At 73.4% G+C, this 115343-nt stretch carries 34 protein-coding genes and 2 pseudogenes (2 of these 36 only partly in view); 13 read left to right on the top strand and 23 right to left on the bottom strand.

Features of this window, described 5'->3' with window-relative positions; genetic code table 11:
• From FGW37_RS32805 to FGW37_RS34035, 3 genes are all read right to left on the bottom strand, one after another.
• Window positions 1–1131, bottom strand: partial view of a helix-turn-helix domain-containing protein gene (locus FGW37_RS32805; RefSeq protein ID WP_179084400.1) — the 5' portion only. Its footprint begins 450 nt before the window's first position; 1131 of the gene's 1581 nt are visible here — the first part of the coding sequence; its start codon is at window positions 1129–1131; the stop codon falls past the left edge of the window.
• A complete protein-coding gene (locus FGW37_RS32800; RefSeq protein WP_179084399.1) occupies window positions 1128–1412 on the bottom strand; it encodes a helix-turn-helix domain-containing protein in 285 nt (94 codons plus the stop codon). Before FGW37_RS32800 ends, FGW37_RS32805 begins: the two co-directional genes overlap by 4 nt.
• A gap of 130 nt (window positions 1413–1542) precedes the next feature.
• On the bottom strand, window positions 1543–2112 hold the full coding sequence (locus FGW37_RS34035; RefSeq protein ID WP_343067220.1) for a DEAD/DEAH box helicase family protein: 570 nt from the start codon (window positions 2110–2112) through the stop codon (window positions 1543–1545).
• Window positions 2113–3695: 1583 nt separating this feature from the next.
• Here FGW37_RS34035 and FGW37_RS32790 point away from each other — a divergent pair.
• From FGW37_RS32790 to FGW37_RS32780, 3 genes and pseudogenes are all read left to right on the top strand, one after another.
• A pseudogene (locus FGW37_RS32790) lies at window positions 3696–4364 on the top strand (TnsA-like heteromeric transposase endonuclease subunit); the annotation flags it as partial.
• Between the two features lie 73 nt (window positions 4365–4437).
• Window positions 4438–5199, top strand: a complete 762-nt coding sequence (locus FGW37_RS32785) for a hypothetical protein (RefSeq protein WP_343067219.1) — start codon at window positions 4438–4440, stop codon at window positions 5197–5199.
• A gap of 95 nt (window positions 5200–5294) precedes the next feature.
• Window positions 5295–6053, top strand: coding sequence for a hypothetical protein (locus FGW37_RS32780; RefSeq protein ID WP_179084398.1), 759 nt, complete (start codon window positions 5295–5297; stop codon window positions 6051–6053).
• Between the two features lie 177 nt (window positions 6054–6230).
• Here FGW37_RS32780 and FGW37_RS33760 read toward each other — a convergent pair.
• From FGW37_RS33760 to FGW37_RS32770, 3 genes and pseudogenes are all read right to left on the bottom strand, one after another.
• A pseudogene (locus FGW37_RS33760) lies at window positions 6231–6526 on the bottom strand (IS630 family transposase); the annotation flags it as partial.
• 72 nt (window positions 6527–6598) lie between these two features.
• Window positions 6599–7990 carry an eCIS core domain-containing protein gene (locus tag FGW37_RS32775; protein ID WP_179084397.1) on the bottom strand — a complete coding sequence of 464 codons (1392 nt, stop codon included), beginning with the start codon at window positions 7988–7990 and terminating at the stop codon, window positions 6599–6601.
• A gap of 445 nt (window positions 7991–8435) precedes the next feature.
• The gene (locus FGW37_RS32770; RefSeq protein ID WP_246430699.1) at window positions 8436–9992 is read right to left on the bottom strand and encodes a hypothetical protein; all 1557 of its coding nucleotides are present in this window, start codon (window positions 9990–9992) and stop codon (window positions 8436–8438) included.
• 400 nt (window positions 9993–10392) lie between these two features.
• Between FGW37_RS32770 and FGW37_RS32765 the strand changes: the two genes are divergently transcribed.
• The gene (locus FGW37_RS32765) at window positions 10393–11556 is read left to right on the top strand and encodes a glycosyltransferase 87 family protein (RefSeq protein ID WP_179084396.1); all 1164 of its coding nucleotides are present in this window, start codon (window positions 10393–10395) and stop codon (window positions 11554–11556) included.
• 183 nt (window positions 11557–11739) lie between these two features.
• On the opposite strand, the gene FGW37_RS32760 is transcribed toward FGW37_RS32765, so the two are convergent.
• The gene (locus tag FGW37_RS32760) at window positions 11740–12312 is read right to left on the bottom strand and encodes an ArsR/SmtB family transcription factor (protein WP_179084395.1); all 573 of its coding nucleotides are present in this window, start codon (window positions 12310–12312) and stop codon (window positions 11740–11742) included.
• Window positions 12313–12389: 77 nt separating this feature from the next.
• Between FGW37_RS32760 and FGW37_RS32755 the strand changes: the two genes are divergently transcribed.
• Window positions 12390–13148, top strand: coding sequence for a hypothetical protein (locus FGW37_RS32755; RefSeq protein WP_179084394.1), 759 nt, complete (start codon window positions 12390–12392; stop codon window positions 13146–13148).
• A 281-nt stretch (window positions 13149–13429) separates the two neighbouring features.
• A complete protein-coding gene (locus tag FGW37_RS32750) occupies window positions 13430–13876 on the top strand; it encodes a spore-associated protein A (RefSeq protein WP_246430698.1) in 447 nt (148 codons plus the stop codon).
• Between the two features lie 44 nt (window positions 13877–13920).
• Here FGW37_RS32750 and FGW37_RS32745 read toward each other — a convergent pair whose 3' ends face one another.
• Complete coding sequence (locus FGW37_RS32745; RefSeq protein ID WP_179084392.1) at window positions 13921–14304, bottom strand: VOC family protein; 384 nt, start codon at window positions 14302–14304, stop codon at window positions 13921–13923.
• A gap of 309 nt (window positions 14305–14613) precedes the next feature.
• Here FGW37_RS32745 and FGW37_RS32740 point away from each other — a divergent pair, with 309 nt between their 5' ends.
• Complete coding sequence (locus tag FGW37_RS32740; protein WP_179084391.1) at window positions 14614–15129, top strand: GNAT family N-acetyltransferase; 516 nt, start codon at window positions 14614–14616, stop codon at window positions 15127–15129.
• Between the two features lie 19 nt (window positions 15130–15148).
• On the opposite strand, the gene FGW37_RS32735 is transcribed toward FGW37_RS32740, so the two are convergent.
• From FGW37_RS32735 to FGW37_RS32665, 15 genes are all read right to left on the bottom strand, one after another.
• Entirely contained in the window at window positions 15149–15886 is a 738-nt protein-coding gene (locus tag FGW37_RS32735; RefSeq protein WP_179084390.1) for a thioesterase II family protein, read from the bottom strand.
• A 185-nt stretch (window positions 15887–16071) separates the two neighbouring features.
• Entirely contained in the window at window positions 16072–17682 is a 1611-nt protein-coding gene (locus FGW37_RS32730; RefSeq protein ID WP_179085043.1) for a GMC oxidoreductase, read from the bottom strand.
• Window positions 17683–18083: 401 nt separating this feature from the next.
• Window positions 18084–20825, bottom strand: coding sequence for an ATP-binding protein (locus tag FGW37_RS32725; protein ID WP_179084389.1), 2742 nt, complete (start codon window positions 20823–20825; stop codon window positions 18084–18086).
• Window positions 20822–23551 (bottom strand): AAA family ATPase, encoded by a 2730-nt coding sequence (locus tag FGW37_RS32720; protein ID WP_179084388.1) that lies wholly within the window; start codon window positions 23549–23551, stop codon window positions 20822–20824. Before FGW37_RS32720 ends, FGW37_RS32725 begins: the two co-directional genes overlap by 4 nt.
• 14 nt (window positions 23552–23565) lie before the next feature.
• A complete protein-coding gene (locus FGW37_RS32715; protein ID WP_179084387.1) occupies window positions 23566–26373 on the bottom strand; it encodes a helix-turn-helix transcriptional regulator in 2808 nt (935 codons plus the stop codon).
• 207 nt (window positions 26374–26580) lie between these two features.
• Window positions 26581–27237: a LuxR C-terminal-related transcriptional regulator gene (locus tag FGW37_RS32710; RefSeq protein ID WP_425506626.1), complete on the bottom strand. Its 657-nt coding sequence runs from the start codon at window positions 27235–27237 to the stop codon at window positions 26581–26583.
• Between the two features lie 383 nt (window positions 27238–27620).
• Entirely contained in the window at window positions 27621–27815 is a 195-nt protein-coding gene (locus FGW37_RS32705; protein WP_179084386.1) for a ferredoxin, read from the bottom strand.
• A gap of 11 nt (window positions 27816–27826) precedes the next feature.
• A complete protein-coding gene (locus FGW37_RS32700) occupies window positions 27827–29041 on the bottom strand; it encodes a cytochrome P450 (RefSeq protein ID WP_179084385.1) in 1215 nt (404 codons plus the stop codon).
• 152 nt (window positions 29042–29193) lie between these two features.
• A complete protein-coding gene (locus FGW37_RS32695; protein ID WP_179084384.1) occupies window positions 29194–30390 on the bottom strand; it encodes a cytochrome P450 in 1197 nt (398 codons plus the stop codon).
• Window positions 30391–30449: 59 nt separating this feature from the next.
• Complete coding sequence (gene ccrA / locus FGW37_RS32690) at window positions 30450–31706, bottom strand: crotonyl-CoA carboxylase/reductase (protein ID WP_179084383.1); 1257 nt, start codon at window positions 31704–31706, stop codon at window positions 30450–30452.
• Window positions 31707–31764: 58 nt separating this feature from the next.
• Window positions 31765–41835, bottom strand: coding sequence for a type I polyketide synthase (locus FGW37_RS32685; RefSeq protein ID WP_179084382.1), 10071 nt, complete (start codon window positions 41833–41835; stop codon window positions 31765–31767).
• Between the two features lie 46 nt (window positions 41836–41881).
• Window positions 41882–60382, bottom strand: a complete 18501-nt coding sequence (locus tag FGW37_RS32680; RefSeq protein ID WP_179084381.1) for a type I polyketide synthase — start codon at window positions 60380–60382, stop codon at window positions 41882–41884.
• A gap of 34 nt (window positions 60383–60416) precedes the next feature.
• A complete protein-coding gene (locus FGW37_RS32675) occupies window positions 60417–66080 on the bottom strand; it encodes an SDR family NAD(P)-dependent oxidoreductase (protein WP_425506675.1) in 5664 nt (1887 codons plus the stop codon).
• Between the two features lie 29 nt (window positions 66081–66109).
• Window positions 66110–77029: a type I polyketide synthase gene (locus tag FGW37_RS32670; protein ID WP_179084380.1), complete on the bottom strand. Its 10920-nt coding sequence runs from the start codon at window positions 77027–77029 to the stop codon at window positions 66110–66112.
• A gap of 72 nt (window positions 77030–77101) precedes the next feature.
• Complete coding sequence (locus FGW37_RS32665; protein ID WP_179084379.1) at window positions 77102–100786, bottom strand: type I polyketide synthase; 23685 nt, start codon at window positions 100784–100786, stop codon at window positions 77102–77104.
• A 383-nt stretch (window positions 100787–101169) separates the two neighbouring features.
• Here FGW37_RS32665 and FGW37_RS32660 point away from each other — a divergent pair, with 383 nt between their 5' ends.
• From FGW37_RS32660 to FGW37_RS32635, 6 genes are all read left to right on the top strand, one after another.
• Window positions 101170–102270: a cytochrome P450 gene (locus FGW37_RS32660; RefSeq protein ID WP_246430697.1), complete on the top strand. Its 1101-nt coding sequence runs from the start codon at window positions 101170–101172 to the stop codon at window positions 102268–102270.
• A gap of 13 nt (window positions 102271–102283) precedes the next feature.
• Window positions 102284–102517: a ferredoxin gene (locus FGW37_RS32655; protein WP_179084377.1), complete on the top strand. Its 234-nt coding sequence runs from the start codon at window positions 102284–102286 to the stop codon at window positions 102515–102517.
• 355 nt (window positions 102518–102872) lie between these two features.
• Window positions 102873–104198, top strand: a complete 1326-nt coding sequence (locus FGW37_RS32650; RefSeq protein ID WP_179084376.1) for an MFS transporter — start codon at window positions 102873–102875, stop codon at window positions 104196–104198.
• Window positions 104170–105396: an ATP-grasp domain-containing protein gene (locus FGW37_RS32645; protein WP_179084375.1), complete on the top strand. Its 1227-nt coding sequence runs from the start codon at window positions 104170–104172 to the stop codon at window positions 105394–105396. Before FGW37_RS32650 ends, FGW37_RS32645 begins: the two co-directional genes overlap by 29 nt.
• Window positions 105397–105622: 226 nt before the next feature.
• A complete protein-coding gene (locus tag FGW37_RS32640) occupies window positions 105623–112483 on the top strand; it encodes a type I polyketide synthase (protein ID WP_246430696.1) in 6861 nt (2286 codons plus the stop codon).
• Between the two features lie 2 nt (window positions 112484–112485).
• Window positions 112486–115343 carry the 5' portion of a type I polyketide synthase gene (locus tag FGW37_RS32635; RefSeq protein WP_281394916.1) on the top strand. It continues 1750 nt past the right edge of the window, so 2858 of the gene's 4608 nt are visible here — the first part of the coding sequence; it begins with the start codon at window positions 112486–112488; its stop codon lies off the right edge, out of view.

Raw genomic sequence — 115343 nt, 5'->3', positions numbered from 1 at the left:
GTATCTCGGGCTCGACAGGCGCAGCAGGAGGCGCAGGGTCGGCTCGGTCACCCACAACGGTCCCGGCTCGTCCCGCTGGCCGATCGGGTTCGGCAGCACCGCATCGTGCTCCCACGCCGGTGGAGTGATCAGGTGGACGCCAGCGCGGCGGCGGTCATGAGGGAGGCCGGTGGAGTGCTCCAGCTGGCCGAGCGGGAGGTGGGTCTTGAGGGCGGAGAGGTAGGCACCGTTGATGTCGAGCGCCGTCACCTCGTGCCGGCCGGGGGGGAGCTCGTGGCGGGTCCACTTGGGACGGGCCTCCCAGATCTGGTCCGCGCCGCGGGAGGTCTGCTTCTTGAGGATGCCGGGGATCCAGGGGTGGGCGATCACGTCGTAACGGGCACCCTTACGGGTCTCGTCCAGCAGCCGCATCGCATCCGGGATCGCCCGCTTCAGCAGAGCGGCCGTGGCCGCCTCCACGTCGCCATGGTGTTCCGCGAGCGCGCCCTGGACCGCCTGGCCGATCAGATCGACCGGACCGGACGGCTCCTGGAACGCACGACGGGCCGGACCCTTAGAACGCCCGGACGGGCGCGGCGTGCGCGGTGTCCGCGCTGTGGTCGGCTTCGTGGCCGGAGCGGTCTCAGGCTGGTCGGGCGACGCAGTGGGCTTGTCGGGCGCGGCAGCGGTGGCCTGGCAGTCGGCGGGGTCCAGGTGCTGGGCGAAACCCGCCACCCGGGTCCCGGCCGGATGCCCGCACAGCACACACGGCTCGGGCACGGCGAGGACCTCCACCTCGTCACCATCATCGCCTTCTTCGGGCGCCGGGGCAGCCGGAGGAGTCTCGGCCACGGCAGGGGTCTTTGCCACGGCCGGCTCGGCGGCAGGCGGCGTGACCTGGGCGGTGTCGGTGGCGAATTTGGCTGCCAGCCCGTCCAGCAGGTACGCGTACTTTGTGCGGGTCTCGCCGGCCGGGTCCCGGCCGCTCTCCCACCCGGTGACCGTGCTCGGGCTCACCCCGAGTGCGCGGGCCACCTGCGCCTTGGACAACCGGGCCCGCTCCCGCAGTTCCTGGCGGACCTGGGGGGCGGGGAGGTCGGCTTTCGGGCCGACGGCGGCGAGCAGCGAGTCGATCGCATCGAAGTCACTCACCGGGCCGCTCCCTGCCCCGTGTTGGCGGTACGGCGCCGGGCGGCGGGCAGGGCCTCACACGCCCGGGTCGGACCCGCCAGCAGGTCCAGGGCAGTGAAGCCGTAGTGCTCGGCCAGGACATCGACGTCGCGTAGGGTCCACGAAGTGGCCCCTGACTGCCGACGCGAAATCTGTGTCTGCGTCAGACCCAGCACCGCAGCGATAACCCGCTGCGAGTCGCCCGTCGCCTGCATCAACGCAGCCACCGTCAGCCGCAACGACTCCTCCAGGCTCAAACCCATGACCCCACCATACCCGAAGAGTATGCAAATTCTGCATCAGAGTTCGGCATTAGAGCCCTGAAATGCGCCTAGCGCCTGACTTCTGGATCCGGGGGGATACAAGGCCCCCTATCCCGCCCAGGCCCGGCGATCAGTGGTCCAGGGGCCGCCCGCGTACAGGCCGGCAGGCTGCCCAACGCGCATCCCGCCCCGCCCGGGACCGGCACCCGAGCCCCGCCCCGCCCCCAGTCCCACAGCAGCCGGGAGAACCCGGGAAAACGCAGCAGGATGTCACCGCCCCACCCAGACCATGACCGGGTTCACGGTCTCCTCCCGGCCAGTCCCGCACCGGAAGTGCCGGGACGAGGTGACACGGATGTGCTGGTTGTCGATGCTTCTCGGCCTGGAGGGAGGAGACAGCCATCGGCGGTTCGGTGCGGCCATCCGCACGGGCGACCTGGGCCCACTGGCCGATCAGATCCCGAGACAGTACGGCGATGAGGAGGTGGTCGGCGTTCAAGGCCTCGGCGGTGCGCAGCGCGATCAGCGTCTTGCCCATCCCGCACGCGGAGACCGTGTGCCCGCGGCTCCCGGGCTTCCTGAGGTGCCGGGCCCCGCTGTCCACCGCCGCCTGCTGATCCACACGCAGCACCCGGCGAGAAACCGCAGTCCGGGAAGCCGGAGCAGGAGTCGTGGCTACGGGCTCAGCGGTGGGTGACATGGAGCAGGTTCCTCGGCAGGCGACGGAAACGGACAGGCTTATCCTCCCGCGCTGAAAGAGGCCAAGGGGGACAAAAGTCTTGATCCGGCATCGAGCGCACGGCTGGTGAGGGGGGCTCCGCGGTTCCACTGACGCCCTCACGGGCGGAAGTCCCGAGAAAGGAAGGATCCGTCCCTCCGGGCGCTGTGGTTTCCGGAAGGCTGGGGGGATGGTTCCCGGGGTGTTCCGTCTGTCTCCTGTGAGTGGGGAGACGACGTGGTCGTTTCTGTGCCGGATCGCTGACCGGTATGGGCTGGAGGAGCAAGCGCTGCTGTCTGGTTGGCAGGGGCGCGGTCACCGGCCTCGGCCCGACGGTGGCGGGCTGCGGGCGGACGCGGAAGTGCTGCTGGACGCGGCGGGCCGACGCGCGCTGGCGGGACTGTCCGGAGTCGGCGAGGAGGCGCTGGCGCGAGCGTTGCGGTCCTGGGGCGGGAGGCTCCAGAGTTCGACGGACCACAGGACGGTCGGGGCGATTGCTGTGGCGGGTCGGGGGTGCGGTGGCGGGGCCCCTGGCGTTCGGGTGCCGCCTGTGCATGGCACGGCGTACCGGGGCCTCGGTGCGTGTCGTGCGGTACGCGCAGCGGTGGGAGCGGGTGTGTGTCCGGCACAGCCGGTGGGCTCTGGACGCGGACGCCGATCAGATGCTGGAGCACGTGGACCTGCGCGGCATCCCAGAGGTGGCGGCGGCGCAGCGCCGGTGGTGGGGGTGGCCCGGCGCGCGGGGCGGGCGGGGGCGGGGCCGGGTGAGGTGTTCGTACTGGCTCATGCCGTGGTGGCCCGGTGGTGGCAAGAGGCCCTTGGCTGGGAGCGAGAGCAGATCTGGCCGCGTCGCCTGCACCAGGTCGCGGGCGGCAACGCGGGCGGAGATCTGGAGTGGTGGCGGGTTGTGGGGCGGGACGCGGTCATCTTCCCGGAAGTGGTGGCCGTCGCGAATACGATGCTGGACCCCGCCATGGCGCAGCGGGTGTGGGCGGACAGCGGCGGGGCGCGGCAGCGGCCGCGGCCGCTGCCTGCGGACGGGGAGTTCTGCCGCCGGCTCGGCGAGCGGGTGGGAAGGCCGTGGCTGGGGCCGCTGGTCGCGGTCGGCTATGGGGGTCCTCTGCTCCCGTGGATAGGGACCGTTGTCCGCCTGCTCCGCCACCCCGGGGGCCGGCCGGGACCGTATGCGGGGCTCGAGGAGAACTTGTGGTGGGTGCGGCAGGAACACCAGCCGTCGACGATGGCCGCCTGTCTGCGGGGCTTGTCCAGGGAGAAGAAGATGCCCGGTTCGCGGACGAACTGGCGGGTCGTGGTGCCCGCCGAGCAGCGCTTCGCGATCACCAATCTGCTGGGTGAGGTCGAGGAGCAGCTGCAGCAGTTGCGCGGGGCGCAGGTCGGCACTACCGCCGAGGTGGCCCGGTTCATGCTGGAGGGCTTGAGCCGTGGCACGGGTCTGCTCGACCAGGTGCTGCTGCGGGGCGCGGTGGCGGCGGTGAACGCCGGGGTGGAGATGGGCGAGGTGGCCCGGTGGGCACGGCTGTCGGAGGAGGAGGCGGTAGAAGTCCTCGGCGTTCCCCGTCGTGCCGGGGCGCAGGTGGGGTCCGGGCCTGTGGTGGTCGGCGACCACTGGGAGGCATGTGGCCTCGGGGGTCGAACGCGATGCGCGTCCAGCTGATGGTCCTTGACCGTGATCCGCAGGTGGTCGGCATGGCAGGACGGCCGGTGCGGCTGCTGTGGCGGGAGGGGCGGGTGCGGTCCTGGGTGCCACAGCTCTTCGCACGGTACGCGGATGGCACCGGCATGCCGGCCGACTGCCCCAGTCACGCCGGGGCCGGTGGCGAACGGGCCATGACGGCCGCGGCGGCGCTGGCGGAGGCGTGTGCGCGGGTGGGATTCGTCTACCGGCGCCTGGAGCGGCCGGATGAGATGGTCGAGGCCAACGTGAAGTGGCTGGCGGGCTACCGGCATCCCCGTAACCGGGCCGCGTGGGCCTGGCAGCAGCCGTGCGGGAGGCGTTCGCGCATCCGCGGCCGTTGGTGGAGGGCGCTGAGGTGGTCGGTGATCCGATCGAGGTCCTGCCCGTCGTGTTCCATGCCTTGTAGCACGGATCGCTGACGACGTCGCTGGATGTGCCCCTGCACGGGGGCGTCCTGGTCCACGTGGTCGGGTCCGAGGCGGAGGGCTGTGCTGTGCGGGGAGCGGGAGCCGGAGCCGGCGTGGGGCTTGGTAGGGGCACCGCGCGTGGTGGGGCCGCTGCGGGCCGGGTGGGGAGACGGAGTGAGCGGGGCTCGCAGGGGTGGGCGGCCGGTGGTCGCGGTGGAGGCGTATGTCCGTTTTCGCGAGGTGCGGTGGCAGGTCGTTGCCCTGGCCGGGCAGCGTTTCCACCTGGTCGGCGAGGACGGGCCGGATGAGGTAGTGCTGGCCGGGCACCTGTTCGCCGATGCTGACTTCGCGGTGCTGGGCATGGAGGCGGAGCAGCCTCAGGCGGTGCCGCGGTGGGGGCTGTTCGAGACCGCTCCGGCCGCGGCGAGGGAGAAGGCGCTGGCCTGGCAGTGCCACATCCGCGAAGTGGAGTCCGGCCTGCCTGGTGGGGCGGGCAGCGGCGGTGAAGTGCGGGCGGAGTACGACCCGCATCGGTGGACCCTGGCCGAGCGGGAGCAGGCCAAAGCCCGGGAGCTGACGACGCTGGGCTTTGGGCGGGTATCGAGGTCGACGGTGCAGCGCATGCGCCTGGCCTACCGCAGGCAGGGGCTGTGGGGCCTGGTCGACCACCGCACCACCCGCGGCCCGAGCGGGAGTGGCGGACGGCAGGACGAGCAGGTCGTCGCCGCGGTCAGGGACGTGCTGCGCGGGCAGCGGGGGCGTTCCAAAGGCACCGTCAAAGCACTGATGCCGCTGGCGGCCGCTCATCCATCCGTAACGGGTGTGCGGGTTCACCACGTGCTCCTGCTCGCCGTCGCCGTTCTGCGAGGGACGAGTCGGGCAGAGCCTGACCTAGCCATCCTCGGGGTCGGAGGTAGCCGGATCCCCTCATGTCTAATTCATGAGGGGATTGCCGTATGGGTGTAGCAATATCGGGCCTTGAAACCTCATACACAGATGGGTGCCACCTCCGGTGCCGGCTCTGTATGAGGACCGAGAACGACAAAGGGGCGGGTGTTCCGGTGACGAGAACGTTCGGCGTGGTCATGGCCGTGTGCGTGGTGGGGACGATGGGGCTCACGGCCTGCGGTGGCGGCAGGTCGGACCGGGCTCTGGCCGACCGGCCTGCCGCCCAGGTCCTCGACGCGGCCGTGAAGGAATTCGAGGCCGCACACTCGGTGCACTACGACTTCGAGGGCGTTGCCAAGGCCGGCGCAGGTACTTCACGCAACACCATGACCATAGACAACGAACGCAACTGCCGTGCCACGTTCACCACGAGCAGCGGCACCAGCGAGATCCTCAAGTTCGGCGAGCAGGTGTGGTTCAAGGCCGACCGGAAGAAGTGGACGAAGGTGCTGGGCGATTCCCAGGCCGTCGACAAGCTCGCCGGCCGCTACCTCCACGGGACGACCAGCAGCCCCCAGTTCGCAGAGGACATGTCCGGCCGCTGCGACTTCGAGACGCTCCAGGACAACGTCCGCTCGGTCGGCGCCGGCGGCAGGCTCACCAAGGGGGCACCTACCGTGATCGACGGGAAGAAGACCATCCCGGTCGTGAACCGGGAAGGCCGTGCCACCGTCTACGTGGCCACCGAGGGGAAGCCCTACCCGGTCCGGATCGTCCGCGAGGGCGAGAGCGCCGGCACGATGACCCTGACCGACTGGGACCGGCCGGTGTCAACCACCACCCCGCCGGCGAGCGAGACCCTTGAGGCCGACAAGCTGGCCGGCCTGGCGGGCCGGCCCTCGCACCACAACGATCCGTCCCTGCTCTTCTGACCCGGCACGCCGGGTGGCCGCGACCGAAGAGCCCCTGCCGCTGAGCTGCCTTCTTCACCCGTCCGGCCGTGACGCGACGCGCCTGCTCTCCTGGAGAGCAGGTGCGCTTCAGGTGCTGGTACAGCAGCTGGATCAGCTGTTCCAGCTGCCGGTCGAGGTGCTGACGCCCCCACAGGGTGCCGGCAGGCGGTTGGGCTTGTCTTGCTTCGCCCAGCAGGAGCCTGCTGTGGGCCGGATCCCGAGGGGTGCGCACTCGTCCAGGCGGAAGCCCGGTCCGGGTAGCGATCCAGCACCTGCTCGATGCGGTCGAATTTAGCGTCGCGTTCAGGGTCGGACGATTCCTTCCATGTCTTGGTGCGCTGGAAGGCGATGCCGCGACGCAGGAGCAGACACCGTAAGACTTCACAGACAATGCGGATGACGCGTCCGTGCACGCGGTGCAGGTAGGCGGCGAGTTTGCGGATCGGCCAGCGCGCTGGCCGAGATCGGTCCGGCTCGTTCTAGCCAGTCTTGGTGGTCGCGCGGTGGAGGGGCGGTCCCCGTGGTCAGTTGGGGAAGAACTGCTGCATCAGAGGGTCCTGCATGTACTTCCAGACCTGGCCGCCGTAGTCGGCGGGCTCTGCAAGCGCCTCCGCCGACGTGGACGGGCCGAGGTTGTACTCCGTGGCGATAATCTTGACCGCCCGTTCGTTGCTGCCGAAGGCTGCACGAGTCATTTTGGGGTAGCGGTTTGGGCGGTTCTTCAGGCGGGCGAGATAGCGGGCGGCCACGCTGATGTTACTGCGTGGCCACGAGAGCAGGGTGAGGATTTCCCGCTGCCGGGCGGGGGGCAGTGCCATGTAGTCCGCCTGGACCTTTCCGCGAGCTGGGGCCCGGTTTTCCCGGTTCTGCTCCGTCCAGGGGATGGCTCCAGTGACCATGGCCGCCGTGCTCGACTTCACCTGTCCGACGCCTACGGATCGGTCGAGGTCCTTGGTCTCCACAGGCTTGCCGCTCTCCCGTCGACGGAGGGTGGCATCGGTCTTGGCCAGTTCGGATTCTCGCGCGGCGCGAGGAGATCCAATGGGCAGCAGCGACGTATTGCCGATCTCGTGTCGCAATACCGAGGCGAGCATCAGCGCGGTGATTCCCTCCGCGCCTGTGGCTGTCGCGGCTTCGATCACGTAGCCGCGGAAATCGGTCATCAGCTCGGCCGCGGCTTGTGCGTCCGGGTCCAGAGTGGTCCAGGGCCTGGGAATCTTGGGGTCACGCGCGATGGTGTCGTGATCCAGCGCGACGGTACCGAGTGTTCCGGCGGTCGAGGTGATCCGACACGTCACCCGGTACCGGCGGCCGGCGCCACTCAACCGGAACCACATGTCGGGCTTGGAACGGGTCACTGCGAAGATCACAGCGCCTGTGGCCCGGTCGATGAGTGTGAACTCGAAGCGCGGATTCTCACCGGCGTCGCCTTGGTACTCGGCCTGATAGGTGACCTGTGCGTCCTCGGTCACGGGCGAGGACAGATCGGATGTGAGACTGACAACGCCCTGCTCCGCGTGCTGACCGTGCTCCGAGGTGAGCCGTTGCAGCGTACGCGCGTGTTGCGGCGCAACGGTGGGAGCGCCTGGTCTGCCGGACCGCACCTGGTCGGCGACAGCGTCCGCCTCACGCTCAGCGCCATCGGCCGGATGGCTGATCCCCAGCAGAGCGGTGATGGGCCGGCCGAGAGGGCGTTGCTGGAGGACATGGGTGAGTTCATGGGCAAGTACCCGCAGCCCGGCCGCCGTTCCAGGCCTGTATTGACCGGGGCCGAACACAATGTGTTCCCCGAGAGTGTAGGCCGCGGCCCCCAGTCCGGCCGCTGTTCGGGCCGCAGCGGCGTCCGTATGAACTCGGACGCGGGAGAAGTCCGCCGCGAACCGGGCCTCCACGGTGCGCCGGACAGGGTTCGCCAAGGGCTTTCCCGGTGTGCCCAGTACGCGCCCTACGCTCGGCCATGCGAACACCAACCCTTTAGGGATTGGCTGAATGGCTCTGGCACGGTCATACATGCAACCACGTAACCATGATCGTGCTCATGTCGCTATGCGACGGGCGGGCCCAGTCGCTTAGCTCATGCACCGCTACGGCGGACGGAAATCACACAGCGGGCCGGCCGGAGGCTCGTCCGTTCATCCCACCACTGCGGCGCCGCGAGGTCGCCGGCGTGGACCGCAGACCCTCGTACTGCTCGTCTTTCACCCCCACCGACCGCACCGCGACATCCGCAATCGACGGGAACACCGCCCCCGGCGGGCGGCTGCAGGCGGACTGGAACGTCAACGGTCCGCCACCACCCGCGCAGCCGTGCGGCTTATGGTGCGTCCGCAAGCCTTAGAGGTCCGGTGTGGGTAAGAGCGGTCAGGGGAGGGAGGCGTAGCGGGAGTGGATGGTGTTCATCCCCGGCCGGGTGGTGGTGAGGCGTGTGAAGTCGCCATCGGGGCCCAGGCGCGCGCCGTTGTCCGTCCGTAGCCAGGGAGAGTACGGCAGGCGGAGGGTGTAGGTGGCCGGGGCGTCGGTGGCCAGGGTGATGGTGGCGCCGTCGACGTGCAGCACGCGGGCCGGGGCGGAGACCAGGGGGGCTGGGTCGCGCACGGCGTACACGGTCCAGTGGGCATCGGACCATACTTTGCGGAGCCATGGAGGGCGGGAGCGGATGAGGGCGGCTTCCGCCTCGGCGGGTCCGTCGGGCCGGCCGGAGTGGAGGACGACGTGGCCGACGGCCCAGTGATCGATCCAATGCCGGTACGTCGCGGCGGTGAGGGTGCCGTCGTAGAACAGCCGACCACGGGTGACATCGAGCTGGCGGTTCCAGCCGCGGGCCAGGTGGAAGTCCTGCCCGAGAATCCATGCTTCCCGGTGATCCCGGGCAGGCACCACCTCGACGCGTGAGCGGTCGGCTTGCATCCGGTGCAGCGCGGCCGTGAGGGGGGCGGTGTGGGAAGCCCATGCGGGAACGGGGGTGTACAGCCTCAGGTCGTAGGCGGTCTTGCCGAGTGTCCACGTGCTCAGCAGCACCGTGGCCGCGGTCAGCACGGCGGGTCTGTGCCAGGGGCGGGCTGCGGTGGACAGGCGGGCGGCGAGCATGAAGGGCGCGCCCGCGACCAGGGCGAAGCGTTCGATGTTGGAGCCGACAGGGCCGGCAAGCAGACATACCGCAAGGGTGCCGGCACCGTAGACGGCCGCCGTCATCCGGGCGGTCTTCCACGAGTGGGGGGCGGCTGCGAACGCCACGACGCAGGCGGCCAGTGGTACCAGTGCGGCGGGGGCAGGCAGGGGTTGTTCGCCCCAGAACGGGAACGCGGCGGTGACCGCGGCCTGCACACCGGCGGCCGGCAGCAGCAGCGCCCAGCCGGCACGGGAAGAGCGGCGCAGCAGCAGGGCGACGCCGACCGTGCACAGAAACAGGCCGGCCAGCGGGCTGGCCGCCGTGGCCGTGCCCGCGGCCAGAGCGCAGCGGGCCACGGACGCGGAGGTGGCCCACAGCACGGCCAGTGCCGCCGCGGCCAGCCCCACGGCGAAGGTGACCCTGCCGGAGGCGATGTTGCACCACACCGCGACGCCGCCCAGCAGGGCCGGCCAGAACGCGGCCCGCACTTCCCGGATGCGGCACACCAAGGCTGCCACCGCCCACGTCGCGGCCAGTCCGGCGCACACGCCGACGGCTCTGAGCCCGGCCCAGCTCATCAGGTGAGGGACGAGAAGGCTGTAATTCGCCACATGCATCCCGCCGTACCACGACAGGTTGTACGCGGAGTCGGGGTATGCGCGGGCGAACTGTGCCCATGCGACCTGTGCCGCGAGGTCCCCGCCGCTGGTGGCGAGCCACAGCGCCCACACGCCGTACAGCGGCAGCACCGCCAGAACGACCCCCACCGGAACCGGCACGGACGCCGGAGGGCGCTGGCGCCTCGCCACGGACCCATCGGACGAAATTGAGGCAACAACCATAAAGGGAGACATTAGTGCTGCCGCCTGTCCACTCGTCGTAGCCGTAGGTTCCCGAGGACCACAGAAGCACCGATGACGGTGCCCTCCCGCCGGCCTGCGCGTGAGGTACTCGGGTGTCTCCGATCCCGAGAACACGGCCACGTGGCGGCCGGTGAGCAGCCGCACGGTGCGCGCGTGTCGTGCCTGGGTGCGCGACACACACCGCTGCCGACGCGGTAGGAGCGCCTGCGCGCCCGCCCGGCGTGGCACGCTGAGCGCGGTGACGACAATGACCCCCGCGGCGACCCGATGGCTGTTGCGGCATGCCGCGGTCATTCTGACGTGCTCAGTAGCAGTTGAGCTGATCGTCACCGCCCGGTGGGCGGCCATGCGTGACCTGCGTGTGTACTACCTGGCCTCGCCCGAGGTACTGAGCGGACACCTGTACCACTTCCGCCTCTTCTCCCCCGAACCTGGCGCGCAGCAACTGGCGTTCACCTACCCGCCCTTCGCAGCGTTGGTGTTTCTGCCGCTGTCGGCCCTGCCCTGGCGGCTTGCCCTGGTCGTGTGGCACGTGCTGTCCCTCGGTGCCGCCGCACTTCTGGTACGGACGTCCTTCCGGCTCCTCCCACGGGAGCCCCGCCTCCCTGACGGCTCGCCCAGGCGCGCCCACGTCGCCCTGTGGACCGCGGCGGTCCTGTGGCTCGAGCCGGTGCAGCACGGACTGGGGCTCGGACAGGCCAGCCTGCTCGTCGCGACCCTCGCGCTGGTGAGCACCACCCGGCGGCACTCTGTCCTTGCAGGGGCCGGAGTAGGAGTGGCCGCCGGCATCAAACTCACCCCGGCCGCATTCGGGATCTACCTCCTCGCGAGGAGGAAACGGGCGGCGGCCTGCTCGGCCGCTCTGGTGTTCCTGGGAACGGTGGTCCTCGCGGGCCTGACACTGCCCAAGCAGTCCCTGCAATTCTGGCTGCACCACGTCATGGACACCGGGCGCGTCGGACCGACGGGCTCAGTGGAGAACCAGTCCCTGCGCGGGTGCCTGACCAGGCTTTTCGGCCATGATCCCGGCCTTGTGGAGCCGTGGTGGTGGGTGACCCTGCTGCTGTTCGCCGCACTCACCGGCACGGCGCTGCGCACGGCCAGCCGGCACGGCGACGCGCTGGCGCTGCTGACCGCTGTCCAGCTCCTCGCCTTGCTCGCCTGCCCCATCTCCTGGAGCCACCACTGGATCTGGTCCGTGGCGGCCATGGTGTGGCTTGCCCACGGCCCGGCGCGCACCACCCGCCTGTCGAGGGTCTCCCTCGCCTGCTGGGCGCTGGCCGCCGGTGGCTGGCTGGTGCAGGTGCTGGGGCAAGTGGAGGACACTGCCACCGCCACCGCCACGGCGCCGGGTGCCCCCTTGCCCATCGCCCTGACGGCCTGCGCGTACCCCGCGTGCGCGGCTCTCACCCTTGCGGCGATCGCCCGCACACCTTCCCGGCCAAGAGTCACCCGCCCCGAGCAGCTGCGAGCCGGCACGTCCGGCCCGAGACAAGCCCCTCTCGAGTGATCGCCGCGAGACGACCGGATGGACTGAAGCGGGTTGCAGACGGCTGTGATCTGGCAGGCCAGGGCCGGTTCCGACGTTTCTGATCATGTTGCCAGGGTGCGAGGGTGTGCATGTGGGCGACGGCTCGGACCGTGTGGTGGAGGCCATCGCAATCGCAGAGCATCTTCGGCGGCTGACTGCCGGTCAGTCAGCGGGCAGGCCGAACCAGCGGAGGAGTACGGGTCGTGCGTCGTCAGGGGTGTCCTCGGGGCCGCGGGCATAGCGCGCAAGCAAGGCCAGATAGTCGTTATGGAACGCGTCCAGCTCGCCCTTCGTGAGGTGGGCGAGGCTGCGTGAACCCCGCATCCAGCCTTCGGACTCCGCCTGGCCGGCGGTGAACTGCCGGATGAGCTCGACGTCCTCCTCCATCCTCATCCGGTCCAGCTCGGCCGACATGACGCGCTCGGCCTCGGTCAGCTCACCCTGCGGCGGTCTGCGGATGTCGAGGCCGCGCACCCCGCGCCACCAGCGCTCACGCCCGGTGGAGCGCTCGGGGATGTCCTCGATGAGGCCGCTGCGCTCCAGCATGCGCAGGTGGTAGCTGAGCGTCCCGGTGTTCTCGCCGAGAGCGGCGGCCAGCGTGGTTGAGGTGGCCGGGCCCGCGGCGCCGAGGTGGCGCAGGATGCGCAGGCGCAGGGGGTGTGCGAGGGCTTTGAGTACCTCGGGGCTGTCGACCGTGCGCCGCCCTGCGGCTTCCGCTCTCCGCTCTTTCGTCATGGCTGCAGTCTATCCACTTCGCAGCGGTTTCTCTGCAGACCTTCCTCTGCAGAGAAATCTCTGCAATGCTGTGAGGCATGACGCCGAACCGAGCGACCTTGAATCGCGCCGTCCGCCGCTTCACACGTGCTGCTGCGGGGGCACTACTTGCCGGACTCGCCCTGGGCGCGGCACCCGCGCATGGAGCTGAACGGACCGCGGATCTGCCCGAGTTCGACTTCTCCGCCTGCCCGACCGTCGATGAACTGCCCGCGGGTGCAGACCCCGGGACTTGGCGCTGCGAGGTCATGCACGCCACCGGGCATCTGCGCATGGGCGCCGTCGACGAGCCGCTCACCGAACCCATGAAGATCAGCTTTGCGGAAGGCCGCGTGAAGGGTGAATTCCGCCAGGTCTTCGGGAAGATGACCGCTGCGCCGATCCGGGTGGGTGGCACCCCGTTGACCGTGACTCCGCGGTACGGCGGCCACTCGGACTTCCTGTCCGACGACACCCGGCGCGGCGAGCTCGACATCAAGTTCGCCATAGGCTCGGCGCGCGGGCTGCCGGCCCTGCCGTCGGGCTGCTCGGTGGGCAGCGATAGGGACGCGGTCCACCTGGTGCTCAAGGACACCGACCCAACCCGGGTGATATCCAAGGACCCCCTGGTCCTTGCCTTCGGTGCCCAGGACGCGGAGTTCGCCGCCCCGGGCACTGGTGGCTGCGGCCCCCTGAGCCGCGCGCTCGACCGGGCCTTGGGCCTGCCGTCCGCAGCGGGGGCGAATGCCTTCGACATGGATGTCACGGTGGCCATCCGGCCCTATACAGAGGGACGCATAGGGTCGTACCTGTCGTAGCCTTCGCCTCCGTCGCCACCCTTGCAGTCGGCGGCCGCGAGGTGCTCAGAGTGAGGGACTCCTCCTGCGGCGTTGATTCCCACGGTCGGCGTCACCCGGCTGAAAATCGCGGGGCAGTGGGGCACGCGGCGCCGTGTGGTGGGTGGCCGGTTCTGAATTGTGGGGTGAGAGGGAGTGCAACCTCTTTGGGGTGTGGAATGTCTGTGTGGGCACGGAGACGGCCGTCCCGCGTACGTTCATCACCCGGCACCATGCGACTTGCGATTTCTACGGAGGACACAGTGAAGCGTGCTGTACGTACCCGCGTCGCGGGAGCTGCGCTGCTCGCCGCCGCCACGACCGTCACCACGCTGGTGGCGGGCGCCGGGACGGCCGTGGCCGCTCCGGCCCGCGCCGCCGCGTACAACAAGGAGTGCGGCGCCGGATACAGGCAGGTCAACCAGATCCCGATCCCTGGCCGCGGGACGGTCTTCCTGGCCTACAACGCCGCCACCGGCAAGAACTGCGTGGTCACCAAGCGGAACAGCGCGACCGGCTCGCCGCTGTGGGTGGGCTCCTGGATCCAGCGCAACAATGAACTGAAGTCGAAGCAGGAGCAGTACGGCTTCTTCACCTCGTACTCGGGGCCGGTCTACCTGGACGCCAAGGGCACGTGCGTCGACTGGGGCGGCGAGATCGACGGCTACGTCGTGGGCCGCTACAAGACAAACTGCGGCACCCTGGCGTGACAGCGTCCACGGGTCGTCCCTAGCAAATCCCCGGACGCACGTGGTCAGAGGGGCTGGAGTCGGGCGTGCAGGAGGCAGAATTCGTTGCCTTCCGGGTCGGCCAGGACGTGCCAGCTCTCGGTGCCGGTCTGGCCGACGTCCACGGGCCTGGCGCCGAGAGCGAGCAGCCGCTCCAGCTCGGCGTCCTGGTCTCGGTCGGTGGCATTGACGTCGATGTGCAGTCGGAGCTTCCCGGGCCGCGGGGCGCTGCTGGGGCTGAGGACGAGGGTGGGCTGCGGGCCGCCGAAGCCGGTGCCGGGCGGCCCGATCTCGATGCTTCCGTCGTCCTCCCGGCCGAGTTCGACGTAGCCGAGGACCTTGCTCCAGAATGCGGCGAGCCGGCCGGGGTCGGCGGCGTCGATGACCAGCTCACTGATGCGGCATGCCATGCCCGTCAGTGTACGTAGGTCTCCTGCCCGGGGACGATCAACCGGCTCCGGCGGAACAAGCCCGCGTCGCCGATGCCATCGCACGGCTCCAGACCCCCACCGCCCGGCGTCGCAGTGGCTGTCGCTTCGGAATCCCTTTTTGCCCCGTCACGTACCGCTTGCTACCGTCGCGCCGGCGCGGGAAGCGCTTCGGATGCCGAAACAGGGAGGTTGATGAATATGGCCGCCGACGGCCGTCTTCAGCATGCCCTCTTCCGGCCCGCGCTGACGTAGCGCGGTCCGGGTCGATCCGATGACCAGGAGTCATACGTGCGTTCCTCCATTTCCTCCCCCATCGCCGAGCTGGCCACCGGCCGTCTCGTCCTGCGGCCCTGGACCATGACCGAGGCCACCGCCGTCCTCGGCGACACCAGGGCGGCCCACTGGGCGGACGACTTCCCCGCCGAGGGTGACCGCGTCATCGCGGGCCTCTTCGACGAGAACCCCGCCTGGCTCGGCGAACACGGCCACCGTCTGATCGTCGAGCGCGACAGCGGACTGGTGGTGGGCTCGATCGGCCTGTTCTGGCCGCCCAGCGCAGGCACCCTCGAGATCGGCTACGGCATCGTGCCCTCCCGTCGCGGCCAGGGTTACGCCCCCGAGGCCACCCGGGCACTCGCCGCCCTCGCCCTCGCCGCGCCCGGCGTCCACACCGTGGTCGCCACTGTGGAGTTGTCGAACCCGGCCTCCGTCCGCGTCCTGGAGAAGGCCGGCTTCGCCCGAGGGGCCGCGGAAGAGGACACGGTCCGCTTCCGGATCACCCGGCCGGACGGTCACCGCTCCTGACCGCTCGGGACGTCCGGGCTTATGCCCGTACCGGTGTCCCCAGTTGCTCGGCCATGAGCCGTGCGATCTCCCTGGAGTGCTGGACCAGGAAGAAGTGCCCGCCGGGGAAGGCCTTCAGCGCGAAGGCGCCGTCGGTGTGCCCGGACCAGGTGGCGGCCTCCTCCAGGGTCACCTGCGGGTCGTCGTCGCCGATCAGGCAGGTCACGGGGGTGCGCAGGGGCGGTCCGGGTTCCCAGGCGTACGTTTCGGCGGCGCGGTAGTCGGCGGCCCGGACGGCCGGGAGGATCATGCGCAGCACGTCCTCGTCGCCCGGCCGCCGGGTGCCGGTGTCGTCGTCACGCAGGTGGACGGGCTCGCTGCGGTGCGCGGACGGGGCGCGGCGCCCGGAGACGAAGAGGGCGGCGGGCACGGTGTCCCGCTGCTGTTCCAGGCGCCGGGCGATCTCGAAGGCGAGGGAGGCGCCCATGCCGTGGCCGAACAGGGCGAGTGGCAGGCCGGTCCAGGGGAGCAAGGCGGCGAAGACCTTGTCGGCGAGCACCGGTACGGAGTCGACGAGCGGTTCGGTGCGGCGGTCCTGGCGACCGGGGTACTGCACGCACAGCACTTCGACGGTGTCGGGCATGGCCCGGGACAGGGGCAGGTAGAAGCCGGCGGAGCCGCCTGCGTGGGGCAGGCACACCAGCCGGACGCGGCTGTCGGGGCGCGGGTGGAACCTGCGGATCCACAGGCCGTCGTCCTCGGCGGGCGGGGAGTTCACGGAGTCGTTCCTTTCCGGTGTGGGGGAACCGGTACGGGGAACCGGTGCGGGGACGGAAGCAGTGGAGTTCGCGCACCCGCACGCGACCTCCTGCCGGCGAGCCGTCCTGCGCTGAGCAAGCCGGAAGCCCCCTGCGAGGAGGACCGGCAGGGCCGGCCCTCCTCCGGGTTTCTCCGGCTCGCGGTTCAGGACGCGGTGATGTCCTGCTGGATGATGCGCTCGACGTTCCGTTCCGCCAGTGCCGTGATGGTCACGAAGGGGTTGACGCCGATGCTGCCGGGGACGAGCGAGCCGTCCGTCACGTAGAGGTTCTTGTATCCGGCGACGCGGCCGTAGTCGTCGGTGGCCTTGCCCAGGACGCAGCCGCCGAGCGGGTGGTAGCAGAAGTCGTCGGCGAAGGCCTTGAGTTGCTTGCCGAAGAGGTCGTACCGGTACATCGTGGTGTTGGCCTTGTTGATGCGGTCGAACAGCGACTTCGCGGCGGCGACCGCGGGCGCGTTCTGGTCCCGGGTCCAGCGCAGGTCCGCCCGGTCCTTGACCGCGTCGTAGACGAAGGTGCCGCGCTGCGGGTTCTTGGTGATGGCCAGGTAGAGGCTGACCCAGGTCTCCACGCCCGCGGGCATGGGCGCGATCTCGGCGAAGACGGGGGCGTCGGGGTTGTCCCAGTCGTCGATGCCGAGGGCGGGTATCGACGACTGCTTGGTGCCCGTGGGGTTCCACATGTGGTTGGCGCGGGCGGTCATGATGTTGCCGTTGGGGCCCCAGCCCGCGCCGACCTCGGAGCTGAGGTTCGGCAGGGTGCCGGTCTCCCGGGCCCGCAGGAGCAGCTCGGTCGAGCCGAGGCTGCCGGCACCGAGGAAGAGGTGGCGGCAGGAGATCTCCTTGGTCGCGAGCAGCTTGCCTTCGGCGTCCTTCTGCTCGACGGTCAGCAGGTACGTGCCGTCCTTCTGCTGATGGATCGTCCTGACCTGGTGCAGGGTCTCGATGGTGACCTTGCCGGTGCCCAGGGCGGCCGCCAGGTAGCTCTTGTCCAGCGAGACCTTGCCGTGGTTGTTGCCGTAGATGACCTCGGCGGCCAGCGCGGACTTGGTCGCCGTGCCGTCGGCCTCGCGGCGCATGTAGTCCCAGTCGTAGACGTTGGGCACGAAGGTGGTGCCCAGGCCCGCCTTCGAGGCCTGCTCTCGCGAGACCCGGGCGAACTTGTACCACTCGGTCTGCTCGAACCAGCCCTTGTCGATGTTGCCCACGCGGAGGGTTGCGTTGGCACGCGGGAAGTACTTGGCGTACATCTCGGCGGCGTCGACCCGGGGCAGCACCTCCTCGAAGTACGAGCGCCGGGGCGTGACCGCCATGCCGCCGTTGACGAGCGAGCCGCCGCCGACGCCGCGTCCCACGTACACGGACATCTGATCGAAGTTGACCCGGTCCAGGACGCCCGCGTAGGGGTCGATGTCGCGGTTGGCGAGGTCCAGCCACAGGAAGGAGCCCAGCGGGGCCTCCGTGCGGGTCTTGAACCAGCTGGAGCGCTTGTCGGGCTTGAGCATCCCGCTGAAGACGTTGCCGTCCGGGCCGGGCTGGTTCCACAGCTGACCCATCTCCAGCATCAGCGTGGGGATCCCCGCCTCGCCGAGGCGCAGCGCGGAGACGGCTGCGCCGTAGCCGGTGCCGACCACGACGGCGGGGACGAACGTCCCGCTCCCGCCGCCGGTCCGGGCGGCGGCGGCCGCGCGGGGGGCGGCGGTGATCGTGGTCTGGCCGGCGAGTGCGGCGGCGCCCAAGGCCGCCAGGCCGAGCATGCGGCGGCGCGACAGGGGCTGGTGTGCTACCACGCTGTTTTCTCCTGAGCTTTCGGGGAGAGGAAAGGCGAATTCGAGGGCGGGCGGAAGGGCGCGGCCGTGGGGATGTCCCGCTGCGGTCCGGTGCCGGCGACCGTTCGCGCTTCTCGTGCGGGTAACCGGGGGCGCGCTTCACCCGGCAGGCGGGGCCGGGTGGTGAGTCTCCCGGAGCACCACGGACTGGACGCTATGGAGGCCGCTCGGCGAGTGTCAACGAAATCCTGACGGGCCCGCGCTAACCCTGTGGGTGCCGGGCCCGGAGGTTCGGTTACCCGGGGTAGGAAAGCTTCGGTTCGGTACGGGCTGCGCCCGGGCGCGCGGGCGCCGCTCGGCCATGGGCTCACCGGTGCCCGGGCGCCCGGTCAGTCGTCCGCCGGGCCGGGTAGCAGGAGGGAGAACGCAGCCAGTTCGGACCGTCCGGCGATGCCGAGCTTGCGGTAGGCGCTGGTCAGGTGTTTCTCCACGGCGCGTGAGCTCACCTCGAGCCGTTCGGCGATGTCCTTGTTGGGCACTCCGTGGGCGGCGAGCCCGGCGACCCTGCGTTCGGAGCGGGTGAGCGCCGCCACCACCGCCGGGGTACGGGAGCCGGCCGGGTCGGCGAGTTCCCGGGAGGCCCGTTCGGCGATCCACGGCACGCCGCAGGCGAGGGCCTGGTCGCGGGCCCGGCGCAGCCGGACCTCGCCCTCGGCGTGCCGGCCGGCTGCCAGCAGCCTCCGGCCGAGGAGCAGTTCGGTGCGGGCTGCCTCCATGGTGTTCACGGAGCCCCCCAGGATGGCGGCGGATTCGCGCAGCAGCTCGATGCCCCGCTCCCCCGCCGTGGCCGCGCCCCTGACCCGCTGGGCGCGGCCCATGGCGACGGGGGTGCCCCAGGCCACGGCCCGTGCGTACTCCTCGTCGGCGAGGTCGAGGGCCCGCTGGGTCCGGCCCAGCCGGTGCTGCAGCCCGGCCGCCCAGGTGCGCCAGGGGACGAGGGCGGGGTTGCGCCATTCGGCGCGTTCCGCCGAGCGACCCCAGTCGAGGATGTACTCCAGGGCCGTGGCCGCCTTGCCCTCGGCGGCCGCGATGGAGCCTCTGAGGAGCTGGAGGGGGGAGGGCCGGAAGTCGTGGTCGGCGTTCTCGCGGTGGTGGGAGAGCAGCCGCCGGGCCAGCCTGGTGTCCCGGCTGTGGACGGTGACCATGACCAGGGCGGCCATGGCGGACAGTGTCGCCCACTCCGTCATGCCGAGTTCGAGGGCTTCCTCGGCGTGGGCCCTGGCCTCCTGCAGGCGTCCCCGGGCCAGCTGCAGGTGGGCGAGTTCGGTGGCGATCACCGCCCGGGGGACGGGAGCGCCGTCCCGGCGGGCGCGTTCGCGCGCGATCACCAGCCAGGGTCCGATGGCCTCCAGCGATTCCGCGGCCACCAGGACGCCGCACAGGTGCGGCAGTGCGGTGTGGACGTGGGAGGGGGCCGCGGGTTCGTGCTGGAGGACGCGGTCGGCCTGGAAAGCGACGTCGGCGGCGGACATCTGCTGGGTCACGGTGGCGCCGTGCAGGAGTACGGTGACCAGTTCGCGCTCGGCGGCGGTGTGTACCGGAGGCATGCTGCCCAGGGCGCGCAACCGTTCCGCACAGCGTCCGATCTCGCCCGGTCCGGCCACGGCGATATGACGCAGACGGGCCTCGAGCCGTAGAGCGGCCTGGCGTTCGATGCCGGTGAGGCGGTCCGGGTCGCCCAGGTCGGCGGCCACCTTGGCGACGGTGTCGATGACCGGCGGGGGGCAGCTGCCGAGCAGGAAGGGAGGGGTGCGGGCGGCGGCGAGCGCGCGCCCGGCGGGGGTGGGGAGCAGGAGGAGGGCCTGGGAGAGGTGCCGCAGGGCGGCTTGCGGGTCGGTGTCGCGCTCCGAGGCTTCCAGGTCGAGCAGCAGGGCTGCCCGGTCGGCGCCGGACGGCGAGCTGCCGAGCAGGGCCCGGCGCAGGTAGCGGGCCGCTTCCTGGGGGGCTCCGCGCCGTCGTGCGGCGGTTGCGGCGGACCGCAGTAGTTCGACGGTCCAGCCTTCGTGGCACGAGGTGACGGCGAGAAGCCGGGCGGCCGCACGTTCCGCCGAGTGACCGCTGCTGTGCAGCAGTTGCGCGGCTCGCAGGTTGATGTCCTCGTGTTCCGCGGGTGTCATCGATTCCTCGGCGGCCTCCCGTACGGAGGGGTGGGCGAAGCGCGGTGCGGGCCCGTCGGTCAGCAGGCCGAGGCGGCGCAGGGATCTCGCGGCCTCCTCACTGCCGGCGGTGTCGAGCTCCGCGAGGTGGCCGGCCAGTTCGAGGCCGGCGTCCTCGTCGAGGACCGCCAGTGCCCTGGCGAGCCGGCGTACCGGTGCCGGCTGGGAGCGCAGGGCGACGGTGAGGCGTTCGCGCAGCGCGACGAGCCGGGTCGCGGGCACGGCGGAGGGGTGCCCGGGGGGCGGTTCGTCCGAGGCGAGGGCGGCCAGGGCCGCGGTGAGGAACAAGGGGTTGCCGCCCGATGCCTCGTGGCAGGCGGCGATCTGCTCGGGGGTGCCGGGGTGGCCCAGGTGGTCGGCGACGAGGGCCTCGACGGTCTCCACGGGCAGCGGGGCCAGGTGGAGGAAGGGGGTGGCGCGTTCGGTGAGGGCCTGCACCGGTGGCGCGTCGGCGCCGGGCCCGCCTTCCCGCACGCCGACGACCATGGTGGCGCGCAGGTCCGGCAGCCGTTTGGCGAGCGCGCCGAGCCAGCGCAAGGAGGGAGGGTCGGCCCACTGGAGGTCGTCCACGAGGATCAGGAGGGGCTTGTCCGCGCTGTACTCGGCAACGAAGGAGAGGAGTTCGGTGAACCGGTCCGGGCCGGGGACGAGTTCGAGGGCCCGGCAGCCCGGGAGCGGGTCGAGGAGCTGGCTCACGACGCCGAAGGGGAAGTCCTGCTCCTGCGGGACGCAGCCGGCGGTCAGGGCGCGCAGGCCGCGCCGTCCGGCGAGTGCAGGCAGCCGTCGCAGCAGGGCGGTCTTGCCGATGCCGATGCCGCCGGTCAGGGCCAGGAGGCGGCCGTCGCCCCGGTGGGCGGAGTCCATCGCCGCGGTGATGAGGTCGAGTTCGCGTTGGCGTCCGCGAAGCGGTGTCATGATGTCGCCTTCGGTTGGTGCCCCAGTGCGGCGGCCAGTTCGGGCCGGCCCTGGATGCCCAGCTTGCGGTAGGTCTTGGTCAGGTGGAGTTCGACGGTGCGCGGGGTGACCGACAGCCGGGACGCGATGGCCCGGTTGGGCAGGCCGCCGGCGGCCAGCGCGGCCACCCGCAGTTCGGCGCCGGTCAGTTCCTGCCGGGGCGCCGGTGCGGGGGTGGTCCGGGGCGGGAGCCGCCGGTCCTGCGCACGCCGGTCCTCCGCGGGCGCGGCGGGCGGTCCGCCACCGCGGGCCCGGTTGCGGTGGCCGGCGGACGCGGCGGCGCGCGGGGAGGAGCTTGGTGTGCTCCGGTCGGCCGGTGTTGCGGTGCCGACGCCCGCGGGCGGCCCCCCTCCCCCGTCCGCCGCGGAGCCGGGCCGGGCCCCGGGGACGCCCCAGGCTCGTGCCAGGTGCTGTTCCTCGGCGAGGAGGCCGGCGGCCACGGAGTCGTCCGCGGGTGTGCCGCAGGCCGAGGCGGCGACCCAGCGCCAGGGCAGGAACGCGGGGTTGGTCACCTGCCGGGCGAGCAGGCTGCGCCCGCACTCCAGCAGATCGGCCAGGGCCCGCTCCCGGTGGCCGCGGGCCAGGTGCATCCGGCCCCGGGCGTAGAACAGGAGGGCTCCGGCCAGTCCGGCCGCCGTGCCGTACGGGTGTGCCCGGGCGAGGAGCCGTTCGGCTTCGTCCGCCTCGCCCTGTTCGAGCCGCACCAGGGCTCCGAGGGCGATCAGCCCCGGGGTGAGGAACGGGGTCCGGCAGTTGCTGAGCATGGCTTCCCGGGCCCGGTCCAGCGCGTCCGAGGCGGCGTCGGGCCGTCCGCGGCCCAGTTCGGCGAGGCCGGTGACGAGCAGGGCCAGGCCGGCCACCGCGGGCACGTCCGCGTGCCGGGCGTGTACGAGCACGGAGTCGAGGGCGGTGCAGGCCTCGTCATGGTCGCCGCTGAGTACCAGTACATGGCAGGCGGTCACCTGCAGGAGGAGCGGTACGGTGCGGCGGGCGGCCGGGGCGAGGGCCGTGCGGGCCAGACGGCGGGCGAGGCCGATGTCGTGGCCGCGCAAGGCGGTGCGCCAGGCCGCGGCTGCGGCCTCCGCTGCTCCGGCGGGCTGCGGGGGCAGCGGCGGGACCGGAGGATGGTCCAGCTCGCGGGCGGCTTCCGGCTCGCTCTGTTCGGCGAGCCAGTACAGGGCGCGCAGGGCGCCGGCGTCGTCGCCGTCCGGTGCGGCGCGCCCGGCCGCCAGGGCGATCAGCGGCTGGGCGGCGGCCATGTCGCCGCGGGCCACCAGGAGTTCGGCGGCGCGCACCCAGGCGGGTGCGGCGGTGGTGTCGGCGGGGGTGAGCAGGGCCTGGCGCAGGTGCCGGTCGGCCGTCTCCGGGTCGGAGGGCAGGACGGCGGCCGCGAGTTCGGTCAGGAGGGGGACGCGTTGCGCGGGCGGGGCCGGTTCGCGCAGGGCGCGCCGGAGCAGCCGGGCGGCGTCGGCCGTTCGGCCGGCGAGGCGCCGGCGGGCGGCCTCCCCACGCAGGAGGCTGACGGCCCAGTCGGCTCCGGTGGGCCGCGCGCCCAGCAGCATGCGGGCCACCGCGCTGTCGGGGGCGGCGGTCCGGTACGCCCATGCGGCGGTGCGGGAGTGGAGTTCCTCCCTGCTGTCGACGCTCAGGCCGGCCAGGACGGCCTCGGCCGCCGCCGGGTGCCGGAACGCGGGCCGGTCGCCGGGAAGGAGCAGGCCGGTTCCGGAGAGCCGGGCGAGGGCGCGGGGCGCGTGCACCCCGGTGAGGGCGGTGATCATGGGTCGGGTGCAGTCGGGCCCGGCGGCCGCGATGACGTGCAGAACGGCACGGAGTTCTTCGGGCAGCAGATCCAGGGTGTGCCGGGTGCGCCGGCGGACGGCCTCCGCAGCACAGTCGGCGAGATGGGGCAGGTGAGAGGCGGTCGGCCGCCACCCGTGGCGTGCGAACCGGCTGGTGACCGCATGCAGCAGGGCGGGGTTTCCGCCGGCGGCGCGCGCCGCCGCTTCCAGGAAGGCGGGGTCGGCCGGGGTGTCCCAGGCCCGGGCGAGGAGGTGGCTGACGACGGTGTCCGGCAGCGGGCCCAGGGCGAGGGTGTGCCGGGCGACGGTGTCCTCGCCGTCCAGCGGGCATGCTTCGATGCGGTCGTCAGGTCCGGCGGGGACGACGTCGCAGCGGGAGGTGAGCAGCATCAGGGAGGTGCCCGCGAGGCGGCGGCCGAGCGCCTGCAGCCAGCGCAGGGAGGCCTGGTCGGCGTACTGGAGGTCGTCGGCGACGAGGAGCAGCGGCTCGGTGCGGGATGCGGCGAGGAAGGCACGGCACAGGGAGGCCCGTTCCGGCTCGCCCGGGCGCTCGTGCGGCGGCGGAGCCGCGGCGTGGCCGCTGCGCGCCAGGGCCCGGTGCAGTTCGGCGGCGAGGCTGTAGGGCAGGCCGGACTCCTCCGGGCAGGCCTGGGCGGCGGCGACCCGGATGCCGGCCTGCCCGGCCAGGGCGACCGCGCGCTCCAGCAGGGCGCTGCGGCCGGTGCCGGGCGGTCCGTGCACCTCGGCGAGAACGGGCCGGCCCCGGCGCAGGTGCTGCAGCGCGGTGGAGAGGAGGGCCTCTTCTTCTTCGCGGCCGGCGAGGGGTGAGGGCGTGTCCGGGGCGTCGCCGGGTGTACGGAAGGCGGGCGGCGGGGTGGTGGCTGACATGGCCGTTCTCCCGGTCACCGGCCCGTCGCCTGCAGTCCGGCGGTGCGCAGGCCGCCGGGGAGCTCGGTGCGGCCCCGTACGCCGAGCTTGCGGTAGACGTTGGTCAGATGCATTTCCACGGTCCGGGTGGTGATGAACAAGGTCTCGGCGATCTTCTTGTTGCTCGCTCCGTCGCGGGCCAGGGCGGCCACGCGGCGCTCGCCGCCGGTGAGGGAGTCGAGGGGGCTGGCGGCGAGCTGCGGCATCCGTCCGCCCGCGGTGACCAGTAGTCTGCGCGCGATGCCGGCGAGCAGGTGGTATCCGCAGTGGGTGGCCCTTTCGATGACGCGGCGCAGGTGACGGCGGGCGCCGTCGGTGTCACCGTGGCGCAGCAGTTCACGGCCGAGCTGGAATTCGGCTTTGCAGAGCTCCAGGCGGGCCGGGGAGGCGGTCAGGGCGTCCACCGAGTCGCCGAGCAGCCGCAGCCGGGTCCGGCCCTCGGCGACGCAGGCCGCGGCGAGCAGGCCGAGGCCGAGGGCGCGGGAGGTGCCCCAGCGCCGGATGCCCGGCTGGGCCTGCTCGACGACCTCTGCGGCCTCGGCGGCCCGGCCGAGGCGGGCGAGGGTGGTGGCGGCGGGCAGCCACCAGGGGGCCAGGAGCGGGTTGGCCACGCCTGCTGCCTCCAGGCTGCGGCCGCACCGTCGCCACACCGCCAGGGCGCCTTCCAGGTCGCCCTGTTCGCGCAGCGCCCGTCCCCGGGCGTAGAGGTAGTGGTGCCACTCGAACAGGCGGCGCTCGAGCGCGACGTCGGTGCGTACGAGGCGGTCCAGCACGACGCATGCCTCGGCGCTCCGGCCCGCGGAGACCAGGGCGCTGCCGAGGGCGATGTGGGCCATGGGCACGGGACCGCCCTGCCCGTCCCGCTCGGCCAGTACGAGGGCGGCCTGCGCCTGCCGCAGGGCGCCGGCGATGTCTCCGGCGTCGTGGAGGGCGACGGAGCGGCCGGCCAGCGCCGGGACCCGTACCCTCGCGCCGTGGCGGGCGAGGCCGCCGGCGCAGAGGCGCTCCATGCCGGCCAGCGCATCGTCGACGGCGTCCGCCAGACCGAGCACGGTGGAGGGGCCGAGGACCCACCAGCCGGCGGCGGGGGCCGCGTCCTCGACCCGTATCGCCCGGCGGGCGAGGGCGGCCACCTCACCGGCCGGCCTGCCCTCCAGGCAGGCCATGACGCTCGTGGCGGCCAGCAGCTGGCGCTCGGCGGGGCTGTCGCCGTGCGGAAGCGCCCAGGTGAGGGCGCGTTCGCGGGCGGCGGACATGGCCGTCGTGTCGTTGAGGGCGGTGAACAGGAGAGCCGAGGCGACGGTGGTGCGCAGTTCACGGTCGGCGGGCCCGAGGTCGGTGCCCAGGCGGCTGTCAAGGGCGTCCAGGACGTCTCCGAGGGTGCGCGCCGCGTGGGCCGCCTGGCTGGTGCCGGCGGCCGAGAGGCCGTAGTCCACGGCGATGGCGGCCTTCTCCCGGGCGTCCGGGGCGGCGGCGAGGGCCTGGTGCAGGTGCCGCAGCGCAGAGGCGGGTGCCGTGGGGGCGCAGGCTCGCGCCAGTTCCCTGTGGACGTCCTTGCGTTCGGCAACCGTGAGCTGTGCCGCCAGGGCGCGCCGCAGGCAGGCGACCACGTCCTTGGTGGCGGCCCGGCCGGGTGACTCGGCGATGGCATCGCGGAGCACGGCGAGCATCCATGGTTCGTCGATGCGGTCCAGGAAGACGAGTTGGCCGACGACCTCGGCCGCGGGTCGTCCGGCGTCGTTGAGCAGCCGGGCCGCCCGGGCACGCAGGTCGTGCAAGGTGCCGGCCGGCAGGCCTGCCAGGACGGTCCGGCGGAGGGGTTCGCGCATCACCGGGCCGCGGCCTGCGGGGGCGACGGCCTCGAACCGGCGCAGCACGCCGAGGGCGGTCTCCACATGCCGGGCCGGGGCGCCCGACAGTGCGCCCAGCAGGTCCGGCTCGGCACGGCCGAGGACGGCCAGGGCCGTGGCCACCTGCTGTACGGGGCGGGGCTGGACGGCCAGGAAGTCCGGGATCAGCGAGGCGAGGATGCCGCGGTAGACCGTGCGCAGCCGGCGCAGGCCGCCGCGGTCGGGGCGGATCCCGGCCGTGCGCAGCCCGGCGAGCAGCCGCCCGAGCAGCTGCGGGTTGCCGCCGCAGATCTCCGCGCAGCGCCGGGCGAAGAGCGGGTCCACGGGGCCGCCCAGCACCCGGCCCGTCATCCGGCCGGTGCCGGACTCGCTCATCGGCCCCAGCTCCAGCAGTGTGCAGCGGTCCTGGGCCAGCAGTTCGGCGAGGGCGGCCGTGCCGGGGCCGTCGCTCTCCGTGCGCTGGGCGAGGAGGACGAGAAGGGGTTGTGCGGCGGCTCTGCGCAGGACGAAGCCGAGGCAGCGCAGAGACGTTTCGTCACACCACTGGGCATCGTCGAGGACGATGGCGAGCGGGCCGTCGGCCAGCAGTCGGCGGACTTGGCCGTAGAACCGGAGGCAGTTCGCGTACAGGTCGGGTGAGGGCGCGGAGAGGCCCGTCGCCGCGGGCTCGGCGGGGCCGGTCAGCGCGTCGACGACCCGGCCGGGTGCCGAACCGCCGCGGACGGTGCGCACGGTGAAGCCGTCGCCTCGCAGGCGGGTGGCGGCGGCGGCCAGCAGGCTGCTTCTGCCGATTCCGGCCGGGCCCCGCACCAGCAGGGCCTGCGCGGCCCCCGCCCCGGCCCGGCCGGCCTGCCGCAGCACACTGTTCAGTTCGGCGGAGCGGCCGACCAGATCCTGGAATGACTCGTGACGTGCCTCGGTACTGACCGCCAAAGCGTTCCTTTCATGAAGCCTGACGCGACCTCGCACGACGGCCGGCGCGTCGGCAGCCGGCCCTCGCGGGAGCCGGTTTTGCATGATCCAATCGACACGACACTAAGAAACGGGATGGAAGAGTTCCACCCACCTTTGAGTCAGAACGCGGACATTGTGGCCGATTTGCCGCTGGTCGGCGGAGCGGAGGCGGGGAGGCGTGCCCGGTCACTTCACGAAGTCCTCCACGACCTCGGGCGGCCACGTGCCGACCTTGAGCACGCCCATGGAGTACGCGCGGGAGACCAGCGCGGCACGGTTGGGAACCTTCAACTTCCGCAGCAGGCAGGTGACGTGGTACTCGACGCCCTGCCGGCTCAGATAGAGGCGCGAGGCCAGGGGGACGGTGGAGACGCCGGCGGCGATGCCCTCGAGGATGCGGGCGTCCATCTCGGAGAGGATCTTCTTCCGGTTGGTGACCACGCGCGTCTCTTCGGCGTCCCGGGTCGTGGGCATCATGACCAGGATCGCGGTCGTGCCGGGCAGTCCGCCGCGCACCGCGACCGCGGTGAGGGGGACGGTGAAGGGGGGCTCCTCACCGGGGCCCACGGCGATGACGGGGGTGACGAAGCGCTGGTGCTTGCCCTCCAGCAGGTGGGAGAACCGGCGCATCAGCGGCTGCCGGACGCTCGGGTGCACCACGTCGCGGAAGCTGCGGCCGCATATCTCCTCGGACGAGCCGTTGAACTGCCGGAAGAACTCCTGATTCGCCTGCTGGATGGTCAGGGCCCTATCGAGGCTCGCCATGCACAGGCCCGGGTGGTCGGGCTGCTGGTGCGCGTCCGCGTACCGTCCCCGGCTGCCGAACGGCGTGTCGTGAGCCACGGAGCGGGCCGGATCAATGGCGGTAGGGGCTGCATTCGACAAGGGAGCATTCCCTTTCAGAAAATTTCGTAGAGAGTGAAATCAATTGGAGGCTAGTGAGCAGCGAGACCGGTGGTCAACGACCGCCCGGCAGGGCCGTCCTAAAGCTGCGGCTCCGCGGCCATGGTTCGGTACCCGGGCCGCTGTCGCTGCGGGGGTTCGGTACGGTCGAAGTCACGCCAGCACCCCCGGCTTTTGCGCCACGCTTGATGCTCTCTTTCACTCGGCATGCGCGGATTATTGCCCGGCGATTACATGCCGGTAAAAACCCGTCGGTCATTATGCGCATGGGGCCCGCAACCGTTCGCACGGTCACGGGCCCCACGGCTGCGCCGCTCCCCGGCTCAGTCGCCGGAGATCGTGACCGCCTGGACCGGACAGGCCATCGGGACGTCGCGCACGCGCGGGTCGCCCGCCCCGTCCTCGTGGCCCGGGAGCAGGGCGACCACCGCGTCGTCGTCCTGGGTGAAGACGCCGGGCGCGGTCATGACGCACTGGCCCGAGCCGATGCACCGGTCGCGGTCGATGGTGATACGCATGGCCCCGGCCCTCACCAGGTCACGGGGAGCTCGACCGGGCCCTGGGCGTCATGGCCGGCCTTGATGGGCACCTCGCCGACGGGTACGGCCAGCCGCAGGCCGGGGATGCGGGTGAAGAGCGTGCCCAGGGCGATTTCGAGCTCGGCACGCGCGAGGTTCTGCCCGAGGCACTGGTGGATGCCGTGGCCGAAGCCGACGTGGTGCCGGGCGTTGCGCCGGACGTCGAGGCGGTCGGGGTCCTCGTACGCCTTGGCGTCGCGGTTCATCAGCGAGATGGAGACCACCACGGCGTCCCCGGCCTTGATGGTCTCGCCGCCGACCTCGATGTCCTCCTTGGCCATCCGGACCATGTAGTCCGATACGGAGGTGAACCGCAGCAGTTCCTCGACCGTTCCGGAGAGCAGGCCGGGGTCGTTGCGCAACGCGTCGAGCTGCTCGGGGTGTTCGAGGAGCGTGAGGGCGCCGAGCGCGATCGCGTTGACGGTGGTCTCGTGGCCGGCCACCAGCAGGACCAGCGCGATCATGACGACCTCGTTGTGGTCCAGCGCGCCCTCTTCGAGCTGCCGCGCGATCAGCTCGTCCAGCAGGCCGTCGCCGGGATCGGCCTGCTTCTTCTCGACCAGACCGTGCAGGTAGGCGTACAGGGCACCGAAGGCAGCGTCGGCCTCCGACGACGTCGCGGCGCCCACGAAGTCGCGGGAGCGCTCCTCGAAGAAGTCGTGGTCGCCGTACGGGACTCCGAGCAGCTCACAGATGGCCATCGAGGGCACGGGCAGGGCGAAGGCCGACACCAGGTCCGCGGTCGGCCCCTTCGCCAGCATGTCGTCCAGCAGCCGGTCGACGAGATTCTGGATCATCGGGCGCAGCGCGGCCATGCGCTTGACGCCGAAGCTGGGTATCAGCATGCGCCGCTGGCGGGCGTGCAGGGGGTCGTCGACGCCGATCAGCGGGAACGCGAGCCCGCCACGGTCCTCGGTGCGCTGGACGACGACGGGGAAGACCGGGTGGCCCCAGTCGGAGGACAGCCGGGGGTCGGCGAGCAGCGCACGTCCTTCGGCGTGCCCCGTCACCATCCACGCCGGGCGGCCGTCGAACAGCTCCACCCGCGACAGCGGGCCCTGCCCCCGCCCGTCCGCGTAGGCCTTCGGCGGCTGATACGGGCAGGTCCGGTCCTGGGGGAAGGCGAGGTCCGGTGAGGCGGTGGAGCGGATATCGGTCTCGGTCATGTCGTGCCTTTCAAACGATCAGCGGAGCCATCATTCGTTTTTACTGGCGAGTAAATTCAGTCCGTCGGCAAAGCCTTTCGCAGTCCGGTCAACGCCTCGTTCATGCCCGGACCCTGGCAGGTAATTACCGAGGATTCACTGGACCGACGGGGTCACCACGTGACGGGGAGCTCGTGCACGCCGTAGAAGACCATGTCGGTGCGGAAGCGGAGCTCCTCCACGGGCTTGGCCAGGCGCAGGGTCGGGAAGCGGCGGAAGAGGGTCTCGAAGACGATCTGCAGCTCGATCCGGGCGAGCTGCTGGCCTATGCACTGGTGGGCGCCGAAGCCGAAGGCCAGGTGCGGGGCGGGGCGACGGGTGATGTCGAAGCGACCCGGGTCCTCGACGAAGGCGGGGTCGAAGTCGGCGGCCAGGACGTGCGCGACGACCTGCTCGCCCTCGGCGATGCGCACGCCGCCGAGCTCCACGTCCCGGGTGGCGACGCGCTCGCCGCCGAACTGGCCGATGGTCAGGTAGCGCAGCAGCTCCTCGACCGCGTTGCCGATCAGTGACGGGTCCTCGCGCAGCAGGGCCAGCTGGTCGGGGCGGTCGAGGAGCAGCGCCGCGCCGAGGCCGATCATGCACGCGGTGGTGTCGTGTGCCGCGATCAGCAGGGTGCCGGCCGCGTTCATCAGGAACATGTCGTCGACGACGCCGTCGGGGTCCTCGGTGGTGATGAGCGCCGAGATCAAGTCGTCCCCGGGGGCGGCGCGCCGCTCCTGGACGAGCTGGTAGAGCAGCCCGCCGAGCCGCATGCCGGCGGCCTCGGTGGCGGCGGCGTCCTGGTCGACCCGCATCATCGCCTCGGCGATCTCCTGGAACTCCGCCCGCCGCTCGGCCGGAACGCCGAACAGGTCGGAGATCACCATGGACGGCACCGGGTTGGCGAAGGTCTTCACCAGGTCGACCGGGCCGCCCTGCGCCTCGATGGCGTCGAGGTGCTCGTCGACGATGCGCTGGATGTTCGGCCGCAGCGCCTGCATGCGCCGGACGGTGAACTCCTTGGCGAGCAGCTTGCGGTCGGCGGTGTGGTCCGGCTCGTCCTGCCACAGCAGGCTGCCGCGGCCGGGCTTCTGGGTGACGACGCCGTCCCGGGTGTGCAGCGCGTGGGGTACCCGGACGCTGAACGAGGGGTCACGCAGCAGGGCGCGGACCTGCTCGTAGCCGGTCACCAGCCACGCCTCCTGGCCGCTGGTGAAGGTGGCCCGGGTCACCGGGGCGGCCTCCCGGACGTCGGCGATGCCGTCCGGCGGCAGGAACGGGCAGCTGCGGGCCTTGGGGACGGCGGGCGCGGCGGTGGGCTCGGACATGACTCTCCTTGCGCTTGCTGGTGGGAGGGGGCTGCGAGGGGCTCGTGCGGTGGGGACGGTCAGGCGGCGGGGAGTTCGAGGGTCGTCTCGCCGCGCCGGGGTGCGTTCACGAGGGCGGCCATGTTCCCGGAGGGGTGCACGTTGTCGTGCATCATCTGGTGCATGCGCCCGATGTCCTCGAACCCCTCGCAGGCGGACAGGCAGGGGTCGATCAGGCCGGCGCCCACCAGGTTGATGACCTCGCGGCACTCGCGGGTGCCGGCGTAGTGGGAGCCCTGGAGGCGCTTGGAGCGCATCCACAGGTGGCGCAGGTCGACGTCGCCGTTGTAGCCGGAGGTGCCGCCGCAGATGACCACCATGCCGGCGTTGTCGCACAGGTACATCGAGGTCGGCAGGGTGTCCTGGCCGCTGTGCTCCAGTACGATCCGCGGGGACTTGCGCTCGCCGAGGATCTCCCAGACCTTCTTGCCCACCCCGCGGGCGCCGCGCAGGAACCGCGCCGAGGCCTCGGCGTCCCCGGTGTCGGGCAGCCGGCCCCAGTGGTCGAACTCGCGGCGGTTGATGGTGCCCTCGGCCCCGAGGCGGCGGCAGTAGGCGGCGCGGTCCTCGTCGGAGACCACGGCGATCGGGATGCCGCCGGCCATCCGGACGAGCTGAATGGCCATCGAGCCGAGGCCGCCGGCACCGCCCCAGATCAGGACGGGGTCGCCGGGGCGGACCGTGTTGCCCTGCCAGCCGAACAGCTGCCGGTAGGCGGTGGGCCCGGTGAGCAGGAAGGCCGCCGACTGCTCCCACGACAGGTGGGCGGGCTTGGGGTGGCACTGGTACTCGTCGACGCGGCAGAACTGCGCGAAGGAGCCGTAGTTGGTCTCGTACCCCCAGGCCTTGATGCTCTCCGAGACCAGGGGGTCCGTGCCCATCCGGATGTCCTCGGCGGTCTCGTCCCACTGGCCGCTGGTGAGCAGCACGTGGTCGCCTACCTTGACGGAGCGGACGCCTTCGCCGACGGCCCACACCACGCCGGAGGCCTCCGAGCCGCCGATGTGGAAGTCCTCGGGCTGACCCTGGCGCTGCCGCATCCCGATGACGTCGACCGGCTGACCCAGCGAGGACCACACGTTGTTGTAGTTGATGCCGGCGGCCATCACGTAGACCAGCACCTGGCCCCGGCCCACCGCGGGGGTGTCGACGACCTCGGTGCGGAACGCCTGCTTGGGCTCGCCGAAGCGGTCCTGGCGGATCACCGAGGCGTACATCTGCGGCGGGACCTCACCGAGCGGCGGGACCTCACCGATCTCGTAGAGCGCCTTCGTCATGTCTCTCTCCACATATGGTCTGTCCGGTCTGGGGTGCTCGCGGGGTTCGCGGGCCGGGTCATGCGGTCGTTGCGTCCGGGGGCAGGGCGGGGGTGGACGGATCGGTGGCGACGTCCGCCAGCCAGGACTCCACCGCCGCGGCGGTGGTGGCGGCGTGGTCCTCCATCATCGAGTAGTGGTTTCCGGCCACTTCGACGATCGTGTCCACGTGCTCGGGCGGTGCCGCGCGTCCGTCGCCGCCGTCCGCGGTGGCGCCGGAGGGCATGGGCTCGCTCGCCCGGACGAGCAGGGTCGGCGCGGCGATCCGCGGCGCGGCCCAGTCGTCGAACAGGCGCATGTAGCGGCCCATCGCGGTGAGCTGCTCGCCTCCGGACCTCATGAAGTCCAGGCGCTGCGACTGTGCTTGGGCCATGGCGTTGAGCACGTGGCGGTCGAAGGGGATCTCCCGGCTGAAGCTGTCGACCATCACCACGGCGGCCGGGTGCTCGCCCAGGGCCTCCAGGTGCGCCGCCACGCCGTGGGCGATCCAGCCGCCCGAGGAGTAGCCGAGCAGGACGACCGGCTTGCCGCCGGCGCACTCCAGCACGGTCTGCGCGTGCAGCCGGAGCACGGCGTCCACGTCGGAGGGGACGGGCTCGCCCTTCTCGTAGCCGGGGTGGGTCAGTGCCCACAGGTCCAGCCGGTCGCGGAAGGGTGCGGCGAACCGCGCGTACTGGTGCGCCCCGGCCGGTACGACGTAGGGCGAGAAGCACATCAGGGCGAGGGGGCGGTCGCCGTGCGAGAACCGTACGGGGTCGGGCCGCCGGTCCAGTTCCCCGGGCTGCTCGAAGGAGGGCCGGAAGCGGGACGCCTCCATCAGCATCCCCATGGCCTCGGCGGCCGTCCCGTTCTCGCTGGCGTGCTGGTAGAGCTGCACCAGCATGTCGGCGGGCCGCTCCTCCGCGGCGCCGCGGCCGGCGCCCTGGAGCTGCGTCAGCAGGTGCTTGGCGAGCCTGGCGGGCGTGGGGTGGTCGAAGGCCAGTCCGGCGGGCAGCTTGAGGCCGGTCGCCGCGGACAGGCGCCGGCGCAGGTCGATCGCGGTGAGCGAGTCGAAGCCGAGCTCCAGGAACTGCGCGGTGGGCAGTACGTCCTCGGCCGACGCGTGGCCGAGGACCACGGCGCTCTGGGAGCGGACGTGCTCCAGCAGCCGCTCCTCCTGCTCGGCCGGTGCGAGTCCGGCCAGCTCGGTCGCCAGCTCCCCTCCGGCGCCGCTCTCCTCGTCGGCCGCCTGCTCCGCTTCCAGGAGCCGCTGGACGTCCGGCAGGTCGGCCAGCAGCGGGCTGGGCCGTCCGACGGTGAAGGCGGGCAGGAACGTCTCCCAGTCGATCGGGGCGACGGTCAGGGCCGCCTCGTCGTGCTCGACGGCCTGGTGCAGGGCGGAGATCGCGAGCTCGGGGGCCATGAAGCCCAGGCCCCGCTTCTCGCCGCGCTCCCGGACCGCGTCGTCGACCATGCCGCCGCCGGCCCAGCCGCCCCAGGCGACGGAGGTCGCGGTCAGGCCGCGGGCCCGCCGGCGCAGTGCCAGGGCGTCGAGGAAGGCGTTGGCAGCGGCGTAGGAGGCCTGTCCGCCACTGCCCCAGACGCCGGCGCCGGAGGCGAAGAGGACGAACGCGTCCAGCTCGCGGCCGTCGAGCAGCTCGTCGAGGTGGACGGCGCCGGTGACCTTGGAGGCCGCGGCCTCGGCGAACTCCTCGAGGCCGGCGTCGGCCAGCAGCGACGACCGTGCCGTGCCTGCGGCGTGCAGCACCGCGGTGAGCGGGTGCCGGGACTCGATGCCGGCGAGCAGCCGGGCGACCGCGTCGCGGTCGGCGATGTCACAGGCGGCGATGGTGACCTCGGCGCCCAGGGCGGTGAGCTCCGCGTGCAGCTCCTGCGCACCGGGGGCGCCGGGCCCGCTCCTGCTGGTGAGCACCAGGTGCTGTGCGCCTGCGCCGGCCAGCCAGCGGGCGAGGTGGCGGCCCACGCCGCCGGTTCCGCCGGTGACCAGGACGGTGCCGCGGGGCTGCCACGGCTTGGCCGGCTCCGCGCCGGCGGGCCGCGCGCGGACCATGCGCCGGCCGAACACGCCGTCGGCGCGGACGGCGAGCTGGTCCTCGCCGTGCTGGGCGAGCGCTCCGGCCAGGCGGCGCAGCGCGTGCTCGTCCAGTTCCTCGGGCAGGTCGACGAGGCCGCCCCAGCGCCGGGGCAGTTCCAGCGCGGCGACGACGCCCAGGCCCCAGAGCTGTGCCTGGCCGGCGTCGCGCAGGGGGTCGCCGGGCCCGGTGGACACGGCGCCGCTGGTCGCGCACCACAGCGGTGCCCGGACGTCCAGGTCGCCCAGCGCCTGCAGCAGGGTGACGGTCGCGGCGAGGCCCGCGGACAGCGTCGGGTGGGCCGGGTGGAGGCCGGGGGCGAGGCCGAGCATCGACAGGACGCCGGCGGGCCGTTCGCCGCCGAGTTCCTCGGCGAGCCGGTGCGCGGCGTCCGTGCGGTCGCAGTCGACGGGGAGTTCGACGACCCGCACCTTGGCGCCGTGGGCGCCGAGCACGCCGACGACGCAGGGGGCCCACTCCTCGTCCGCCAGTCCGGCGGGGAGCACGGCGAGCCACAGGCCGTCGAGGTCGGGCTCCGGGTGGTCGGTCAGCTGCCGGAAGGAGACGCGGTAGCGCCAGCCGTCCACCGTGGACTTCTCGCGGCTGCGCCGGCGCCACGAGGAGAGCACCGGCAGCGCCGGGCCGACGAGGGCGGCGTCGTCCGCCCCGAGCTCACCGGCGAGCCCGGGCAGGTCCGCGTCCTCCACCAGTTCCCAGAACCGGGCCTCGACCGGATCGGCACCCGCGAGCACCGGGTCGGCGCCCTCCAGCCAGTACCGCTGCCGCTGGAAGGCGTACGTCGGCAGGTCCACGCGCCGTGCGGGACACCCGGCGAAGGGGACCGTCCAGTCCACGTGCACGCCGTTCACGTGCAGTTCGGATACGGAGCGCAGGAAGCGGTCCATGCCGCCCTGGTCCCTGCGCAGCGAGGCACCGGTCACGGCGTCGGCACCGGCCTCCTCCGCGATCTCCTGCACGGCGCCGGCGAGCAGCGGGTGCGGGCTGCACTCGACGAACACCCCGTGCCCGTCGTCCAGCAGTGTCCGCACGGTCCGCTCGAACTCCACCGTGCGCCGGGCGTTGCGGTACCAGTAGTCGGCGTCCAGGGCGGTGGTGTCCAGCACCGTGCCGGTCACCGTGGAGTAGAAGGGGACGTCCGCGGCGCGCGGTGCGACCGGGGCCAGCAGCTCCATCAGTTCGGGGCGCAGGGCCTCGACCTGGGCGGAGTGCCCGGCGCCGGTGGCGCCGCGGACCTTGCGCACGCGCACGCCCTCGCCCTGGAGCTCCGCCAGGAGGTCGTCGACCGCACCGGGCTCCCCGGTGACGGTCAGGGCGGCGGGCCCGTTGACGGCGGCGACCGACAGCCGGTCCCCGTACTTCTCCAGCCGTGCACGGACCTCGTCGGCGGGCAGGGCGACCGCGAGCATCGCGCCCTTGCCGATCAGCTTGGTCAGCGTGCGGCTGCGCAGGGCGACGATCCGGGCCGCGTCGTCCAGCGTCAGTGCCCCCGCGACGTACGCGGCGGCGACCTCGCCCTGCGAGTGACCGATGACGGCAGCGGGCGTCACCCCGTAGGAGCGCCACAGGGCGGCCAGCGACACCATCACCGTGAACAGCGCGGGCTGGGCGACCTCCACCTCCTCCAGACCCGGCGCGCCCGGCTCGGCGCGCAGGACGTCGAGCAGCGGGAAGCCGGTGTAGGGGGCGAACGCCTCGGCGCAGGCCTGCGCCTGCTCGGCGAAGACCGGGGAGCTCTCCAGCAGGTCCCGGGCCATCTCCGTCCACTGCGAGCCGTGGCCGGGGAAGACGAAGGCGACCTTGCCGGAGGCCGCGGCCGTGCCCTGCACCACGGAGTCGGCGGGCTCGCCGTCGGCGAGCGCCGCGAGCCCGGCCCGCAGCTCGTGCCGGTCGCGGCCGACGACCACGGCCCGCTGCTCCAGCTGCGTCCGCGTGGTGACGAGGGCGCGGCCGACGCCGGGCAGGGAGAGCCCTTCGGTGCGGTCGAGGTGGTTCAGCAGCCGGCGTGCCTGCTCGCGCAGGGACCGCGCGGACTTCGCGGACAGCGCCCACGGGACCACGTCCCCGGGCAGGGCCGTGGTGGCGTCCTGCGCCCCGGGGGCCTGCTCGTCCTCGGCGGGCCCGGTCTCCGGAGCCTGCTCGATGATGGTGTGGACGTTGGTGCCGCTCATGCCGAACGAGGAGACGGCGGCACGCCGCGGCCTGCCCCGGTCGGGCCAGGCGGTCTGCTCGGTGAGCAGGCGTACGGTCCCCCCGGACCAGTCGACGTCCGGGGTCGGCTCGTCGACGTGCAGCGTCTGCGGCAGGACGCCGTTGCGGAGGGCCATCACCATCTTGATGACGCCGCCGACGCCCGCGGCGGCCTGCGTGTGACCGACGTTGGACTTCAGCGAGCCCAGCCACAGCGGCTGCCCCTCCGGCCGCTCCTGACCGTACGTCGCGAGCAGCGCCTGCGCCTCGATCGGGTCGCCGAGCCGGGTGCCGGTGCCGTGGGCTTCCACGGCGTCCACCTCGCCCGGAGCCAGCCGGGCGTTGGCCAGTGCCTGCCGGATGACCTGCTGCTGGGCCTTGCCGCTGGGCGCGGTCAGGCCGTTGGAGGCGCCGTCCTGGTTGACGGCACTGCCCCGGACGACGGCCAGGACCTCGTGCCCGTTGCGGCGCGCGTCGGACAGGCGCTCGACCAGGATCAGGCCCGCGCCCTCGGCGAAGCCGGTGCCGTCGGCGGACGAGGAGAACGCCTTGCAGCGGCCGTCGGCGGACAGCGCGCGCTGCCGGCTCGACATCGTGAACGCGGACGGGCCGGCCATCACCATCACGCCACCCGCCAGGGCCATCGAGCACTCGCCGTTGCGCAGCGCCTGCACGGCGAGGTGCAGGGCGGTCAGCGAGGACGAGCACGCGGTGTCGACGGTGACCGACGGGCCCTGCAGGCCGAAGGTGTAGGAGAGGCGCCCGGTGATCACGCTGGCCGCGTTGCCGCTGGGGAGGTAGCCCTCGACGCCGTCGGGCACCTTGAGCGGGCGGGCGGTGTAGTCCTGGTAGCCGGAGCCGACGAACACGCCGGTGGCGGTGGAGCGCACGGTGTGGGGGGCGATCCCGGCGCGTTCGAAGGCCTCCCAGGCGGTCTCCAGCAGCAGGCGCTGCTGCGGGTCCATGGCGACGGCCTCGCGCGGGCTGATCCCGAAGACGGCGGGGTCGAACTCGTCCGCGTCGTGCAGGAATCCGCCCTGGGTGGTGTAGGTGGTTCCGGGATGGTCGGGGTCGGGGTGGTAGAGCGCCTCGACGTCCCAGCCGCGGTTGGCGGGGAAGCGGGAGATCGCGTCGCGGCCGGAGGAGACGAGCTCCCACAGGTCCTCGGGCGAGCGCACCCCGCCGGGGTAGCGGCAGGCCATCCCGATGATGGCGATCGGCTCGTCGAGCACCGCGGCCACGGCCACCGGGGCCGTTGCCTGCGCGTCCTGCCCGCCGGTGAGTTCGGAGAGGAGGTGGGCGGCGAGGTCCGCGGCCGTCGGGTGGTCGAAGACGAGGGTCGTGGGCAGGGCGAGGCCGGTCGCCTCGTTGATCCGGTTGCGGAGTTCCACCGCGGTCAGGGAGTCGAAGCCGAGGTCCCGGAAGGGCCGGCCGGCCTCGACGGCGCCCGCTCCGCGGTGGCCGAGGACGGCGGCGGCGTGCGTGCGCACGAGGTCCACGAGGGTGCGTGCGCGGTCGTCGTGCGACAGCCCGGCCAGGCTCTCGGCGAGCGCGCCGGAGCCGCGGTCCGCCTCGGGGGCGTCCTCTTCGGCGAGCGTGGCGCGCACCTCGGGGAGGTCGCCGAGCAGGGGGCTGGGGCGGCCGAGGGTGAACGGCACGATGAAGCGCGACCAGTCCACGTCGGCCACGGTCACCGTGGTCTCGTCGCGGTCGAGGGCATACTGCAGGGCGTTGATCGCCGATGCGGGGGTCATCGCGCACAGCCCTCGGCGGCGCAGCCGCTCCTCGTCGTCCCCGTCCTCGACCATGCCGCCGTCGGCCCAGGGGCCCCAGGAGACGGCGGTCGCGGTGAGGCCGCGGTCACGGCGCCGGCGCGCGAGCCCGTCCAGGAAGGCGTTGCCGGCCGCGTAGGCGGCCTGGCCGCCGCTGCCCCAGACGCCGGAGATGGAGGAGAAGAGGACGAAGGCGTCGAGCTCCTGATCGCCCAGCAGCTCGTCGAGGTGGGCCGCGCCGCCCGCCTTGGCGGCGAGCGCGGTGGCGAAGGCGGCCGGGGTGGTGGTGTCCACCATGCCGGCGTCGGCCACTCCGGCGGTGTGGAAGACGGCGGTGACGGGGTGTGCGGCGAGCAGGGCCGCCACGGCGTCGCGGTCGGATACGTCGCACGCGGCGAGCGTCACGCGGGCGCCGAGGGCCTCCAGTTCGGCCCGCAGGGTGCCGGCGCCCGGGGCGTCCGCGCCCCGGCGGCTGGTGAGGACGAGGTGCTCGGCGCCGCCGCGCGCCAGCCAGCGGGCGACGTGGCCGCCCAGCGCGCCCGTACCACCGGTGATCAGGACGGTGCCCCGGGGCCGCCAGTGGCGACCGGCCGGGCGGGCAGGGGCGTGGGCGAGGCGCCGGGCGAACACGCCGGAGGTGCGGACGGCGAGCTGGTCCTCCTCCCAACGGCCCGTCAGCGCCTGTGCCAGCACGTCGGCGAGGCGTGCGGCGGCCTGGTCGTCGACGGTCTCCGGCAGGTCGATCAGACCGCCCCAGCGCCGGGGCAGCTCCAGGGCGGACGTGCGGCCCATGCCCCAGACCTGGGTGTGCCGGGCGTCGCGCACGGTGTCGGAACCGCTCACGGCCACCGCGCCCGAGGTCAGGCACCACAGCGGGGCGTCGACGCCGGCGTCGCCCAGGGCCTGGACGAGAAGCAGGGTGGGCAGCACGGGGTCACCGGTGAGGAGCAGCGACAGCACGCCGTCGACCGGCCCGTGCCCGGCCAGTTCCCCGGCCAGCCCGGCGCGGTCACCGGCGGCACCGACGACCAGGGTCTTCAGGACGGCGCCGCGGGCCGCGAGCGCGGTGCGGACCGCGGCGATCTGCGCGTTCTCCTCCTCCGGCACGGCAAGCAGCCAGGTGCCTCCGGGGCCGGAAGGAGCGGTCTCGCCGAGACGCTTCCACGTCTCGCGGTACCGCCAGGTCTCGGTGGCGGACTGCTCCTTGCGCTGCCGCCGCCACGACGACAGCCGCGGCAGCACGTCGCCGAACGCGTCCTCGGGAGCGACGTCCAGGGTCGCGGCGAGGGCCTGCAGGTCCTCGCGCTCCACGGTCTCCCAGAACTCCGCGTCCACCGGATCCGCCACCGTCGCGGCGGCGACCGGCTCCGGCGTCTCCACCCAGTACCGCTCGTGCTCGAACGCGTACGTCGGCAGCTCGACCGTCCGCGCGCCGGAGAAGAAGGCGCTCCAGTCCACCGCGACACCGTGGGTGTGCAGGTGAGCCAGGGCCGTGACGAGGGCCTGCCGCTCGGGGCGGTCGGCGCGCAGGACGGGCACGGTGACGGCCTCGTCCAGGCAGGTCTGCGCCATGCCGCTCAGGACCCCGCCGGGGCCGATCTCGACGAACGTCTTCACACCCAGGTCGTGGAGGGTACGGATGCCGTCGGCGAAGCGGACGGCATCGCGGACGTGACGGACCCAGTACTCGGCCGTATAGGCCTCGACGAGCTGCCCCGTGAGGTTGGAGACGACGGGAAGCTGCGGCTCCTGGAACGTCAGCCCGCGCACGGCCTGCGCGAACTCCTCGAGCATCGGGTCCATCAGCGGCGAGTGGAAGGCGTGGCTGACCTTCAGCCGCGATGTCTTGCGGCCCTGCTCGGCGAAGGCCGCGGCGATCGCCAGGGTCTCCTTCTCGCCACCGGAAATCACCAGCGACGAGGGGCTGTTGACCGCGGCGATACTGACGTCGTCGGTCAGATGCGGCAGCACCTCGTCCTCGGTCGCCTGGACCGCCACCATCGCTCCGCCAGTGGGCAGGGCCTGCATCAGACGGGCACGGGCGGAGACCAGCGTCGCCGCGTCATCGAGCGACAGCACTCCGGCCACGTGCGCGGCCGCGATCTCGCCTACGGAGTGACCGGCCACGTAGTCGGGCCGGATGCCCCACGATTCGAGGAGGCGGAACAGCGCCACCTCAACAGCGAAGAGAGCCGGCTGGGTGCACCCGGTCCGGTGAAGCGTTTCCGCATCGACGTCGACCGGAGCGTCCAGGCGTGCGCACACCTCGTCGTAGGCCGCGGCGAAGACGGGGAACGCCTTGTACAGCTCACGCCCCATGCCGAGGCGCTGCGAGCCCTGTCCGGAGAAGAGGAATCCGGTCTTGCCGCCGGCCGGGCGCCCCAGCAGCACACGGGACGAGGGGGTCCCGGCGGCCAAGTCCTCCAGTCCGAAGAGGAGTTCCTCGTGGCTCTCCCCCACGACCGCGGCCCTGTGGCGCAGGGCCGCGCGGGTCGTGGCCAGCGACAGCCCGACGTCAGCCGACCGGACTTCGCCGCGCACAACGGGCAGCAGCCGGGCCGCCTGGGCCTGCAGCGCGGCATCGCTCTTGGCGGAGAGCATCCACGCCAGGGGGCCGTCGGCAGGAGACCCTGGGGTCTCCTGGTCGAGGGCGGGGGCCTGTTCGATGATGGTGTGGGCGTTGGTGCCACTGACACCGAAGGACGACACGGCGGCGCGGCGCGGGTGGTCCGTCTCGGGCCACTCGACGGCCTCGGTCAGCAGCCGGACGTCACCGGCCGACCAGTCCACGTGCGGCGTCGGCTCGTCGACGTGCAGCGTCCGCGGGAGGATGCCGTGGCGCATCGCCATGACCATCTTGATGATGCCGCCGACACCGGCCGCGGCCTGGGCGTGGCCGATGTTGGACTTCAGCGAGCCCAGCCACAACGGCTGCCCCTCCGCCCGCTCCTGACCGTACGTCGCGAGCAGCGCCTGCGCCTCGATCGGGTCACCGAGCGTCGTCCCCGTGCCGTGCGCTTCCACCGCGTCGACCTGGGCGGGAGACAGCCCGGCGGAGGCCAGGGCCTGCCGGATGACGCGCTGCTGCGCCGGGCCGTTCGGCGCCGTCAGGCCGTTGGACGCACCGTCCTGGTTGACGGCGCTGCCCCGCACCACGGCCAGCACCTTGTGCCCGTTGCGGCGCGCGTCGGACAGCCGCTCCACCAGAATCATGCCGACACCCTCGGCCCAGCCGGTGCCGTCGGCACCGGCGCCGAACGCCTTGCACCGCCCGTCCGCCGCCAGCCCGCGCTGACGGCTGAACTCCACGAAGGGGGTGGGTGTGGTCATCACCTGCACACCGCCGGCCAGTGCCATGGAGCACTCGCCGCTGCGCAGCGCCTGGATCGCCCAGTGCAGGGCCACCAGTGACGACGAACACGCCGTGTCGACGGTGACCGCCGGGCCCTCCAGGCCGAAGGTGTAGGCGATGCGGCCGGACATCACGCTGGCGGAGTTGCCGGTCCCCAGGTGGCCGTCGGATCCGCCCGCCACCCCGAGCAGGAGGTTGACGTAGTCCTGGTAGCCGGAGCCGACGAAGACTCCGGTACGGCTCCCCCGCACCGACTCCGCGTCGATACCCGCCCGCTCGAACGTCTCCCACGTCGTCTCCAGCAGCAACCGCTGCTGCGGATCCATCGCCACGGCCTCACGCGGCGAGATCCCGAAGAAGGCCGGATCGAACTCCCCCGCCTCGTACAGGAATCCACCACGCCGCGTATACGTCTTGCCGGAGGCGTCCGGGTCCGGGTCGTAGATCCCCTCCACGTCCCACCCGCGGTCCGCCGGGAACTCCCCGACCGCGTCACCACCCGAGACCACCAGGTCCCACAAATCCTCCGGCGAACGCACCCCACCGGGGTACCGGCACGCCATCCCGACGATCGCGACGGGTTCCTGGTCCTTCTCCTCGGCCTCGCGAAGGCGCTCCCGGACCTGGCGCAGGTCTCCGGTGACGCGCTTGAGATACTCGAGGAGCCTGTCTTCGTTGCTGCTCATCCGCCCCATCCGTCCTCGGCTGTCGTTAAAGGTAGAGCGCCAAGAACTAGGAATTTTCTAGATCTTGATCGATCAGATCGAAGATGTCGTCGACCGTCGCGTCCTGGAGCTGCCGCTCGGCGGCAGCGGTTCCCACCCCTTGCCCGCCGGCGGAGTTCACCTGCGACAGCAGTTCCTGCAGCCGCCTGCGCACCCCCGACCGGACCGTCTCCTCGGTGGAGGCGACCGTCGCGATCACCGACTCCAGCCGGTCCAGCTCGGTGAAGACCGACACCTCGGCCGGGCCCGCCTCGCCGGCGAGTTCGCTGCGCAGGTACCGCGCGATCGCCTCGGGCGTCGGGTGGTCGAAGACCAGCGTCGCGGGCAGGGTCAGGCCGGTGTCGGCGGTGAGCAGGTTGCGCAGCTCCACCGCGGTCAAGGAGTCGAAGCCGAGGTCCCGGAACGCAAGGTCCGGTTCCACCGCCGCGGCTCCGCCGTGGCCCAGGACGGCCGCCGCGTGCGCGCACACCGTGTCCACGAGCAGGCGTTGCTGCTCGCCCTCGGACAGTGCGGACAGCTTCTCCCTCAGCGCGGACGGCTCCGCGGCCTGCTCGGCCGGCTCTTCGGCCAAGGCGCCCTTGACCTCGGGCAGGTCGCTCAGCAGCGCGCTCGGCCTGCTGACGGTGAACGGGACGACGAACCGCTCCCAGTCCACGTCCGCCACGGTGACCGCGCCGTCCCCGCCGCTCAGCGCACCGTGCAGCGCGCGGATCGCCCGGTCCGGCCGCAGCACGGTCAGGCCGCGCTGCCGCAGCCGTTCCTCGTCCCCGGCGTCGGCGACCATGCCGCCCTCGCCCCACGGCCCCCAGGCGATCGCGGTGGCGGCGAGGCCCCGGGCCCGACGGTGCTGCGCCAGGCCGTCGAGGAAGGCGTTCGCGGCCGAGTACGCGGCCTGCCCGCCGCCTCCCCATACACCGGAGATGGAGGAGAAGAGGACGAAGGCGTCCAGTTCCCGGTCCCCGAGCAGTTCGTGGAGGTGCACGGCCCCGAGGGCCTTCGCCGCGACCGTCGCCGCGAAGTCGTCGAGGTTCGTCTCGGCGAGCATGCCCGCCTCGGCGGTGCCGGCCGTGTGGACGACGGCGTTGACCGGGTGCTCGGCGAGCAACGCGGCCAGCGCCTCACGGTCGGCCACGTCACACGCGGCGACGCTCACGCGAACACCGGCCGCCTCCAGTTCCCCGACGAGTCCGGCCGCGCCGGGCGCATCAATGCCCCGGCGGCTGGTGAGCACCAGGTGCTCCGCACCGGCACCCGCCAGCCAGCGGGCCACGTGCCCGCCCAGCGCACCCGTACCACCCGTGATCAGCACCGTGCCGCGCGGCGACCACGAACGGCCGCTCCGGGCCGCGGGCAGACGCGACAGGCGCCGTCCGAAGACCCCGCGGTCGCGGATCGCGACCTGGTCCTCGGCCGACTGACCGAGCACCGCGGCGAGCCGCCCGGCGACCCGGTCGTCGACCGTGGCCGGGAGGTCGACCAGACCGCCCCAGCGCTGCGCGTGCTCCAGCGCGACGACCCGGCCCAGGCCCCAGACCTGGGACTGGAAGGGGTCCGCCACCTCGTCGCCCGGGCTCACACCCACTGCGTTCCGGGTGGCGCACCACAGCGGAGCGCCGATGCCCGCGTCGCCCAGCGCCTGGACGAGCAGGACGGACAGTGCGACGCCGGTGGTCAGTGCGGCGGACGCCGGGGCGGGCGAGCCGTCGGCGGCGAGCAGCGACAGGACGCCCGCCACGGTCTCGTCACCGGCCGCCGCTGCGAGCTGGACGGCCAGGGCCTCACGGCCGGTGGCCGGCTCGACCGGGACCGGCAGCGGAGCCAGGCCGCGCTCGGTCAGTCCGCGCAGGCAGGCGGTGACCCAGTGGTCGCCGAGTTGAGCAGCGCCGACCGGAACCAGCCATATACCGTGCCGGGCCGTGCTCTCCGGGGCGGGGTCGGGGAACCCTTTCCAGGTGACGCCGTAGCGCCAGCCGTCCGTGGTGGACTGCTCCTTGCGCTGCCGCCGCCACGACGACAGCCTCGGCAGGACGTCGCTGAACGCGTCCTCGGCACGGACGTCGAGGGTGCCGGCGAGGGCCTGCAGGTCCTCGCGCTCCACGGTCTCCCAGAACTCCGCGTCCACCGGGTCCACCGACGCCGCGGCGGCCGGAGCGGCTTCCCGTGCGTCCAGCCAGTACCGCTCGTGCTGGAACGCGTACGTCGGCAGGTCGGCCTTCCGCGCGCCGGAGAAGAAGGCGCTCCAGTCCACAGGGACGCCGTGCGTGTGCAGGTGAGCCAGGGCCGTGACGAGGGCCTGCCGCTCGGGGCGGTCGGCGCGCAGGACGGGCACGGTGACGGCCTCGTCCAGGCAGGTCTGCGCCATGCCGCTCAGGACCCCGCCGGGGCCGATCTCGACGAACGCCGTCACGCCCAGGTCGTGGAGGGTACGGATGCCGTCGGCGAAACGGACGGCCTCGCGGACGTGACGGACCCAGTACTCCGGCGTGTACGACTCGGCCAGGCGGCCGGTGAGGTTGGAGACCACCGGAATCCGCGGCTCGTTGTAGGTCAGGCCCCGGACGACCTCGGCGAAGTCGTCCAGCATCGGGTCCATCAGCGGCGAGTGGAAGGCATGGCTGACCTTCAGGCGGGAGGTCTTGCACCCCTGTTGCGCGAAGGCCTCGGCGATCTCCAGCACGGCAGCCTCGGCTCCGGAGATCACGACGGACCGCGGACCGTTGACCGCCGCGATACCGACCCCGTCGGTCAGATGCGGCAGCACCTCGTCCTCGGTCGCCTGCACCGCCACCATCGCCCCGCCGCCGGGCAACGCCTGCATGAGCGCGGCACGGGCGGAGACCAGCTTCGCCGCGTCGTCGAGCGACAGCACCCCGGCCACGTGCGCGGCCGCGATCTCGCCTACCGAGTGACCGGCCACGTAGTCGGGCCGGACGCCCCACGACTCCAGGAGACGGAACAGCGCCACCTCGACGGCGAAGAGAGCGGGCTGGGTGCACCCGGTCCGGTGAAGCGTTTCCGCATCGACGTCGACCGGAGCATCCAGGCGTGCGCACACCTCGTCGTACGCTTCGGCGAACACCGGGAACGCCTCGTACAGCTCACGCCCCATCCCCAGCCGCTGCGAACCCTGACCCGAGAACAGGAACCCGGCCTTGCCTCCCGGCCGGCCCTGGACGACTCCGGGCGACGGCATTCCGGCGGCCAGGTAGCCCAGTCCGCGGCGGAAGTCGTCACAGGTCTCGCCGATGACCGCGGCCCTGTGGCGCAGGGCGCTGCGGGTGGTGGCCAGCGAGAAGCCGACATCGGCCGGTGACATGCCGTCCTTCACGAAGGCCAGCAGCCGTCGCGCCTGATCGCGCAGCGCTGCGCTGCTCTTGGCGGAGAGCACCCACGGGAGCGGGATCGCCGGGGCCGGTGCGGCCGTGGTCTTCTCCTCGGCCGGGGCCGGCGGGGCCTGTTCGATGATGGTGTGGGCGTTGGTGCCGCTGACGCCGAAGGACGACACGGCGGCGCGGCGCGGGTGGTCCGTCTCCGGCCACTCGACGGCCTCGGTCAGCAGCCGGACGTCACCCGCCGACCAGTCCACGTGCGGCGTCGGCTCCTCCGCGTGCAGCGTCCGCGGGAGGACTCCATGCTGCATCGCCATGACCATCTTGATGATGCCGCCGACACCGGCAGCGGCCTGGGCGTGGCCGATGTTGGACTTCAGCGAGCCCAGCCACAACGGCTGCCCCTCCGCCCGCTCCTGACCGTACGTCGCGAGCAGCGCCTGCGCCTCGATCGGGTCACCGAGCGTCGTCCCCGTGCCGTGCGCTTCCACCGCGTCGATGCCGGCGGCGGTGAGGCCTGCGGCGGTGAGGGCCTGGCGGATGACGCGCTGCTGCGCAGGCCCGTTCGGGGCGGTCAGGCCGTTGGATGCGCCGTCCTGGTTGACGGCGCTGCCACGGACCACTGCGAGCACCTTGTGCCCGTTGCGGCGGGCGTCGGACAGCCGCTCCACCAGGAGCATGCCCACGCCTTCGGCCCAGCCGGTGCCGTCGGCACCGGCGCCGAACGCCTTGCACCGCCCGTCCGCCGCCAGCCCCCGCTGGCGACTGAACTCCACGAAGGCCCTCGGGGTGGACATGACCATCACGCCGCCGGCCAGCGCCATGGAGCACTCCCCATTGCGCAGCGCCTGGGTCGCCCAGTGCAGGGCGACGAGCGACGACGAGCACGCCGTGTCGACGGTGACCGCGGGGCCCTCGAAGCCGAGGGTGTAGGCGATGCGGCCGGACATGATGCTCGCGGAGTTGCCCGTGCCGAAGAAGCCTTCGGAGTCGTCGATCGCGTTGAACGCCTGGGCGGCGTAGTCCTGGTAGCCGGAGCCGACGAAGACTCCGGTACGGCTCCCCCGCACCGACTCCGCGTCGATACCCGCCCGCTCGAACGTCTCCCACGTCGTCTCCAGCAGCAACCGCTGCTGCGGATCCATCGCCACGGCCTCACGCGGCGAGATCCCGAAGAAGGCCGGATCGAACTCCCCCGCCTCGTACAGGAATCCACCACGCCGCGTATACGTCTTCCCCGACGCCTCCGGATCCGGGTCGTAGATCCCCTCCACATCCCACCCGCGGTCCGCCGGGAACTCCCCGACCGCGTCACCACCCGAGACCACCAGGTCCCACAAATCCTCCGGCGAACGCACCCCACCGGGGTACCGGCACGCCATCCCGACGATCGCGACGGGATCGTCGTCCTCCGCCGGCGCGGTGGTCGTCTCCGGCGTGGCCGTGGTGATGCTGCCGGTGATCTCGGTGTGCAGCTGCCGGGCGAGTGCCTGGGCGTTGGGGTAGTCGAAGACCAGGGTGGGCGGCAGGGCGAGGCCGGTTTCGGCGTTGAGCTTGTTCCGCAGTTCGACGGCGGTCAGGGAGTCGAAGCCGAGATCCTTGAAGGCCCGGTCGGCCTCGACCTCGGCGGCGCCGCCGTGGCCGAGTACGGCCGCCGCGTGCGTACGGACGAGGTCGACCAGCAGCATGTGCTGCTCGGCCCCGGTCATCCGGGCGAGCTGGTCGGCCAGCGGCGAGGCGGCGGCCGTGCCGGGCTCGCCGCCGGGGCTGTCCGCGGTCAGGATCCGCTCGTTCTCCGGGAGGTCGCCGAGCAGTGCGCTCGGGCGGCCCATGGTGAACGGGGGGAGGAACCGTTCCCAGTCGACGTCGGCGACGGTCAGGGTCGTCTCGCCGGAGTCCAGCGCCTGCCGGAGAGCGCCCACGGCGAGCGCGGCGGGCATCGGGACCAGGCCGCGGCGGCGCAGTCGTTCGTCCGCGCCGTCACCGTCGGCCATGCCGCCGCCGGCCCACGGACCCCAGGCCACGGCGGTCGCGGGCAGGCCCTGGGCGCGCCGTCGTTCGGCGAGCCCGTCGAGCAGGGCGTTGGCCGCCGCGTAGGCGGCCTGGTGGCCGCTGCCCCACACGCCGGCGATGGAGGAGAACAGGACGAAGGCGTCGAGTTCCTGACCTGCGAGCAGCGCGTCGAGGTGGAGGGCGCCGGCTGCCTTCGCGGAGAGCACGTCGGCGAACGAGCCCGGCGTCATGGCGTCGAGCGGCTCCAGGTGGTCCACGCCGGCCGTGTGGACGACGGCGTTGACCGGGTGCTCGGCGAGCAGCGCGGCCAGCGCCTCGCGGTCGGCCACGTCACACGCGGCGACGCTCACGCGAACACCGGCCGCCTCCAGTTCCCCGACGAGTCCGGCAACGCCGGGTGCGTCAGGGCCGCGGCGGCTGGTGAGCACCAGGTGCTCCGCACCTGCACTCGCCAGCCAGCGGGCCACGTGCCCGCCCAGCGCACCCGTACCACCCGTGATCAGCACCGTGCCGCGCGGCGACCACCGCTGCCCGGACCGGGCGTTGCGGCGGGTGGGCGCGTGGGAGAGCCTGCGGCCGAACACGCCGCGGTCGCGGATCGCGACCTGGTCCTCGGCCGACTGACCGAGCACCGCGGCGAGCCGCACGGCGACCCGGTCGTCGACCGTGGCCGGGAGGTCGACCAGACCGCCCCAGCGCTGCGCGTGCTCCAGCGCCGCCACCCGGCCGAGGCCCCAGACGGCGTTCTGGGCGGCGCCCGGCACGGCGTCCGAACGGCCGGTGGACATCGCCGACCTGGTCAGCGTCCACAGCGGGGCGTCGATGTCCGCGTCGCCCAGGGCCTGGACGAGGGAGAGGGTCAGCGCGGTGCCGACGGAGAGGGCCGGGTGCTCGGGGTGGGGCCTCTCGTCGGTGCCGAGCAGGGAGATCACGCCGTGGACCGGGGTCTCCCGGACGGCTTCGCCGAGCTGCCGGGCCAGTGTGCCGCGGTCGCCGGCGGGGTCGACCGCGACCCGTATGAGCCGGGCCCCGCGGGCCGTGAGCCCGTCGGCGACGGCGGTGGCCCACTCGGTGCCCTTGGTGTCCTTGATGCCCTCGTCGTACTCGGTGTCCTCGGTGTCCTCGGCGACCAGGAACAGCCAGTCGCCCGGCAGTTCGTGTGTCCGGAGGCCGCTCAGCGGCTTCCAGCCCGCGCGGTAGGACCAGCCTTCCACCAGCGACTCCCGGCGCTGTTGCCGGCGCCAGGCGGACAGCCGGGGCAGCACCGCGTCCAGGTGTTCGGCGGGCAGGTCGAGGGTGGCGGCGAGGGACTGGGCGTCCTCGCGCTCCACCGTCTCCCAGAAACCCGCCTCCACGGCGTCGGCGCCCGCGACGGCGGCGGTGGGCGCAGCGGTCTCCAGCCAGTACCGCTGGTGCTGGAAGGCGTAGGTCGGCAGGTCCGCGCGCCGGGCGCCGCGGCCGGCGAAGAACGCACGCCAGTCGACGGGTACGCCGTGCACGTGGAGCTGTGCGACGGCAGCGGTGATCGCCTCGGGCTCGGGGGCACCGGGCCGCAGGGCGGGGACGGTGACCGCGCCGTCCAGGCAGCCCTGGGCCATGGCGCTCAGCACCCCGCCGGGACCGGCCTCGACGAACGTGGTCACGCCCAGCTCGCCCAGGGTCCGGATGCCGTCGGCGAAGCGCACGGCCTCGCGGACATGCCGGACCCAGTAGTCCGCCGTGTACGCCTCGATGAGCTCTCCGGTGAGGTTGGAGACGACCGGGATCGCGGGCTTCTCGAAGCGGAGCCTGCCGGCCACGCGGGCGAAGTCCTCCAGCATGGGCTCCATCAGCGGCGAGTGGAACGCGTGGCTCACGGTGAGCCGGGAGGTCTTGCGGCCCTGCCGGGCGAAGGCGTCCGCGACGGCCGTCACGGCGTCCTCGTCGCCGGAGACCACCGCCGCCTGCGGCCCGTTGACGGCCGCGATGCTCACCCGGTCGGTGAGGTGCGGCAGGATCTCGTCCTCGGTTGCCTGCACGGCGACCATCGCCCCGCCGGTCGGCAGCGCCTGCATCAGCGCGGCACGGGCCGTGACCAGCGTGGCCGCGTCCTCCAGGGTCAGGACCCCGGCCACGTGCGCGGCCGTGATCTCGCCGACGGAGTGACCGGCCAGATAGTCCGGCCGGACGCCCCACGACTCCAGCAGGCGGTGGACGGCGACCTCGTGCGCGAAGAGCGCGGGCTGGGTGAAGGAGGTGCGGTGCAGCTCGTCGCCGTCCTCGTGACCGTCCGTGCCGAAGACCACGTCCCGCAGGGGGCGGTCCAGATGCCGGTCGAGGTGGGCGCACACCTGGTCGTACGCCTCAGCGAAGACGGGGAACGCCTCGTACAGCTCCCGCCCCATGCCGGGCCGCTGCGAGCCCTGCCCGGAGAAGAGGAACGCGACCTGGCGGGCGTCGGCGCGGCCGAGGAGGACACCGGGAGCGGGTGCGCCCGACGTCAGGGCCCGCAGGCCGTCGGCGATCCGGCCGCGGCCGGCACCGACCACGGCGGCGCGGTGCTCCAGGGCGGCCCGGGTGGTGGCCAGCGAGAAGCCCACGTCGGCCAGGGACGGCTCGGCGCCTTCCGCGGTGAGGGCGAGCAGGCGCTCGGCCTGGGCGCGCAGGGCGGCCTCGGACTTGCCGGACAGGACCCACGGCACGGTGGCCGAGGCGACCTCGACCGGTGCGACGGCGGCCGGTGCGGCCGCCGGGGCCTGCTCGATGATCGTGTGCGCGTTGGTGCCGCTGACGCCGAAGGAGGAGATGCCCGCGCGGCGCGGACGGTCCGTCTCCGGCCAGTCGACGGCTTCGGTCAGCAGCCGCATCGCGCCCGCCGACCAGTCGACGTGCGGGGTGGGCTCGTCAGCGTGCAGCGTCCGCGGAAGGACGCCGTGCCGCATCGCCATCACCATCTTGATGACGCCGGCGACGCCGGACGCCGCCTGGGCGTGGCCGATGTTGGACTTCAGCGATCCCAGCCACAGCGGCTGCCCCTCCGCCCGCTCCTGACCGTACGTCGCGAGCAGCGCCTGCGCCTCGATCGGATCGCCGAGCGCGGTGCCCGTGCCATGGGCCTCCACCGCGTCGACGTCGGCCTCGGTCAGCCCGGCGGAGGCCAGGGCCTGCCGGATGACGCGCTGCTGCGCGGGCCCGTTCGGGGCGGTCAGACCGTTCGACGCACCGTCCTGGTTGACCGCGCTGCCCCGCACGACCGCGAGAACCTCGTGGCCGTTGCGCACGGCGTCGGAAAGGCGCTCGACGAGCACCACGCCCACGCCCTCCGCCCAGCCGGTGCCGTCCGCTCCGGCGCCGAACGCCTTGCAGCGGCCGTCGGCGGACAGTCCGCGCTGCCGGCTGAACTCCACGAACGCGGCCGGTACGGCCATGACGTTCACACCGCCCGCGACGGCCATCGTGCTCTCGCCGTTGCGCAGCGACTGGATGGCCAGGTGCAGGGCGACCAGCGACGACGAGCACGCCGTGTCGACAGTGACGGCCGGGCCTTCCAGGCCGAACGAGTAGGCCACGCGCCCGGAGACGACGCTCGCGGCGCTGCCGGTGAGCAGGTGGCCCTCGACGCCCTCGGGGACTTGCGGCAGACCTGCGCCGTAACCCTGGTAGGACATGCCGACGAACACGCCGGTGCGGCTGCCCTTCAGGGAGGCCGGGTCGATGCCCGCCCGCTCGAAGGCCTCCCACGAGGCCTCCAGCAGCAGGCGCTGCTGCGGGTCCATCGCGAGGGCCTCGCGCGGCGAGATCCCGAACAGGGCGGCGTCGAAGTCGCCCGCGTCGTAGAGGAAGCCGCCGTCGCGCGCGTAGGTCTTGCCCGGGGTGCCCGGGTCGGGGTCGTAGAGGCCGTCGACGTCCCAGCCGCGGTCCTCGGGGAAGCCGGAGATGGCGTCGCCGCCGGACATCACGAGCCGCCACAGGTCCTCGGGCGAGCCGACGCCGCCGGGGAGGCGGCAGCTCATGGCCACGATGGCGATGGGCTCGTTGTCGTCGGCGGCCGTGTACTGCTCCTGCGGCGCGGGGGTCTGCGCGCCGAGCAGTCCGGCGCGCAGGAACCGGGCCAGGGCCGTGGCGTTCGGGTAGTCGAAGACCAGCGTGGTGGGCAGCTTCAGGCCGGTGTCGGCCGTGAGCTTGTTGCGCAGGTCGACGGCGGTGAGCGAGTCGAAGCCGAGGTCGTTGAACGCCCGGCCGGGCTCCACCGCCGCGGCGCCGTCGTGGCCGAGCACGGCGGCGGCGTGCGTGCGGACGAGGTCCACCAGCGTGCGGTCCTGCTCGCCCGCCGGCAGCCCGGCCAGCTTCACGGCGAGCGCGTTGCCGGCCTCGGCACCGCCGGAGGCCGGGGCCTCCAGGGCGCGGCGGGCCTCGGGCACGTCGGAGAGCAGGGCGCTGGGGCGGGCGACGGTGAACGGGCCGATGAACCGCTCCCACTCGAAGTCCGCGACGGTCAGGGTGGTCTCGCCGTCGGCGAGCGCCTGCTGGAGCGCGGAGATCGCGAGGGCGGGCCGCATGGGCGGCAGGCCGCGGCGGCGCAGCATCTCCTCTCCGTCGCCGACGCCGGCCATGCCGCCCTCGGCCCAGCCGCCCCAGGAGACGGCGAGCGCGGTGCGCCCGCGCGCCCGCCGGTGCTCGGCGAGGGCGTCCAGGTAGGCGTTGGCCGCGGCGTAGGCGCCCTGGCCGGCGCCGCCCCAGATGCCGGCGCCCGAGGAGAACAGGACGAACGCGTCGAGATCCTGACCGGCCAGCAGGTCGTCCAGGTGCGCGGCGCCCGCCGCCTTGGCCGCCACCGTGGCGGCGAAGGCGGCCGGGCCGGAGTCCTCGATCATGGCGTGGTCGCCGACGCCTGCGGCGTGGACGACGGCGTTGACGGGGTGCCGGGCCAGCAGCGCCCGCAGGGCGTCGCGGTCGGCGGCGTCGCAGGCCACGATGGTCGCGCTCACGCCGAGCGCCTCCAGCTCCGCGACGAGTGCGGCGGCGCCGGGCGCGTCGGGGCCGCGGCGGCTGGTCAGCACCAGATGCTCGGCACCGGCACCGGCGAGCCATCGAGCGACGTGCCCGCCCAGCGCACCCGTACCACCGGTGATCAGCACGGTGCCGCGCGGCGACCACCCCTCGGCGGGGGTGGCGGAGCGGCCGGCCCGGACGAGCCGCCGTCCGAAGACGCCCGAGGCGCGGACCGCCACCTGGTCCTCGGCCGCCTGACCGAGGACGGCGACGACACGGGCCGCGGTGCGGGCGTCCAGCAGCTCGGGGAGGTCGATCAGGCCGCCCCAGCGCTGCGGGTACTCCAGCGCCGCCGCCCGGCCGAAGCCCCACACCTGCGACTGCAGCGGCCGGTCCACGCGGTCGGAGCGGCCGGTGGCCACCGCGGCGCGCGTGGCGCACCACAGCGGCGCGTCGATGCCCGCGTCGCCGAGCGCCTGCACCAGGCAGAGGGTCGCGGCGAGGCCGTGCGACAGGCCGGGGTGCCCGGCCGAGGCGCTCTCGTCCTCGGCGAGCAGCGACAGCACGCCGGCCACCGGGCCGACTCCGGCCAGCTCACGGGCCAGGGTCTCGCGGTCGGTGCCGGGCCCGGCGACGAGCGTCGTCAGGTCCAGGCCGCGCTCGGCGAGCGCGGAGCGGACCGAGGCGGTCCACTCGCTCTCCCCGGCCACGGCGAGCAGCCAGGTCCCGGACACGCTCGGCTCCGGGAGCGCGCCGAGGGGCTTCCAGGTGACGTGGTAGCGCCAGCCGTCGACCACGGACTGCTCGCGGCGCTGACGGCGCCACGCGGACAGCCTGGGCAGGATCGCACTCAGCGACGCGTCCGCGCCGACGCCCAGGGTCGCGGCGAGGGACTCGGCGTCCTCGCGCTCCACGGTGTCCCAGAAACCGGAGTCCGCCGCCGCGTCGGCCGGGTTGCCGGTGGCGGCCGGGTCCTCCTCGTCCCCTTCCAGCCAGAAGCGCTCTCGCTGGAAGGCGTAGGTGGGCAGGGGGATGCGGTGAGCGCCGGGGAAGAGCGTCTGCCAGTCCGGGGAGACGCCGTGCACGTGCAGTTCGGCGAGCGCGGCGGTGACGGCCTGCTGCTCGGGGCGGTCGGTGCGCAGGGCGGGCACGGCGACGACATCGTCCGCGCAGGCCTGCGTCAGGGCGGTGAGGACGCCGCCCGGGCCGATCTCGACGAAGGTGGTGACGCCCAGGTCGCCGAGGGTACGGATGCCGTCGGCGAAGCGGACCGCCTCGCGGACGTGACGGACCCAGTACTCCGGCGTGTACGACTCGGCGAGACCGCCGGTGAGGTTGGAGACCACCGGGATCCGCGGCTCGTTGTAGGTCAGGCCCCGGACGACCTGGGCGAAGTCGTCCAGCATCGGGTCCATCAGCGGCGAATGGAAGGCGTGGCTGACCTTCAGCCGGGACGTCTTACGGCCCTGCTCGGCGAACAGCGCGGCGATCGCGGCGACCGCGTCCTCGGCACCGGAGATCACCACGGACTGCGGACCGTTGACCGCCGCGATACCGCCCCCGTCAGTCAGATGCGGCAGCACCTCGTCCTCGGTGGCCTGGACCGCCACCATCGCCCCGCCGGCAGGCAGGGCCTGCATGAGTGCAGCGCGGGCGGAAACCAGCTTCGCCGCGTCGTCGAGCGACAGCACCCCGGCCACATGCGCAGCCGCGATCTCGCCCACCGAGTGCCCGGCCACGTAATCCGGCCGGATCCCCCACGACTCCAGCAGCCGGAACAGCGCCACCTCCACAGCGAACAGCGCAGGCTGCGCCGACCCCGTCTGATGAAGCGTTTCCGCACCAACATCCACCGGAGCATCCAGACGCGCACACACCTCGTCGTACGCATCGGCGAACACCGGGAACGCCTCGTACAGCTCACGCCCCATGCCGAGGCGCTGCGACCCCTGACCGGAGAAGAGGAAGCCGACCTTGCCCTCGGACCGGGCGTGCCCCAGCGTCACGTTCGCCCCCGGTTCGCCGGTGGCGAGGGCGGCGAGTGCCTGCCGGAGCTCGTCCGGGCCCTGGCCCAGGAGCACCGCGCGGTTCGCGAACGTCTCGCGGGAGGCGAGGGAGAGGCCGACGTCGGCCGCCGTCCAGCCGTCCGTCGCGTCGAGGTGGCCGGCCAGCCGGGCCGCCTGTGCGCGCAGCGCAGCCTCGCCCTTGCCGGAGAGCACCCAGGGCACGGCCGCGCCGGAGTCGGGGGCGGAGGGCAGTTCCGCCATCGCAGGGGCCTGCTCGATGATCGTGTGGGCGTTGGTGCCGCTGACGCCGAAGGACGACACGGCTGCTCGGCGCGGGCGGTCCGACTCCGGCCAGTCGACGGCCTCGGTCAGCAGCCGTACGTCACCCGCCGACCAGTCCACGTGCGGCGTCGGCTCCTCCGCGTGCAGCGTCCGCGGGAGGACGCCGTGGCGCATGGCCATGACCATCTTGATCACACCGGCCACGCCTGCCGCCGCCTGCGTGTGACCGATGTTCGACTTCAGCGACCCGAGCCACAGCGGCCGGTCCTCCCCCGCCCGCTCCTGACCGTACGTCGCCAGCAGCGCCTGAGCCTCGATCGGGTCACCCAGTGTCGTGCCCGTCCCGTGGGCCTCCACGGCGTCGACGTCACCCGGCGCGAGCCCGGCGGAAGTCAGCGCCTGCCGGATGACGCGCTGCTGCGCCGGGCCGTTCGGGGCGGTCAGACCGTTCGACGCGCCGTCCTGGTTCACGGCGCTTCCGCGCACCACCGCGAGGATCTCGTGGCCGTTGCGCACGGCGTCGGAGAGGCGCTCGACGAGCACCACGCCCGCGCCCTCGGACCAGCCGGTGCCGTCCGCGCCCGCGCCGAACGCCCTGCAGCGGCCGTCGGGCGACAGCCCGCGCTGGCGGCTGAACTCCACGAAGACGTTCGGGCTGGCCATGACCGTCACACCGCCGGCCAGCGCCATGGTGCACTCGCCGCTCCGCAGCGACTGGACGGCCAGGTGGAGGGCGACGAGCGACGACGAGCAGGCCGTGTCGATGGTGACCGCGGGGCCTTCGAGGCCGAAGGTGTAGGCCACCCGGCCGGAGACGACGCTGGAGGCGCCGCCGACGAGCCGGTGTCCTTCGACGCCTTCCGGAGTCCGGCGCACATCGGCTCCGTAGCCCTGGTAGGCCATGCCGACGAAGACGCCGGTCCGGCTGCCGCGCAGCTGTGCGGGCGTGATGCCGGCCCGCTCGAAGGCCTCCCACGAGGTTTCCAGCAGCAGCCGCTGCTGCGGGTCCATCGCCAGGGCCTCGCGGGGGCTGATGCCGAAGAAGCCGGCGTCGAAGTCGGTGGCGTCGTAGAGGAAGCCGCCGTCGCGCGCGTAGGTGGTGCCGGGGCGGTCGGGGTCGGGGTCGTAGAGTGCGTCGACGTCCCAGCCGCGGTTAGAGGGGAATTCCGCGATGGCGTCGCGGCCGGATACCACCAGTTCCCACAGGGCCTCGGGCGAGTCGACGCCGCCGGGCAGGTGGCAGCTCATCGCCACGATGGCGATGGGGTCGTCGTCGGCGGGGGCTGCCGCGTGCTGCTGCTCCTGCAGTGCGGCGGCCCGGGAGCCGAGCAGCTCGCTCTGGAGGAAGCGGGCGAGGGCCGTGGCGTTGGGGTGGTCGAAGACGAGCGTGGGCGGCAGGGTGAGGCCGGTCGCCGTGTTGACCTTGTTGCGGAGCTCGACGGCGGTGAGGGAGTCGAAGCCGAGGTCCTTGAACGCCCGGTCGGGCTCGACCTCTGCGGCCGAGGAGTGGCCCAGGACGGCCGCGACGTGGGCGCGGACCAGGTCGATCAGGGTCTCCGTGCGACGGGCTTCGGGCAGTGCGGCGATCTGAGCCGCCAGGGGTGCGGCACCCGCGTCCGCGTCGGCCGACGACGAGGCCGTCTCGGCGCGGCGTACCTCGGGCAGCTCGGACAGCAGTGCGCTCGGGCGGCCGAGGGTGAACGGTCCGATGAACCGTTCCCAGTCGATGTCGGCCACGACGACCGCGGTGTCGTCGCAGTCCAGGGCGCGTTGGACCGCGGTCACGGCGAGTGCGGCGGGCAGGGTGACGACGCCGCGGCGGCGCAGGTGCTCCTCGTCGGCGTCGGTGACCATGCCGCCGTCGGCCCAGGGGCCCCAGGCGATCGCGGTGGCGGTCAGGCCCCTGGCCCTGCGGCGTGCGGCGAGCCCGTCGAGGAAGGCGTTGCCGGCCGCGTAGGCGGTCTGCAGCCCGCTGCCCCACACACCGGCGATCGAGGAGAAGAGGACGAAGGCGTCCAGCTCCCGGTCGCCCAGCAGTTCGTCCAGGTGCGCGGCGCCGCCGGCCTTGGCCGCCACCGTGCGGGCGAAGTCGGCCGCCGTCAGCTCGTCGAAGGGGGCGAACTGTTCGACGCCGGCGGCGTGGAAGACGGAGGTGACGGTGTGTTCGGCGAGCAGTGCCGCCACCGCGTCGCGGTCGGCCACGTCGCACGCGGCGAGGGTGACGCGCGCTCCGAGCTCCTCCAGTTCGGCCTGGAGTGCGGCCGCGCCGGGGGCGTCGGCGCCGCGGCGGCTGGTCAGCACCAGGTGCTCGGCGCCCGCACCGGCGAGCCAGCGGGCCACGTGCCCGCCCAGCGCACCCGTACCACCCGTGATCAGCACCGTGCCGCGCGGCGACCACGGCCGGCCGGCGTCGCTGCGGGCGTGCGTGAGCCGGGCGGTGAACACGCCGGACGCACGCACGGCGACCTGGTCCTCCACTGTGCCCGCGCCCTGGCTCAGCACGGCGGCGATACGGCCGGCAGCGCGCTCGTCGACGGCCGTGGGCAGGTCGATCAGGCCGCCCCAGCGCCGGGCGTGCTCCAGGGCCAGGGCGCGGCCGAGGCCCCACGCCTGGTGCTGCACCGCGCTGAGGGGTGCGTCGTCCGAGCGGCCGGTGGCCGCGGCGCCGCGGGTGGCGCACCACAGCGGCGCGTCGATGCCCGCGTCACCCAGCGCCTGGGCCAGTGCCACGGTCCGGGCGAGGCCCTGGGAGAGCGCGGGGTGCCCGGGCGAGGCGGTCTCGTCGGTGGCGAGCAGCGACAGGATGCCGTCGAGCGAGCCGCTTGCGGCTGCGGCCCGGGTCAGCTCACCGGCCAGGGACTCGCGGTCGGCGTCCGCACCGATCGTCAGCGGGATCAGGTGCGCGCCGCGTCCGGCAAGGGCCTCGCGAACGCTCGCGGCCCACTGGTCGCCCTCGGGCGCGGCGAACAGCCAGGTGGTGCCGGAGAGATCGCCGGCGGACAGGCCGGTCAGCGGCTGCCAGGTCAGCCGGTAGCGCCAGCCGTCCGCAAGGGACTGCTCGCGCCGCTGCCGCCGCCAGGCGGACAGCCTGGGGACCACGACGTCCAGCTCTTCCGTGCTCAGCCCCAGCGCGGCGGCGAGCGCCTGGGCGTCCTCGCGTTCTACGCTCGCCCAGAACTCGGCGTCGGCCTCGTCCACGACGGCCGCCTCGGCCTCGGGGACGTCCAGCCAGTAGCGCTGCTGCTGGAAGGCGTAGGTCGGAAGGTCGACGCGCCGGGCGCCGGAGAACAGTGCCTGCCAGTCCGGGGAGACGCCGTGCACGTGCAGCTCGGCGAGCGCGGTGACGACGGCCTGCGGCTCGGGGCGGCCAGCGCGCAGGACGGGCACGGTGACGGCCTCATCCAGGCAGCCCTGCGCCATACCGCTCAGGACACCGCCGGGGCCGATCTCCACGAACGTCGTCACACCCAGGTCGTGCAGGGTCCGGACGCCGTCGGCGAAACGGACCGCCTCGCGGACGTGACGGACCCAGTACTCCGGCGTGTACGACTCGGCCACGCACCCGGTGAGGTTGGAGACGACAGGGATCTGCGGCTTGTCGTAGGTCAGGCCCCGGACGACCTGGGCGAAGTCGTCCAGCATCGGCTCCATCAGGGGCGAGTGGAAGGCGTGACTGACCTTCAGGCGGGACGTCTTGCGCCCCTGACCGGTGAAGATCCCGGCGATCGCGGTGACCGCGTCCTCGGCGCCGGAGATCACCACGGACCGGGGGCCGTTGATCGCCGCGATGCCGACGCCGTCGGTCAGGTGAGGCAGGATCTCCTCCTCGGTGGCCTGGACCGCCACCATCGCGCCGCCCGAGGGCAGCGCCTGCATCAGCGCAGCCCGCGCCGACACCAGCTTCGCCGCATCCTCAAGAGAGAGCACACCCGCCACGTGCGCAGCAGCGATCTCACCCACCGAGTGACCGGCCACGTAGTCCGGCCGGATCCCCCAGGATTCGAGGAGGCGGAACAGCGCCACTTCGACAGCGAACAGCGCAGGCTGCGTGCACCCGGTCCGGTCGAGCTGCTCCGCGCCGGTGTCGAGCGAGACGTCGAGGTGTGCGCGGACCTCGTCGTAGGCCGCGGCGAAGGCCGGGAAGGCGTCGTAGAGTTCGCGCCCCATGCCCGCCCGCTGCGAGCCCTGGCCGGAGAACAGGAATCCGGTCTTGTCCCCGGGGCGGGACGCCCCCTGCACCACGGACGCGGACGGGGTGCCCGCCGCGAGTGCCCGTACGCCTTCGGTGAGTTCCTCCAGGCTCTCGCCGACGACGACCGCCCGCCGGTCCCAGGTGGAACGTGTCGTGGCGAGGGAGAAGCCGATGTCGGCCGGCGACTGCCAGGAGCCGCCCTCCAGGAAGGACGCCAGGCGCTCCGCCTGGGCGCGCAGCGCCGCGTCGCTCTTCGCCGAGAGCGCCCACGGCAGCGAGCGGGCGGCGGCGGGGGCCGCGGCGGACTCCTCTGTGAGCTCCTCTTCGAGGGCCGGGGCCTGTTCGATGATCGTGTGGGCGTTGGTGCCGCTGACGCCGAAGGACGAGACCGCCGCCCGGCGCGGGTGATCGGACTCGGGCCACCGAACGGCCTCGGTCAGCAGCTTGACACCGCCGGCCGACCAGTCGACCTGCGAGGTCGGCTCGTCCACGTGCAGCGTCTGCGGCAACACGCCGTTGCGGATCGCCATCACCATCTTGATCACACCGGCGACGCCGGACGCCGCCTGCGTGTGACCGAGGTTGGACTTGACGGACCCCAGCCATAGCGGCTGATCGCCCGAGTGCTCCTGGCCGTACGTGGCGAGCAGTGCCTCGGCCTCGATCGGGTCACCGAGGGTGGTGGCCGTGCCGTGCGCCTCGACCGCGTCGACCTGGGACGCGGTCAGCCGCGCGTTCTCCAGCGCCTGCTGGATCACGCGCACCTGCGACGGGCCGTTGGGGGCCGTAAGGCCGTTGGAGGCGCCGTCCTGGTTGACGGCGCTGCCGCGGATGACGGCAAGCACGTCGTGACCGAGCCGGCGGGCGTCGGACAGCCGCTCCAGCAGGAGCACACCGACGCCTTCGGACATGCCCGTGCCGTCGGCGGTCGAGGAGAACGCGCGGCAGCGGCCGTCGGGTGACAGGCCGCGCTGCGCGCTGAAGGCGAGGAACGTGTTCGGCGTGGCCATCACGGTCGCGCCGCCCGCCAGGGCGAGCGAGCACTCGCCCCGGCGCAGCGCCTGGGCGGCCAGGTGGAGGGCCACCAGCGAGGACGAGCACGCCGTGTCGACGGTGACGGCCGGGCCTTCGAGACCGAGGGCGTACGAGATGCGGCCGGACACCACGGCGGCGGTGTTGGCGGTGACGAGGTGCGCCTCCATGTCGCTGTCGCCCGGCCGCTGGAGGTAGGCGTGGTCCTGGCCGTTGGTGCCGACGAACACTCCGGCCCGGGTGCCGCGGGCGGTGGCGGGGTCGATGCCCGCGCGTTCGAAGGCCTCCCAGGAGGTCTGCAGGAGCAGCCGCTGCTGCGGGTCCATGACCAGGGCCTCGCGGGGGGAGATCCCGAAGAACGCGGGGTCGAACTCGGCAGCGTCGTAAAGGAATCCGCCCTCGCGCACGTACGTCCGGCCCGTCCGCCCGGGCTCGGGGTCGTAGATCGCATCCAAGTCCCAGCCACGGTCCGCAGGGAATTCCGAGACGGCGTCGCCGCCGGAGGCGACCAGCTGCCACAGGTCCTCCGGCGAGCCGACCCCGCCCGGGTAGCGGCAGGCCATCCCGACGATGGCGATGGGCTCGGTGTCCTTCGCCTCCAGCTCACCCAACTGCCTGCGGGTGTGGCGCAGGTCCACCATCACGCGCTTGAGGTAGTCCCTGAGCTTGTCGTCGTTCGACATGTTTTACGTCCTCGGTAGCAGTGCGTGAGAAGAGTTAGAGAGACCCGAGCTCTTGGTCGATGAGGTCGAACATCTCGTCGTCGGTGGCGGCGTCGAGCCGGTCGAGACCGAGGCCGGGGCCGAGGCCCGCGTCGCGGTCGGTGCCGGGGCCGGTGCCGACGTCGGCTGCCTTCGCCGCGGTGGCCTGGTGGGTGTCGGTCCATTTCCAGAGGAGCGCCTTGAGCCGGGAGGTGACCTTGTCCCGGACCGCTTCCTCGGGGGTGAGCGCGGCCAGCAGGGCTTCCAGCCGGTCGAGTTCGCCGAGCACCGGCGGGGTCTCGGCGGCGAGGTCGAGGACCAGGTCCTTGTGCAGGAGACGGGCGATCGCGACCGGGTTGGGGTGGTCGAAGACGAGGGTGGGCTTGAGCCGGAGCCCGGTCGCGGCCTTGAGCCGGTTGCGGAGCTCCACGGCGGTCAGGGAGTCGAAGCCGATGTCCCGGAAGGCCGTGGTGGGCTCGATACGGGCCGCGGTGGCGTGGCCCAGGGCAGCAGCGGCCTGGTTGCGCACCAGGTCCAGGAGCGCCTTCTCCTGGTCGGCCTCCGGCATCCCGGCGAGGCGGCGGGCCAGGGCGGTGGTCCCGGCGGTCGCGGCCTCGTCGGTCGCGGTGGCCGTGTCGCCGACGAGGCCGCGGAAGACCGCCGGGAGCATGCCGGCGCGGGCCATGGAGCGCAGTGCCGGAACGTCCAGCCGCACCGGCACGATCACCGGCCGGTCCACGGTGAGGGCGGCGTCGAACAGTGCCAGGCCCTCCGCGGAGGTGAAGGGCACGACGCCGGAGCGGCCCATCCGGGTGCGGTCGGCGTCGGTGATCCGGTCGCCCATGCCGCCGTTGTCCGTCCACAGGCCCCACGCCAGCGAGGTGGCGGGCAGGCCCGCGGTCCGGCGCTGCCGCGCCAGCCCGTCCAGGAAGGCGTTGGCCGCGGCGTAGCCCGCCGCGCCGGCGCTGCCCAGGACTCCGGCCAGGGAGGAGAAGAGCACGAATGCGGAGAGGCCCAGGTCCTTGGTCAGCTCGTGCAGGTGCAGTGCCCCGTCGGCCTTCGGCCTCAGCACGGTGTCCAGGCGCTCCGGGGTCAGGGCGGTGACCACGCCGTCGTCGAGGGCCGCCGCCGCGTGGACCACGGCCACGAGCGGGTGCTCGGCCGGGACCGAGGCCAGCAGCTCCGCGAGGGCGTTCCGGTCGGCGATGTCACAGGCGGCCACCTCAACCTGCGCGCCCAGCTCGGAGAGGGATGCGACGAGTTCGCCGACGCCGTCGGCCGCGGGGCCGCGGCGGCTGACCAGCAGCAGCCTGTGTGCGCCGCGCTCGGCGACGAGATGCCGGGCGAGCGCCAGCCCGAGGCCGCCGGTCGCACCGGTGAGCAGCACGGTCCCCTCGGGGTCCCAGGCGTGACCGGCGGGCTCCTCGGGCGGGGCGATCCGGGCGAGGCGCGGCAGGAACAGCTTGCCGCCGCGCACTGCGGCCTGCGGCTCGTCCAGGGCGGCGAGCTCGGCCGCCAGTGCGGGGTCCGGGCCGCCGGCCGTGAGCGACTCGTCCGAGTCGACGAGCAGGAACCGGTCCGGGTGCTCGGTCTGAGCCGACTTCACCAGGCCGGCCACCGCGACGTGCGCAAGGTCCGGCGCCACGCCGTCCGCGCCGGGCAGGTCGACGGCGCCGCGCGTCATCACCACGAGCCGCGCATCGCCGAACCGCTCGTCGGCGACCCACTCCTGGACGGCGGACAGCACACGGGCCAGCAGCCCGCGCGTCGCCGAGGCGGCGTCGCCCTCGCTCGGGGGACAGGGCAGGAGGACGTGGGCGGGCACGGCCGCACCGCCGTCGGCTGCCTTGCGGAGCCCGGCGATGCCGGAGCAGGGGTCCTCGCCATCGAGGACCGCCCATGCGGCACCGGGAACAGGGGCAGCGGAATCCGCCCTGTACTCGGCCCAGTCGACCTCGAACATCCAGTCCTGGTGCGCCACGCGCGAGGCCAGCACCTGCTGGGACGACACGGTCCGGGTCCGCACGGACGCCACCGAAGCCAGGGGGGCACCGTCCGTGTCGGCCAGTTCGACCGCCACGGCGTCGCCGTCGCCGGGCCGGATCCGTATGCGCACGGCGCCGACGCCGGCGCCGGTTCCGGCTACGGCTCCGGTTCCGGCTCCCGGGGCGTGGACGGATACGCCGCTCCAGGCGTAGGGCATGAGCACCTCGCCGGGATCGCCGACCGCGGCCGGGACCGCACGGGCCGCCGGCGCCAGGAGGTCCAGGGCGGCGCCCAGCAGGACGGGGTGAAGGCCGTAGCGGTCGGCCCGGTCCCGCTCCCCGAGGGGCAGTGCGGCCTCGGCGTACAGCTCGTCGCCGACGCGCCAGGCGGCGGTGAGGCCCGCGTGCTCCTCGACGACGTCCAGCGGTTCGGCGCCTGCGGGCGGCCAGATCATCATGTCGAAGTCCGCCGCCGGAGCGTTCCGGGTGAGCTCTCCGGTGACGTGGCGGACCCACGGCTCTCCGGCGCCGCCGGCGGCGGCCCGGCTGAAGACGCCCACGGACCGCCGACCGGGGTCCTCGCCCGCGGTGACCTGCACCTGGATGCGGACGGCGCCCTGTTCCGCCAGCACCAGCGGGGCGTCCACGTCCAGCTGTTCCAGATGCGGGAATCCGGCATGCCGGCCCGCGCCCAGGGCGAGCTCCACGAACGCGGCGACCGGGAACACCGGCACGCCCCCGACCGTGTGTTCGGCGATCCAGGGCATGTCGGCCGGGGACAGCCGGCCGGTGAACAGGACGTCCTCTCCCCCGGCGGTCTCCACCACCGCGCCGAGCAGGGGGTGGACGAAGGAGTCGAGACCCGCCGAGGAGACGTCGAGCGCGGACGTGCCTTCGAGCCAGTAGCGCTCGCGCTGGAAGGCGTAGGTCGGCAGATCGACGCGCCGGGCGCCGGGGAAGAGCGCCTGCCAGTCCGGGGAGACGCCGTGCGTGTGCAGCCGGCCGACGGCGAGGGTGAGCGCCTGCGGCTCGGGGCGGTCGGCGCGCAGGGCGGGGACGGTGACGATGTCGTCGCCGTCGTCGTCGCCGTCGAGACAGGCCTGGGTAAGCGCACTGAGAACGCCGCCGGGACCGATCTCGACGAACGTTGTCACGCCCAGGCTGTGCAGGGTCTGGATTCCGTCGGCGAAGCGGACCGCCTCGCGGACGTGACGGACCCAGTACTCCGGCGTGTACGACTCGGCGAGACCGCCGGTGAGGTTGGAGACCACCGGGATCCGCGGCTCGTTGTAGGTCAGGCCCCGGACGACCTGGGCGAAGTCGTCCAGCATCGGGTCCATCAGCGGCGAGTGGAAGGCGTGGCTGACCTTCAGGCGGGACGTCTTACGGCCCTGCTCGGCGAACAGCGCGGCGATCGCGGCGACCGCGCCCTCGGCACCGGAGATCACCACAGACTGCGGACCGTTGACCGCCGCAATGCCGACCCGCTCGGTCAGGTGCGGCAGCACCTCGTCCTCGGTCGCCTGGACCGCCACCATCGCCCCGCCGGCAGGCAGGGCCTGCATGAGTGCAGCGCGGGCGGAAACCAGCTTCGCCGCGTCGTCGAGCGACAACACCCCGGCCACATGCGCAGCCGCGATCTCGCCCACCGAGTGCCCGGCCACGTAATCCGGCCGGATCCCCCACGACTCCAGCAGCCGGAACAGCGCCACCTCCACAGCGAACAGCGCAGGCTGCGCCGACCCCGTCTGATGAAGCGTTTCCGCACCAACATCCACCGGAGCATCCAGACGCGCACACACCTCGTCGTAAGCCGCAGCGAAGACGGGATACGCCGCGTAGAGCTCGCGCCCCATCCCCAGCCGCTGCGAACCCTGACCCGAGAACAGGAAACCGACCTTGCCCCCGGCGGCCTCGGCACGTCCCGTCACCACGTGCGCCGCGGGCTCGCCTGCTGCGAGCGCCGTCAGCCCCGCTCGTAGTTCTTCCGTGCCGGCGCCGACGATCGCAGCCCGGTGCTCCAGTGCCGATCGGGTGGTCGCCAGCGAGAATCCCGCGTCGGCCGGTGTCGCGGCCGCGAAGTCCACGGACGACAGCAGTCGCTGCGCCTGTTCCCGCAGCGCCTCCCCGGTCTTCCCGGAGAGCACCCACGCCACCATCGAAGTCCGCGCGCGCAGCGGCTCCTCGGCCGTGGATCCAGCGCCCGCCGTATCGTCGGCCGCTTCCTCTGCCGCCTGCTCGGTCGCCTGCTCGGTCGCCGGCTCGGTCGCCTGCTCGATGATGACGTGGGCGTTGGTGCCGCTGATGCCGAACGAGGAGATCCCGGCCCGGCGCGGGTGGTCCGTCTCCGGCCACGCGGCGGCCTCGGTCAGCAGCTCGACCGAGCCCGCCGACCAGTCGACCTGCGGGGTCGGCCGGTCCACGTGCAGTGTCCGCGGCAGCACGCCGTGCTGCATCGCCATCACCATCTTGATCACACCGGCGACACCCGCCGCTGCCTGCGTGTGGCCGATGTTCGACTTCAGCGAGCCGGTCAGGAGCGGCCGTTCGCGGTCCTGCCCGTAGGTCGCCAGCAGTGCCTGCGCCTCGATCGGATCGCCGAGGTTCGTGCCGGTGCCGTGCGCTTCGACGGCGTCGACCTCCTCGGCGGACAGCCCGGCCCCTGCCAGGGCCTCGAGGATGACGCGCTGCTGCGAGGGGCCGTTGGGCGCGGTCAGGCCGTTGGAGGCGCCGTCCTGGTTGACCGCGCTGCCCCGGACGACCGCGAGCACCCGGTGGCCGAGCCGACGGGCGTCCCGCAGCCGCTCGACGAGCAGCAGCCCGGCGCCTTCGGACCACGACGCGCCGTCCGCGGCCGCCGCGAAGGACTTGCAGCGGCCGTCGGGGGCGAGCCCGCGCTGGCGGCTGAACTCGACGAAGGCGCTCGGGCCCGCCATGACCGTCACGCCGCCGGCGAGCGCCATGGAGCACTCGCCGTTGCGCAGCGCCTGCACGGCGAGGTGCAGGGCGACGAGCGACGACGAGCACGCCGTGTCGACGGTGACCGCGGGGCCCTCGAAGCCGAAGGTGTAGGCGATGCGCCCGGAGGCGACGCTGCCGGAGTTGCCGGTGCTGAGCAGCCCTTCGACCCCCTCGGGGAGGACGCCGGGCGTGAAGCCGTAGTCGTGGTACATCAGGCCGGCGAAAACGCCGGTGCGGCTGCCCTTGAGGGTGGCGGGGTCGATACCCGCGTGCTCGAAGGCCTCCCAGGAGGTCTCCAGCAGCAGGCGCTGCTGCGGGTCCATCGCCAGCGCCTCGCGCGGCGAGATCCCGAAGAAGTCCGCGTCGAAGTCCGCCGCGTCGTGGAGGAATCCGCCCTGCCGGGTGTAGACCTTGCCCGGCTGCTCGGGGTCGGGGTCGTAGAGCGCGTCGACGTCCCAGCCGCGGTCCTCGGGGAAGTGCGAGATCGCGTCGCCGCCCTCGGCCAGCAGCCGCCACAGCTCCTCGGGTGAGGTGACGCCGCCGGGGAACCGGCAGCTCATGCCCACGAGGGCGATCGGCTCCTGGTCGCGGGCCTCCAGCTCGCGCACGCGCCGCCGGGCCTGGCGCAGGTCGGTGGTGGCCCGCTTGAGGTAGTCCCGGAGCTTGTCTTCGTTCATCATCGGTGTTGCCCGCCCCTTTTGGCTGTGCCTGTTGGCTTTGCCTGCGCAGTTCAGGAGATGCCGAGTTTCAGGAGATGCCGAGTTCAAGAGGTGCCGAGTTCGTCGTCGAGGAGCTCGTACAGCTCCTCGTCGCTCGCCGAGCTGAGGTCGTCGTCGTCCTCGGCTCCGCCGGCGCCTCCCGGATCGGCAGGCTCGTTCCCGTTCCAGCGGGCGAGCAGCGCCTGGAGACGCATGTTGATCTTGGTTCGGGTGACGTTGTCGACGCCGTCCGCTCCGGCGCCTTCGAGGGCGGCGGCGAGGCGGTCCAGCTCGTCGAACACCGGCACCGTCCCGCCGCCCGTGCCGCCGGGGAGGTCCTTCAGCACCCGCTGCGCCAGTGCGGCGGGCGTCGGGTGGTCGAAGACAAGCGTCGCGGGCAGCCGCAGCCCTGTGGCCCTGTTCATCCGGTTGCGGAGCTCGACTGCGGTGAGCGAGTCGAAGCCCAGGTCGCCGAAGGCCTGGTCGGGCCGGACGGACTTGGCCGAGCCGTGCCCGAGGACGGCGGCGACCTCGGAGCGGACCAGGTCCAGCACCGCCTCTTCGCGCTCGCTCTCGGGCAGATCTGCGATCCGCTGCGCCGCGGTCACGGAGCCCGCCGCGGCCGTACGCCGCGGCCGGCCGCCGACCAGCGTCCTCAGCAGCGGCGGCACCGGGGCGGTCGCGTTCCGCAGGGCGGCGATGTCCAGCCGTGCCGCGACCACCAGGGGCTCCTGCAGCGCGAGCGCGGCGTCGAGGAGTTGCAGACCGTCCTCGTCGGACAGCGGCAGCACGCCGCCGCGGGCGAGCCGGGTCCGGTCGGCGCCCCCGAGGTCCTCGGTCATGGTGCCGGTCCGCTGCCACAGGCCCCACGGCAGCGACACCGCGGGAAGTCCCTGGGCGCGGCGGCGCCCGGCGAAGGCGTCCAGGAAGGCGTTGGCCGCGGCGTAGTTCGCCTGGCCGGGGGTGCCGAGCGTGCCCGCGAGGGAGGAGAAGACCACGAACGCGGACAGGTCGCTCGTCAGCTCGTGCAGGTTCAGCACCGCGTCGGCCTTGGGCCGCAGCACCGCGTCCAGGCGCTCCGGCGTGAGCGAGCCGATCACGCCGTCGTCGAGGACGCCCGCCGTGTGCACCACGGCCGTCACCACGGGCGTGCCGGCCAGTGCTTCGGCGAGGGCGTCCCGGTCGGCGACGTCGCAGGCGGCCCAGTGCACCTCGGCACCCGCGCCCTCCAGTTCCGCCCGGAGCTCCGCCGCGCCCTCGGCGTCGGCGCCGCGCCGGCTCATCAGCAGCAGGCTGCGTACGCCGTGTGCGGCGACGAGGTGCCGGGCGACGAGTCCGCCCAGGGCGCCGGACGCGCCGGTCACGAGCACCGTTCCGGTACCGAAGTCCGGGGTGGCCTGCGGGGCGTCGGTGGCGGCCCTGGCGAGCCGGGGCAGCAGGAGCGCGTCGCCGCGCAGTGCCGCCTGCGGCTCCCCGGCGGCGACGAGCCGGGGAACGATCGTCGTCGCGACCTGCTCCCAGCCGGCGTCCCCGGCAGCGTCCCCGGCCGTGTTCCCGGCCGTGTCGAGGAGGACGATGCGGTCCGGGTTCTCCGACTGCGCCGACCGGACCAGGCCCCACACGGCCGCCTGCACCGGATCGTTCTGTGCCGGGGCGTCCTGCGCCGGGGCGCCCGGTTGCGGCTCGTCGCCGGCGGCGACCGCGTCCCGGGTGACGAGCACCAGGCGGGCGGCCCGGTCCTCGGCCAGCCACCACTGCACCAGCCCGAGCACCTCGGCCAGGACGTCCCGGACGCGTTCGGCGTCGGTGCCCGACCCGGCCGGGCACGGCACGACGACGGCATCCACGTCCGTCCCAGCGTCCGTCACAACCGTCACATTCGCCGTCATGTCCGTCGTCATGTCCGTCGTCATGTCCGTCGGCGTCCCGGCCTCCGTCTCCAGGGCGGAGCGAAGGGAGGCGATGTCGTCGTAGGCCCGTACCGCCGGGACGTCCGCCCCGGCGGGTGCGGCGAGCGGCGTCCACTCCACGGTGAACAGGGAGTCCCGGGCGCTCGTCCGCAGTTGGTCGGCCGACACCGGGCGCAGCGTCAGCGACTCCACCGAGACGACGGGCCGGCCCGTTCCGTCGGCCGCCTCCAGCCGTACCGCGTCCCCGCCCGCCTGCGAGAGCCGTACCCGCAGGGCCGCCGCTCCGGTTCCGTGCACGGTGACGCGGGACCAGGCGAAGGGCAGCAGGGGCCCGTCGGCTGCCGGTACGAGGCCGCCGGCGCCCAGCGCGTGCAGGGCGGAGTCGAGCAGGGCCGGGTGCACGCCGAACGCGTCCGCGTCCGCGTGGGCTTCGTCGGGGACGGCCAGTTCGGCGTAGACCGCGTCCGTGCCGCGCCACGCGGCCCGCAGTCCCTGGAAGAGCGGGCCGTAGCCCAGGCCGAGGTCCGCCAGGCGGCCGTAGAAGCCGTCCAGGTCCACGGGGTGGGCGTCGGCCGGGGGCCAGCTGCTCAGGTCGGTGCCGGAGGGGGCGCCGCCCGTGGCGAGGACGCCGGTGGCGTTGCGGATCCAGGGGCCTTCCCCGGCGCGCGAGTGCACGCTCAGCGGGCGGCGGCCGGCGTCGTCCTGGGCGCCCACGTGGACCTGGACCTGGACGCCGCCGTTCTCGGGCAGCACCAGCGGTGCCTGCAGGGTGAGTTCCTCGACCAGGTCGCAGCCGGTCTCGGCCGCGGCGTGGGCGGCCAGTTCCACGAAGGCGGTGCCCGGTAGCAGCACCGTGCCCAGCACCGCGTGGTCGGCCAGCCACGGCTGCGTCTGCAGGGACAGCAGCCCGGTCAGCAGGTGGCCGCCGTCGCCGGGCAGTTCCGCCGCCGCGCCCAGGAACGGGTGGTCGGCGGCGTCCAGCCCGGCCGCTCGTACGTCACCGGCCGGCGCTCCCGCTTCCAGCCAGTACCGCTCGTGCTGGAACGCGTACGTCGGGAGGTCGACGCGGCGGGCTCCCGGCAGGACGGCGTCCCAGTCGACGGCGACGCCGTGCACGTGGGCCCGGGCCAGCGACAGCATCAGGCGGTGCCGGCCGCCGTCGCCGCGGCGCAGCGTCGGGACGACCTCGGCCTCGGCCTCGGCGGTCTCGATGGCGTCCTGGATGCCCGCGAGCTGCACGGGGTGCGGGCTGACTTCGATGAACACGTCGTGCCCGTCGGCAAGGAGGGACCGGATCGCATCGTGGAACCGCACCGTGTGCCGCATGTTGCGGTACCAGTAACCGGAGCCGAGCTCCCCCGCGTCCAGCTTTCCGCCCGTCACCGTGGAGTAGAAGGGCACGGCGCCGGGGAGGGGGCCGATGCCCGCGAATCCCTCTCGGACCTGCGCTTCGACCCGTTCGATCTGCGGCGAGTGCGCGGCGTAGTCGACGGCGACCTTGCGGGCCTGGACGCCCTCCTGCTCGCAGTGCGCGAGGAGTTCGTCCAGGGCGTCGGTGTCCCCGGAGACCACGACGGTCCCGGGCCCGTTCACGGCGCCGATGCCCAGGCGGCCGGCCCACCGGCCGATCAGTTCCTGTGCCTCCTCCTCCGGGAGGGTCACGGAGGCCATGGCGCCGCGGCCCTGGAGCTCGCGCACCGCGAGGCTGCGCTGCGCCACGATGCGCGCGCCGTCCTCCAGGGAGACCGCTCCGGCGATCACCGCCGCGGCGACCTCGCCCTGGGAGTGTCCGACGACGGCGTCAGGGGTCACACCGAAGGAGCTCCACACCTCGGCCAGCGCGATCGTCATCGCCCACAGGACGGGCTGCAGCACGTCGACCCGGTCCTGCTCTGCGTCGGACGTGCCGCGCAGCACCGCGGTCAGCGACCAGTCCACGTGCAGCGCGAGGGCGCGCTCGCAGGCGTCGATCCGGTCGCGGAAGACCGGCGAGGTCTCCAGCAGTCCGGCGGCCATGCCCACCCACTGCGAGCCCTGGCCGGGGAAGACGAAGACGGTCTTGCCGGCGGTGCGGGCGGTGCCCGTCACCACTCCGGGCGGGGTGGCGCCGTCGGCGACGGCGGCCAGCCCCTGCCGGAGCTCCTCGGGGGTGTCCGCGACCACCACGGCACGGTGCTCGAAGGCCGCTCTGGTCGTGGCCAGCGAGTACGCCGTGTCGGCGGCCGGTGCGGCCTCACCGTCGGTGCCGTCCAGGAAGGACGTGAGGCGGGCCGCCTGCGCGCGCAGCGCTGCTTCGGTCCGGCCGGAGAGTACCCAGGGCACGGGCGCGCCGGAGTCGGGGGCGGGAGGCAGGTCCGCCGTGGCGGGGGCCTGTTCGATGATGGTGTGGGCGTTGGTGCCGCTGACGCCGAAGGACGAGATCGCGGCGCGGCGCGGGCGGTCCGACCCGGGCCAGTCGACGGCCTCGGTCAGCAGCCGTACGTCACCCGCCGACCAGTCCACGTGCGCGGTCGGCTCGTCGACGTGCAGCGTCTGCGGGAGGACGCCGTGGCGCATCGCCATGACCATCTTGATCACACCGGCCACGCCTGCCGCGGCCTGCGTGTGGCCGATGTTCGACTTCAGCGAGCCCAGCCACAGCGGCCGGTCCTCCCCCGGCCGCTCCTGACCGTACGTCGCCAGCAGCGCCTGCGCCTCGATCGGGTCGCCCAGCTTCGTACCCGTACCGTGCGCCTCCACCGCGTCCACGTCGGCCGGAGTGAGTCCGGCGGAGGCCAGCGCCTGTCGGATCACCCGCTGCTGCGCAGGACCGTTGGGAGCGGTCAGACCGTTCGACGCACCGTCCTGGTTGACCGCGCTGCCCCGGACGACGGCCAGCACCCGGTGCCCGTGGCGCCGGGCATCGCTGAGCCGCTCCACCAGGAGCATGCCGACGCCTTCACCCCAGCCGGTGCCGTCGGCCCCGGCGGCGAACGCCTTGCAGCGGCCGTCGGGCGACAGGCCGCGCTGCCGGCTGAACTCCACGAAGACCGTCGGGCTCGCCATGACGGTGACACCGCCGGCCAGGGCCATCGTGCACTCGCCGTTACGGAGTGCCTGGACGGCCAGGTGCAGGGCGACGAGCGACGACGAGCACGCGGTGTCGATGGTGACGGCGGGCCCTTCGAGACCGAAGGTGTAGGACACGCGCCCGGAGGCGACGCTGCCGGAGCCTCCGGTGGTGAGCAGTCCCTCGACGCCCTCGGGCAGTTCGCGCGGGCCCTGGGCGTAGTCGTGGTACATCAGGCCGGTGAAGACACCGGTCCTGCTGCCCCGGACCGTCGCCGGGTCGATCCCGGCGCGTTCGAACGCCTCCCAGGACGCCTCCAGCAGCAGCCTCTGCTGCGGGTCCATCGCCAGGGCCTCGCGGGGGGAGATCCCGAAGAAGCCGGCGTCGAAGCCGGCCGCCTCGTACAGGAAGCCGCCGTCGCGCGCGTAGGTCGTGCCGAGGTGCTCGGGGTCGGGGTCGTAGAGACCGTCGACGTCCCAGCCGCGGTTGTCCGGGAACCGGGAGACGGCGTCCCGGCCGGAGGCCACCAGCCGCCACAGGTCCTCCGGCGAGCGCACCCCGCCCGGGAGGCGGCAGCTCATGCCGACGATGGCGATCGGCTCGTCGTCGGCAGCGGCAGCAGCAGCAGCGGGCTGCCGGGCAACGGTCGCCGTGGCCGTGGGCGCAGGGGCGTCGCCGAGCAGTTCGGTGCCGATGTGCCGGGCCAGGGCGGCGGGGGTGGGGTGGTCGAAGACGAGGGTGGCGGGCAGGCGCAGACCGGTGGCGGTGGACAGTCGGTTGCGCAGTTCCACGGCCGTCAGCGAGTCGAAGCCCAGGTCCTGGAAGGCGTGCGCGGGCTGGACGGCCCGGGGCGAGGGGTGTCCCAGCACGGCGGCGACCTCGGACCGGACCAGGTCCAGGACGGCTTCGTCGCGCTCGTCCCCGGCCGGCCCGGCGAGCCGGTCGGCCAGGGATCCGGCGGCGGTGGCGGCGGTCTGCGCGGTGCCGCGTGTGGTGACGCGGACGAGTCCGCGCAGCAGCGCCGGTACGGTTCCGGCCGCCCGGTTCCGCAGGGCGGCGGCGTCGAGGCGGACCGGTACGAGCACGGGCTCGTCGGAGGCGAGCGCCACGTCGAACAGACGCAGGCCGTCCTCGGTGGACAGCGGCAGCACGCCGGAGCGCGCCATCCGCGACCTGCCCGCCTCGTCGAGGGCGTCGGCCATGGCGCCCTCCTGCTCCCACAGGCCCCACGCCAGCGAGATCGTGGGCCGGCCCTGGGCGCGGCGGTGCCGGGCGAAGGCGTCGAGGAAGGCGTTGGCCGCGGCGTAGTTGCCCTGGCCGGGGTTGCCGAAGACGCCCGCGGCGGAGGAGAAGAGCACGAACGCCGTGTTGTCGCCCGTGAGCTCGTGCAGGTTGAGCACGGCGTCGGTCTTGGGCTTCAGGACGGCGTCCACGCGCTCGGGGGTCAGCGCGGCGATCACGCCGTCGTCGAGCACACCGGCGGTGTGCACGACGGAGTCGACCGGAGTCGCGGCCAGGAGCCGGGCGAGGGCATCTCGGTTTGCGACGTCACAGGCGGCCCACATCGCCTCGGCGCCCAGTGCGGCGAGTTCGGCCACCAGGGCCGCGGCGCCCGGAGCTTGCGGGCCGCGGCGGCTGACGAGCAGCAGGCGGCGCACGCCGTGCCCGGTGACGAGGTGCCGGGCGAGGGTGCCGCCCAGAGCGCCCGAGGCGCCGGTGAGCAGCACGGTGCCGAGGCCGGAGACGGCGTCCTTCGCAGGGACGACGGCGGACGTGTCCTCGGCAGCCGGTGAGGTGGCGTCCTCGGTGGCCGGGGAAGTGGTGCGGGCCAAGCGCGGTACGCGGGCCTCCCCTTCGCGGACGACGACGTGGGGCTCGCCGGACAGTACGATGCCGGGCACGAGCCCGACCGCATCGGCCGGGTGGTCGGTTTCGAGCAGCACGATCCGGCCGGGGTTCTCCGCCTGGGCCGAGCGCACGAGTCCACCGGCGGCGGCGTGGGCGAGGTCGTCGCAGCGCGCCACCAGCACGAGGCGCGGCGCCCGGTCCTCGGCGAACCACCGCTGGACGAGCTGCAGCACCTCGGTGGTGACCGCGCGCACCCGCTCGGCCTCGGAGGCCCCTTCCGGGCCGTCGGGGAACGGGACCACGACGACCTCCGGCTGCGACGACGCGTGGGCGGCGTCGGCCAGTGCGGCGGCAATGTCCGGGACGTGCGCGACGATCGGCCCGTCCGCTTCGTCGGACGGCAGGGTCAGCGGCGCCCACTGGACCGCGAACATCGCGTCGGCGGTGCGCTCGCGGAGCTGCCCGGCTGATACGGGGCGCAGCGTCAGCGACCGGACGGACGCCACCGGCTCGCCTGCGGCGTCGGCCACGAGCAGGGACACCGCGTCCGTTCCGGCCGGAGTCAGCCTCACCCGGAGGGTGGACGCGCCCGTGGCGCGTACGGACACCCCGGACCAGGCGAACGGCAGGAGCGGCCCGTCCGGCCCTTCCGCTGCGGCCACGAGGGATCCGCCCGCACCGTCCGCACCACTCGCGGCGCCCGCGGCGCCCGCACCGATGGCGTGCAGCGCCGCGTCGAGCAGTGCCGGGTGCAGGAGGAAGGAGCCGGTGTCCGTACCCTCGGGGAGGGCCACCTCGGCGAAGACCTCCTCGCCCGCGAGCCAGGCGCCGCGCAGTCCGCGGAACGCCGGGCCGTAGGCCAGGCCGAGACCGGCCAGCCGGTCGTAGAAGCCGTCGAGGCCGACCGGCTCGGAGCCCGCCGGCGGCCACGCCGCGAGCGCTCGGTCGGCGGCCGGGGCGGGCGCCTCTTCGGTGACGAATCCGGTCGCGTGCCGCATCCACGGCAGGTCGGCGTCGTCCTCGGGGCGCGAGTGCACGGTCAGCGGCCTGCGCCCGGAGTCGTCGGCCGCACCGACCCACACCTGGACGGCGACACCGCCCCGCTCGGGCACCACCAGGGGCGCTTCGAGGGTGAGGTCCTCCAGCAGTTCGCAGCCGGCTTCGTCGGCGGCGCGCACGGCCAGTTCGACGAACGCTGTGCCGGGCAGCAGCACGCTTCCGAGCACGGCGTGGTCGCTCAGCCACGGGTGCGTGCGCAGGGACAGCCGACCGGTGAGCAGCCGTTCGTCGCCGCCGGCCAGGGAGACGGCGGCGCCCAGCAGCGGGTGGTCGGCGGACCCCAGGCCGGCCGCGCGCACGTCGCCGGGGCCGGCCGGTGCGGCGTCGAGCCAGTAGCGCTCGTGCTGGAAGGCGTAGGTGGGCAGGTCGACGCGGTGGGCGCCGGGGAAGAAGGCGTGCCAGTCGGGCGAGACGCCGTGCGCGTGCAGTTCGGAGACCGCGGCGACGAGCGCGGCCCGCTCGGGGCGGTCGGCGCGGAGTACGGGGACGGTGACGGTGGCGACGTCATCGCGGTCGTCGCCGTCGTCGCCCAGGCAGCCCTGGGTGAGCGCACTGAGGACGCCGCCGGGGCCGATCTCCACGAAGGTCGTCACGCCCAGGTCGTGGAGAGTGCGGACGCCGTCGGCGAAGCGGACCGCCTCGCGGACGTGGCGGACCCAGTACTCGGGGGTGTACGGCTCGGCGAGACGGCCGGTGAGGTTGGAGACCACCGGGATCTGCGGCTCGCCGAAGGACAGGCCCCGGACGACCTCGGTGAACTCCTCCAGCATCGGATCCATAAGAGGCGAGTGGAACGCGTGACTGACCTTCAGCCGGGACGTCTTACGACCCTGCTGCCGGAAGACCTCGGCGATCGCGACGACCGCGTCCTCGGCACCGGAGACCACGACGGACTGCGGCCCGTTGACCGCCGCGATGCCGGCCCCGTCGGTCAGATGCGGCAGCACCTCGTCCTCGGTCGCCTGCACCGCCACCATCGCACCGCCGACCGGCAGCGCCTGCATCAGCCGGGCACGGGCGGACACCAGCTTCGCCGCGTCCTGCAGCGACAGCACACCCGCCACATGCGCGGCCGCGATCTCACCCACCGAGTGCCCGGCCACGTAATCCGGCCGGATCCCCCACGATTCGAGGAGGCGGAACAGCGCCACCTCCACAGCGAACAGCGCAGGCTGCGCCGCCCCGGTCTGGTGAAGCGCTTCCGCATCGACGTCGACCGGCGCGTCGAGAGGCGCACACACCTCGTCGTAAGCCGCCGCGAACACCGGGTAGGCCGCGTACAACTCCTGCCCCATGCCCATGCGTTGCGAGCCCTGGCCGGAGAAGAGGAAAGCGACGCGCCCGCCGGTGCCGGCGTGGCCGCGCGCGACGCCCGGGGACGGGGAGCCGGAGGCCACTGCCCGCAGCCCCTCGGCGAGCTCCTCCGGCGTCTCGCCCTGCACCACTGCGCGGTGCTCCAGGGCCGTGCGCGACGTGGCGAGCGAGAACGCCACGTCCAGCGGGGAGACGCCGGCATCGGCGCGGGACAGCAGACGCCCGGCCTGGGCACGCAGGGCCGCCTCGCTCTTGCCGGAGATCACCCACGGCACCGGGCCGCCCTCGGCCGGGCGTACGGCCTCCGCGGAGACGGCCTCGGTGCCCTCGACGCCTTCCTCCGGAGCCTCCGGAGCGTCCGGGGCCTCGGGGTCCTGGGCGTCCTCGGCATCCGGGGCGTCCTGGGCGAACGCTTCGGCCGACGGGGCTTCCTCGATGATCGTGTGCGCGTTGGTGCCGCTGATCCCGAAGGAGGAGATGCCGGCCCGGCGCGGCTGGTCCGAAGCCGGCCACGGCGTGGGCTCGGTCAGCAGCCGTACGGCGCCCGCCGACCAGTCGACGTGCGGGGACGGCGCGTCGACGTGCAGCGTGCGCGGAAGTTCGCCGTGGCGCATGGCCATGACCATCTTGATGACGCCCGCCACACCGGCCGCGGCCTGGGTGTGGCCGATGTTGGACTTGATCGAGCCCAGCCACAGCGGCGTGTCGTCGGACCGGCCCTGACCGTACGTGGCGAGGAGAGCCTGCGCCTCGATCGGGTCACCGAGCCGCGTGCCCGTGCCGTGCGCCTCCACCGCATCCACCTGAGAGGAGGTCAGTCGGGCGGCGGCCAGGGCCTGGCGGATCACCCGCTGCTGGGAGGGGCCGTTGGGGGCGGTCAGGCCGTTGGAGGCGCCGTCCTGGTTGACGGCGGAGCCCCGTACGACGGCGAGCACCTCGTGCCCGTTGCGGCGGGCGTCGGAGAGGCGCTCCACGAGCAGCAGGCCGGCACCCTCGCCCCAGCCGGTGCCGTCGGCGCCGGCGGCGAACGCCTTGCAACGGCCGTCGGGGGCCAGCCCGCGCTGGCGGCTGAAACCGACGAAGGTGGCGGGGCCGACCATGGCGGTGACACCGCCCGCCACGGCCAGCGAGCATTCGCCGTTGCGCAGCGCCTGGACGGCCAGGTGCAGGGCGACCAGGGACGACGAGCACGCCGTGTCGACCGTGACGGCCGGGCCTTCGAGGCCGAAGGTGTAGGCCAGCCGGCCGGAGGCGACGCTGCCCGAGGTGCCTGTGCCCAGATAACCCTCCAGGTCTTCCGGGGAGTTCTGCAGGGCGGCGAGGAACTCGTGGTTCATCACCCCGGCGAAGACGCCGGTCCTGCTCCCCGCGAGCGAGGCGGCGTCGATGCCGGCCCGCTCGAAGAGCTCCCAGGTCGTCTCCAGCAGCAGCCGCTGCTGGGGGTCCATGGCGAGCGCCTCACGGGGCGAGATCCCGAAGAGGCCGGCGTCGAACTGCGCCAGGTCGCGCAGGAACGCGCCCTCGCGGGCGTAGCTGGTCCCGCGGGACTCGGGGTCCGGGTCGTAGAGCGCGTCCAGGTCCCAGCCGCGGTCGCCGGGGAACTCCGAGACGGCGTCCCGGCCGCCGGCTACCAGCTCCCACAGGTCCTCGGGCGAGTCGACGCCTCCCGGGTAGCGGCAGCTCATCCCGATGATGGCCACCGGCTCCCCGGCGGCGTCCTCGTAGTCACGAAGGCGCCGCCGGGTCTCCTGGAGATCTGCGGTGACTCGCTTCAGGAAATAGCGGAGCTTGTCCTCGTTCGCCACCGAAATCGTCCCTCACCCCTGCGAAGACTTACCGGAATTCGGCAAGGGGGTCAGCGGGACGCACCGGAGCGGTCAGGAAATCCCGAATTCCTTGCCGAGCAGATCGAATACTTCGTCGTCGGTGGCCGATTCCAGATCGGTGCCCGTTCCAGGGGCTTCCGGAGCCGGCGCCCTGCCGGATTCACCGGCAATCGCCAAGACCGCCTGGAGCTTTGACAGGATCCGGTCGCGGGCTTCACTCTCCGACAACTTCGTGACCAATTCTTGTTCGACCCTGTCCAGATCAGCAAGTAGGGAATCCACTAGGGCTGGTTCGGCCGCTCCCACCGTCTCCGTGAGTACGTGACGGGCCAGGAGAGCGGGCGTCGGGTAGTCGAAGACCAGCGTCGCGGGGAGCCGCAGCCCGGTGGCCTTGTTCAGCCGGTTGCGCAGTTCGACGGCCGTGAGGGAGTCGAATCCCAGGTCCTGGAAGGCGTGTTCCGGCCGGACCGTGCGGTCCGACGCGTGCCCCAGGACCGCGGCCGCCTCGGCCCGGACCAGGTCCAGGACGGCCGCGTCCCGCTCGGCCTCCGCCATCCCCTCCAGGCGCTCGGCCAGCGAGGATGCGGAGGGAACGGCAGCGGCCCGCGCGGTTCTCCGGGCCACGGCCGGTACGAGGGCGCGCAACACCGCCGACGCCTCACCGGCGCGCAGCGCACCGGTGTCGATGCGTACCGGGGCGAGCACCGCCTCGTCCGAGGCCAGTGCCGCGTCGAACAGCCTCAGTCCCTCCTCCGGCGGCAGCGGCAGCACGCCGCTGCGCGCCATCCGCGCCCGGTCGGCCTCGGCGAGGCCGTCCGTCATCGCACCGGACTGCTCCCACACGCCCCAGGCCAGCGAAATGGCGGGCAGGCCCTCGCGGCGGCGGTACGACGAGAAGGCGTCGAGGAAGGAATTCGCCGCCGCGTAGCTCGCCTGACCGGCGCTGCCGACCATTCCGGCGACGGACGAGAACACCACGAAGGCGGCGAGGTCCGTCTCCCGGGTGCAGTGGTGCAGATTCAGCACGGCGTCCACCTTGGGCCGGAAGACCTCCCTCATCCTTTCCGGTGTGAGCGAGGCGACGACCCCGTCGCCGAGAACACCCGCGGTATGCACGACGGCCGACAGCCGGTGACCGCCGAGCCCGTTCAGCATTGCGGAGACGGCTTCCCGGTCGGCCACGTCGCAGGCCGACCAGGTGACCTCGGCACCCCATGCCGCCAGCTCGGCCTCCAGCTCGGCCGCGCCGGGGGCCTCGGCGCCCCGGCGGCTCGCCAGCAGGAGCCGGCGCACCTTGTGCTCGGTGACCAGGTGCCGGGCGACGAGCGCGCCCAGCGACCCGGAGGCGCCGGTCACGAGGACGGTGCCGTCGGCGAGGTCCGGGACGTCGGCGGAAGCGCCGGTGACGGCTCCGGTGACGGCTCCGGTGACAGCTCCGGTGGCCTTCGTCAGGCGCGGCACGAGGACGTCCTGGCCGCGCACCGCGAACTGCGGCTCACCAGCGGCGATCGCGGCGGGCAGCACACGCACTGCCTCGTCCACGGCCGCGGCCTCCACCAGCACGATCCGGTCCGGATGCTCGGACTGCGCGGACCGGACGAGCCCCCACACCGCAGCATGCGCCAGATCGCCGGGAGACGTCACCAGGGCCAGACGCCCCGGGCGGTCCTCCGCCAGCCACCACTGCACCAGCGCCAGCACCTCGCTCGCGACGCCGTACACCTGCTCGGCTGTCTCGATGCCCGTGCCCGAGCCGTAGCCTGCCGGGCACGGAGCGACCGCGACGACCGCGACGTCGGGGAGGGCCGGTTCGGTGGACAGAGCGGCCAGGTCCGCGTACCTCCGGACGTCGAGCCCGGAGGCCGGGGCCGCGGCGGCCCCGGCCTCCGAGAAGGCCGCGGGCTGCCAGGCGAGGCCGAACAGCGAGTCGTCGGCGCGTCGGCCGGAGCCGCCCGCCGCGAGCAGCTGCTCCCGCGACACCGGGCGCAGCGACAGGGAGCCGACCGAGGCCACCAGGCCGCCCGCGGTGTCGGCCACGGTCAGCGACACCGCGTCGGTGCCCGTTCGCGAGATCTTGACCCGCAGTGCCGTCGCCCCGGCGGCCCGCACGCCCGTCCCGGACCATATGAAGGGCAGCAGCGGCCCGTCGTCGACGGGGACGAGCCCGCCCGCGCCGATCGCGTGGAGCGCCGCGTCCAGCAGCGCCGGGTGCAGGGCGAACGCGCCTGCCTCCGCCTCCGTGCCCTCGGGCAAGGAGACCTCGGCGAGGACATCGTCCCCGCTGCGCCACACCGACCGCAGGCCCTGGAAGACCGGACCGTAGCCCAGACCGAGCCCGGCCAGGCCCTCATAGAACCCCGTCAGGTCGACGGCCTCCGCGCCTGCCGGCGGCCACGCGCCGAAGTCCGCACCGTGCGGCGCTTCGGGCAGCGTGTCCGTCAGGAAGCCGACCGCGTGCCGCACCCACGGAGCGTCGTCCGGGGCGTCGTCCTGGGCGTCCTCCAGCCGCGAGTGCACGCTGAGCGCGCGTCGGCCCGGTTCCTCCTCCGCACCGACCCACACCTGCACGGCCACACCGCCGTGCTCCGGGACGATCAGCGGTGCTTCCAGCGTCAGGTCCTCGAGCTGCGCGCAACCGGCTTCGTCGCCCGCACGCACCGCCAGCTCCACGAGCGCGGTACCCGGCAGCAGCACGCTGCCCATGACCGTGTGGTCGGCGAGCCAGGGGTGGGACTTGAGGGAGAGCCGCCCGGTGACCAGGAACCCGCCGGCGCCCGGCAGCGCGACCGCCGCACCCGCCAACGGGTGCCCGGCCGCACCCAGCCCGAGCCCGGTGGCAGCGGCACTTCCGGTGAACTCCTCGGGCGCTTCGAGCCAGAAGCGCTCGTACTGGAAGGCGTAGGTCGGAAGGTCGACGCGGCGAGCGCCGGAGAACAGTGCCTGCCAGTCCGGGGAGACGCCGTGCACGTGCAGCTCGGCGAGCGCGGTGACGACGGCCTGCGGCTCGGGGCGGCCGGCGCGCAGGACGGGCACGGTGACGGCCTCATCCAGGCAGCCCTGCGCCATACCGCTCAGGACACCGCCGGGGCCGATCTCCACGAAGGTCGTCACACCCAGGTCGTGCAGGGTCTGGATTCCGTCGGCGAAACGGACCGCCTCGCGAGCGTGACGGACCCAGTACTCGGGGGTGTACGGCTCGGCCACGCGGCCGGTGAGGTTGGAGACGACAGGGATCTGCGGCTTGTCGTAGGTCAGGCCCCGGACGACCTGGGCGAAGTCGTCCAGCATCGGCTCCATCAGGGGCGAGTGGAAGGCGTGACTGACCTTCAGGCGGGACGTCTTGCGCCCCTGCTGGGCGAAGACCCCGGCGATTTGCAGCACGGCAGTCTCGGCTCCGGAGACGACGACGGACTGCGGACCGTTGATCGCCGCGATGCCGACGCCGTCGGTCAGGTGCGGCAGCACCTCGTCCTCGGTCGCCTGCACGGCCACCATCGCACCGCCGACCGGTAGCGCCTGCATCAGCCGGGCACGGGCGGACACCAGCTTCGCGGCGTCGTCGAGCGACAGCACCCCGGCCACATGCGCGGCCGCGATCTCGCCTACGGAGTGACCGGCCACGTAATCCGGCCGCACACCCCAGGACGCGAGGAGACGGAACAGCGCCACCTCAATGGCGAAGAGGGCGGGCTGCGTCGAGCCCGTCTGGTGCAGATCCTCCGAGTCGACGTCGACGAGAGCATCCAGCCGCGCACACACCTCGTCGTAAGCTGCAGCGAACACCGGGAACGCCGCGTACAGCTCACGCCCCATGCCGATCCGCTGCGAACCCTGGCCCGAGAACAAGAACCCGGCCTTGCCCCCGGAACCCGGTTCGCCCACGACGACCCGGGTGGACGGGGACCCGGCGGCCAGCGCACGGAGCCCTTCCAGGAGTTCGTCCGGGTTCTCCCCTACGACGGCTGCCCGGTGCTCCATGGACGAGCGCGTGGTGGCGAGCGAGAAGCCGATGTCGGCCGGCTGCAGGTCCGGGTCCGAGGACAGGGACGAGGACAGGGACAGCAGACGTTCCGCCTGGGCCCGCAGCGCCGCCCCCGTCCTGCCCGACAGCACCCACGGCACGGCCGGTACCGAAGCCGAACCCGAAGCCGAGTCCGGGACGGCAGGCGCAGCAGGTTCCGTCGTCGCAGGCGCCTGCTCGACGATCACGTGGGCGTTGGTGCCGCTGATGCCGAAGGACGACACAGCTGCTCGCCGCGGGTGGTCCGTGGCCGGCCAGTCGACGGCCTCGGCCAGCAACCGGACGTCACCGGCGGACCAGTCCACGTGCGGCGTCGGCTCGTCCACATGCAGCGTCCGCGGGAGGACGCCGTGGCGCATCGCCATGACCATCTTGATCACACCACCGACACCGGCAGCCGCCTGGGCGTGGCCGATGTTCGACTTCAGCGAGCCCAGCCACAGCGGACGGTCCTCGGCCCGCTCCTGACCGTACGTGGCCAGCAGCGCCTGCGCCTCGATCGGGTCGCCCAGCTTCGTACCCGTGCCGTGCGCTTCCACCGCGTCGACCTGGTCCGAGGACAGGCCCGCATTCGCCAGCGCCTGCCGGATCACCCGCTGCTGCGACGGACCGTTCGGCGCCGTCAGACCGTTGGACGCACCGTCCTGGTTCACCGCAGTGCCACGAACCACCGCCAGCACCTTGTGACCGTTACGCCGGGCGTCGGACAGCCGCTCCACGAGCAGCATGCCCGCACCTTCGGCCCAGCCCGTACCGTCCGCGCCTGCCGCGAACGCCTTGCACCGGCCGTCGGCCGACAGGCCGCGCTGACGGCTGAACTCCACGAACGTCGAGGGAGTCGCCATGACGGTGACGCCGCCGACCAGGGCCATCGAGCACTCGCCGGTGCGCAGCGCCTGGGTCGCCAGGTGCAGTGCGACGAGCGAGGAGGAGCACGCCGTGTCGACCGTGACCGCCGGGCCCTCCAGACCGAAGGTGTACGAGACGCGGCCCGAGGCGATGCTGCCCGCGCTGCCGCTGCCCAGGTAGGCGTCCATGCCCTCCGGAGCCGTCTTCACCCGCCCGCCGTAGTCGTGGTACATCACACCGGCGAAGACACCGGTCCTGCTCCCCCGCACCGAAGCCGGATCGATCCCCGCCCGCTCGAACGCCTCCCACGACGTCTCCAGCAGCAGCCGCTGCTGCGGATCCATCGCCAGCGCCTCACGCGGCGAGATCCCGAAGAAGGCCGGGTCGAACTCGGCCGCCTCGTGGAGGAAGCCGCCGTGGCGCACGTAGGACTTGCCCGAGCGGTCGGGGTCGGGGTCGTAGAGGTTCTCGACGTCCCAGCCGCGGTCCTCGGGGAAGCCGGAGATCGCGTCCCCGCCGGAGGCGACGAGGCGCCACAGATCCTCGGGTGACCGCACGTCACCGGGGAACCGGCACGCCATGCCCACGATCGCGATCGGCTCGTCCGTCCCGGCGACCGCGGCGACGGCGACGGCGGCCTGGGACTGCTCCTGGACGCCCAGGGTCTCGGCGAGCAGGAAGCGGGAGAGCGCGACGGGCGTCGGGTGGTCGAAGACCATGGTCGCGGGGAGCCGCAGACCGGTCGCCGTGTTCAGGCGGTTGCGCAGCTCCACCGAGGTGAGCGAGTCGAAGCCGGCGTCCTGGAAGGCGTGGTCCGGCTGGACGGCCTGGACCGAGGCGTGGCCGAGGACGGCGGCCACCTCGGCGCGTACCAGGTCCAGCACCGCCTGCTCGCGCTCGGCCTCGGGCAGTCCGGCCAGCCGCTGCCCCAGCGATCCCTTCGGCGCGGCCTGCTGTGCCGCGCGCCGCGCAGTGCCTCGTACGGGCCCGCGCAGTCCGCGCAGAACCGGGGGGACCGTGCCCTGAAGCCCGCTCAGGTCCAGGCGGAGCGGGGCGACGGTTGCCCGGTCCAGGGTCAGCGCCGCGTCGAACAGCCGCAGTCCCTCGTCGACGGTTATCGGGGCCAGGCCCACCCGCTTGAGGCGGGTGAGGTCCGCCTGGTCGAGCCGGTCGGCCATGCCGCCTCCCTGCTCCCACAGGCCCCACGCCAGCGAGGTCGCGGGGAGGCCGCGGGCGCGGCGGGCCTCGGCGAAGGCGTCGAGGAAGGTGTTCGCCGCCGCGTAGTTGCCCTGCCCCGCGCTGCCCAGGATCCCGGACACCGAGGAGAAGACGACGAACGCCGACAGGTCGCTCGTCAGCTCGTGGAGGTTCAGCACGGCGTCGACCTTCGGCCGCAGCACCGTGTCCAGGCGCTCCGGGGTGAGTGCGGCGACCACACCGTCGTCGAGGACGCCGGCCGTGTGCACGACGGCCGTCACCGGCGTGCCGGACAGCACCTCGGCGAGGGCGTTCCGGTCGGCCGCGTCGCAGGCCGCCCAGCGCACCTCGGCGCCCCACGCGGCCAGCTCGGCCTCCAGCTCCACCGCGCCGGGGGCCTCCGCACCGCGCCGGCTGAGCAGCAGCAGGCTGCGTACGCCGTGGGTGGCGACCAGGTGCCGGGCGACGAGCCCGCCCAGCGCGCCCGAGGCACCGGTCAGCAGGACGGGGCCGACGCCGAAGTCCGGGACGTCGGCGGAAGCGCCGGTGACAGCTCCGGTGACGGCTCCGGTGGTGGCTCCTGCGGCGGCTCCGGTGACGGCTCCGGTGGCCTTCGTCAGGCGCGGCACGAGGACGTCCTGGCCGCGCACCGCGAACTGCGGCTCACCGGAGGCGAGGGCGGCGGGCAGCACGCGGACGGCGGCCTCGACGTCCTCGGCCTCCACCAGCAGGATCCGGTCCGGACTCTCTGTCTGCGCGGACCGGACGAGCCCCCACGCCGCAGCATGTGCCGGATCTCCGGGACGCGTCACCAGGGCAAGACGCCCCGGGCGGTCCTCCGCCAGCCACCACTGCACCAGCGCCAGGACGGCGTGGGTGACTTCACGGACGCGGGTGGCCGTGTCCCTGTCTGCCTTGTCTGCCTTCACGTCCGTGCGGAAGCCCGTCGGGCACGGGACGACCATGACGTCCGATGTCGCCTCCGACTCCTGCAGTGCGTCGAAGTCCGCGACGGTCTCTATCGTGAGCGCGCCGGCGGCGGAGGGCAGCGTGAACGGCGTCCAGTCCAGCGCGAAAAGCGAATCACCGCCGCCGGAACCGGCACCGGCACCGGAACCGGCACCGGCATCGCGCAGTTGCTCGGCCGAGACGACCCGCAGCGACAGCGACTCGACCGAGGCCACCGGATCACCGGCGCCATCGGCCACGGCCAGCGTCACCGAACCGGAGGCCGCCCGCGACAGCTTCACCCGCACCATGGCCGCACCGGCCGCCTGGACGGCGACACCGGACCACGCGAACGGCAGAGCAGGCCCGTCGTCCAGCGAGACCAGACCACCGGCGGCCAGAGCGTGCAGGGCGGCGTCCAGCAGCGCCGGGTGCAGGGCGAAGGCCGCGGCGTCGGCACCCGATTCCTCCGGCAGTTCGACCTCGGCGAAGACGTCGTCCCCGCCGCGCCACACCGACCGCAGGCCCTGGAAGACCGGACCGTAGTCCAGGCCGGCAGCGGCCATGCCGTCGTAGAACGCGGTCAGGTCGACTGCCTCCGCACCCGCAGGCGGCCACGCACCGAAGTCCGCAGCGGACGGCGTCGCCTCGGCCGGGGACAGCACACCCGTCGCGTGCCGCACCCACGAACCGTCCTCGACGCGCGAGTGCACGCTCAGCTGCCGCCGCCCGGACTCGTCCGCCGCGCCGACCGCCACCTGAAGGGTGACGCCACCGCGCTCGGGCACGACCAGGGGAAGCTCCAGGGTGAGGTCTTCGATCCACCCGCAGCCCGTCTCATCGCCCGCCCGGACGGCCAACTCGACGAACGCGGTGCCGGGCAGCAGAACAGTGCCGTTCACGGCGTGGTCGGCAAGCCACGGGTGGGTTCCGAGGGAGAGCAGCCCGGTGAGCAGGACCCCGTCGCTGTCGGCCGTCGCGATCGCGGCACCGAGCAGCGGGTGATCCGCCGTCCCCAGGCCGGCGGCGCGGACGTCGCCGGGTGCCTGGGGGACGTCGAGCCAGTAGCGGTCGCGCTGGAAGGCGTAGGTCGGCAGGTCGATGCGCCGGGCGCCGGGGAAGAGTGCCTGCCAGTCCGGGGAGACGCCGTGGGTGTGGAGCTGACCGACGGCGGTGACGATCGCGTACGGCTCGGGGCGGTCGGCGCGCAGGGCGGGGACGGTGATGACGTCGTCCACGCAGGCCTGCGCCAGCGCGCTCAGCACGCCGCCGGGGCCGATCTCCACGAACGCCGTCACGCCCAGGTCGTGCAGGGTCTGCACACCGTCGGCGAAACGCACGGCCTCGCGGACGTGACGGACCCAGTACTCCGGCGTGTACGACTCGGCCAGACGGCCGGTGAGGTTCGAAACCACCGGAATCCGCGGCTCGTTGAAGGTGAGGCCGCGGACGACCTCGGCGAAGTCGTCCAGCATCGGCTCCATCAGCGGCGAGTGGAACGCGTGGCTGACCTTCAGACGCGACGTCTTACGGCCCTGCTGCCTGAAGGTCTCGGCCATCGCCGTGACCGCGTCCTCGGCACCGGAGATCACCACGGACTGCGGCCCATTGATCGCCGCGATACCGGCCTCGTCGGTCAGATGCGGAAGGACTTCCCCCTCGGTGGCCTGCACGGCCACCATCGCCCCGCCCGCGGGCAGGGCCTGCATCAGCGCAGCCCGCGCCGACACCAGCCTCGCCGCGTCGTCGAGTGACAGCACCCCGGCCACGTGCGCGGCCGCTATCTCGCCCACGGAGTGACCGGCCACGTAGTCCGGCCGCACGCCCCAGGATGCGAGGAGGCGGAACAGTGCCACCTCGACAGCGAACAGCGCAGGCTGTGCCGACCCGGTCTGGTGAAGCGCTTCCGCATCGACGTCGACCGGCGCGTCGAGAAGCGCACACACCTCGTCGTACGCCGCCGCGAACACCGGATACGCCGCGTACAGCTCGCGTCCCATGCCGATCCGCTGCGACCCCTGACCCGAGAACAAGAACCCGACCTTGCCCCCAGCAGGACCGCCCACCGGAGCGGCGCCCGAGGCCACCGCCTCCAGTCCCGGCCGGAACTCCGCAAGGTCCCCGCCCACGACCACCGCACGCCGCTCCAGCCCCGCACGCGACGTCGCCAACGAGAACCCCACATCGGCGAGCCGAACCCCAGTGCTCTCAGCGTCCACGAACGACAGCAGCCGATCCGCCTGCTCCCGCAGCGCCGCCTCGCTCTTCGCCGACAGCACCCACGGAACCGGTCCCGCCACGACCGCCTCACGGACAGGCTCGTCACTCGCCACAGCCTGCTCGACGATGACATGCGCGTTCGTACCGCTCACGCCGAACGAGGACACCGCCGCCCGGCGCGGCCCTTCGCCCGCAGGCCATTCGACCGCCTCCGTCAGCAGGCGCACGGCGCCCGCCGACCAGTCCACGTGCGGCGTCGGCTCATCGATGTGCAGGGTCTGCGGCAGCACGCCGTGCTGCATCGCCATGACCATCTTGATCACACCACCGACGCCCGCCGCGGCCTGTGAGTGACCGATGTTGGACTTCAGTGAGCCCAGCCACAGCGGACGGTCCTCGGCCCGCTCCCGGCCGTACGTGGCCAGCAGCGCCTGCGCCTCGATCGGGTCGCCCAGCTTCGTACCCGTGCCGTGCGCTTCCACCGCGTCGACCTGGTCCGAGGACAGGCCCGCATTCGCCAGCGCCTGCCGGATCACCCGCTGCTGCGACGGACCGTTCGGCGCCGTCAGACCGTTGGACGCACCGTCCTGGTTCACCGCAGTGCCACGAACCACCGCCAGCACCTTGTGACCGTTACGCCGGGCGTCGGACAGCCGCTCCACGAGCAGCATGCCCGCACCTTCGGCCCAGCCCGTACCGTCCGCACCTGCCGCGAACGCCTTGCACCGGCCGTCCTCCGACAGGCCGCGCTGACGGCTGAACTCCACGAACACGGAAGGGCTCGCCATCACCGTGACGCCGCCGACCAGCGCCATCGAGCACTCGCCGCTCCGCAGCGCCTGCGCCGCCAAGTGCAGGGCCACCAGGGACGACGAGCACGCCGTGTCGACCGTGACCGCCGGGCCCTCCAGACCGAACGTGTACGAGACGCGCCCCGAAGCTACGCTGCCCGCACTGCCGTTGACGAGGTAGCCCTCCAGTCCGGCCGGCGAGGTGTGCACGCGCCCGCCGTAGTCGTGGTACATCACACCGGCGAAGACACCGGTCCTGCTCCCCCGCACCGAAGCCGGATCGATCCCCGCTCGCTCGAACGCCTCCCACGACGTCTCCAGCAGCAGCCGCTGCTGCGGATCCATCGCCAGCGCCTCACGCGGCGAGATCCCGAAGAACTCGGCGTCGAATTCGGCCGCGTCGTGGAGGAAGCCGCCCTGCCGGGTGTAGCTGGTGCCCCACTGGTCGGGGTCCGGGTCGTAGAGCTTCTCGACGTCCCAGCCGCGGTCCTCGGGGAAGCCCGATACGGCGTCGCGCCCGGAGAACACCAGCTGCCACAAGTCTTCGGGCGACTGCACGCCGCCGGGGTAGCGGCAGGCCATGCCCACGATCGCGATCGGCTCGTCCACCGTGCCGGTGGCCGTCGAGACGGTCGCCGGCACCGCTGCTGCTGCCGCGGCCCCGCCGGAGCCCGCGGCCTCGGCGGTGAGGAAGCGGGCGAGAGCGAGGGGGTTCGGGTAGTCGAAGATCAGCGTGGCGGGCAGGCGCATGCCGACGGCCGAGTTGAGCCGGTTGCGCAGTTCGACGGCGGTCAGCGAATCGAAGCCGATGTCCTGGAACGAGTCGTCCGCGCCCACCGACTGTGCGCCGGCGTGGCCGAGCACGGCGGCGACCTCGGTACGCACCAAGTCCAGCACCGCCTGCTCGCGCTCGGCCTCGGGCAATCCGGCCAGCCGCTGCCCCAGCGATCCCTTCGGCGCGGCCTGCTGCGCCGCGCGCCGCACCGGCGCGACACGCACCAGTCCGCGCAGGGCCGGCGGCACGGGCTGCCCCTGCCCGTTGCGGAAGGCGGACGTGTCCAGCCTGATCGGGGCGACGGCAGCCCGCCCGGTGGCCAGGGCCGCGTCGAACATCCGCAGGCCTTCGGCCGCCGGGATCGCGGCGAGGCCCATGCGCTGGATGCGCGTGAGATCGGTGTGGTCGAGGCTGCCGGTCATGGCGCTGTCACTGTCCTGCGCCCACAGGCCCCATGCCAGCGACGTGGCGGGCAGGCCCTGGGCGCGGCGGTGCTCGGCGAGTGCGTCGAGGAAGGTGTTGGCGGCCGCGTAGTTTCCCTGGCCGGGCGTGCCGAGGGTGCCCGCCACCGAGGAGAAGAGCACGAACGCGGACAGGTCGCCGCACAGCGCGCCGGCCAGTTCGTGCAGGTTCAGCGCCGCGTCCACCTTGGGCCGGAACACGCCGTCCAGCCGCTCGGGGGTCAGCGAGCCGATGATGCCGTCGTCGAGGACGCCGGCAGTGTGGACGATCGCGGACAGGCTCTGCCCGTCCAGGAGGTCGCGGACGGCGTCACGGTCGGCCACGTCGCAGGCGGCCCAGGTGATATCGGCGCCCTGTGCGGTCAGGTCGGCGGCGAGCTCGGCCGCACCGGGTGCGTCAGCGCCGCGGCGGCTGACGAGCAGCAGGCTGCGGACACCGTGTTCGGCGACCAGGTGCCGGGCGAACAGTCCGCCCAGCCCGCCCGACGCACCGGTCAGCAGGACGGTGCCGGAACCGAGGGCCGGAAGCTCCGCCTCCGCCGCGCCCGGTGCGGCGATGCGCACCAGCCTCGGCACCCGGACCTCGCCCGCGTGCACCTCGGCCTGCGGCTCGCCGGAGGCGATCAGGCCGGGCAGCAGCCGGGTGAGACCGGCGTCGCCGCCGCTGCCCTCATGGACATCGGCATCAACATCGGCATCGGTCGCAGTCGCGGTCCCGGTCGCGGTCTCCGTCTCGACCAGCACGATGCGGTCGGGGTTCTCGCTCTGCGCCGAGCGCACCAGCCCGCGGACCGCCGACTGGGCGAGGTCGTCCGAACGCATCGTCAGCACCAGGCGCGACGGACGGTCCTCGGCCAGCCACCACTGCAGCAGCTCCAGCACGGCACGGGTGATCTCGCGTACGCGGGCGGCGGTGTCCGCGTCGGTCCCGGTCGGGCAGGGCACGACCACGGCGTCCGCGCCGGAGCCCGCCGACGAGCCGGCGGCGGCCTGCAGGGCGGCGAGATCTTCGTACGTCTCGATCCTCATGCCGTCGGGCGCCGACGGAAGGCCGACCGGCGTCCACTCCAGGCCGAAGACCGCGTTGTCACTGCCGGAACCCGCGCGCAGCTGGTCGGCGGGGACCGGGCGCAGAGTCAGTGAGTCGATCTGCGCGACCGGCTCACCGGTGCCGTCGGCCAGCACCAGCGACACGGCGGAGGTTCCGGCGCTGGTGCCGGTGCCGGTGCCGGTGCCGGCACGCGAGACCTTCACGCGCAGGCCGGAGGCCCCGGCGGCCGTCAGGCGCACGCCGCTCCAGGCGAACGGCAGCAGTCCGTTGCCCGTCCCGGCCTCGGGTTCGACCGCGCCCAGCCAGACGGTGTGCAGGGCCGCGTCGAACAGCGCGGGGTGCAGGCCGTACGCACCGGCGTCCGTCCGCTCCGCGCCGGACAGCTCCACCTCGGCGAAGAAGTCGTCGCCGCTCCGCCACGCGGCACGGAGCCCCTGGAAGACAGGGCCGTAGTCGAGGGCCATGTCCGCGAGCCGCTCGTAGAACCCGTCAACGTCGAGGGGTTCCGCGCCCGCGGGCGGCCACGCGGCGAGCGAGCCGTCCGCCGGCCCTCCCGTGGCGACGGCCAGCGAGCCGGAGGCGTGCCGGACCCACGTCCGCTCGGACGCGTCCTCGTGGGCGTACGCGTCCCCGTCGTCGATGCGCGAGTGCACGGTCAGCGGCCTGCGGCCCGAGCCGTCGTCGGCGCCGACCCGCACCTGCAGGGCGACGCCACCGCGCGCGGGAACAAGCAGCGGGGTCTCCAGCGTCAGCTCTTCGAGCAGGTCGCAGCCCACAGCGTCGGCAGCGGTGATCGCCAGCTCCACGAACGCGGTTCCCGGCAGGAGGGCGACCCCGCTGACGGCGTGATCCACCAGCCACGGGTGCGTGTGCGCCGAGAGCCGCCCGGTGAGCAGGTGCCCGTCGCCGTCGGCCAGCGGCACTGCGGCGCCGAGCAGCGGGTGACCGGCCTCGCCCTGGCCCACCGCGCGCATGTCACCGGTGGAGGCGGGGGCGTCGAGCCAGTAGCGCTCGCGCTGAAAGGCGTAGGTCGGCAGGTCGATGCGCCGGGCCCCGGGGAAGAAGGCGTTCCAGTCCACTTCGACGCCGCTGACGTGCAGCTGGGCGTACGCGGTGGTGATCGCCTGCGGTTCGGGGCGGTCGGCACGGAGGACGGGGACGGTGACGATGCCGTCGCCGTCGCCGTCGCCGTCGCCGTCGAGGCAGCCCTGGGCGAGGGCGCTGAGGACACCGCCGGGGCCGATCTCCACGAACGTCGTCACACCCAGGTCGTGCAGGGTCCGGATGCCGTCGGCGAAGCGGACGGCATCGCGGACGTGACGGACCCAGTACTCCGGCGTGTACGACTCGGCCAGGCTTCCGGTGAGGTTGGAGACCACCGGAATCCGCGGCTCGTTGAAGGTGAGGCCTCGGACGACGTCGGCGAACTCCTCCAGCATCGGCTCCATCAGAGGCGAGTGGAACGCGTGGCTGACCTTCAGCCGGGACGTCTTACGACCCTGACCAGCGAACACCTCCGCGATCGCGACGACCGCGTCCTCCGCACCCGAGATCACCACAGACCGCGGGCCGTTGATCGCCGCGATACCGGCCTCGTCGGTCAGGTGCGGGAGGATTTCCTCCTCGGTGGCCTGCACAGCAACCATCGCCCCACCAGCAGGCAGCGCCTGCATCAACGCAGCCCGCGCCGACACCAGCCTCGCCGCATCCTCAAGCGACAACACACCCGCCACATGCGCAGCCGCAATCTCACCCACCGAGTGCCCGGCCACGTAATCCGGCCGCACACCCCACGACTCCAGCAACCGGAACAGCGCCACCTCCACCGCAAACAGCGCAGGCTGCGTGCAACCCGTCCGGTTCAACTCCTCCGAGTCGACATCCACCGGCGCATCCAGCCGCGCACACACCTCGTCGTACGCCGCCGCGAACACCGGATACGCCGCATACAACTCCCGGCCCATCCCCAGCCGCTGCGACCCCTGCCCCGAGAACAAGAACCCCACCTTGTCCGCCGGGTGAGCGCGTCCCGTGACCACGTCGGCCGCCGGTTCTCCCGCCGCCAAGGCCTCCAGGCCCGCCCGCAGTTCGGCGACGTCGGTGCCGATCAGCGCAGCCCGGTGCTCCAGCGCCGATCGCGTGGTCGCCGCCGAGAATCCGGCGTCGACGGGCGACACGTCGTCGCTCGCGAAGGCCAGCAGGCGCTCCGCCTGCGCCCGCAGCGCCGCCTCGCTCTTCGCTGACAGCACCCACGGCACGGGCACCGGACGGTGTTCCCCGGCCGGCTCGGCCGCGGCGGCGGCCGGCGCCTCCTCGATGATCGTGTGCGCGTTGGTCCCGCCGATGCCGAAGGACGACACGGCGGCCCGGCGCGGCGCGTCGCCCGCGGGCCACTCCACCGCCTCGGTCAGCAGCCGCACGGCGCCGGCCGACCAGTCCACGTGCCCCGTCGGCTCGTCCACGTGGAGCGTCCGCGGCAGCACACCGTGCCGCATCGCCAGCACCATCTTCATCACACCGGCCACACCCGCGGCGGCCTGTGTGTGGCCGATGTTGGACTTGACCGATCCCAGCCATACCGGCCGGGTGCCGGAGTGCTCCTGGCCGTACGTCGCCAGCAGCGCCTGAGCCTCAATCGGGTCACCCAGCTTCGTACCCGTACCGTGCGCCTCCACCGCGTCCACGTCCGCCGGGGTGAGTCCGGCGGAGGCCAGGGCCTGCCGGATCACCCGCTGCTGGGACGGGCCGTTCGGGGCGGTCAGGCCGTTGGACGCGCCGTCCTGGTTCACGGCGCTGCCGCGCACCACCGCCAGCACCTGATGCCCGTGGCGCCGGGCGTCGGACAGCCGCTCCACCAGCAGCAGGCCGACGCCCTCGCCCCAGCCGGTGCCGTCGGCCCCGGCCGCGAACGCCTTGCAGCGGCCGTCGGGCGACAGCCCGCGCTGCCGGCTGAACTCCACGAACAGGTCCGGCGTGGTCATGACCGTGACACCGCCGACCAGAGCCATGGTGCACTCGCCGCTCCGCAGTGCCTGCGCGGCGAGGTGCAGGGCCACGAGCGACGACGAGCATGCCGTGTCGACCGTGACTGCCGGGCCCTCCAGGCCGAACGTGTAGGAAATGCGGCCGGAGACGACCGAGGCCGCCTTGCCGGTGAGCGCGTACCCCTCGATCTCCTCGGGTGCGTTGCGCAGGCCGTTGGCGTAGTCCTGGCCGTTGGTGCCGATGAAGACACCGGTGCGGCCGGCGCGGACGGACGCGGGGGCGATGCCGGCGCGCTCGAAAGCCTCCCAGGCGGTCTCCAGCAGCAGCCGCTGCTGCGGGTCCATGGCCAGTGCCTCACGCGGCGAGATCCCGAAGAGGCCGGCGTCGAAGCGGTCTGCGCCTTCGATGAAACCGCCCTCGCGCGCGTACGTCCTGCCGGGCCGGTCGGGGTCGGGGTCGTAGAGCGAGTCGATGTCCCAGCCGCGGTCGGTGGGGAAGCCGGTCACCGCGTCCCGGCCGGAGCGCAGCAGCTCCCACAGGTCCTCGGGCGACTGGACGCCGCCCGGGAAGCGGCAGCTCATGCTGACGATCGCGAGGGGCTCGTCGGTCGCGGCGGCAGCCGTCGCCCGCTCGGCTTCCGCCTCCAGCCCGTGCCGGCCGAGGAGTTCCTCGCGCAGATGGCGGGCGAGGGCGGTGGGGGTGGGGTGGTCGAAGACCAGGGTGGTGGGCAGTTTGAGGCCGGTGGCCGTGGTGAGCCTGTGGCGCAGCTCGACGGCGGTGAGCGAGTCGAAGCCGGTCTCGCGGAACGTCCGGTCGGCGTCGAAGGCCCCCCTGCCCGTGTGGCCGAGCACGGTGGCGGCCTGCTCGCGGACCAGGTCCAGCAGGATGCGGTCCTGCTCCCCCGGCGCGCCGCCCTGCAGGCGCCGGACCAGCGCGGACGCAGGTGCTTCGGCGGTCTGCGCGGCCTGGGCATGTGCTTCGAGGGCCTTGCGGGCCTCGGGCACGCCGTGCAGCAGCGGGCAGGGGCGCGTGCCGGCGAAGGCCGGGACGAAGCGGTCCCAGTCCACGTCGGCGACGGTCACGGAGGTCTCGCCATGGGTCAGCGCACCGTGCAGCACGGCGATCGCGGCAGGGGCCGCGATCGCCCGGACGCCGCGTCGCCGCAGGTGGTCACCGGCGGCGCCGTCGGCCATGCCTCCGTCCGCCCAGGATCCCCATGCGACGGCCAGAGCGGGCAGGCCCTGCGCCCGGCGCTGCTCGGCGAGGGCGTCGAGGAAGGCGTTCGCGGCGCCGTAGGCTCCCTGGCCGCCGTTGCCCCAGACGCCGGTCATCGACGAGAAGAGGACGAAGGCATCGAGGTCCTGACGGTCCCGGGTGAGCTCGTGCAGGTGGAGCGCGGCGTCCACCTTGGGACGCAGAACGCGGTGCAGGCGTTCGGGCGTGAGCGATGCGACCAGGCCGTCGTCGAGCACGCCTGCGGTGTGCACCACGGCGTTCACAGTGTGCTGCGCGAACAGCTCGGTGAGCGCGTTGCGGTCCGCCGCATCGCATGCCGCGACGGTGACCCGGGCTCCCAGTTCCTCCAGCTCCGCCTTGAGTTCGGCGGCGCCCGGGGCGTCGGGGCCCCGGCGGCTGGTGAGCAGCAGGTGCTCGGCGCCGGCGGTGGCGAGCCAGCGGGCGACGTGTCCGCCGAGCGCGCCCGTACCGCCGGTCACGAGGACCGTGCCGCGCGGCGACCAGAGTTCGTCGGCCGGCGCCGCCGCGCTCCCGGGTGCACGCACGAGGCGGCGGCCGGACACGCCGGATGCGCGGACGGCGAGCTGGTCCTCGTCGGTCCGGGTCAGCAGGCCGGCCAGGCGCTCCAGCGTGCGGGGGTCGAGTTCGGCGGGCAGGTCGACGAGCCCGCCCCAGCGCTGCGGCTGCTCCAGGGCGACGACCCTGCCCAGGCCCCAGAGACGGGCAGCGGCGGGGTCGGTGAGCGGGTCCGCGGTGCCGGTCGACACGGCGCCGCTGGTCAGGCACCACAGCGGGGCCTCGATCCCGGCATCGCCGAGGGCCTGGACGAGGAGGACGAGCTGCTGGAGGGCGTCTCCACCTGTCCCTGGCCCGGCCTCTGCCTCTGCCTCTGCCGGTGCCTCTGCCCGGGCTGCGGCGAACACGATGCCGGCAACCTGCCCGTCCCCGGTGGCGGTGGCGGTGGCGGTGGCAGCCAGGGTCCGGGCGAGGGTCTCGCGGTCGGTGTCGTCGTTCAGGGCCAGCGGAACGAGCTCGGCGCCGCGTTCCATGAGTCCGCCGCGGATCGCCTCGGTCCAGGCGGTCTCCTCGGAGGCCACGTACAGCCAGGTACCCGGCGGAACAGCGCCCCCGACGTCGCCGAGCGGCTGCCAGGTGATCCGGTATCGCCGGCCGTCGGCCGCGGACTGCTCCCGCCGCTGCCGACGCCAGGCGGTCAGCTTGGGCGCGACCACGTCCAGCTCGGCGGGCTCCAGCCCCAGGAGCGCACCGAGAGAGGCGCGGTCGTCGCTCTCCACGGTGTCCCAGAACTCGGCGTCGATCGTCTCGGGGGCGCCGGTGGTTGCTGTGCGGAGCGCGTCGAGCCAGTAGCGGTCGCGCTGGAAGGCGTAGGTCGGCAGGTCGATGTGCCGGGCGCCGGGGAAGAGTGCCTGCCAGTCCGGGGAGACGCCGTGGGTGTGGAGCTGACCGACGGCGGTGACGATCGCGTACGGCTCGGGGCGGTCGGCGCGGAGGGCGGGGACGGTGATGACGTCGTCCACGCAGGCCTGGGCAAGTGCGCTCAGCACGCCGCCGGGGCCGATCTCCACGAAGGTCGTCACACCCAGGTCGTGGAGCGTCCGGATGCCGTCGGCGAAGCGGACGGCATCGCGCACGTGCTGGACCCAGTAGCCGGGGGTGTAGGCCTCGGCCAGACGGCCGGTGAGGTTCGAAACCACCGGAATCCGCGGCTCCCTGAAGGACAGACCGCGGACGACCTCGGCGAACTCCTCCAGCATCGGCTCCATCAGAGGCGAGTGGAACGCGTGGCTGACCTTCAGACGGGAGGTCTTGCGGCCCTGCTCGGCGAACACCTCCGCGATCGCGACGACCGCGTCCTCCGCACCCGAGATCACCACGGACCGCGGGCCGTTGATCGCCGCGATACCGGCCTCGTCGGTCAGGTGCGGGAGGATTTCCTCCTCGGTGGCTTGGACCGCCACCATCGCCCCACCAGCAGGCAGCGCCTGCATCAACGCAGCCCGCGCCGACACCAGCCTCGCCGCGTCCTCAAGCGACAACACCCCCGCCACATGCGCAGCCGCAATCTCACCCACCGAGTGCCCGGCCACGTAATCCGGCCGCACACCCCACGACTCCAGCAACCGGAACAGCGCCACCTCCACCGCAAACAGCGCAGGCTGCGTGCAACCCGTCCGGTTCAACTCCTCCGAGTCGACATCCACCGGCGCGTCCAGCCGCGCACACACCTCGTCGTACGCCGCCGCAAACACCGGATACGCCGCATACAACTCCCGGCCCATCCCCAGCCGCTGCGACCCCTGCCCCGAGAACAAGAACCCCACCTTGCCCCCAGCAGGACCCCCCACCGGAGCCGAACCCGAGGCCACCGCCTCCAGTCCCGGCCGGAACTCCGCAAGGTCCCCGCCCACGACCACTGCACGGCGCTCCAGCCCCGCACGCGACGTCGCCAACGAGAACCCCACGTCCTCCGGCCGAACCCCAGCACCCCCGGCACCCCCGGCGTCCACGAACGACAGCAGCCGATCCGCCTGCGCCCGCAGCGCCGCCTCGCTCTTCGCCGACAACACCCACGGAACCGGTCCCGCCACGGCCACTTCACGGGCAGGCTCGTCGCTCGTCACCACCTGCTCGACGATGACGTGTGCGTTCGTACCGCTGATGCCGAACGAGGACACCGCCGCCCGGCGCGGTGCGTCGCCCGCGGGCCACTCCACCGCGTCGGTCAGCAGCCGTACGCCGCTCTCCGACCACTCCACGTGCGGCGTCGGCTCGTCCACGTGCAGGGTCTGCGGCAGCACGCCGTGCTGCATCGCCATGACCATCTTGATCACGCCGGCCGCACCCGCAGCGGCCTGCGTGTGACCGATGTTCGACTTCAGCGAGCCCAGCCACAGCGGACGGTCGCCGTCCCGCCCCCGGCCGTAGGCGGCGATGAGGGCTTCCGCCTCGATCGGGTCGCCGAGCCGCGTGCCCGTGCCGTGTGCTTCCACCGCGTCGACGTCGGCGGGTGCGAGTCCGGCGGAGGCCAGTGCCTGCCGGATGACGCGCTGCTGCGAGGGGCCGTTCGGCGCCGTGAGTCCGTTCGAGGCGCCGTCCTGGTTCACCGCGCTGCCCCGTACAACCGCCAGCACCCGGTGCCCGTTGCGCTCGGCGTCGCTGAGCCGCTCGACCAGCAGCATGCCGACGCCTTCGGCCCAGCCGGTGCCGTCCGCGCCTGCCGCGAACGCCTTGCACCGGCCGTCGGCCGAGAGCCCGCGCTGCCGGCTGAACTCCACGAACATGCCGGGCGTGGACATCACGGTCACGCCGCCGGCCAGGGCCATCGTGCACTCGCCGCTCCGCAGCGACTGGACGGCCAGGTGCAGGGCGACCAAGGACGACGAGCAGGCTGTGTCCACCGTGACCGCGGGTCCTTCGAGGCCGAAGGAGTAGGCCACGCGGCCTGATGCGACGCTGGTCGTCGTGCCGGTGAGCAGGTACCCCTCGATGCCGTCGACCGGCTCGTGGAGCCGGGGGCCGTAGTCCTGTGCCGTCGCGCCGATGAACACGCCCGCCCGGGTCCCGCGCAGCGTGGCCGGGTCGATGCCGGCGCGCTCGAACGCCTCCCAGGCGGTCTCCAGGACCAGCCGCTGCTGCGGGTCGATCGCGGCGGCCTCGCGGGGGCTGATGCCGAAGAAGCCGGCGTCGAACTCGGCCGCCTCGTGCAGGAAGCCGCCGTGCCGCGTGGAGGACTTGCCGGGCGTGCCGGGCTCCGGGTCGTAGAGCGCTTCGACGTCCCAGCCGCGGTCCGCCGGGAACCCGGTGATGGCGTCGCCGCCGGAGGCGACCAACCGCCACAGGTCCTCCGGCGAGCGCACCCCGCCGGGCAGGCGGCAGCTCATGGCCACGATGGCGATGGGCTCGTCGGGGTCGGCCGGCGTCGCGGGCGTCCCCGGCGCGGCGGCCGCCGCAGCGCCCGCGCCGAGGGACTCCGAGACGAGGTGGCGGGCGAGTGCGGCAGGAGTCGGGTGGTCGAACAGCACTCCGCTGGGCAGGCGCAGTCCGGTGGTCTCGCCGAGCCGGTTGCGCAGTTCGACCGAGCTGAGCGAGTCGAAGCCGAGGTCCTTGAACGTCCACTCGGTCCGGACCTGGCGGGCCTCGGCGTGGCCCAGGACGGCGGCGATATGTGCGCGGACCAGGTCGAGTCCTGCTTCGTCGCGTTCGGCTTCGGTCAGGCCGGCGAGCCGCTGCGCGAGAGCGCCCACAGGCGCGCTTCCCGCCCCGGCGGTCTCGTCCGGCTGCGGGGCTGCAGGAGCCCAGGGGGTGACGGCCCCGGCGGTGGACGTCGTGTCGCCGTCCAGCCAGTACCGCTGTCGTTCGAACGCGTAGGTCGGCAGCGTGACCTTGCGCCGTACGCCCCGCACGCCTCCTTCGTCCTGCACGCCTCCTTCGCCCCGCCCGCCGTCGAACAGGGCGCTCCAGTCCGGCTCCATGCCGTGGACGTGCAGCGAGGCGACCGCCGCCAGCAGGGCGTGGGCCTCGGGGCGGCGGGCGCGCAGGGCGGGTACGAACAAGGCGTCGCCGCCGGTGCCGGAGCCGGCGCGGGCCATGGAGGTCAGCACGCCGCCCGGGCCGAGCTCCAGGTACGTACGGACGCCCTGCTCGTCGAGGCGGGCCACGCCGTCGGCGAACCGGACCGCGTCGCGGACGTGCCGCACCCAGTACTCGGCCGCGCAGCCCTCGTACTCCCCTTCCCCGGACAGCCGGCCGGTCACGTTGGACACGATCGGGATACGCGGCGCATGGAAGGTCAGGCCCTCGGCGACGCGGCGGAACTCCGCCAGCATGGGTTCCATGTGCGGGGAGTGGAAGGCGTGGCTGACCCGCAGCCGGCTGGTCTTGCGGCCGAGGCCGGCGAAGGCGTCGGCGATCTCGGTGACGAGGTCCTCGTCACCGGAGACGACGACGGAGTCCGGGCCGTTCAGCGCGGCGATGCTCACGCGGTCCGTGCGGTCGCCGATACGGGCGCGGACCTCGTCCTCCGTCCCCTGGACCGCGATCATGGCGCCACCGGTGGGCAGCTCCTGCATCAGGCGGCCACGCGCGGCGACCAGAGTGCAGGCGTCGGCGAGCGTGAGGACGCCGGCCACGTGTGCGGCGGCGAGTTCGCCGATGGAGTGGCCCATCAGCACGTCGGGGGTGATGCCCCAGCTCTCCAGCAGCCGGAACAGGGCGACCTCGACGGCGAACAGCGCGGTCTGCGTGTAGAGGGTCCGGTCGAGTTCGGCTGCTTCCTCGGTGCCTTCGGGCGCGAACACGACGTCGCGCAGCGGCCGCGGCAGCCGGGGGTCGAGGTGTGCGCACACCTCGTCCAGCGCGGCGGCGAACGCCGGGAAGACCTCGGCCAGTTCGCGACCCATGCCGGCTCGCTGGCTACCCTGGCCCGAGAAGAGGAAGGCGAGCTTGCCGCGCGGGCCGGTGCGCCCGGTGGTCAGTGCGGCGTCGACGCCGCCGGTGGACAGCTCGCGCAGGGCACGCAGGAAGTCGTCGCGGTCCTCGCCCACGACGACGGCCCGGTGCTCGAAGGCGGTGCGCCCGGTGGCCAGCGACCAGCCGACGTCGGGCAGGGCGAGGCCGGGGTGCGCTTCGGCGTGCGCGAGCAGGGCGGCGGCCTGGGCGCGCAGCCCGGACGCGGTCTTGGCGGACAGCGGCCACGGGGTCGGGGCCGCGGTCGCAGTCGCAGTCGCAGTCGCAGTCGCAGTCGCAGTCGCAGTCGCAGTCGCAGTCGCAGTCGAACCCGTCTGCGACCCGGAAGCATCGGTATCCGCGCGGTGTTCCGCCAGCACGACGTGGCAGTTGGTGCCGCCCATGCCGAAGGAGCTGACTCCGGCGAGCAGCGGGCTGCCGTCCCGGCCCTCCCACTTGGTGTGTTCGGTCTGCACCCGGAGGTTCAGCCGCGTCAGCGGGATCGCCGGATTCGGGGTCTCGAAGTTGAGGCTGGCGGGCAGTTCGCGCCGGCTGAGCGACAGGGCGGCCTTGAGGAGGCCGGTGATGCCGGCCGCGCCCTCCAGGTGGCCGACGTTGGTCTTGGCCGAGCCGACGCGCAGCGCCCGGCCGGGTTCGCGTCCTGCGCCGAGCACGGCGCCGAGGGCGGCCGCCTCGATGGGGTCGCCGACCTTGGTTCCGGTGCCGTGCAGCTCCACGTAGCCGACGTGGGCGGGATCGACGCCGGCCCGCTCGTAGGCGAGCCGGAGCACCTGTTCCTGCCCGGACTGCAGGGGCACGGTCAGTCCGTCGCCGCCGCCGTCGTTGTTGACAGCGCTGCCGCGGATCACGCAGTACACCGGGTCGCCGTCCGCGACGGCCCGGGCCAGCGGCTTGAGGACGACGATGCCGCCGCCCTCGCCGCGGACGTAGCCGTTCGCCCGGGCGTCGAAGGTGAAGCAGCGGCCGTCCGGGGACAGTCCTCCGAACTTGGCGGCGCCCAGGGTGCTCTCGGGGACGATGTTGAGGTTCACGCCGCCCGCGAGGGCGATCGTCGATTCGCCCTTGCGGAGGCTCTCGCAGGCCAGGTGGACCGAGACGAGGGAGGAGGACTGGCCGCAGTCGACGGTCAGGCTGGGGCCGTTCAGGCCGAGGAAGTACGAGACCCGGTTGGCGATGATGCTGCGGTGCAAGCCGGTGACGGTGTGCGGGGAGATGGCCGTGAGTCCGGAGCGGTGGTGCAGGGTCGCGTAGTCGTCCCAGATGGCGCCGACGAAGACTCCGGCCCGGGTGGAGCGCAGCGTCCCGGCGCGCACGTGCGCGTCCTCCAGCGCTTCCCAGGCCAGTTCCAGGACGAGCCGCTGCTGCGGGTCCATGGCCGCGGCCTCCTTGGGGGAGAGCCCGAAGAACGCGGCGTCGAAGTGGCCGATGCCGTCGAGGAATCCGCCCCTGCGGATGTCGGTCCTGCCCGGCGCTTCCGGGTCGGCGTCGGCCACGGCGGCGCCGTCCCAGCGGTCCCGGGGGACGTCGGTGATCGCGTCCGTGCCCTCGCTGAGCATCCGCCAGAAGGCGGCCGGATCGGCGGCCCCCGGCAGCCGGCACGCCAGGCCGATGACGGCTATGCCATCGGCCGAACCAGTCGAACCAGCTGAATCAACTGAATCAGCCGAGACCGAACCGGCCCGATTCCCCGTTCCGTTGAGCCCGGACTCGACCATATTGCGCTCCACCCACCCACACAGAGAACGAAAAGGCACCGCACACATGGCGGCGTGGCCCCAGTCTCGGCCCTGCGCCCGGGTTTCCGGATCCGTACCGGATCAGGTCTAGGGGAATCCCAAACGGACGCCGCATGCACGGCGCCGCATGCCCATCAACACCGTCTGATGAGCATGACTAAGGAGAACCCTAGGGGAAGTTGTGGGAAGGTCATCGGCCGTATGGCCTTTGCCATTTTTCCTCGGTGAAAAGGATTCATCGCCCCATGACGCATTCACCAGAATCCGGGAATCAGTTAGCACGTCCCTTCCCGACGGCACGCCCGGCGGGCTGTCCTTTCGATCCGCCGGCCCCTTTCGCGGAAGCACGCGCGGAATGCCCGGTGACCCCGCTGCAGTACCCCGACGGGCACATCGGCCGCCTCGTCACGGGCCTGCAGAGCGCACGGGCCGTACTGGGCGACACACGGTTCAGCTCACTGCCGGCCGGGAAGCGTTCTCCGGTCAAGGTGCCCGGCTCCGAGCTGAGCACCGATGCCCTGCCCCCGGGCATGTTCGTCAACATGGACCCGCCCGAGCACACCCGCTACCGCCGTCTGCTGAGCAAGCACTTCACCATCCGGCGGGTGAGGGAGCTCCGGCCCCGTATCCAGGAGATGACGGACCGTCTGCTGGATGCGATGGAGAGCGGCGGCGGACCCGTCGACCTGGTCGAGGCGTTCGCCAAGCCGCTGCCCACGCTGGTCACTTCGGAACTGCTCGGGCTGCCGGAGGAGGACCGTGCGGAGTTCGGGCGCCACGTCGACGTGCTTTTCAGCCTCTCCAGCAGCGGGGAGGAGATGCAGCAGTCGATGGTGCTCCTGGGCGGCATGCTGCACGCCCTGATCGGCGCCGCGCGCAAGGACCCGGGCCCGGACATCCTCGGCCGGCTCACCGTCGAGACCGACCTGAGCGACGAAGAGCTGCTGGGCATCACGATCGTCCTGCTCATCGCCGGGCTGGAGACCACCACCAACATGCTGGCGCTGGGCACGTACGCCCTGCTGCGCCACCCCGGGCAGCTGGCGGCCCTGCGCGCCGACTGGTCCTTGATGGACGGTGCCGTGGAAGAGCTGCTGCGCTACCTCAGCGTGGTGCAGATCGGCCCGATCCGGGTCGCCGCCGAGGACTTCGCGTTCGAGGGGCACTCCCTTCGCAAGGGCGAAGTCGTCACGGTGTCACTGCCCGCCGCCAACCGTGACCCGCTCGGCTTCGAGAACCCCGACGTCCTCGACATCCGCCGCGGCGTGACCCGGCACCTCGCCTTCGGCAGCGGCCCCCACCAGTGCATGGGCCACCACCTGGCCCGCCTGGAACTCTCCATCGGCTACGAGTCCCTGCTGCGTCGCTTTCCCCGGCTTGAGCTCGCCGTTCCGGCGGGCGAGATCGGCACCCGGGAGATGATGGTGACGTACGGCGTCCTGGGGCTCCCGGTGCGCTGGTGAGGAGGCCGCCCCGATGAGGATCGAGATCGACAAGGACCTCTGCTGCGGCGCGGGCACCTGCGTGCTCATCGCCCCGGAAGTCTTCGACCAGAACGACGAGGACGGCACGGTGATCCTCCTCGACGCCACTCCGGGCGCCGAGCAGCAGGCAGCGGTGCGGGAGGCCGCCGAACAGTGCCCTACGGCGGTCATCAGGATCACCCGGCGACCGGGCGCCGATCAGCGATCCGGAAATTCTCCACGCTAGTTGGCCGTCGGCGGAAGCTCCACCGTGAGAAGCGTGATCATCTTCATAGATCGCGCCGACCGGACCGGGGGTAGAAAGAACGGACCGCAGCGCCTGTTTCCATTGATGCCGGTAACCGTCGTGACGCCGGTTCCGGAAAGCGGGGAATGGCGAGCGGTCGCTGGTTCGCTGGCGTCTTGGCCCCGCATGCGGTGCCCGGACCGTACGGAAGGGCACACATGACAGGCCGTCTCGTCATCCTCGGCTGCGATGGCGTCCCCGCCGGCAGTGAGGTGTTCAGCGCACGTGTCATCCGTGCCGTGGCCGCTGAGGCCGGGGCCGTGGCCGCTGAGGCCGGACGCGGAGAGTCGCGGCAGTGGTGAGCGCGAAGCCGCCCCGGGCGACCACGAAGGACGAGGCCGGCGAAGACGGCCGTGCGCTGACCGCCCGGCAGCTGACCGCACTGGTGGTGGCGCGGGCGACGAGTTGTGCGGGCTTCTTCGCCGTGCTGCCTTACCTCGGGCTGTGGCTGGTGGACTCCCGTGGCCTGAGCGGGGCCGACGCGGGCCTGGTGGTGGGCGCCGCGATCCTGGCCAACCGGGCCGGCGGAGTGCTGCTGGTACCGCTGATCCACCGGCTGGGACTCAAGGCCTCGGTGGGCGCCGGCTACCTGGGGGCGGCCGTCGCTTTCGCCGTGCTCGGCATGGGCCTGACCCTGCCGGCCTCGGGCTGGCTGGTGCTCGCCGCGTCGGCCGGCCTGTCCCTGGCGATGGCGACGACGGCCTTGAAGGCCCAGGTCGCGGCGTTCGCGCCGGATCAGCGGCTGCGCGGGTTCAGCTATCTCAACATGGCGGTCAACGCCGGCTCCGCCGTGGGCCCGGTCCTCGGCGGGTTCCTCCTGGAGCGGCACGCGGACGCTCTACCGCTGGCCGCGGCGGCGCTCGATCTGGTGGCACTGGCCGCGGTACCCGCGCTGCCGGGCGCGTGGCGGGCGGGCGAGCGCCCCCGGGCGCACGCCGGAGGCGACGGCCGCGGGCGGGGCCGGTGGCTCCCGCAGCGCCCCTTCGTGGTCTTCTCGCTTCTGGTGTGCGGCACGTGGGTGGCCTACGCGCAGGTCTTCGACGTCCTTCCCGCCTACCTGGGCGACTCGGTCAATACCCGCGACCTGGGCCTGGTGTTCACCCTCAACGCCGTGCTGGTGGTGGCGCTGCAGGTGCCGGTGTCCGCACTGTCCCGCCGGGTGCTGACCCGCCCGCGCGCAGGCTTCGGCATTCTGTGCGCGGCGGCCAACGTGGTCCTCGCCGCCGCCGTCCTGCTCTTCGCGTTCGGCCGCTCGGCCGGCCTCGGGCTGCTTCTCGGGGCGATGGTGCTCTTCACCCTGTCCGAGCTGGTGTGGAGCCCGCTCTACGACGCTCAGGTGGCCGAGCGCCGCGGAGCGCTGTCCACCACCGCCGCCTACGCGCTCGCAGGTGTGGCATGGGGCGCCGCCGAGTCGGCCGGTGCCTGGCTCGGCACGCTGCTGGCGGTCCGCTCCTCCGGGCCGGGGGCGCTGTCACCGGCGGCGGCGCCGTACTGGGGTGCGGCCGCACTCGCTCTGCTCACCGGTCTGGTCACGTCCTGGGGCGGGCGAAGAAAGTCCGACAAGCCGCTCAGCGGCCAGGAAAGGAATACTCATGACGTGGATGTGCCTGCTCGGCCCTAGCCCCGACGGGGCCCGGGCGATCGCCCTGCACGGCCACCGGCCGGTGGTGCTCGCCTCGCCGGGCACGCCCGTGCCCCGCGAGGTCGCAGCCCACGCGGATCGCGTCGTCTTCTGCGACATCACCGACCACGATGCGGCCGGAGCCGCCGTGGACCGCCTGACGACGGAACTCGGGCCGCCGCGCCTCGTGGTCTCCTTCACCGAACTCGCCCAGGAAGTCTGCGCCCGTATCGCCACCGACCTGGGGCTTCCCTCGGTCTCCCCCGCCGCGGCAGCCCGCGCCCGCGACAAAGCGGCAATGCGCCGTCTGCTCGCCGACACCCCTTACGCCTGGCCGTACGCAGCCGGTGCCGCCCACGACATCGCCGCCGCGGTACGTGCCGAGCCCGACGGCACCTCCTGGATCGTCAAACCGGCCGACGGGGCCGGCAGCGCCGGAGTGACAGCACTGGACTCGTACGCCGACCTCGAACGATGGCAGGCGGAAGTAACGGCCCGGCCCACGGCACACGAGACGGCCGCTCAACAGACCGGCCCTGCCCGCTACATCGCCGAACATGCCGCGACCGGCCCGGAATTCAGTGTGGAGGCGGTCAGCACGGCCGGCCGGCACACCGTTCTCGCGATCACGGCGAAGCAGACCACGGACAGCCCCCATTTCATAGAGACGGGACACATGGTCCCCGCTCTCCTCCCTGAGGACGACGCCGAACGGATCCGGGAGGCGGTGCGCTGCGTCCTGGACCGCCTCGAGATCGGCCACGGCGCCAGCCACACCGAACTACGGCTGGACCCGGAGCACGGCCCCGTCGTCATCGAAACCCACACCAGGGTCGGCGGCGACTGCATCCCCGAACTCGTCAAGCTCGCCACGGGTCAGGACCAGTACGAGCGCGCCATAGCGGCCCTGCTGGGGACGGCCTCCGCGCTGACCCCCGTGCCCGCCGCACCAGCAGCGGCGATCAGCTTCGTCACGCCGCCCGCCGCGGGCACCCTCACCGCCCTCGCCCTCACCCCCATGGACGGCATCCTGCGCTGGGAGTTCGACCGCGTACCCGGCTCCCGCCTCACCGAGCTCCAGAGCTCACACGACCGCATCGGCTACGTCATCGCCCTCGGCGAAACCCCCACCCAGGCGATGGAGACCGCCACCAAGGCCACCGCCAACATCCACCTCCAGGTCACCTCCACCCACTGACCCCATCACTCCCCCGAATCCGGTGCACCTGCCCGACACCGGAACTCGGGCGGCGCCGTCTTCTGCGGGCGGCGCCGTCTTCTGCGGCCCAAAGGGCCGACGTCGGCGAGGTCGGCTCACGCGTGCCCCCTCCTGTGCGCTTGCGCACCCTGCGTGCGCTCTGTCGCAGACGGCTCACAGGGACTGTCATGGGACGCCGGGTCTCCCTTTGCAGAGGAGTGTCTCCGTGTCCGCTGCGTCCTTGCGTGACGTGCTCATCGGGATCAGCCCCTTCGGCGCACCAGACGCCAGGCTCGTCGCGGCGTTCAGCCGGGCCGGAGGACTCGGCGTGCTCGACCTCGGCTCAGGGGGCCGGCGGGCCGGGGAGGAGCTGGAACAGGTCCGCCACTGGACCGCCGGCCGGCGGTACGGCGTACGGGTCGCGGCCGGGTGCCGGCTCGCGCCCGCGGATCTCTGCCCGGGGCCGGCCGGGGACGGGGCCGCCCCGCACACGGTGGTGCTCGGCGTGGGGGCGGACTGGCCGGTCCGTGAAACAGCCGGCGCGTACCGGGTGCTGGTCGAGGTCACCTCCGTCGAGGAAGCCCTGGCCGCTGTCCGGGCAGGGGCGCACGGCCTCATCGCGCGAGGCGGTGAGAGCGGCGGCCGGGTCGGCCCGGTCGGCACGTTCGTGCTCCTGCAGCAGGTGCTCGGCGAGCCGGGCGTGACCGTCCCCGTATGGGCCTGCGGCGGCATCGGACCGCGAACCGCCGCGGCGGCCGTCGCCGGCGGGGCGGCCGGAGTCGTCCTGGACAGCCAGCTCGCCCTGCTGGCCGAGTCCGGCCTCGGCGGGCGGGAGGCGGCCCGGATCCGCGCCATGGACGGTTCCGAGACCACGGTCGTCGACGGTCACCGGGAGCTGCTGCGCCGCGATCAGCGCGCCGATCGCCTGCCGGTCGGTCAGGACGGCTTCCTGGCATCCGTCTTCGCCGACCGCTGGAAGACCGTGGCCGGGACCGTCCGGGCCCTCACGGAAGCGGTCGAGGACGGCATCGACGACGGCACGGCCGCCTCGGTGCTGCGTCCCGGTTCGGCGTCGGCCGAGGCGTTCGGGGTCCGGCTGCCCGTCGCGCAGGGGCCGATGACCAGGGTGAGCGACCGGCCCGCGTTCGCCGCCGCCGTGGCCGCGGAGGGCGGGCTCCCCTTCATCGCGCTCGCCCTGGCGCCGCCGGACCGGGCGCGCGCCGTGCTGCGCGACACCGCGGCGGCCCTCGCCGGGCGGCCCTGGGGCGTGGGCGTGCTCGGCTTCGCCCCGGAAGGGATCCGGGGCGCCCAGCTCGACGTCATCCGGGAGGTGCGCCCGAGCCACGCCGTCATCGCGGGCGGACGGCCCGCCCAGGCCGCCGCCCTCGAAGAAGCCGGGATCGCCACGTTCCTGCACGTCCCCTCGCCCGGCCTGCTGCGGCGGTTCCTGCGGGCCGGGGCCCGCAGGTTCGTCTTCGAGGGCGCGGAGTGCGGCGGTCATGTGGGGCCGCGGAACAGCTTCCCGCTGTGGGAGGCGCAGACCGCGGTGCTCACGGACTTCCTGTCCGGGCAGGGGGGCCAGGATGCTCAGGAAGCGGCCGGCGCCCGGGAAGGCCGCATAGAGGTGTTCTTCGCCGGCGGCATCCACGACGAGCGGTCCGCCGCCATGGTCGCCGCCCTGGCCGCCCCGCTGACCCGGCGCGGCGTCGCGGTGGGCCTGCTGATGGGCACGGCCTACTTGTTCACGGAAGAGGCCGTCGCCTGCGGCGCCGTGCAGCCGCTCTTCCAGCGGCAGATGCTGGCGGCGCACCGCACGACCCTGCTGGAGACGGCGCCGGGCCATGCCACCCGGTGCCTCACGACCCCCGTCACGGAGGACTTCGGCGCGCTCAAGGAGCGGCTCCGGGCGCAGGGCGTACCGGCACAGCAGCGCTGGGAGAGCCTGGAGCGGCACAATGTCGGACGGCTGCGGCTCGCCAGCAGGGGCGTCGAACGCGGCCCCGGCGGAGAACCGGTGCCGGTGGGCGAGGAACGGCAGTTCCGCGAAGGCTTGTTCATGGCCGGGGACGTCGCGGCGCTGCGCTCCGGCGTCACCACCGTCGGAGCGCTGCACCGCGCCGTGACCGAAGAGGCCGCGGACTTCCTGGAGCGGCGGGCGGAGGAGCTGCGCCGCGTGCCGCGGCAGGGCCCGGCCGGGGAGGCGTCCGAGGCGGCTGTCCCCCGGCCGCTGGACGTCGCCGTCGTCGGCATGGCCTGCATGTTCCCCGGCGCACCCGACATGGCCGCCTTCTGGGCCAACGTGCTCAGCGGCGCCGACGCGGTCACCGAGGTGCCGGCCGACCGCTGGGACCCCGCCCTCCACCACGGCACGGCCACGGTCTCCAAGTGGGGCGGCTTCCTGCCGCGCATCCCCTTCGACCCGCTGCGCTACGGCATTCCGCCCGCCTCCCTGGGCAGTACCGAACCGGTGCAGCTGCTCGCGCTGGAGGCCGCGCGCCGGGCTCTGGACGACGCCGGCTACAGCGACGGCGGCCGGGGCGGCAGGCCCTTCGACCGCTCCCGCACCTCCGTGATCTTCGGTGCGGAGTCCGGCGGCGAGCTGTCCCACGCCTACACCCTGCGCGCGGTCCTGCCCTCCTACTTCGGCGCGGTCCCGCCCGGCCTGGCGGAACAGCTGCCCACGCCCACCGAGGACTCCTTCCCCGGCATCCTGGCCAACGTCGTCTCCGGGCGCATCGCCCACCGCTTCGACCTGGGCGGGGCGAACTACACCGTGGACGCGGCGTGCGCCTCGTCCCTCGCCGCTGTCGACGCCGCCTGCAAGGAACTGGTCACCGGCAGCAGCGACCTCGTCCTGTGCGGGGGTGCGGACCTGCACAACGGCATCACCGACTACGCCCTCTTCTCCTCCGTGCAGGCGCTCTCACCGACGGGGCGGTGCCGCCCGTTCGACGCCGCGGCCGACGGGACCGTCCTCGGCGAGGGCGTGGCCTGCGTGGTGCTCAAGCGGCTGGCCGACGCCGAACGGGACGGCGACCGTGTCTACGCCGTGATCAAGGGGGTGGGCAGCTCCAGCGACGGCAGGTCACGGAGCCTCACCGCGCCGTGTCCGCAAGGCCAGCGCACCGCCTTGGAGCGGGCCTACAGGAATGCCGGCGTCTCACCCGCCGACGTCGGGCTGGTCGAGGCCCACGGGACGGGCACCGTCGTCGGGGACCGTACGGAGATGAGCGCTCTCGACGAGGTGTTCAGCGCGGCCGGGGCACGGCAGGGGAGCTGTGCCCTCGGGTCCGTCAAAGCACAGATCGGGCACACCAAATGCGCCGCGGGCCTGGCCGGTCTCGTCAAGACCGCCCTGGCGCTGTACACGGGCGTCACACCGCCCGCCGCGCAGCTGGAGCGGCCCGGCCCCGGCTGGCGGGAGGGACGCAGCCCGTTCGTCTTCCACACCCGGGCCCGGCCGTGGGCGGTCCCGGCCGCCGAGCGGGTTGCGGGGCTCAGTGCCTTCGGGTTCGGCGGCACCAACTTCCATGCGGTGCTCGCGGCCCACGGCACGGGCATGCCGCCGCAGCACGGCCTGGACGCGTGGCCCGCCGAGCTCTTCCTCTTCCGCGGCAGCGACCTGCCCGCCGCCCTGCGCACCGTCGCCGAGACACTGGAGCTGGCCGAGGCCGACGACGCCGCCGGACGGCCCCGGCGCCTGCGCGACGTGGCCCTGACGGCCTCCCGCACGGCCGACGCAGGCCGGGAACCGGTCCGGGTCGCCCTGGTCGCAACCGACCTCGCCGACCTCGTGCGCAAGCTGCGCCGGGTCCTGGAGCGCGGCGGCGACCCGGCGGCCGGGGGCCCCGCGCCGGGCGTCCACATCGCGCAACCGCGGGCCGGGGCGGGGACGGGCACGGGGACGGAGGAAGACCCCGGCAAGGTGGCCTTCCTCTTCCCCGGTCAGGGCAGTCAGCGCCCCGGCATGTTCGCGGACCTCTTCGTCACCTTCCCGGAGCTCCAGCGCCACCTCGGCCTCGGCCGTGACCACGCCGCCGTCCTCCATCCCCCGGCCGCCTTCGACGACGCACGGCGGGCAGAGCGCCGGGCCCGCCTCACCGACACCCGAGCGGCACAACCGGCGCTGGGCATCGTCGGCCTCGCCGCGCACGCCCTCCTCGAAAAGGCCGGCATCCGGCCCGACATGGCGGCCGGACACAGCTACGGGGAGCTCGTGGCGCTCTGCGCGGCGGGCGTCATGGACGCCCGTACTCTGCTGCACCTGAGCGCCGAGCGGGCGAACGCGATCCACGCGGCCGCCGGAGCGCACGCGGACGGGCCGGGCGGCATGGCCGCGGTCGCCGCCGGACCCGCCGACGTCGAACACGCCCTCGCGGAAGCGGGCCTGTCGGGCCGGGTCGCCGTGGCCAATGACAACGGCCCGGCCCAGACCGTCGTCTCCGGGCCGGTGGACGCGGTCGACGCGGCGGTCGAGGCCGTGCGTGCCGCAGGATGCTCCGCGACCCGCCTCCCGGTGGCCTGTGCCTTCCACAGCCCGCTCGTGACGGCGGCCGAAGGACGGTTCGCCGAGGCGCTGGAGCACCGGGCCCTGGGCGAGGCGGAGTTCCCCGTCTGGTCCAACCGGACGGCCGCCGAGCACGGCGGGCCGGCGGACGTGCGCGCGGAACTGGCCCGGCAGATCGGTGCGCCGGTGCGCTTCGCGGAGCAGATCGAGGCCATGTACGCGGCGGGGGCCAGGATCTTCGTCGAGGCGGGGCCGGGCACCGTGCTCACCGGCCTGGTCGGATCGATCCTCGCCGGCCGGCCGCACCGCGCCGTCGCCTGTGCGGGAAGGGTCGGGGAGGACGGCCGCGAGCTGCCCGGGTTCCTCGACGCCCTGGCCGCGCTCGCGGTCGCCGGGCTGCCGGTGCGCACCGCCTGGATGTTCCGCGGACGTGACGCCGTCGACGCCGGAGACGTACCGCAGGAGCGGCCGGGCTGGACGGTCGACGGTCACTTGGTCCGCACCCGGGACGGTGAACCCGTGCCCGGCGGGCCGGCACCGGCCCGGCGCATCGCCGCCCCGTCGGCGACGGCCCCGTACCGCGACGGTGATCCACGGGCGGACAAGGACGAGCTGGTCTCGGAGTTCCTGCGTACGAGCAGGGACATGATCGCCGCCCAGCGCGATGTGCTGCTGAAGTACTTCGGAGCCGGTCAGCCGGAGCCCGCGGCGCTCCCGGCCCGGGCTCCCCTGCGTCCGGCGCCGCAGCCCGTGGCGGCCGCACCGGCCGCACCGCCCGAGGCCCTGACCGAGTCGGAGGCACTGAGGCTGGTGTCGGAGGTCATCAGCAGGCGCACCGGCTATCCGCTCGACATGATCGCACCGGATCTGGACCTCGACGCCGACCTCGGCATCGACTCCATCAAGCGGGCCGAGATCGCGGGCGAGTTCGCCCAGCGCGCGGGCCTCGGTACCGGCGGCGAGGCGGCGGCCCTCAGCGACGAGGAACTGGAAGAGCTCGGCAAGGCCCGTACCGCGGCCGCCACCGCGGCATGGCTGATCAGGAGGATCGCCGCGGGGGCCCCGCCCGACGCCCGGCCGCGGCAGCCGGAGCCGGCGTCCGGCGGAGCGCCGCAGCGGTTCCGGCTCGGGCCCGTCCCGCTCCACGGCGTCCCTGCCGCTGCGCCGCCCTCCCGCCTCGCAGGCCGGCGCTTCGCGCTGCTCGGCGGCGGCGACGTCGCCACGGCGCTCGCGGCCCGGCTGGAGCGGCACGGGGCGCAGACCGTGACCCTTCCGGCCGATCACCTGCTGACCGGGCGGGACGGCCCCGTGGACGGCGCGGTTCTCCTCGGCCCACTGGCCGGCTCGGACCTGCCGGTGCTCCCCGGCATCTACCCCGTGGTCCGGGCCGCCCTGGGGTGCGACCCGCACTGGCTCCTGACCGTCCGGACCGCCGCCGCGCAGCACGACGCCCGCACGGCCGGCCTGCGCGGGCTGATGCGCACCGTGGCCCGGGAGTATCCGCAGGCCGTGGCCCGGCTCGTGGAGCTGTCCCCCGGCCTGCCCGCGTCCGCTGTGGCCGACGCCCTCGCCGCGGAGATCCTCTTCGACGACGGGGACGCCCCGGTCGTGCTGCGGACCGGTGCCGGCCGGCAGGGCCTGGAGCTCCAGGAGGCCCCGATCGTCCCCCCGGAGGCGGCCCCTGCGGGACAGGAGGGTGAGGGCTCCGCGGCCGCGGCCGCCGCCGGACTGGACCGCGACTCGGTGGTCGTCCTGGTGGGCGGGGCGCGCGGCATCACGGCACGGTTCGCCGTCGCCCTCGCGACGGCCGCCCGCTGCCGGATCGAGCTGCTGGGCCGTACGTCCTGGCCCGGCCCGGACGAGGACCCGGCCGTCGCCGCAGCCGGCGACCAAGCGGCGCTGTACGGCGCGCTCGCGGCCCGGGGCGACGGCATGACACCGTCACAGATCCGCGAGGAGAGCGCACGCATCCTGACACGGCGCGAGATCAGCGCCACGATGGACGAGCTGAAGGGCGTCGCCGCCCGCGTGCGGTACCGGCCGGTGGACATCCGGGAACCCGGGGCCGTGCACCGGGCGGTCAAGGAGATCCACGCCGAGTACGGTCGTCTCGACGGTGTCGTCCACGGGGCGGGCGTGATCGAGGACGGGCTCATCGCGCAGAAGTCCGCCGCGTCCTTCCAACGGGTGTTCGCCACCAAGGCGGACGGCGCGGCCACGTTGCTCGGCGCGCTCGAAGGGCTGCCTGCCCTGCCCGCCTTCGTCGTGCTCTTCGGCAGCGTCGCCGCGGCGCTCGGCAGCCGGGGCCAGGCGGACTACGCGGCGGCCAACGACGCGCTGGAGGAACTGGGCGCACAGTGGGCGGCCCGCACGGGAGGCCGGGCCCTGATCGTCCACTGGGGGCCGTGGGCCCCCACCGGAGCCCACCCGGGGATGGTCACCCCCGAGCTCGGCCGCACGTACGCCCGGCGCGGCATCGGCCTCATCGACCCCCATGAGGGCGCGCAGGCCTTGCTGCGCGAACTCGCCTGGGGCGGCGTCCAGTCCGGTGCCGTCGTCTACACCGCCCCGGGGCGGTGACCGTGACGCACACACCGGCGCCGCCGGTCGCCGTCATCGGAATGGCCGTGCTGCTGCCCGGCTCCCCGGACCTGGAGGCGTACTGGCGGAACCTGACGGCCGGCACGGACGCGATCAGCGACGTCCCGGCGGAGCGGTGGGACGCCTGCTACTACGACCCGGACGGTGCCCGCGGCGCCGACCGCATCTACTGCCGGCGGGGCGGATTCGTGGACGAGTTCGCCGTGGTGGACACCGCCCGGTCCGGCGTCATGCCCGCTGCCGTGCCCGGCACCGAGCCCGATCAGCTGCTCGCGCTGCACGTGGCGCAGGCCGCCGTGGCCGATGCGGGCGGCGAGCAGCGGCTGCCCGACCGGAACCGGGTGGGCGTGGTGCTGGGCCGCGGCAACTACATGGGGGCCGGGCTCGCCCGTCTCACCCAGCGCGTGGGGTTCGCCCACCAGCTGGTGCGTACCCTCGGCGAGCTGCTGCCCGACCTGGAACCCGGTCAGCTCGAGCGCGTCCGGGCCGCGTTCACCCGCCGTCTGGGCGCCGACAGCCCGGACGCGGCGGCCGGCCTCGTGCCCAACCTCGTCGCGTCACGGACGGCCGCCCGGCTCGACCTGCGCGGCCCGGCCTACACGATCGACGCCGCCTGCGCCTCCTCCCTGGTGGCGGTCGACCAGGCGGTCACCGAGCTCACCACCGGCCGCTGCGACGTGATGCTGGCCGGCGCGGTCCACCACTGCCACGACATCACCCTGTGGAGCGTCTTCAGCCAGCTGCGGGCCCTCTCGCCGAGCCAGCGCATCCGCCCCTTCCACCGCCGCGCCGACGGCCTCCTGATCGGCGAGGGGTCGGCCGTCGTGGTCCTCAAGCGCCTGGCGGACGCCCAGCGGGACGGCGACCGCGTCTATGCGGTCGTCCGCGGCACCGGGGTCTCCGGCGACGGCCGTTCCTCGGGCCTCCTCAGCCCGGACCCGGGCGGCCAGGTACGGGCCGTCCGGCAGGCGTGGCGAGCCGCCGGCCTCGACCCGCGCGCACCGCACTGCCTCGGACTCCTCGAAGCCCACGGCACCGCCACCCCGGCCGGCGACGCGGCCGAACTCGCCACCCTCGCGGAGGTGTTCGGCCCCGCAGCGGGCGGCGACCGCGCCGTGCTCGGATCGGTGAAGTCGATGATCGGCCACACCATGCCGGCCGCCGGAGCGGCCGGCATGGTCAAGGCGGCCCTCGCGGTCCACCACGGGGTGCTGCCGCCCACGCTGCACTGCGACGATCCGCATCCGGCGCTGGCCGGTACGAGGTTCCGCGTCACCGGCACGGCGGAGCCGTGGGAGAGCGGGCCCGGCCCGGCCGTACGCCGCGCCGCCGTCAACGCCTTCGGCTTCGGGGGCATCAACGCCCACGTCGTCCTCGAAGAGCCGCCGCCCGCCACCGGTACGCGAACACGACGGAAACAGCGGGATCAGCGGGATCAGCGGAATGAGCACACCCGCAGGCCCGCGATCGGCGTGAGCGAGACCGAGCGCGTCCTGGCCCTGGCCGCGGACACCCCGCGGGAACTCACGGACCTGCTGGCCGTGGACGACCATGCGGCGGCGGTCCCCCGGGGCACCGGCCGGGTCCGGCTCGGCATCGTGGCCCCGACCCCGGAGCGGCGCGCGCTGGCCGCGCGCGTGGTGGCCGGGGAACGTCCCTGGCGCGGCCGCAACGACATCTGGTACGCGCCCGCCCCGCTCCTGGGCCCGGGCACCACGGGCAGGGTCGCGTTCGTCTTCCCCGGCCTGGAAGCCGAGTTCGCACCCCGGGCGGACGGGATCGCCGAGTACTTCGGACTGCCGCCCACCACCGGCCGCCCGTCCGGAGCGGGGGCGCCCGTCGGCGACCTCGGGCGCCACGCCGTCGAGGTGTTCGCCCTCGGCCGCCTCCTCGACGGAGCGCTGCGGCGGATGGGCGTCGTCCCGGACGCCGTCGCCGGCCACAGCGTCGGCGAATGGAACGCCATGGCGATGGCCGGCATGTACGCGCCGGAGGCCGTCGACGGACTCCTGGCCGGCTTCGACCCCGACCGGCTGCGCGTGCCCGGTCTCGCCTTCGCGGTGCTGGGCGCCTCGGCCCGGCGGACGCAGACCGCGCTGGCGGCGCTGGGCGACGACCGCGTCGTCCTCTCCCATGACAACGCACCCGAGCAGTGCATGATCTGCGGCCCTCGCCCCCAGGTCGAAGAGGTCGCCCGCTCGCTGCGTGCCGAGGGGGTGTTCGGGCGCATCCTGCCGTTCCAGTCCGGCTTCCACACCCCCATGCTGGCCCCGTGGCTGGAGCCGATCACCGCGGAGGCGGAGCGCCTGGAACTGGTGCCCCCTGAGGTCCCGCTCTGGTCGGCGACGACCGCCGCCCCGTACCCCACACACCCGGCAGACGTACGGAAGCTGTTCGTCCGGCACCTGCTGGAGCCGGTGCGCTTCCGGTCGCTCGTCGAGGCGCTGCACGACGCGGGATTCCGCGCGTTCGTCCAGGTCGGCACCGGACAGCTCACCTCGCTCGTGTCCGCCACGCTGCAGGGCAGGGACCACCTCGCCGTGGCCGCCGACTCGCCTCGCAGGGACGGACTCGCCCAGCTTCGTCGCGTGGCCCTGGCCCTGTGGACCAACGGCGCCGGCATCGAGCCCGCCCTTCCGCCCGCACCCGCGGCCCCCACGGCCACGACGACCACCACGACCCCCGGGCGAGTACAGCCGGCCGGTGTCACCGTCCAGGCGCCGACCCGGCTCGCCCTGGGCAGCACACTCGTCTCCCTGAGCGGGCAGGACCTGGCGGAGCTGCGTCGCGACCTCGCGCTCGCCCGCACCACCGCGACGGGCACCGGCGAACCCGGCGC

Source organism: Streptomyces rectiverticillatus (assembly GCF_013394065.1).
GTDB classification, from domain to species: Bacteria; Actinomycetota; Actinomycetes; order Streptomycetales; family Streptomycetaceae; genus Streptomyces; species Streptomyces rectiverticillatus.
This window is presented reverse-complemented; position numbering and strand designations above follow the sequence as displayed.

Coding starts and splice junctions, on each gene's coding strand:
- FGW37_RS34035 (WP_343067220.1), bottom strand. CDS start 2,112: ATGTCACCCACCGCTGAGCCCGTAGCCACGACTCCTGCTCCGGCTTCC.
- FGW37_RS32700 (WP_179084385.1), bottom strand. CDS start 29,041: ATGACCGAGACCGATATCCGCTCCACCGCCTCACCGGACCTCGCCTTC.
- ccrA (WP_179084383.1), bottom strand. CDS start 31,706: ATGACGAAGGCGCTCTACGAGATCGGTGAGGTCCCGCCGCTCGGTGAG.
- FGW37_RS32765 (WP_179084396.1), top strand. CDS start 10,393: ATGCGTGACCTGCGTGTGTACTACCTGGCCTCGCCCGAGGTACTGAGC.
- FGW37_RS32800 (WP_179084399.1), bottom strand. CDS start 1,412: ATGGGTTTGAGCCTGGAGGAGTCGTTGCGGCTGACGGTGGCTGCGTTG.
- FGW37_RS32665 (WP_179084379.1), bottom strand. CDS start 100,786: ATGGTCGAGTCCGGGCTCAACGGAACGGGGAATCGGGCCGGTTCGGTC.
- FGW37_RS32645 (WP_179084375.1), top strand. CDS start 104,170: ATGACGTGGATGTGCCTGCTCGGCCCTAGCCCCGACGGGGCCCGGGCG.
- FGW37_RS32680 (WP_179084381.1), bottom strand. CDS start 60,382: ATGTCGAACGACGACAAGCTCAGGGACTACCTCAAGCGCGTGATGGTG.
- FGW37_RS32655 (WP_179084377.1), top strand. CDS start 102,284: ATGAGGATCGAGATCGACAAGGACCTCTGCTGCGGCGCGGGCACCTGC.
- FGW37_RS32695 (WP_179084384.1), bottom strand. CDS start 30,390: ATGTCCGAGCCCACCGCCGCGCCCGCCGTCCCCAAGGCCCGCAGCTGC.
- FGW37_RS32755 (WP_179084394.1), top strand. CDS start 12,390: ATGACGCCGAACCGAGCGACCTTGAATCGCGCCGTCCGCCGCTTCACA.
- FGW37_RS32720 (WP_179084388.1), bottom strand. CDS start 23,551: ATGTCAGCCACCACCCCGCCGCCCGCCTTCCGTACACCCGGCGACGCC.
- FGW37_RS32705 (WP_179084386.1), bottom strand. CDS start 27,815: ATGCGTATCACCATCGACCGCGACCGGTGCATCGGCTCGGGCCAGTGC.
- FGW37_RS32725 (WP_179084389.1), bottom strand. CDS start 20,825: ATGACACCGCTTCGCGGACGCCAACGCGAACTCGACCTCATCACCGCG.
- FGW37_RS32685 (WP_179084382.1), bottom strand. CDS start 41,835: ATGAGCAGCAACGAAGACAGGCTCCTCGAGTATCTCAAGCGCGTCACC.
- FGW37_RS32730 (WP_179085043.1), bottom strand. CDS start 17,682: ATGCTCGGCCTGGCGGCCTTGGGCGCCGCCGCACTCGCCGGCCAGACC.
- FGW37_RS32760 (WP_179084395.1), bottom strand. CDS start 12,312: ATGACGAAAGAGCGGAGAGCGGAAGCCGCAGGGCGGCGCACGGTCGAC.
- FGW37_RS32745 (WP_179084392.1), bottom strand. CDS start 14,304: ATGGCATGCCGCATCAGTGAGCTGGTCATCGACGCCGCCGACCCCGGC.